This is a genomic window from Vibrio sp. SCSIO 43097 (assembly GCF_023650755.1).
GTDB lineage: Bacteria > Pseudomonadota > Gammaproteobacteria > Enterobacterales > Vibrionaceae > Vibrio > Vibrio alginolyticus.
This window is the reverse complement of sequence record NZ_CP071840.1, coordinates 749,728-865,070: the sequence shown is the minus strand read 5'-3', so window position 1 is coordinate 865,070 and position 115,343 is coordinate 749,728. Positions and strand designations below refer to the sequence as shown.

Genomic DNA, 115,343 nt, shown 5'->3' with positions numbered 1-115,343 from the left:
GCTGCGTTTCAAGTTGGTGAAGTAAGTCGACCAATTGAGTATTTGTTACCATTAATTCTATCTCGAACCTTGAATTAGCCGAGAATGATACCATTTCTTGTGAAAAGAACGTTAGGACGTCGTATTTAATGGAAAACATTCAAACCCTCACTCAACTGTTGAACAACAGCCACTGTGATTATCAAATCTTCGATCTTGGTCGCCGTATCAAAACCATCGCTAAAAAAGAGTTTACCGATGTAGAAAAAGGTCAAGCACCTTACCCATTTCCAATGCAGCGTAAAGCACACCTTGCCATCGCTTATTGGAATGAACAAAAGCAACCTTGGATTTGGTTTCTAAAGTTTGAATTGGACGAGCGTGGTTTGTTAAAGCAAGCGGATATCGGCAATTTCATTAAATACGTTGTAGAGGCTATGGGAACACGCCTCAATGATGATATCACTGAAGAGCAACAACAAAAGCTGTCTAACAACCCATACACTTTCAAACCTTCCGAAGATAAAATGGCCGTGTTTCATAGCCAGGTCCGCGCAAACCTCAATCTTCCTACCAGCCAATATTACGAGCATACCCAGCATTACTTCTCTGGAGGTTTAGGCTGGGATAATTGGCAAACTGTAGGTCTGCAAGGTATCACAGACATAGCCGCTCGCCTGGAAAAAGAGCAAAACGGGGTAATGATACGCAAAGCGTTGAACCACCTACCAAATGAGCCACTTTATGCACTATTAGGTGCGCTTGAGCATGTAGAGCTTCAAGAGCGTTTAGCAGAACGTATCGCGGAAAAGGCACAGCAAGAAATCGCAAGTAGCGAACCTGATCTCTTCCTACTTTCAGCACTTATCCGAGCCCTTGCTGGTGCACCAACAGAAGTCGCCTCTCCAGTATTAGATGCGATATTGCATAGCCCTCGTTTAAGCCATCAGGAGGTATTGATTGGTGTGGCGGGTCGCGCTTGGCACTTACTCGCCAATGAAGAGGTAGCAGAACGGTTTTTGCTGCGTTTAGCTCAAACCGGTAATCAAGCCCTATTTAATCAGTTATTTGCCGATTTAGTGATGCTGCCAGAGTTAAGAATGGTGTTATTGCCTTTGCTGCATTCAAACCCATCAGAGGAACTAGCAAATGCGCTAGTAAGCTTACAACAAACAACAAAAAGCTAAGAAAGGTTCAGGAATGATTGGTGATCTTTTAGCAATTTTAGGGCTCTGCTTTTTCTGTTACCTGTTTTGGCAACAGCGTCGCCAAGCCGAACTCGCAAAAGCGGCCATCACGCGTAAATGTGAGCAATTGGATCTCCAATTAATCAGCATCGCCTTTGGTGCCCATAAACTAAAAACGCCAGACGGAGTCTGGCGTTGGCATACGGTGTATCAATTTGAGTTTTCATCTCTTGGTGACGATTGCTACCAAGGAGAGTTAACCATGGTCGGTTTCAGGCCGCAGAACTTTCACCTACCACCGCATCGCTTGTAAATTCCATTTCAAAGTAAGGACCATATATATCCTTACTTTCTTTTGTTTCAACAAATCCCAGCTTTTTCAGTACTGCCATAGAAGCTTGATGATTGCTATTCACGTTAGCTTTCACCTTATTCAAGCCCAATTCACGGCACGCTTTGGGGAAAAATGCTTTTAGTGCTTCTGTTGCTAACCCTTTACCCCAATATGATTTATCAAAAATAAACCCTAATTCAGGTTCGGAATCGAGATTAGCAATGAACACGTGCCCCATATAGTCACGACTGGTGCTCTCTAGCACTGCCATACTATAAATGTTCTCATCATCCAGTATTTTCTCAAACATCTGTTTGGCAGACGCAACTGTATACGGACCATTCAATTCAGCACGGTTTTTCGCACAGCAATTCAGCATGACGAATTCTAGTTGCAACGACTCATTGTAGGGTAGAAGAAGCATTCTTCTGGTTACTATGGCCACATCTGTTCCTTGATTACAACAAACTTAATCTATCCGCAGATCACAAACTCGATGAGCTGAACATGCTCAATGATTGCGGGCATAACACCTTGTAGAGAAGCCGAAAGTTAAACCAACTGGTTGGAAAGGATATTGATCTGAGTTGTTTTTTATTAAGTGTTATTAGGAGTTTATATATTTTGTGATATTGATATCCCCAAGTAACATCGAGATGCTTAATTCAATGAGAACACTGGATATCGTTTTTATATAAGAAAGACCCCGACACATAAGTATCGGGGTCATGGTCTTACTCGCAGCAGTCCGGCTACTAAAAGTGCTCCATGCATCATCCATAATAGTGGCTGATTCCGTCAGCTTATTCCTTACGTCGCCGTCCTAGCGGTGTCCTTATCATCCTGACTGCTAACATTCCTCGTTAGCACACGTCACTTGTTCCTTGAGCGGTGTCCCTTGCATCTTCCTGATGCTGTCCATAACCTCAATCCTAGAGGGGTCCATTGTCTATCCTTAGTCATCAACATCCTATTGATGATCGTATCCTTACAATGTCCTACGCTCCATGCTTGATTAATCATCCTGACCAACCAAATCGTCTTCCTGACGATAACCAAATCCTTGGTGCTTTCCTGTTCCATGTCTGCTTCCTGCTGACAACTCTCAATTTACGCCTTTTCCAAAAATAGACAATCTATCCAAGATAAATATTTGGCTCTCACATTGGTTAACAAGTTGTTAAATCATTATTTATCATAAACTTAAGCTCTTTATTTTCTCTTTTTCCGCTTACGAAATCGTTTTCTCTCACAACCTATGTAAGAGATCTCTCACACTACACTCTCCAAAATGCCATTCGCCAAATCAGCGCACTCAACGTATGATGATAGATATATCGTTGTTAAGGATTAAAAATGTTAACTCAAGACGTTACTAAAGAATTAGAAACGGCAATGGAACAGTTGCAACAACAAGGAAAAGAGCCAACCGTAGCGTTAGTGAAAGCACGATTGAAAACGCCAGTTCCAATGCCAGCGTTAATCACCGCAATAAAAAGTTGGAAGAGTGCTCAACGCGTACCCAAGGTTGAAATCGCAGCACAGCACCACACCGATAATGATCGTCTTGAAGCCCTAGAACGCACCGTAAAAATGCTAGTCATTCGTATTGAAGAGTTAGAAGCGAAACTCAGTGAGAAATCATCATGAAGTTATGGGTAGATGCAGACGCGTGTCCGAAAGTTATTCGCGAAACCATTGTGCGTGCCGCCGAGCGTACGGGGATTGAATGTACGTTTGTCGCTAACCACGTTGTCCCTGTGCCGAAAAGAGACAACATCCACTCGCTACAAGTCCCTGCGGGATTTGACATCGCAGACAACGAAATCGTCAAGCGTGTAGAAGCCAACGATTTGGTGATCACGTCAGATATTCCGCTTGCAGATGAGGTTATCTCTAAAGGCGCTCAAGCCCTCAGTTCTCGTGGCGAGCTCTATACAAAAGACACCATCAAAGCTCGCCTAAATATCCGCGACTTTATGGAAACCATGCGTTCAAGCGGAATTCAGACAGGTGGGCCCGCCGCGCTTTCTCAAACCGATCGACGCGAATTTGCAAACCATTTGGATCGTATTTTGGCGAAATTTAAGAAGTAACCCTCACTCTATTCATATTGAGCCAGCAAATCAAAGCCTGGCTCATTCCTGAAAATTCATTCTCAGCATTGCACCCAAAGCGTGCTCTTACTCCCATTTGTTTTGTTCTGTTTATTTTTCATCTCGCTCGCCATAGCTTCAATATGCAACGTGGTTTATTTTGAACGACGTTTTTAATAAGTGTATAGAGAATAATGGGCTTTAACATCGTTTCCAGTGGAAGCTACCTGCCAACGAATCAATGGTCTGATCGAGAGATGGATCGCTTCCTAAAATTAGCGCCAGGGACCAGCCGAAATAAATTCGACGTTGAATATCGTCATGTAGCCAATACAAAAGAGACCGCTATTTACATGGCAGTGCAGGCAATAGAGCAGTGTTTAGGAAACACACATACCTTAAGCTCCGTTGATCTTCTTATCTACGCTAGCGGCACACACCACCAGTCTCTACCCTACGACGCCTCAGCGGTTCTCGCCGCGTTAGACGCTCCAACATGGCTAGAAAGCTTTGATTTGAACAGCACCTGTTTATCCTTTCTCTCTGCGCTTGATCTTGCCCAGAGTCTATTCTTAGCAAAACGATACCGTCGGATTCTTATTGTCACCAGCGAACTCGCCACTGGCATCACACTGAATCGAAATTTTACGCTCAAACCAGAAGTTGCAACGCTATTCGCAGACGGTGCCGCCGCATTTTTGCTCGAAGAACACAACGATGATGGATTGCTCACCAGTCACTTTGAAACGCATCATACCGGGTATTCATTTTGTCAAATTAAGGGCGGAGGTAGTCATATCAATCCGCATACCTCCGAGCATCAAGCCTATTTAAAAAGTTGCCAGTTTGAGATGGAGGGCAAAGCACTCTTTAAACATGTGCGTAAAGCCTTACCAGCGTTTCTAAAAAAAGGGTTTGACGCCTCTCCGGTAACACTCGGCGATATTGATTATTTTCTTCCTCATCAAGCCAGCGCGCATGGATTAAAAAAACTGCCTTCACTCACCGGGCTACCAACAGAGAAAACCGTTAATCACTTTTCGACTTTGGGAAACCAAGTCGCCGCCTCACTCCCAATTAACTTACACTGGCTGCGCAATCAGCCAGAAACCGCAGGAAAACATGTGTTATTAGCTGGCACCGCCGCAGGGTTGTCGCTAGGGATGGGAGTGCTAAAACTATGAAGATATTGGTCACTGGTGGCAGCGGGATGTTGGGTAGCGCAATTCTGAGAATGTTTCACCAGCAGCATGAACTGCATTTTATAGCACGAAATACAGTCATCGCTAAACAACTCGCCGAGCAATTCGATGTTATCCCACATATAGTCGATTTAAGAGACCACTCAGCAGTTCATGCGGTATGCCAAGGTATGGATGCAATCATCCATTGTGCCGCTCTCTCAAGCCCATGGGGAAAGTGGCAGGCGTTTTATCAAGCCAATGTAGATGCCACCAAAAACCTCGTCAATGCGGCTAATACGCATCAAATCTCGCGTTTTATCCATATTTCGTCCACCAGCGTCTACTTTGACCATCAAGACCGTTGGAATATTAGAGAAACCGACGCCATAGCTTCATACTGGTGTAATGATTACGCACACACAAAATATCTATCAGAAATTGAAGCCGTAAAAGGTCGAAGTAAAGCGATCATTTTAAGACCGCGTGGCATTTTTGGACCCAATGATCGCGCGATTATCCCAAGAGTGCTTAAGGCGATAAAAAACAACACTCTGCTTCTGCCATCGGGTAGAAATCCTGTGGTTGATCTGACCTATGTCGACAACGTTGCCCATGCAGCGATGCTCGCTTGCACTCAGGCAGACCGACTTCAGCATGGTGATGTGTTCAACATTTCCAACAACGAACCAATGCCAATTGAGACTGTTCTGCAAGCTTTATGTGAGGGGTTAAACCTAAAAGTAACGTTACAATCATTACCATACGGTGTGGTATCACCATTATTAAAGCTCAGTGAGCAAATACGAAGGCACTTACCACATCAGCCAGAACCAAGGCTCACCTCATACAGCGCAGGATTGTTTAACTATCATCAAACTCTGGATATCAGCAAGGCTAAACAAACACTGAATTACCAACCGCTTTTTTCAATTCAAGAAGGAATACAGCAGTATGCAAACTGGTCTAAAAATAAAAATCTTTGAGGCTGGACACTGCGTACACCCAGGCTTTGTTGTCAAACCAGGTTCTGGTATCAAGCCTAGAGCATTTCCGGCAGCCGTTGCGTTAATTCAGCACCCAACACAAGGCAACATCCTGTTTGACACGGGATATCACGAGCATTTTTTTAGCGCGACTCGCCCCTTCCCTGAACGTTTTTATGCTTGGACAACACCTTGTCGCTATAAAAAAGAACACGGAATTGTTGCGCAGTTAGCAAAAGAAAGTCTCAAACCTCATGATATTGAACACTTAGTACTTTCCCACTTCCATGCTGATCACATTGCTGCCGTGTCTGAGTTTTCCCACTCTCAATTGCATTGCCAACAAAAAGGGGTGGATGCAATTACTAAAAGTGGTCGAATTGGAGGCGTAAGAAAAGGATACCTAAAAGCTCTACTTCCTCCACAACTTGAATCTAACTTATTCATTCATAGTGACTTTTCTGTATCAATCAGCCAAATTCTTCCTCAGTGCCAAGGTGTTAATTTGCTCTGTAAAGACATGTTCGACGATGGATTTATTTATATGGTTAGCTTGCCAGGCCATGCAGCTGGCCAAGTGGGCTTGCTGGTTAAAAGAGACCAAGGTTGGCTGTTCTTACTCGCCGATGCATGCTGGTTAATCGAGAGCTTGAGTGAAAATATCGATCAACATTGGCTGGCGAACATGCTTTGCGATGATACAAAAGCCTATAAAAACACCCTCTCCGAGTTGAGAAGTTGCTACCAACAAACCCACCACTTTGTTCGCTTCGTGCCTTCACATTGTCAGGAAACTATCCAGCAGCTAATCAAAGAAGGATGGATGAAGTGAGAACGCTTATCTCAGAATTCTGGCGAACCCGCTACCGCCCCTTCGGCTCAAGGGAACAAGTCGAAACATGGCAGCAACAACACTTAACGCAACACTTGGATTGGGTATGCCGTCATTCACCGTATTACCGCTCACTTCAAGGTGCACCACTCAGTGATTTCCCTATCATGAATAAGCAAACCATGATGGAGAACCTCTCGGAGTTGAATACGAAAGGCTTAGATGCTGAACAGCTAATGCAACAAGCACTCGACGCAGAACAGTCACGCAACTTCGCCGCTTCGAAAGTTGGCGATGTTACTGTTGGGCTTTCTTCGGGCACATCAGGCATGCGCGGGTTGTTTCTTGCTGACAAACAGGAAACACAACTATGGGCTGGCAATATATTGGCTCGCCTGTTGCCCAACCTATGGCAAAAACACCGAATTGCTCTAGCCTTGCGCGCCAACAGCCCACTGTATAAATCCGTCGCGAAAGGGCCTGTAACATTTTTTTATGCCGATTTAACCAAACCTTACCAAGAATGGATAAAAGAGCTGGATGAGTTCCAACCCACGCTTTTGGTTGGTAGTGCGCAAGCTCTTCAGCTCTGCGCCCAGTTCAGCGGTCAATTTGGTCAACCCGCAATTCAACCACAGCGGATCATTTCTGGTGCAGAAGTCCTAACCGAGAGTGACCGTCACTTTATTTCTCAACGGTTCGACAGCGAACTCCATGAAGTCTATCAATGTACTGAAGGTTTTCTTGCATGTACGGATCAGCATGGACAAATGCGCTGGAATCAAGATGTTGTTTACATCGAAAAACATTGGCTGAATACCGAACGTACTCATTACAGCCCAATCATTACCGATTTTCGTCGTAAAACTCAGCCAATTATTCGTTATCAGCTCGACGATATTATTGAGAATAAACAGGATAATGGCGTATTTGAACCTCTTGGCGCAATTGCCGGACGATGTGGTGATCGCCTCACGCTAAACGCAAACCACGTCCCAGTGACGGTGTTACCAGATCTCATCTACCGCGCTATAACACTATCCGCCCAAAGTCGCGTGGATTACCGAATCACCCAAACAGGGTCACAAACCATTCAAATTGAAGCGGATGTTCACCTCCATCGGGTTATACATCAAGCCTTGATAAAGTTGTTTGACCAATTGCGGCTTGATCCTGTCAGATTTAGTTACCGCCCTGCGCCTATTTGGACGCCAATGAATAAACAACGACGTGTGGTGAACATATGCGGGTCTTAATCACCGGAGCCCGATCACCAGTTGCACTAGAGTGGGCAACCATGTGTATGCATCATGGACATGACGTAACTCTCACCGATTCGCTAAAAAAACCTCTAGGATCGTTTTTGCGAGGCATCGAGTCTTATATCCCCACCGCTTCGCCTCGATTTGCGTTTCCCACCTATCAACAACAGATCCTAAAAATCATTACTCAGATGCGTATTGATATAGTGATACCCACTTGTGAAGAAGTGTATTACTTGGCTCATGTTGCCAAACAATGCCCAGAAGTAGATTTTTTTCTGCCCAATGTGGGACTACTCAATGCCCTGCACAACAAGTTGACCGTCTTTGAACAGCTTCAAAGTTTGCCAGAAATCACACTTCCAAAAACTCGTTTGGTCGCTGATAAAAGTGAGATTGAAATTAATAAGAGAACCGTTCTAAAGCCCGTTTACTCTCGGTTTGGCGGGCAAGTCATAAGAGATGTGACGACTCAGTCTATTTCTGCCGCCACGATATCGCCCCTTTACCCTTGGGTTCAGCAACAAAAAATCCATGGGACTCCGGTGTGTAACTATGCCATTTTTGAACATGGTGACCTTAAAGCACACCAAGCTTATGTGCCGAAATACTGTGTAAACGGCTCGGCCGCCAGTGCTTTTCAGCCGATCTCGTGCGAACGACTAGATACATTTATCGCAGCTTTTGGTAAACGTCATACTTATCATGGGCAAGTGTCGTTTGACTTCATCAAATCACAAGATGAACTCTACGTGATTGAATGTAACCCAAGAGCCACCAGTGGTTTGCACCTACTCTCGTCTCGATGCAACCAACTGCTTCCTAATATGGAGTTTACCAGTCCTTCCAAGCAGCGATTGCATCATTTAGGTCCAATAACACTCATCGCTGAAGGCGGGTTATCCCTGTTCAAGGCTCGAACTTGGCAAGATTGGTGGTCTGGAGTGAATGTGATGCAACAGCATAACTTACCGGTCGGGAGCCAAATCCGGAGTATGTTTGAATTACTCCGGTTAGCTAGGCAGAACAAGACGAAGTGGAGCGACGCTTCTACCGTTGATATTGAGTGGAATGGAGAGGCATTGAACTCATGACACTTTCCTCTCAAGAATGGCATCAAACCTTTATCACTCTTATGCAGTCAAATCCTATTGATGAATGCACAGCAAGCTTTGGTTGCTACTATATCGATGATGTTGCCATTCCTTACTCCGTAACACCACAAATACCAAACAACTGTTATGCAGTCTCCCCTATGACACTGCTTAGTGGCTACGCCGAAGAAGAGCTTCACAAAGTCAAAAATGTGGCTGTTCGATGGGTATGTAAGTTACTTATTAATATGACTAAACCAATCTTATCATTGGCTGGATTGGATCAAGTCCAAACGCTCAACAATCAGTGCTTGTCCACCAATATGTATAGCGAACAATGGGCAGCCTTAAATCTCGATGAACTGCGTCGCGTCGCACTCGATCAATACCCCACCTTTCCCTTGGTGCTTCGCTCCCTCAACCAGCGTCAGCATTCACACTTAATTCAGCGATTGAAGCAGCCAAAATGGCAAAGCTTGGTAACACGACAAGTGTATTTACTTGATGATTGGCAAGCGTTCAGCTTCAACCGAGATTTAACGAAAGACTTCAAACTGCTTAATGATAAAGATTGGCAGTTTAGGCCACTGACCACTGATGAAGAGTTTCAGCGTGCCAAAGAGTTATATGACATGCTTTACCTTGATAAATACAGCCTCAATAACATCCAGTTTTCAACCCAATATTTAAAACAGGCGAGCCAGAACAAATTAGTAAAGTTAGTGGGACTGTTTTATCAAGAAGAGATGCTGGCTACGTTAGGCATTGTAGAAATTGATAATGATATGACTTGCCCAATTTTTGGCTACGATACCAATAAGCCACAACGCCTCGCATTGTATCGTCGAATATCGGCCTATACCATCCGCCACGCAATGATATTCCAGCGTCGTTTTAATATGAGCTCAGGTGCTCCGGCTTTTAAACGCAACAGAAAAGCCCGGCCAGAAATTGAATTTAGCTATGTTTATATTGCGCACTTACCTTGGTACAAACGCATAATTTGGAAAAGCTTATGCTGGCTCACTCAGCACTTTTATCGCCCTTTGTTGATGCGTTTTCAGCTATAAACCGACATCTATAATCAGGTAAGCCTGCGTACACAGTCTCAATCGATAAAAAAGCCTGCGACGTTCGCAGGCTTTTTATAATGGAGCTGTGTGAGGTAACCGTTTTCTACGGTGTGTAGTATGTTGCTGCGCCAGGGCCTACTGGTAAACCAAATACGAATACCCATAGGTAGAAGAGCACACTCCAACCTACAATGAAGCAGATTGAGTAAGGTAGCATGGTCGCGATCAGCGTACCGATACCTAAGTTCTTCATGTAACGAGTCGCTACGGCAAGAATCAAACCAAAGTAGCTCATCATTGGAGTAATGATGTTTGTCGTCGAGTCACCAATTCGGTAAGCAGCCTGAATCGTTTCCGGTGCATAACCAACAAGCATCAACATAGGAACAAAAATCGGAGCCGTTACTGCCCACTGTGCCGATGCCGAACCAATCATTAGGTTAATAAAGCCACACATCAGGATGAAGGCAAAGAACAACATTGGACCAGTTAAGCCAATTTCTTGCAGGAAGCTAGCGCCAGCAACCGCGAATACCTGACCGAAGTTAGTCCATTTAAAGAAAGCAACGAACTGAGCCGCAAAAAAAACTAATACAATGTACATGCCCATAGAAGACATAGATTTCGCCATTGCATCAATTACATCGCGATCCGTCTTCATCGTGCCAACAACTTTACCAAACACAAAGCCTGGAATAGCAAAGAACACAAAGATGAATGCCACGATACTTTTCAGGAATGGTGAACCTGCAATTGTACCTGCATCAGAACGTAGAATGCCGTCTTCTGGAACAACCGTCCAAGCAAGCAGCGCTGAAACAACCAGTACAGCAACACCTGCTAGTTTTAGGCCTTTCTTCTCAATGTCTGTTAAGCCACCCATTTTGTCGTTCGACAAATCTTCTGAGGCTTCTTCTTCACTGTATTTGCCAAGCTTTGGCTCAACAATTTTTTCAGTAACAAACGCACCTGTGATTGCAATGAAGAATGTCGACACAAACATGAAGTACCAGTTAACTTCTGGACCAACAGTGTAAGTTGGGTCAATCATTTGCGCCGCCGTTTCAGTAATGCCTGACAACAGCGGGTCAACCGTACCAATAAGTAGGTTTGCTGAGTAACCACCAGATACACCAGCGAACGCCGCAGCAAGACCGGCAAGTGGATGACGACCTAAAGAATGGAACAGCATTGCAGCCAGTGGAATAAGTACCACATAGCCAAGCTCTGATGCCGTATTTGAAATGATACCCGCGAAAACGACCGTCACTGTTACCATGCGTTGAGATGCACCCATTACTAAGCCACGCATTGCTGCAGATAGCAAGCCTGAGTATTCAGCAATAGCAACACCCAACATCGCAACCAATACCGTACCCAAAGGTGCAAAGCCGACAAAGTTTTTCACTAGATTGGTAACGATTAGTTCAAGGCCATCAGCGTTAAGCAAGCTAACGACATGAATCATGCCATCCGCGGCACGACCTTTTGCACCCTCAGGACGAGGATCAACTACGGAAACTTCGAAGTATCCTGCAATACCCGACATCACCAGAATGGCTAAACAGAAAATGGCAAATAGTGTGATCGGGTGGGGTAATAAGTTCCCCAAATATTCGACAGTATCCAAAAAGCGCGTAAACAGCGGCTTCTTAGGCGAGTTTTGTTTAATTGAATCAGATGAACTCATCTGTTCCCTCCTTGTTTTTATTCCTATGCAAATGTGACAAAAATGTCAAAAAGCGTGCGAAGGGTACTTGAGTAGAAGGTCAAATAAAAGCCCTAAATGTTACAAACTGTGACAAACAGAGGCATTTATAACCAACATTGAATAAAAATGTAGATATTTCATCCATGTAAGATAATTAAATCAACATTATCAATTAAACAAAACCATAAGTTAGATATATGCAGGTTGATTACTTTTGCACAGCTTTGAATCTCGGGTTCGTTTTACAAATGACATAAAGACGCCCTCTCCGTTTTACAATCTGGCAATCCGGATGACGACTTTTTGCACTTTTTAATGATTTTACTACCTTCATGATTTATTCCTTTTCGCTCTTAAATTGACCAAAACGACGGTTGAAGTTCGCAATGCGACCTTCGGTTTGTACAACGCGCTGTTTACCGGTGTAGTACGGGTGAGAAGCTGACGACACATCTAACGTAAAGTAAGGGTAAGTTTTGCCATCTTTCCATTCTATGGTTCTCTCCGTTTTCAACGTAGAACCAACGACAAAGTACTTATCTACACTGGTGTCGTGGAACACCACAGGACGATATTCAGGGTGGATTCCTGGTTTCATAATACTTTTCCTTTTAATTGAATTGTTATGTTATAACATTTTAATTAATAATCATTATCAACAAGAAAAGCAAGAGAAATTTGTGATACTTTTCATCTCAATGAATTCTTAAAGATGTCCACCATGTATTCCATCGAACCCATCGGCGTCATTGAGACACCGTACAAAGAAAAGTTTGCAGTTCCGCGCCAACCACGCTTAGTACCAGAGGCTAAAGCACGCGTAAAACTGTTAGGTGCAGCAAATAGCCCTGAAGCAGTGCGTGGGCTAGAACAGTTCTCTCACGTTTGGTTGTTGTTTCTATTTGATCAGAATCTGGAAGCTGGTTGGAAACCAACTGTACGTCCGCCACGATTAGGCGGCAATGAACGAATTGGTGTCTTTGCCTCGCGCTCGACTTTCCGTCCAAACGGAATCGGAATGTCAGCCGTTGAAGTGAAAGGAGTCACTAAGCAAGGCGATCAAATCTATCTTGATTTAGGCAGTGTAGATCTCGTGGATGGGACACCGATTGTGGATATTAAGCCTTATATTCCCTATTCGGATTCTATTTCGGAAGCACAAGGCGGATACGCAGACCAAGAACCAGAAAAGTCACAAGTCACCTTTTCTGCTCAAGCATTAGCAACGATAGAAAATCGACCCGATACTGACTATGTAAGATCAGTCATTGAACAAGTTCTGGCACAAGATCCTCGCCCTGCATATAAGAAAAACAAGCCGGACGACAAAGAATATGCGGTAAATTTGTTCGACTTGAACGTAAAGTTCACAGCAACAAGCAACTTAATAACGGTTACCGCTATTGAAAGCTTTTGACAAACGCAATTGGCTGATATTATAGACGGCTAACAAATTTCCCTTTAGGGAACTCCCATACTCCTGCTTATTCAAGCTTGAGTATCTAACTTAAATAAACGGATAAATTTAATGCGTACCAGTAATTATCTTCTTTCTACTCTGAAGGAGACTCCAAACGACGCAGAAGTAGTGAGCCACCAGCTCATGCTACGTGCAGGTATGATCCGTAAGCTGGCTTCAGGTTTATACACCTGGCTACCTACTGGTCTACGTGTACTGCGTAAAGTCGAAAACATCGTTCGTCAAGAAATCGACAATGCAGGCGCAGTCGAAACTTTGATGCCCGTTGTTCAGCCGTTTGAACTATGGGAAGAGACAGGCCGCAGCGAAAAGATGGGTCCTGAGCTACTTCGCTTTACTGACCGTCATGTTCGTCCGTTTGTACTTAGCCCAACCGCTGAAGAAGTGATCACTAGCCTTGTTCGCAATGAAGTGAGCTCTTACAAACAGCTTCCGCTAAACCTGTACCAAATCCAAACCAAATTCCGTGACGAACGTCGTCCACGCTTCGGTGTAATGCGTTCACGTGAATTCTCAATGATGGATGCGTACAGCTTTGACATTGATAAAGACGGCCTACAAAAGTCATACGACGCAATGCACGATGCTTACTGTAAAGCATTCGATCGCATGGGTCTGGATTACCGTCCTGTACTTGCAGATAGCGGTGCTATCGGTGGTAGCGGCTCTCAAGAGTTCCACGTACTGGCTGAAAGCGGCGAGGATATCATCGCATTTTCTAGCGAGTCAGATTACGCGGCAAACATTGAAAAAGCAGAAGCACTAGCTCCAGCCTCTGAGGCTGCGGCACCAACACAAGAAATGACGTTGGTTGATACGCCAAACGCGAAAACAATCGCTGAATTGGTTGAGCAGTTCGAACTACCAATTGAAAAAACAGTGAAAACACTGTTTGTGAAAGCATCTGACGAAGTTGATGCGCCAATCATCGCGCTTATTATTCGTGGTGATCATGAACTGAACGAAGTGAAAGCAGAAAACCTTCCTCAGGTTGCAGCTCCACTGGAAATGGCATCTGAAGAAGAAATTCGTGCGCTTATCGGTGCAGGCCCAGGTTCACTTGGCCCTGTTGGCCTTAAACTGCCGTTCATTGTTGACCGCAGCGTTGCGGTAATGAGCGACTTCGGTGCGGGCGCGAACATCGATGGCAAACACTACTTCGGTATTAACTGGGGTCGTGATGTAGAGCTTGGCCAAGTTGAAGACCTACGTAACGTTGTGGAAGGTGACCCAAGCCCATGTGGCAAGGGCATTATCCAGCTTAAGCGTGGTATCGAAGTTGGCCATATCTTCCAACTAGGTAACGCTTACTCCGCAGCGATGAACTGTGGTGTACTGGGTCCTGATGGTAAGAACGTCATCCTAGAAATGGGTTGTTACGGTATCGGTATCACTCGCGTAGTAGCGGCTGCTATTGAACAAAACCACGACAAATACGGCATCATCTGGCCAGATGCAATCGCACCATTCCAGGTAGCGATCGTTCCAATGAACATGCACAAGTCAGAAGAAGTGAAAGAAGCCGCTGAGAAATTGTACGCTGAGCTAACAGCAATGGGCATCGAAGTGCTATTTGACGACCGTAAAGAACGCCCAGGCGTAATGTTCTCTGACATGGAGCTTATTGGTGTACCGCATACCATTATTATCGGTGACCGCTCAATGAAAGAAGGCAACTTCGAATACAAGAACCGTGCTACTGGTGAGAAAACAGCAGTCGCAATGACTGACATTGTTGAGCACGTAAAAGCTCAACTAAAGTAAGCACTAGACGAGTTCGCATTTGAAGTAGTTTCAAATAGTTAAAAAGGGTTGGCTTCGGTCAGCCCTTTTTATTACAGCTCAACGCCCCCCTCCACCTTTTTCGAACTATTCACTTTGTTAATCTTTGGTTCAGCTTCTTGCTATTAAACTGATTTCATCATCTAAAGGAGGTCAGTTATGGATTTAAAAAGTCTTCTAAACCAAGCACTCAAATCAGATTTACTTAAGCAAGGTGCAGATGCATTGGGCAAACAAACCAACAACATCAAATCCTCATCAAATTCAAGTAGCCTAAAAACGCTAGGAGCAGGTGCTGTAGGCGGAGGCCTCATCGGTATGTTGATGGGCTCAAAGAAAAGTAAAAAAATGACTAAAAAAATAGGGTCAAGCGCATTAAAAGTCGGTGGCGCAGCTGCGCTTGGAGCCTTGGCCTACAAAGTGTATAACGACTGGCAAGCCAAGCAATCCGGTCAAGGTGTTCAAGAAACCTTTGACCCCGATGACAGTAAACACAGTGTCTTAATTTTAAAAGCAATGATTGGAGCTGCAAAAGCTGATGGTCACGTTGATGAAGAGGAAATGGCTCGCATTGAACAAGCTCTCGCGGATATGGGCGCAGATGAGCACGTTCGTCACCTCGTTCAGCAAGAGTTAAACAAACCGCTTGATCCTGCTGAAATTGCTAATCAGGCGACCTCTCCTCAACAAGCGTCAGAAATTTACCTAGCGTCTTTGATCGTCGCTGATGAACAAAACTTTATGGAAAAAGCGTATCTGCAAGAACTAGCAAAACAACTTCAACTTTCACCAGAAGTCACTCAGCAGTTAGAAGCACAAATGCAGTGATTAAATCTCGCTCAAGCAAACCTTCAACTTGAGCCAAAACAACTCTGTACTTTGAGTTTCAAATCCGCTGTGTGTATATTGAGATAAGTTATCATTTAGTGGAAAGAAAACATGCAAGTATACGGCTGTTGTGAACTGGTTCGTGAGCTTTATGCTCAGATTGGTAGTGGCGATCAAGCTTATATTCCCCAAGCAATTTCATGTGCAGTTAAAGCACTGAACGATGTTGCAGCGGATGAGTCCCTGCCTAAAGAAGTGCGTGAAAAAGCGGCATTTGCTGCGGCAAACCTACTGATTTCAGATTTTGAGGATAAGTAATGAATCTAGCGAACTTTGAATCCATGGATCCTGTCATGCTGATGAGCATTGTGAATATGAAGCTACGCGACGACTTCGGTGGTGACTTAGATAAACTGGTGGCTTTCTTCGATATCGAACGCACAGCACTGGAGACAAAACTGGCTTCTGCTGGTTTTGACTTTCTTCCAGAAGCAGGACAATTCCGTTAATCCACACCATGCTTGGCGGATAACCGAAACGAGAATAACCAATATGAAAAAGGGCTTGATGAGTTACCATCAAGCCCTTTTCTTTTATTCGATAGGCGTCTCGGTTAGCCAAATGAAGCCCAGATGACTGTCGCCACAAGAATTGGACATACAAACTTCACATACGCAGGCCATAACTTACCAAACCAACCTTGCGTAAACTCCGGGCAACCTTGCTCAAGCTCTTTGATTTTTGAGTTGCGATTCCATACCCAACCACCAAATAAGCAGAATAAGAGCGCAGCGGTTGGTTGTAGATACTGAGTAGCAACCGTCGCGACCATACCAAACAGAGCGCCAAAGTTATAAACAATCACCACACTGAACAAGGCAATGAGACCACCTAAAACCCAGCTCGTTGCGCTGCGCTTAGTATTGAAGCGCTCACTCACTAAAGCCACTGGACACTCTAACATTGAAATGGAGGACGTTAGCGCCGCAATCGTCAGCAATAAGAAGAACACAATAGAGAACAATTGACCAAGCAAACCTAAACTATCAAACATTAGTGGCAATACCGTAAACACTAACGTATCTGAGCTTAATAGAGAGCCATCTTCTGCATAGATTTGAACGCCCTTTTGCATTGCCACAAACATCGCTGGCATCACCACTAATCCTGCAATGAAAGCAACGGCAGTATCTACCATGGTCACGTTCATCGCCATCTTTGGTAGGTTTTCTTTCTTACTCAAGTAAGATCCGTAAATCAACATTGAGCAGCCACCGATCGTAAGCGAGAAGAAGCCCTGTCCCATTGCAGCAAGAATCAACTTGCGGTCCCATACCTTTTCAAAATCCGGCACTAGGTAATGTTTCAGACCTTCCATCGCACCGTTTTGCGTCATGATGTAAGCAAATAGCAGAGCAAACAGAACAAACAATGCTGGCATCAAACGTGTGGACCACTTCTCAATACCTTGTTTTACGCCACCTTGTACGATGAGAATCGTCAGTACATAAAAAGTAATGGTTCCGAACAAGTTACGTTCAACACTAAAGCCCTTTAGCCATTGAGTTGCAGCTTCTAACCCCATTAGATCTGTGATTGCACCCAGTAAAAAGCAGATCAACCAACCACCAACAATTGAATAAAACGCTAAGACAGCGCTTGGTACGCTTAAACCAATCCAACCCACAATGCCGCCGAGCTTTTTACCGGCAGGGTTATCTGTGATTGCACGCATACTGTCTACAGGGTTGGCTTGACCATGGCGACCAATCGCCATTTCAACCACCAGCATCGGAAATGCGACGATAAGAATCATCACCAAATAAACTAATAGGAAAGCACCGCCACCATTACTGGCTGCTTGAGTTGGGAAGCCCCAAATATTGCCAAGGCCAACTGCGGCACCTGCGGCAGCTAAGATGAACCCGAGACGAGAGCCAAAATGCTCGCGAGGCTGAGAAGAGGTTTGCTGTGTCATACTACTCACACAAAAATATCATTGAACTAGCTAACTAGTACACTATAGCAATATTCACTATTCAACAAGAGCACCTCGGTTAAATCCTCGACAGTTGAAACAATTTGTAGTCATTCAGCTTGTAAATTTTAACGTACATCTCATATTCATCGCTCAAAAGCCTCGCGACTGTTGTTCGTTTTACGTGGCTGAATTTTACCAATCCTTCTGCCGTGAAGTGAGCCGAAAAATAATGAGCTCTGGTGTAAGGGACGAACTGTTCCTCGTGATACTGTGTCGAAAAGCAGAATATTGTGCTTCGCTTTTTCCCCCTAATGTCTATTTATCAGCTAGTTATTACTCTGTTCTCATTTATACCCATGATTCAAGGAGAGGAAAATGAAGGTCACCCTACTTCACGGAGCGATGGTTGTAGCACTCAGCGCCAGCTACCAAGCTCAAGCCTATAACTGTCAAAGTCTACCCGACTGGGACAGCACTGCGACTTATACATCGGGCGCTTTAGTAAAAACGCAAGGAGCCGCTTATGAGGCTGCATATTGGACGCAAGGCAATGATCCCGTGACCAACTCAGGATCTTGGGAAGCATGGAAAGCGTTAGGGCAATGTGATGGTGGAAGCAACAATTTATCACCAACGGTGTCGTTCTCCTCTCCAATAAACAACGCACAAATTCCCGAAGGCAGTGCGATCACTTTGTTAGCCAACGCAGCTGACGAAGATGGCCAAATCACACAAATTGAGTTTGTTGCAGGCAACCAAACCGTTGCTGTGGTAGCTCAAGCACCATTCGAAGCTTCTTGGACAGCTATTGAAGGGATCTCGCAATTGACCGCAATTGCGACAGATAATGAGGGAGCTGTTAGCACCACGACGATTTCTATCCAAGTTCAACCACAAGTCGAATTACCGCCACCAAGCATTTCATTGACAAGCCCAGTAGGCACAGAAGTGCTTAATGTAGGCGATAACCTAACCGTAGCCGCTCAAGCTGACGATATTGATGGTGTGGTCACACAAGTTGAGTTCTTCGTAAACAATCAATCTGTCGCCATTGATACTAGCGCACCTTACGAATATCAATGGACCGCTAGTCCAGGTACATACTCGTTCAAAGCACAAGCGACTGATGATACAAACCTCGCAACGATGAGCCAAGAAGTAGCGCTGGTTATTAGTAATTCAGAAACCGGAACGGGCGGATGTCCAGATGCAGTACCTTATGTGGCAGGCACAAGTTATCAAGCTGGCGACCTGGTTTCTCACTTCAACCAAAAATATCGTTGTGATGTTGCTGGTTGGTGCTCCTCGGATGCGACATGGGCTTACGAGCCTGGTGAAGGGCTATACTGGCAAGATGCTTGGAGTGGCCTAGGTGCTTGTTCGACACCACCGCAAGTTACCATTACGGCACCAACGGATGGACAAGTCGTGCTCGCTGGCAGCAATAACGAAATCACGGCAAACGCAAGCGATGCTGATGGCACAGTCACGCAAGTTGAGTTTTTTGCGAACAACACCAGCTTAGGGGTCACCACTCAAGCGCCATATTCCGTTACTTGGAACGCCACACTTATTGGCGCTAACCAGCTTAAAGCCGTCGCAACCGATAATGATAACAACACGTCAGAGTCCCTGGTTGGTGTGGAAGTCAGCGATAAAGATTTGGTCGTCTCTCTGACTTCACCAAGCAGCGGTCAGACCACCGGATTAGGCAAAAGCCTCGCATTAAGCGCCGATGCAACGTCTTTAACTTCAGGCATTAAACACGTTGATTTCATGATCAACGGCTCTATTGTTGCAACCGATACCACGGCACCTTACACAGCCAACTGGACACCAACTGCACTTGGTAACTTTACAGTTAGCGCCCAAGCTGTGGATTTGTCAGGAAGCAATGCATTGTCTGACGCCGCAGCAATAACGGTGGTTGAGCAAGTAGATAAACGCCATAAACTCATCGGTTACTGGCACAATTTTGTAAATGGAGCGGGCTGTCCAATTCGTCTAGCAGATATGGCAGATGCTTGGGATGTGATTGATATTGCCTTTGCTGAAAATGATCGCAACAGTGATGGCACCGTGCACTTTAATCTATATTCAGGCGATATTTACAGCGATTGTCCAGCACTCGATCCAACACAATTCAAGCAGGACATGGCAGCGCTTCAAGCTAAAGGTAAGAAGTTTGTTCTCTCTCTTGGCGGCGCAGAAGGCACGATTACGCTGAATACCGACCAAGATGAAGCCAACTTTGTCTCTAGCCTAACAGGTCTTATCGCTGAGTGGGGCTTTGATGGTCTAGATGTGGATTTAGAGAGTGGTTCTAACTTAGTTCATGGCTCGCAAATTCAAGCTCGCCTTGGTCGTGCTTTGCTTCAAATAGAGCAAAACATGGGTGGCGATATGTACCTAACCATGGCGCCTGAGCACCCTTATGTTCAAGGCGGCTATGTGGCTTACAGCGGTATTTGGGGAGCTTACATTCCTGTGATAAACGAGACACGCAGCACGCTCGACTTGCTTCACGTCCAGTTATATAACAACGGCGGTTTGCCAAACCCATACCTGCCAGGCAGTGCACCAGAAGGCTCTGTGGATATGATGGTAGCGCAATCTAAAATGCTTATCGAAGGTTTTGAGTTGGCCGACGGCACTCAATTTGCACCATTGCGCGATGATCAAGTCGCAATCGGTTTACCTTCAGGTCCTAGCTCGGCAAATTCAGGGCAGGCTCCAACACAGAATATTATCAACGCACTAGATTGTTTAACCAAAGGCACTTCATGTGGCACCGTTAAACCAGCGTACCATTACCCGAATTATGCAGGGGTAATGACATGGTCTATCAACTGGGATCAGCATGATGGCTTTAACTTCTCAAAACCTGTCGGCGATAAACTCACCGAGATGAATACGCAATAAGCTATCAAAGAACAAGCGAGTAAAACGCAAATATCGTCTTGTTTCCATTACTTATTCAAGTATGTAAAAACGAAAAGAGAGCACAATCGTGCTCTCTTTCTTTATCTCATTGAGTTTTTTACTTTTTAATGAGTAATTAAATCGTAAATACTCGGTAATCTTTTAGCTCAGGGATTTTCTTCAACAGATCGTCTTCTTGTCCTGCCATGTCATCCAGCGAATCGCACAAGTCTTCTGCTTGTTGTTCTACCTCTTTCGAATGCTCAGCTAAACGCTCTTCTAATTTCGCGCTGAGTTCAGCCATACTCTCCGATAATGCAGTGAGGTTTATTCCCCCCTCTTCCTTCATTTTTTTCGATAAAGCATCCAACGAACTCGCTAAAAACTCTTTATTGAAGATCTCTTGTGCTTTTGCAAAGTCTTCAGTCCACCCTTGTGTCATGGACTCAAAACTTTCCGCTGGTAGAATGAAATCGCCATCTTTGTAGTAACGTGATTCAACATCAGCGAAAAAGTCCTGTACTGCGACTTTGACGTTATCAAACGCGCCAGGTGCGTCTAGGCTTTCCGCGACATCATCGATGATGTCATTTGCAAGCGCTAAACCATCACTCGCCAACTGCTTTGCTTGTGGAATATACGCGTTCATTTTTTCGCGATAGTCTTCAATTGCCGCTTTTTGGTCGGCATTGAGTTCAATTAACTCACCTTTGATGAATAGATTGTTATCTTCATCCACGACAGCTTTATCACCTGTCGTTTGGCGAATTTCCAAGCTTTGCCCATCCATACGGACTTCATTATTGATGTCCACACGACACTGCGCTGCATAACCAGTAGCACTGACCATCAGCAATGAGAGTGTAAAAAGCTTTTTCATGTCATTCTCTTTTATTTAACATTACTCGTGTTAAACATAACACTGAGTGATACATGAGATGTCAGCAAATCGTCACGACTTCGTAACAAGTTGTTTTATCTCCTATTTTTACGTCAACCTCATCACCTTCTTCTTTTCCGAACAACGCTCGACCCAGAGGAGATTTAGCTGTTAAGACAAAGACTTCCTGAGCCTGATATTGAACAGTCAAACCACCAGAGCAAGGGCCTACAAAGAAGTGCTTTTCGATCAAGTTCTCATCTGCGAGAACAACGTAAGCGCCAACACCAACAGGCGCATTCTTAAAGTCGCGAGTCACTAAAGAACGATATTGACGCAATTCCTCTTCACTATCTTGGATTCGCATGGCTTGTCCATGAGCAAGATACGCGGCTTCAAGTGCTAACGTATCGTACTTATGCTCGGGAACAGTTTCTTCATCTGTCGCGGCATCAATGGCTCGCTGAGCCGATGCATGGGCCACTTGAAGTTTTTCTTCCAGATGTTGGATGATAATTTGGACTAAGTCAGCTTTGTTCATACTTTTAGGACGCGCGTTTGGCACTCAGGGTGTGTTAATGTACCTAAGTTTACCATCAAAGAAAGGTTTCCCTATTATGCAAAGTGACTCGCTGCATCAAACACTTCAATCCGTATTTGGTTTTGGCTCATTACGCCAAGGTCAGCAACCCGTTATTGAAGCCGTTATGAATGGTTACTCTGCTGCGGCAATCTTTCCTACAGGCTCGGGGAAGTCACTCTGTTATCAACTACCTGCAACCATATTACCCAACCTTACGTTGGTGATCTCTCCGTTGTTGGCGTTAATGAAAGATCAACTGAGCTTTTTACAAAGTAAAGGAATCGCGGCCGCTTCTATCGATAGCAGTCAAAGTAGAGAAGAAGCACAAAAGGTCATGGCTGGCGTGAAAAATGGACAAATCAAAATCTTGATGATTTCTGTTGAGCGACTAAAAAATGAGCGTTTTCGTGAATTCATTCGCCAAGTACCGATTTCTTTGATGGTCATTGATGAAGCGCACTGTATTTCCGAATGGGGGCATAACTTTCGTCCAGACTATCTCAAACTACCGCAATATCAACGTGAACTGAACATCCCACAGTCTTTACTTCTCACCGCAACGGCAACGCCTGCAGTTATTGAAGACATGCAAAAAAAGTTCGATATTGCCAGTGAACATATTACCGTTACAGGCTTCTACCGCTCTAATCTGGATATCTCGGTCATCCCGTGTGAGGAAACAAAGAAACAAGAACAGCTCAGTGAGATCATCGCCTCTTCACCTAAGCTTCCGACCATCGTATACGTGACGCAGCAGCAAACAGCAGAACGAGTAGCAAAGTCATTAATCCATATTGGCATTAACGCTCACGCATACCACGCTGGCATGAAAAGCGACGTTCGTGAACAAATCCAACAGCAGTTCATGGATGGCCAAATTGACTGTATTGTTGCAACGATTGCATTTGGTATGGGGGTCGATAAATCTGATATTCGCCGCGTCATTCACTTCGACTTACCCAAATCAATCGAGAACTACGCACAAGAGATTGGACGTGCAGGCAGGGACGGGCAACGCTCTGAGTGCATTCTGCTAGGCAATACGTCCGGCTTAACGGTGTTGGAGAACTTTGTCTATGGTGACACACCAGAATTTACGTCAATTAACTATGTAGTCGAGCAAGCGAAAGAACATGCTCCACAATGGGAGGTAGTGCCACTGCGTTTGTCGCGTGAAAGTAATATCCGCCAATTGCCACTCAAAACCTTGTTGGTTTATTTGGAGCTACATAACGTCATTGAAGCAAAGTACAGTTACTTTGCGGAATATCGGTTTAAGTTTTTGCACGATCAGCAATTTATTGTGAATCAATTTCAAGGCGAGCGACGTCAATTTGTGGAGGTTATTTTCTCCTGCTCGCAAAAAGCCAAAGTATGGTGCCAAGTTGACCTAGAAGCGCTATGGATGAACTATCAATCGGAACGCAACCGAGTTGTCGCAGCGCTCGACTATTTTCACCAGAACGGCTGGATAGAACTAGAGAGCAAACAACTGACGGACGTGTACTCAGTTATGCCAACCAAACAGAGCTCGGATGTTTTAATCCAACAACTGTCTGAACTGTTCCAATCCAAAGAAAGCAAAGATATCGAAAGAATCCACACCATGCTGCACTTGTTCCAGTCCGAGCACTGTTTGAGCTCACAATTGGCGAACTACTTTGCGGATCACGATGCACCAAAGCAATGTGGTCACTGCTCCGTGTGTCGTGGTCACGTCGCCACATTCACAGCACCAGAACCTGAAGATATTGAACAATCTCAAGTATCGATATGGGCGCAGGAGTTTATTCAGCTTTCCCCATCGGCCATCAGTAATGATGCCGTTGCTCGCTTCTTGTGCGGAATCAGCACTCCTTTGATTAGCCAGCTAAAAGCCTCAAAGCTAGCAGGTTATGGTGCAATGGCAAACGTAAGTTTTGAGCAGGTATTAACGCAGGTAGAAACGGTAAGGGCCTAAAAAAAGCTCAATTGACGCGCTTGGTCTTCGGGCTTGAGCATCACGTTCAAGCCTAAAAGGCGAATTTCCCGTCCATTTTGGCGTTTAAGAATATCTCTTAGCAAGATCTTGAAGTCCTCAAGCTCTAATTGCGGATGGATGTGCTCAATTGTTGTCAGTTGAAAATCGGCAAATTTGACTTTAATACCTTGTTTAATAATCGACTTATCTGGGCTTGCACGCTCTAAACGTTTCTCGAGTTCAGGATAAAGTTTCTCCTCAATCACTTGCCAACATTCACCATAGGTTGCGATGTTCTGGCTGAATGTCCTTTCCACACCGACGGACTTTCTCTCGCGCTCAACAACGACTTCTCGATTATCAATTCCATGGCTTCGCTGCCATAAGGAGGCACCCTGACGACCAAACTGCCTCAACAACTCTCGATAGTCACTGTTTTTAATGTCCTCACATCGATAAAAACCGGCTTGGTGGAGCTTCTCAAGACTCACCTTCCCCACGCCAGGAATATTCTCTAACGGAAGACTATCGATAACCTCTTGGACTTTCTCTGGCGGAATCACAAACTGACCGTTGGGCTTGTTCATGTCTGACGCGACCTTGGCAAGAAACTTAATCGGAGCAATGCCCGCCGATGCCGTCAACCCAAGTTCACTCCAGATATCACGGCGAATTGACTCTGCGATCAACGTTGCGGAGCCACGGCAAGCTGTCGAGTCCGTGACATCGAGGTATGCTTCATCCAATGAGAGAGGTTCAATGATAGGCGTATAACGCTCAAAAATAGCACGAATCTGCTGAGAGACTTGCTTGTATACATGCATTCTACCGGGCACAACCAACAAATGAGGACAGAGTTGCAGCGCGCGCGCCGTTGACATTGCACTGCGAACACCATATTTACGCGCATCATAATTACAGGTGCTAATCACTCCACGCTGCTTTTCATGTCCGCCAACAGCGAGTGCAATGCCACGGTAACTGGGGTTATCTCTCATCTCTACGGCAGCATAAAAACAATCCATATCGACATGAATAATTTTTCTAATTCGATCTGACATAGCCATCAAAGCACTGTTCAAAAAAACAGTATAAATCAAATCTACCTGAAGAGAAATGGGCGTGTTTAAGCGAACGTCAATCTCGAAGCATTACGTCCAATTGATCGACCAATTCGGCCCAATCTGCATCTTCTTCGATGGCTTGTTTTAGAAAGTTCGCCTGTGACATCGTCCAAAAGCTAGCTTCATGTAAAGGCGCAGAATCTCTTTTGTGTCGATGTTGATTAATAAAATCTTTCATTTCTTGAGGAGAGCTACCGAGGCCCAGTTGTTGAAATAGCTCAGCCATACCATGTTGATGCATTTCCATACTACTTTCTCCCTACGTTAGCTAAACATAATTATATAACTAAGACAGGAATAATGATGTGATGTTAACGGATGCGTGTCAAACATTTGAGTAGTTGTTCTACTTTTGGTTGACATGTGTTTTTTGATGGCGATAAGTTTAATTTTAGTTATCATTGATTTTAAACAATTAATTTTGGGGACTGCGCTTGAGTAATAAGATTCTGGTTGTTGAAGATAGTCGTGCATTTAAAAACTTTCTTTGCCAAACAATAAGCCAAGTTGGTTATGAGGTCATCGCAGCGGAAAGCTACGCGGAGGCAAAGAACTTGTTATCTTCAGCACAGGACCTCTTCTGTGCGGTTTTAGACTATTGTTTACCGGATGCTCAAGATGGCGAGATTATTGACCTCGTTTTGGAACATGGTCATCGTGTCATTGTTTTAACGGCTCGATTTCAAGAAGACACTCGCGAAAAGATGCTTGCAAAAGGTGTCCTCGACTATATTTTGAAAGACAGCATGGCGTCCGTTTCCTATCTATTACCACTCCTCAAGCGACTAACCAACAATCAACAACACAAATGTTTAGTCGTTGATGATTCACACACCGTAAGAAGACACATTGCCCAACTTTTGGAGCATCAATATATTCAGACGTTGGAAGCTGACAATGGGCAAAAAGCCCTAGAGCTTGTCGAGCAAAATCCAGATATCACTCTCGTTTTAACCGACCATGATATGCCCGTTAAAGATGGCATTACTATGGTGCGTGAATTACGTCGGAAGTGGGATAAAAATCAATTAGCCATTCTCGGCTTGTCGGGTAGTAACTCTAAGACCATGACGGCTAGGTTTCTAAAAGCAGGGGCCAATGACTTTTTATACAAGCCATTTAATCAAGAAGAATTTTTTTGCCGTATTCACCAACTGTTAGATATCAAAGACGCAACATCTGAACTGTTTAAAATGGCCAATCAAGATGCGCTAACGGGCTTATGGAACCGCCGCTTTCTGTTTGAGCAACCCCATGTAGAAAACGCTCAAAGAAACATCGCGATGCTTGATATCGATTTCTTTAAGCAAGTAAATGATACACACGGACATGAGGGCGGCGATGCAGTGTTAGTCATGATAGCGAATATTCTAAAAATCTATTTTCCAAATGATATTGTCGCTAGGCTTGGTGGCGAGGAGTTTTGTATTCAAGCCAGTGGCGACTATGACGGCTTTCTAACACGCTTAGAACAAATGAGACAGCGCATAGAAAAAACGCCAATAACTTATTTGGACAAAAACATTCTTGTGACCGCGAGTATTGGTGTAAGCAACATCGAGGGGGAGCTGGAACAACAAATAAAAGTGGCGGATGAGCGACTTTACATGGCCAAAGAGAACGGACGTAACCAAATCATTTCTTCGTCCTAATGACTATCAGTGTGGTCTTGCTCTGTAACATGAGAGAAAGAAACAACAAAACACGGTATTGGGCTCTTTCTCGGACATCTGAGCTTTGGTTAGCTGCCTAAAAATAAAGCTCAGCAGAACGCTGAGCTTTATCACTTTCTTAGTACGATTAACCAATACTAAGCAATTCTATCTTTTTCCCACGCCGCCAATTTCTCAGCACGCGCAGCCTCGCGCGCTTCACGTTTTTTACGCGCATCGCAGGGTTCTGGACAATTACACACTTTTTCGATGCCAACTGCCCCTAAGCCACCACAGCTACCTTTCACGACTTTCTTTTGGAAAATGTATCCGACAGCCATTGCAGTGATTACCGCGACAAACACAGCAAAGGTAATTAGAAATGTATTCATAAAAACATGCTCACTTCTGTTGTTATTTCTTCATGAATGGCTTGTATGCTTCCGAAGCCAACTCTTTAAAACCATCTTCCGTTTTCACAATCATGAAAACAGGAATATTATTTTCGTTCGCAATTGCCATGCCTTTGTCTTCACCTAGCACCATAAGACCAGTTGCAAGACCATCAGCAGTCATCGACGATTTATCTAATACCGTTACAGACACCACTTTATGATGAATTGGTTTGCCTGTTCGTGGATTAATAATATGAGAGTATCTCACACCATTACTCTCAAAGTAATTACGATAGTCACCACTTGTTGCAATTGCCATGTCGCCTGGTTCAATAATTTCTTGAATTGAACGTTCATCAACGGTCGGTTTTTCAATTGCGATACGCCAAGGCACACCTTCACGATTGACACCTTTGAGACGCATTTCACCGCCAACTTCGACCATAAAGTTCTGTACCCCTTCAGATTGAAGGTAGTCAGCAACCACGTCAACCCCCCAACCTTTCGCAATCGTCGATAGGTCGACGTACAAGTTAGGAAGGTCTTTGGACAGTGTATTACCATCAACAGATAGGTGGTGAATACCGGTATTTGCTTTGCGAGCAGCGAGTTCTTCATCGGTTGGAACTACATCTGGACGAGCTTCTGGACCAAACCCCCACAGGTTAACTAGAGGGCCGACCGTCACATCCAATGCACCTAAAGTAAGACCGTTAAGGCGAATTGCTTCTTTCACTACCGTTGCAGTTTGTGTCGAAACTGTAAATGGCTCGCTCGTTTGATGCTGATTAAAACGACTTAACTCTGAGTCGTCACGATAGGTCGACATTTGGTCATTAACCTCTTCCAATAAGCGATCAATTTCTGTCTGCATCGCTTTTGGCGTTGGAATACCATCTTGCTCGATATACTTGATGTTGTAAGAAGTCCCCATGGTAGGGCCACTTAAATGAATTTGATCGGCAGGCTGCTCACAGCCAGCCAAAATCAATAGAGAAGCAAATGCAACAAGCCACTTTTTCACTTGTTAACTCCCAATGTTGTTGAATTGATATGGGAAATAGGATCAATCCTTTCAATCCGATTACCTATATCAACTGTTGAGTATCAGTTTTATGTCTATAAAAAATAATGGCTAGCTCTCTTGGAGAGCTAGCCATAGATTCAATCACTTGGAGGAATTAACCACCGAAGTCATCTAGTAGGATGTTTTCATCCTCTACACCTAGATCTTTTAGCATGCCGATTACAGCAGCGTTCATCATAGGTGGACCACACATGTAGTATTCACAGTCTTCTGGCGCTTCGTGATCACGTAGGTAGTTCTCGTAAAGAACGTTGTGAATAAAGCCAGTGTAACCATCCCAGTTATCTTCTGGAAGTGGATCAGACAGTGCACAGTGCCATACGAAGTTGTCATTCTCAGCTTGTAGCATATCGAAGTCTTCTACGTAGAACATTTCACGCTTAGAACGTGCGCCGTACCAGAAAGACATCTTACGCTTAGAGTGCAGACGCTTAAGTTGGTCGAAGATGTGTGAGCGCATTGGAGCCATACCAGCACCACCACCAACGAATACCATTTCTGCATCTGTATCTTTCGCAAAGAACTCACCAAATGGACCAGAAATAGTACACTTGTCGCCTTCTTTTAGAGACCAGATGTACGAAGACATGATGCCTGGTGGTACGTCTGGGTTGTTCGGCGGCGGAGTTGCGATACGAACGTTAAGCATGATGATACCGTGCTCTTCTGGGTAGTTAGCCATAGAGTATGCACGAATGGTCTCTTCATTAACTTTAGACTCGTAACGGAAAAGGTTGAACTTCTCCCAGTCTTCACGGTATTCCTCAGGAATATCGTAGTCTGCGTATTTCACGTGGTGAGCAGGAGCTTCAATCTGGATGTAACCACCAGCACGGAAAGGTACTGATTCGCCATCTGGAATTTGTAGCTTAAGCTCTTTGATGAATGTCGCTTTGTTATCGTTAGAGATAACAGTACATTCCCACTTCTTAACGCCGAAGATTTCTTCAGGAAGCTCGATATCCATGTCAGTTTTCATTGCAACCTGACACGCTAGACGCTCACCTTCACGCGCTTCACCTTTAGTAATATGGTCAAGCTCGGTTGGTAGGATGTCGCCACCACCTGATTTAACTTTTACGCGACACTGACCACATGAGCCACCGCCACCACAAGCAGAAGATACGAATACGCCAGCACCTGCTAGAGCACTCAGTAGCTTACCACCTGGTTGTGTAACGATCGCCAGAGAAGGGTCATCGTTCACAGAAATTGTAATGTCACCTGTTGGTACAAGCTTAGACTTAGCGAAAAGAATCACTAGTACTAGTGCTAGTACGATCAGAGTAAACATCACTACACCAAGAATAATGTCCATTGACTATTCCTTAATTGTTGCGGTTTACCCGACTTACAGTTGAACACCAGAGAAAGACATAAAGCCTAACGCCATAAGACCTACAGTGATAAATGTGATACCAAGACCACGTAGACCTGGAGGTACGTCAGAGTACTTCATCTTCTCACGGATACCTGCAAGAGCAACGATTGCTAGCATCCAGCCCACACCAGAGCCGAAACCGTAAACGATCGATTCAGCAAAGTTGTAGTCACGTTGTACCATGAAAGATACACCACCGAAGATTGCACAGTTTACTGTGATCAGCGGTAGGAAGATGCCTAGCGCGTTGTACAAAGGTGGGAAGAAACGGTCTAGGACCATCTCTAGAATCTGTACAAGTGCTGCAATTACACCGATAAAGGTGATGAAGTTTAGGAAGCTAAGGTCCACGCCCTCAACTAACGCGTTCTCTCTCAGAACTAGGTTGTATACCAGGTTGTTCACAGGAACAGCGATAGTCAGAACTACCACAACTGCAACACCTAGGCCGAAAGAGGTCTTAACCTTCTTAGATACGGCAAGGAAAGTACACATACCTAGGAAGAAAGACAGAGCCATGTTTTCGATGAAAATCGATTTAACTAACAGACTAATGTAATGTTCCATGACGTCCTTACTCCTTCGCTTCTACTTGTTCTGGTTTCAGAATACGGATTACCCAGATAAGGAAGCCGATTAGGAAGAATGCTGATGGTGCTAGTAGCATTAGGCCGTTAGGCTGGTACCAACCACCGTTGCTCACTAGAGGTAGAACTTCTAGACCAAATAGTTTGCCTGAGCCAAATAGCTCACGGAAGAAACCTACAGTGATAAGAACGAAGCCGTAACCTAGACCGTTACCAATACCGTCAATAAGAGATGGTACTGGCGCAGACTTCATTGCGAATGCTTCAGCACGACCCATTACGATACAGTTAGTGATAATCAGACCAACGAATACAGATAACTGTTTAGAGATATCGTATAGGTAAGCTTTTAGCACTTGGTCTACCACGATTACTAACGATGCGATGATTGCCATCTGAACGATGATACGCACACTGTTAGGAATGTGGTTACGGATCAATGAAACAGAGAAGTTAGACAACGCAGTTACAAATGTTACCGCTAGTGTCATTACAAAAGCTGTTTCTAGTTTAGTTGTTACTGCAAGAGCAGAACATACACCAAGAACTTGTAGCGCGATTGGGTTGTTATCCAACACTGGCGCTAGGATGCTCTTTTTAACGTTTTGTGCACTAGACATTAGTTAAGTTCTCCGTCACGAACTTTTGCTAGGAAAGGACCAAAGCCCATATCACCTAACCAGAAGTCAAATGTGTGTTGAACACCATTACTAGTGAGCGTCGCTCCTGATAGGCCATCAACACCGTGCTCAGAACCTTGCGGTGCGCCGCCTTTCACGACCTTAATCGCTGGCTGGTGATCTTCATTGTACAATTTCTTGCCAATGAATTGATCGCGCCATGAAGGGTTCTCTACTTCACCACCAAGTCCAGGAGTTTCACCTTGCTCGTAGTAAGTAATAGCAGACACAGTGTTACCATCAGTTTCAACGGCTACAAAGGCATACATCATCGACCATAGTCCTTTACCGTGCATAGGCAGGATAACTTTTTGGACTTCATCTTGATCTTTTACAAGGTACACCACTGCTGTATTCGCGCGACGACGGATATCAGCTACGTCTTCTTCTGGTGTCAATGCGATTGAACGTTCTGCATCTTTTGATGCTTCACGTTGATCGTACGTAGATGCATTACCCTCAGTAAAGTTACCTGTTTCAAGGTCTACTAGACGAGGTTCGATGTACTCAGCAAATAGCTCTGGTACTTTCTTACCGTTTGCGTCAATGCCTGCAACTTCAACGATCTTTGATTGCTTATCTAGGACAGCGTTAGCTTTTTGCTTATCACGCAGACCTACTGCTGCTGTTGATACGATGATTGAACAAACAAGGCTCAACCCGATAACAACACCCAGCGTCTTTTTAATGCTGTCGTTATTACTTGCCATAGCGTGCTAGTCTCCGCTTGATGTTCTTCTCAATCACTACATGGTCGAACAGAGGTGCGAATAGGTTCGCGAATAGAATCGCCAGCATCATACCTTCTGGGTACGCTGGGTTAACTACACGGATCATCACACACATTGCACCAATCAGGATGCCGTACCACCATTTACCTTTGCTAGTAAATGACGCTGATACTGGGTCCGTTGCCATGAAGAACATACCGAATGCAAAACCACCTAGAACTAGGTGCCAGTGCCATGGCATATTAAACATTGGATTAGTGTCAGAACCGATCACGTTAAACAGAGTCGATACTGCGATCATACCGATCATCACACCCGCAATGATGCGCCATGAAGCGATTCGCATGTAAACGATCATCGCTGCACCGATCATTAGAGCTAGAGTCGATACTTCACCAATAGAGCCAGGGATGTTACCGATGAACGCGTCCATCCAAGTGATAGGAGCGCCAGTTACTGTGTTAACTAGAGCACCGTTACCACCTTGAGCCCATTGGCTAAGAGCAGTTGCACCAGAGAAGCCGTCAGCTGCAGTCCATACTACGTCACCCGAAATTTGTGCTGGGTAAGCGAAGAATAGAAATGCACGACCTGCAAGTGCAGGGTTAAGGAAGTTACGACCTGTACCACCGAAGATCTCTTTTGCTACAACAACACCAAATGTGATACCTAGTGCCGCTTGCCATAGAGGTAGCGTTGGTGGAACGATAAGTGCGAATAAGATAGAAGTTACAAAGAAACCTTCGTTAACTTCGTGTTTACGCACCATACAGAACAACACTTCCCAGAAGCCACCAACAATAAATACTGTTGCGTAGATTGGCAGGAAGTAAGTCGCACCTAGTAGCATCTTACTGCCAACACCCGCTTCCGCACCGATAGTGCCGCCAAGCATTTCTGTTAGCCAGTAGTGCCAGTTACCTGCGATAACTGTCGCTAGTTGGTCACCAGCGTACATGTGGTTAAGTGCTGCAATAGCTTGGCCACCTGCGTTGTACATACCCCAGAACATTGCTGGGAATACCGCAAACCAAACCATGATCATGATACGTTTTAGGTCAACGCTATCACGAACGTGCGAGCTTTTATTTGTTACGATACCTGGGGTGTAAAAAACTGTTGCTACAGCTTCGTACAGGGCAAACCATTTTTCGTGTTTGCCACCAGGCTCAAAATGATGCTCGATGTCTTCAAGAAACTTTTTAAGAGCCATGAAAATTACCCTTCCTTCTCGATAGTATCTAGGCATTCACGAAGTAACGTACCGTACTCGTACTTACCTGGACATACAAAGGTACACAATGCTAGATCTTCTTCATCCAGTTCAAGCGCACCCAGTGCTTGAGCACTGTCTGTGTCGCCGGCACATAGATCACGAAGCAGCAAAGTAGGCTCCATATCTAGAGGCATTACGCGTTCGTAGTTGCCAATTGGAACCATTGAACGATCACTACCATTGGTCGTCGTTGTCATATTGAACAACTGACCTTTGAATACGTGACCAAGGAAAGAGCGAGTTACCGAGAACTTATTCTTACCAGGCATTGCCCAGCCAAATAGTTCTTTTTCACGGCCTTCACGTAATACAGAAACCTGTTGATGGTAACGGCCAAGGTATGCGTGTGGACCAGTTGCATGTGTACCTGTTAGTACTGAACCAGAGATCACACGAACTTCGCCAGGCATCAGCTCGTTATCTGTTAGGTCATCTAAGCTTGCACCCATTACGGTACGAACTAGACGAGGGTTATTCACAACTGGGCCAGCTAGAGACACAACACGATCTGTGCATAGCTCACCAGTTAGGAACAGCTTACCGAACGCGATAACGTCTTGGTAGTTGATGCTCCATGCCACATTCTCTGCATTTACTGGGTATAGGAAATGCATGTGGGTGCCAGCAAGACCTGCTGGGTGAGGGCCATCGAAGACGTGTTCTTCTACGTTAGACTGTGAAGAGCGTGGCAAGCTAGTGCCAGATTTACATACGTAAACCTTGCCTTCTGTCAGGGCTGAAAGAATGTCTAGACCAGCAATGAATGCTTCTTGTTGCTCATTAATGATCAACTCAGGCTTAGCTGCTAGTGGATTAGTATCCATTGCAGTTACGAAAATAGCCTTAGTAGAAGACTCGATTGCAGGAACCTTGCTAAACGGACGAGTACGTAAAGCGGTCCATAAGCCAGAGTCAACCAACTGAGTCTTGATCACTTCACGATCTAGACCTGAAAGTTGAGCGGCTTCGAACTTATCAAATGTCACCTGCTCTTCACCTGCCACTTCAATCACTACAGATTGAAGGACACGTTTAGCGCCACGGTTAACTTCGATCACTTTACCGGCTGCTGGTGCAGTAAATTTCACGCCTGGGTTCTTTTTATCTTCAAAAAGAACTTGCGCTTTTTTCACTTCATCACCAACGCGGACATGCATGGTAGGTCGCATGCCAACGTACTCTTCGCCAAGCAAGGCGACTTTTTTGATGGTCTTACCATCATTAATCACCTGGGATGGAGTTCCTGCGATAGGAAGATCCAAGCCCTTCTTTATTGTAATCATACGCACTTGCACTACTTTTATCGGGAAAAAGATTCTTTTGATTGCGTAACTTTTAGACACGACATCAGTGTCCGGTTTTGATGTTGTTTTAAACATCAAAATCGCAACATCCTATTAAAAATCTCGTCACAAGGAATACGCGAGATTTATCAGGTGCCGTAGTCTAGCATTTTTTAGGAACTTGATGCCATGATCAATCATTAGAATAGAGGGGTTATTTCGGTAGAATCAGGTCTAAAAGGTCAAAGAATAGTCATAACTTTGACCCATCGCACAAATGCCATATTCCATACATATCTTATGGAAAAGTGATATTCATCGCCTGAAATATTCTGCAATTTCCATTCATTTGTTGAAACACTGTTAACACATTTTTTAACCAGAATTTGTGCCACGTTAACGTCCCTAAAGAATGTAAAACGAAAAAAGATGGCCTTAAGCCACCTTTCTCTGCACCTTTATATCTTGCGTTTTTAGTGACCGCCACCCATACACATCGGGCTATCAGGGGCGCCATCTTGTTCACGCTTCCACTCTTCATCAGTGTATGTATGAATAGCTAATGCATGAATGTGGTTATCCAGTTCATCTGCCAAAATTTGATGAACTTGACGATGGCGCCCAATCAAACGCTGTCCCGCGAACGAATCACTCACAACAATCACTTTGAAATGACTCTCTGAGCCTGGTGGCACATTATGCATGTAGCTCTCATTAATGACTTTGAGATAGCTGGGTTGCAGCTCACTGTGTAGTTTCTTCTCTATGATTTCTTGGATCATATTCGTTCCTCATTGATGCGAATTCCATAAGTATATACCTAAGTAAAGCAGACATGCATCACTCAAACGTCACTCTCATTATTGACGCACTTTGTAGACATATTGTCTCAAGGCGCTTGACTCCACGAACATGTCTAAAGAGCAGCCATCACTGAACTCGTAAAATTTGACAGCTTTTTGTATCTCGACACGTCATCATTTGCGACAATAACACTTAATTTCTAAATCAACTTACATTTAGCTATGAAAACCGAACTGAACCTTCACGAGCGAAGCTTAACACTTCATCGTTTCCCAAAACGTAGTAACGAAACGCTACAAGCGTGGGATGCCGGTGATGAGTATCTTATTAATCATGTTGAAGAGCTTGCTTTGCCAGACAATCAAAACATCCTCGTGATTAATGACAGCTTTGGTGCCCTCTCCTGCTGGTTTTCGGAAAAGCACCATGTAACGCTAATGAGTGATTCATTCATCTCACATAAAGGTGCACAGCAAAATCTCGAGCAAAACCAGTGCAATAAAGTAGCGTTTGCCACCACGATGGACCTCGTTCCTGCCAATATTGATCTCGTCTTGCTGCAACTGCCCAAAAGTAACCGCCATCTAGTGTGGATACTAAGCCAATTAAGAAAGGCGCTACCGGCTTCCTGCCCCGTCATTGCAGTCAATAAAGCGAAAGACATTCATACTTCGACGCTAAAACTGTTTGAAAAATACTTAGGCGAAACAAAAACATCTTTGGCCTGGAAAAAGCACAGATTGGTGTTTTCTCAAGCAACAGTTGAGCCTCCGATTGAAGTAATGCCTTTCACGACTTGGCGCGTTGATGGCGAAGATATCGAACTCAAGAACATGCCAAATGTCTATTCAGGAGAAAGTTTAGATTTAGGTGCACGCTTTATGCTGCAGCACCTGCCTCAAGACCCTTCGATAGACAATGTCATCGACCTCGGCTGCGGCAATGGTGTTTTGTCTGTTAAATTTGGTCAGTTGAATCCAAATACTCGGCTAACATGTGTTGATGAAAGCTTTATGGCGCTTGAGTCGGCAAAACAGAACCTACTCGACAACCTTGGTGAAAATAGAGACATACAGTGCATAGCGAACAATTGCTTGGACGGTTTTAAACACAGCAGCAGCTCTATGGTTATGTGTAATCCACCGTTTCATCAACAACAGGCAATCACCGATCATATTGCTTGGCAAATGTTCTGCGATGCTAAACAAGTATTAAGTGAAAATGGCCGTTTACTGGTTATCGGAAATCGTCACCTCGGGTACGACGCAAAACTCAAACGTCTGTTTGGCGATAAAAATGTGAAACTTATCGCTTCCAACAATAAGTTTGTGATTTTACAGGCTACAAAAAATCCTGCTAAATTAAGCGCAAAATAAGCTTTAGCAAAATAGTTAAAAGGAATAATAAAATGAGAAAATTGGTACTTGCGGCTTCGGTTGCGTTGCTTGCTGCGTGTTCAGCCCCTCAACAACCTCAGCTGAACCTGATGCCAGAAAGCACATTGAGCACCAATCCAATTGTTCAAGGCAAGACTTACAGTTTGACCAGCAAAGATGTACGTGCAGCGCAGTACGTGGCGTTGGTGGATAACGGCCGTTCGAACATTCTTCCTCTTCATGCTAAACAGAATTTACGTATTGCGTTAGAAGAAGCATTAGAGAAGCAATTCTCATCTCAAGGTTTCCATGCGGATCTAAACAGCAATAACGCGATTGAATTGAGCGTTCAAGAAGCGTTGGTCAACGTGAAGCATTCGGTGATGGAAAATGAGATGGATGCTAAAGTTGTGCTGGAAATCACAGCAGAGACACCTGAGGGCAAGCTAGTCAAAACTTATACAGGTACAGCAAAGCGATCTGGCACATTGAGTGCTTCTGATGCCGATATTGAAGAGACATTGAATGATGTGGTGACATTGACGCTTAAAGAGATTGCCAATGACCCTGAGCTTCGTCAATACATGCAGGAGCGTTTCTAATGTTACGCAAAGCGATTCTGTCCTTAGCACTACTCAGCTGCAGCGTTTGGGCTGGACCAAAAGTAGCGTTTGAAACAACACTTGGTTCATTTACGGTTGAGTTAAACGAAGAGAAAGCACCTATCACTGTCGCTAATTTTCTAAAATATGTAGAAGATGGGAGCTACGAGGGTACTATTTTTCATCGTATTATCCCAGGCTTCATGGCACAAGGTGGCGGCTTTAACCAAGATATGCAGATGGTGAAAACATACGCGCCAATCAAAAACGAAGGAAATAATGGTCTAAACAATGACCGTGCTACCATCGCCATGGCACGAACCAATGCACCAAACTCTGCAACTCGTCAGTTTTTCGTCAACTTAGTCGACAATGACTTTCTCAACTATGGCGCTCGACCACCAGGTTATGCTGTATTTGGTGAGGTTACTGAGGGGTTCGACGTTATCCAGAAAATGGCTCAGCAGCCGACCACGACGGTAGGCCGAATGCGTGATGTACCAGAGACGCAAATCGTCATCACCAAAGCTACACTACTTAAATAGCCAAAACGATAAGCCCTTTGAATAATCGAAGGGCTTTCTCTTTCAACGGCTTCATTTTATTGGATTGATTTATGTCTTCATTACCTTCCATCACTTGGTTGGAAACGGTAAAAAGTTACCTCGATAAACGACTCATGTGGGTTTTCATGCTGGGCTGCTCTAGCGGCTTTCCGTGGGTTCTTATCGGTTCAAACATGTCAGGTTGGCTAAAAGATGCCGGCTTGACCCTCTCCGCAATTGGCTATTTTGGTAGCGTTTTTGCGGTCTATGCGATCAACTTTCTGTGGGCACCTCTGGTTGACCGCGTGAAGCTGCCAGTCCTCTTTAGACTGCTGGGGCAAAGACGTAGCTGGATTTTCTTTTGTCAAAGTATCGTACTCGTCGCTACCCTATTTATTGCCGGTGTTAATCCAGCGGAAAACTTGGTGTTTGCGTCACTACTCGCCTTGTGTATTGCAACGGCTTCAGCGACACAAGACATCGCAATTGATGCTTTTCGTATTGATACTTTCCCAAAGTCAGAAGAGTCTAAACTGCCTCAAGCTTCTGCAATGGCGGTCATTGGCTGGTGGACAGGTTATTCACTACCGGGTTATTTAGCGTTTGTTAATGCTGACAGTGTCGGTTGGAATGGTGTGTATTACGGGATGGCGGTGATAGTCGGCATTCTAATGGTCTTTACGATTTTAGTCGGTGAACCTAAGACTCAACGCGAACAACTTCAGTCTGCCGCTGAACAACGCCACAAAGAAGTGGTTGGTTCGAAAGTCGTAGCTTGGTTTACCGTGACTGTTGTGGAACCTTTCCTTGATTTCTTTAATCGCAATGGTGTCCGTGTCGCGATTACTCTGTTGCTGTTCGTTTTCCTATTTAAAATTGGCGAAGCGTTTTTGGGCAGGATGTCGATCGCGTTCTACAAAGATATTGGTTTTAGCAATGAACAAATTGGCTATTACTCCAAACTGATTGGTTGGGGAGCCACCATCTTCTTTACTTTTGTCGGAAGCATGTTCAACGTTAGGTTTGGTATTGTACGTGGATTAATGATCGGTGGTATTGCTATGTCTGCCAGTAACTTGATGTTTGCTTGGATTGCTTCGGTAGGCCCAAACGAGCACTTGTACTTAGCCACGATTATTGTCGATAACTTTACGACTGCTTTCTCAACTGTCGCTTTTGTTTCATTTTTGACGATTCTAACCGGACAAGCATTTTCGGCAACTCAGTATGCGTTGCTTGCTTCTCTAGGAAACTTCGGACGGACGACTCTTGCTTCTTTCAGTGGCGAGCTAGTGGATTATCTTAATGATTGGAGCACATTCTTCGTGCTTACCGCTGTCATGGTCGTGCCAAGCTTGATTATGTTGTACTCGCTACGACATTACTTTGATGCTCTATTGGAAAAAGCACGTCACAAGCATTAACGAAACATATAAAAAACCACCGAATTCGGTGGTTTTTGTTTTGCGAGATATAAGATAAGAGGTCTATGGGTATAACCCTTTACCAAACATATTAAATATACGTGCCACGCCTTGAGTAAAGATCATCGGCTCAGTCAATACGGTTAAACACAAGCAGTCTTCTCCGGCCTTAGTGTAAGGGCTGTGCTTCACTGATGCGTCTCTAATCATCAAATCGCCCTCTTCATATTGGCCATCCTCGTCACTAAATCCGCCATGCAGGATCAATGTAGACTCCTGGCCTTTGTGCGTATGTTGAGGAATTTGCACATCTTCCCCGATGTACATTAAGCTGACACGAGCGTCTTCCCCTAGGTCAATCTGAGCACTAAAAACCTTGCCTCCGTAACTTCTCCATGACCCTACGAGGTCAGAGAAACGCGCTAAGGTTTTAGGAAGAGCGAAACTTTTTCCTGCGACATTAACAGCAGCAGAGTCGCGGATCACGATATTATCAGTCGCTGGCTCCGCATTGATGATGTCATTAAACATGTCGTCAAATTCAGAAACATACTCAGAAGGTATGTCACTTACGATGTTCGCTTGACTTGCTTCGACTTGGTTCACATAAGCTCGGCACTTGGTGCATGTTTCTAAATGGGTTGCGACCACAAGACCAGAAACCGCATCAATGCTTCCCGAAGCGTATGCTTCTAACAAGCTGTTATCTGGGTGTTTGTTCATAGTTGCTCCGTATGCATTGAATGCCTTAGCTTTTCTACTGCAAGCCTCAGCCTGGATTTTACAGTACCGAGGGGTATATCAAATAATTCCGCGACCTGTTGATGAGGTAGCTCTTCAAGATATACCGCTTGTAAAACATCTCTCTGGTTTTTCGGTAAAATATCTAAAAACTTAACCACCTGTTCTTTCAACATATCTTGTTCTGGTGAATAGTGATCAACAAGATCAGGTGGATAATACTCTGACGGCCAAATGTCATCAGAATGAATGTGTAATTCCTTACCTTTCTGTTTTCTCAGCAAATCAAAACAAAGGTTTCGAATTATGGTATATATCCAAGTCGATAACGCGCTCTTTTCACCATCATAGAGGTGCGCTTTCTGCCAAACTGTCGCCATGGTCTCTTGCACCATCTCCATAGCAACTTGCTCATTACCAACATGTTTGTAAGCGAATTGCTTCAGCTTGGGTGCGTAAAAACGGAATACAAAAGCGAACGCATCTTTGTCTCGAGCCTTCACTTTATCCATGTAATCGTTCCAATCACTGCGCCCCAGTTTTTTCGGGCTATCACTCATCATAATCGGCCTTAATTTGTGGGAGGAGTCTCCTCCTCCCATTCGTCCTAATCGGTCACGTCATCGACCAACAAGTTGAAACCACCGTTGTTCCCATCATCAATGGCAACGACTTGGTACACAACACCGTTCATTACATTGACTGGTGCTGAGTCAACCGCAACAATACTTGGGTTACCAGCCACTGTTACCGTTACATAATATGTACCTTCAGCGACATATAATCCTTGTACGCTATTTTTATACGCAAAATTAGCAATAGTTGGATCACTTCCATCTATTCCTGCACTCGTAGTGAGGTAAATATCCACCATTTCCGCTATAGGATTAGCCGCAGCGTGTGTCACATTCAATGTCGCGCTAGTCGCCACAGCGCGTCTCATATCTTCAACAACCAGAGCTTCGATATCAATCGCTGGGCTAACAACACCGACTGCATAAACACTGTAATCCATTCCACCTGCAACCATTAACCCGTCAACATCTATGATCGGATTGGTTGTTGTGCCATCCACGTAAACGTCAATATCGTAAGCGCCAGCAGCAAGATCCAAATAACCACGAATCTCTTTGAACGCTAAGTCGGCAAGAGGAGCGAAGGCCGCCCCGTTAACGTTAACATCGACGACTGGCGCTCCATCGACAAGGTGTCCGACTCTTACTTCAGCTTGGCTGCCCATATCTTCAATTATAGAAGAGCCCGAACCGTCCAACACCAAGAGTTTGACAGGTGACGTGCTATTCGAATCTCCTGTGCCGATAGCGGCAATCGTCAAGTTGGAATTAGCCGCAAGAGGTACTGTGCCGGAGTCAAAAGCAACGCTGTCTCCTACGGCAAGTCGAACTTGATACTCACCAGCTGGGATGTTCAATACGTCGGTAGAAGCTTTGTAAGCAAGGTTAGTTATTGGAGTCGCGCTAGCAAGAGCAACACCTGGCTCAGTGACATAAAGATCAACAGCAGGAACGCCTGAAGCTGCATGAACAACTTGAACATCTAAACTATTGGCATCAGCCATTGAATCGGAGCTGCGAGTCACAACTAAAGGCTCAACTGGGTTTGGCGAACCATCGGCATCGCCAACAACGAACACGTTATAATTGAGGTCGGAATCAAGATCTAGTTCTGTTTTAGGTATTACGGTCGCGGTTTCATTACCTGGGAGCTGAACATCGACCTGAATCGAATTCATCCCCTCTCGCAATTTAACGTAGCCAGATCCCACACCATAATCAACATTCGTTAATGATGGTTTATCGTTGATCCACACATTTGCGAGCGGCGCATCAGAAGACGCGTGCACTGCTTGTAAATTAGAATACTCGATAGTGTCACTGTCGGAGCCACACGCCGCCAGTCCTAATGTCGCAACAATAGTTAGCGCAGCTTTATTAAATCCTTTCATATCCTTGCCTCTTTGTTAGTCGGGGCTTCTATGGCTTCTGTCAGAAATTGCAACGCAGGAATACAGTCCTCTGCGCCGACTAGCTGTTCGAACAGATTGCAGTCTAGGGGTAGTAACTCAAGCCAACGCTGAGTAACCCAAGCAGAGTCATCGTAAAAACGATGCTGGTAGAGGCTTCCAAGTTGAGGAAACTCTTCATAAACATGGGATAACTGCTGGCTTAAAAAGAAGAAATCTGGTGAGTTGTCTAGATGTTGCCAATTGTCTAACCATTCAACCTCTGCATGACGTAAGCCATCCGCATCTGCACGGACGCGTTTGACAACAAAGCGTTGCTCACCAGCAACTGTAATACCAAGAAGGCCATCACTGAGTGTTTCAAAATCAACGATCCTGACCAAAGTTCCGATAGATGAAACGTTACCCACGTCTTTAGGGTCACCTTCACTTCCTACTAGGCAAACTCCAAAGCCCACATTTTGTAGGCTGCATTCCTTTACCATTCGCTTATATCGTGGCTCAAAAATGCGCAGATTCATTTTACCTTCAGGGAGTACAACTGAAGTGAGTGGGAATAACATGACTTCTTTCATTCAAACGTCCTCTTTGATTCACGGATACATACGAATCCCTTATCACTCCGATCACTAACGATTTATGTTGGTTAATCGACTGGCTTAAAAAGTCATAAAATCGCTTACGCAAACGATCCAAATCACATATTTATTGCAATCAAATGCAACAAACAAAAAGTTCCGTAAATAAAGATAATTTCGTGACGCAACTCACCAAAAACGTTCAATTTTGCACCCTTTATCACTTTCATTTGGGATTTTTATCGCTATTATTCCCGCCAATTGGAAAGCGCAGCATAGATTGCGTGTTCTGAATCATTACAAACATAGAGAGTCCCCTTATGCGTAAATCACTTTTAGCTCTTAGCCTTCTAGCGGCTACTTCAGCTCCAGTTATGGCGGCAGATTACTCTGACGGCGATATCCACAAAAACGATTACAAGTGGATGCAGTTCAACTACATGTACTCAATTGATGAAATGCCACGAGTTAAAGGCGCTGACGACAACGCTCACGATTACCTAGAAATGGAATTTGGCGGTCGCTCTGGTATTTTCGACCTATACGGTTACGTAGACGTATTTAACCTAGCGACTAAAGATAACCAAGATAAGTCAATTGAGAACGGCGCTCCTGACAAGATGTTCATGAAATTTGCACCACGTATGTCTCTAGATGCCGTAACTGGTAAAGACCTATCTTTCGGTCCAGTTCAAGAGCTATACATTGCATCTCTAATGGAATGGGGCGGTAACAACGGTGGTGTAAACAACCAGAAAATCGGTTTAGGTTCTGATGTAATGGTTCCTTGGTTAGGTAAAATCGGCCTAAACCTGTACAGCACTTACGATGGCAACAACAAAGGTTGGAACGGTTTCCAAATCTCGACTAACTGGTTCAAACCATTCTACTTCTTCGACAATGGTTCATTCATTTCTTACCAAGGTTACATTGATTACCAATTCGGTATGGATGATGATGCTGGTAACAAATTTGGTACTACCGCGTCAAACGGTGGTGCAATGTTCAACGGCATTTACTGGCACTCAGATCGCTTCGCGGTTGGTTACGGCCTGAAAGCATACAAAGAAGTATATGGCGTAAAAGACGGTCTACAAGTCGCTCCAGGTGTTGAGCTAGAATCGACTGGTGTAAGCCACTACCTAGCTGTAACTTACAAGTTCTAATTGAACCACTAAGTTTGCTCAAAAATGGCGCCTTTCGGCGCCATTTTTATTTGCTTTCCTTTTTTCCCTCATTATCCTTGCAGCAAACCTTTTTAATGAGAGCGTTTGGTGAATATCCTTATCCTCGGTCCAGGTGCGGTGGGCTCACTCTGGGCAACAAAATTTAAGCTTGCCGGGCACAATGTTTCATTGTGGGGAAGAAGTTCTGAAAGCCAACAATCACTTCAGTTGGATGACACTCCCGCAATCGTATTCAGTAATCAAGATATTTCCTCCGTAAATCAAGCGGATCTCATTTTGATCACGGTAAAAGCTTGGCAAGTGGAAGACGCCATTCAGCCTTTGCTCCCTCATATCAATACAGACACGATTATCATGCTGATGCACAATGGTATGGGTACTGCCTCTGCCGTGGAGAAGGTTGTGCCAAACAATCCGATAGTGCTCGCAACAACGACGCACGGCGCATACAAACCAGATAACCAACACGTATTGCATACCGGTCACGGAACAACGCAAGCGGGTGGTTATAATGACAAAGGAATGCAGTGCACTTTTCTGCAAGATGTTATGCATAATGCCCTTCCAGAGGTCATTTGGAATCCACACATCCAATCTGCGTTATGGACTAAGTTAGCAATTAACTGCGCGATTAACCCACTGACTGCGATTCAGCAGTGTAAGAATGGTGAGCTTGCGCAGCCCGAGTTTAAGATACAACTCGAAAGCATCACTCAAGAACTGGTTGAAGTAATGAGTAAAGAAGGTATTGCTATCGAGTTTCGCTCTCTTTTCGATACGGTAATGCAAGTGGTGAACGCCACAGCTGAGAACTATTCTTCAATGAGACAAGACGTATTCCATCAGCGTCGAACGGAAATTGATTTTATAACCGGATACCTGTTAAAGGCTGCCGAGAAACATCGCATCAATACGCCTGAGAATTTAAAACTTTACCAACGCATCAAACAAATAGAACAAAGCTGGACAGAACAATGAGTAAGAAAATCTTAGTGCCAATCGCTCCGGGCACCGAAGAAATGGAAGCCGTCACCGTTATCGACATGATGGTTCGCGCGGGTTATGACGTTACGGTAGCGAGTGCTGCTTTTGATGGCTCATTGACGATGAAAGCTTCTCGCGGAGTCACACTAACAGCCGATTGTAAACTGGTCGATATCGCTGATGATGAGTTTGACGCCATAGCGCTTTCTGGTGGTGTTGGTGGTGCAGAAATTTTTCGTGATAGTACGGTGATGATAGAAATCCTTAAGCAGCACATCTACGAGGGAAAATTGGTCGCAGCTATCTGCGCAGCACCGGCGTTGGTATTGCAACACCATGATCTTTTCCCACAATCACTGATGACCTGTCACCCGAGCTTTCAGTCACATATCCCGGAAGAGAAGTGGCGCAGCAAACGCGTGACCTTTGATATCAACCACAACCTGATCACCAGTCAAGGTCCGGGCACTGCTTTAGAGTTCGCAATGGAAGTAATCATTCAACTCTCAGGTAAAAAACACGCATGGTCAGTTGCTGAACCAATGATCCCTCTGCCTACTCTGCATTACCATAAGCTTGGTGAAGAATAATGTTTGACGTAAATGCTGTACGTGAGCAATTTCCCGCTCTAAATCAATCCGTCAACGATACGCCCTTAGTGTATCTAGATAGCGCAGCGACAACGCAAAAACCGCAATGTGTGATTGATGTCATCAGTCATTACTACAGTGCGCAAAATGCCAATGTTCACCGTGGTAGTCATAGTTTAACGGCTAATGCCACCAGCCAATTTGAAGCGGCACGAGAACGAGTGGCAAACTTTATTGGTGCAAACAGCTCTAAAGAGATCATTTGGACACGGGGCGCAACCGAAGCACTGAACTTAATTGCTCAAACCTACGCCCGTAGCACGTTACAACCAGGTGATGAGATCTTGATTAGCGAGATGGAGCACCACGCCAACATCGTGCCCTGGCAAATCGTGGCAGAGCAAACGGGTGCTAAAGTCATTAAAGTTCCGATGACATCAGATTGCCAGTTCGACATCAGTGCATTTGAGGCGCTTCTGTCTGACCGCTGTAAAATTGTTGCTTGCGCGCAAATAACCAACGTAACAGGCACACGCCAACCTATAGAAAAAATCACTGAACTGGCGCACAACGTTGGCGCGGTTATTGTAGTTGATGGCGCGCAAGGCATCGTACATGAGCAACTTGATTTATCGGCATCAGATATCGATTTCTACGTTTTCTCAGGTCACAAACTTTATGCACCAGCAGGCATTGGGGTTTTATACGGCAAGCTTGAACTTTTGGAAGCCATGCCACCATGGCACGGCGGCGGTAAAATGGTTGAACGCGTTTCTTTCGAAAAAACGACGTTTTCTGCACTTCCTGGAAAATTTGAAGCGGGCACACCAAACGTTGCGGGCGCGATTGCTCTAGCGAAAGCCATTGAGTGGTACCAAGGTTTTGACCATCACGAAGTAGAGACTCATCTCCATGCGCTTCAGGATAAGGCCTACCAAGCACTAAGCGCTTTGGATGACATCCATATTCTAGGCTATCAACCGAATGCCTCTGTACTGACCTTCGTAATGGACGGCGTTCATCACCAAGATATTGCGACGCTGCTCGATCAACAAGGCATTGCGGTACGAGCAGGACACCACTGCGCTCACCCATTGATGGATGCGCTAAATGTGAAAGGCACGGTACGCGTCTCTTTTGGTATTTATAACACGACGAGCGATGTGGAAAGACTCATCGCCGCCGTAGAAAAAGCCGTCGACATGCTATAACGCCAACGGTTTGATTTGGAGTAACCAACAAGGTTACTCCATCTGCCTATCCAGAGTCGCCACGCAATTTCTGCCATTTCTTTTCGCAGCATAAAGCGCTTTATCTGCATGCGCATACAAACGTTTGGTGGTTTCATTTCTGCCTATTTCCACCACGCCTACACTCACCGTGACCGGAATTTCAATCTTTTCAAATTCGAACTGACAATTTTGAATGTGGGAACGTACTTCCTCTCCTACCTCTTTCGCCGCCGACAGAGAAGTTTCTGGCAAAATAATCGCAAACTCCTCCCCTCCGACTCTTGCAAAAATTTCGTCTTTGACGAGTAAGTGAGAAACCAAATCAGCTAAGGTCTCTAAGACATAATCCCCCGCATCATGACCACGTTTATCATTGATGACTTTAAAAAAGTCCAAATCAAACAATAACAACGCGGAGTGATAATCTGGAGCTTGGGATTTAATAACTTCTTCTGTGAGCTTTTCGAAAAAAACACGTCGATTGTAGATGTTGGTAAGAGCATCAATTTGGCTTTGATGGCGAAGAAGGGTTTCAACTCGGTGGCGATTGGAGATGTTGCGTGTAAGAATAAGGACAACGCGACGACCCCGGTATTTTATAGCGAGTGGGCAGATCTTGCCTTCGTAGTATAGGTCGCCTCTTGGTCCACTGTTGGCATCTATTCCCTGAATGCTGTCGGCGCACATCTTGTACTCGATCGTCACAATACTGTCTTGTTTCAGTGATCGACTGATCTGCTCGATAAACCAGTCGGCTTTATCTTTTTCAAGTACACCGTGAAGTGTCTTACCTATCAAATTACTTCCATCGTGATAGGCTTTTTTATCTGTTCCTCCAAAAACATCAATATAGATACCATCTTCACTCAGAATAAAAGTGGGGTCTGGCATTCCGGATAACACGTCTTGCGCATGTTCCAAGGTGAATTGCATATAGGGAGGTTCCTAGCATTTGTATCTAAGTAACCCAATCGCTTCCAAGTGTGTTTCCACATTGGGGAATAGGAGCGGATGGGGCATATGTCTATTATCTAATATAGACAAATTTTAAATACAATTGAGTTTATAAAAACCAAGTGGGCAATATAATGAACCAGGATCAATAGAATGGTTAATTAACGCTAAAATAGTCGACCATTTGCATACTTTTTATCCATATGCAAAAAATATCTCAACTCAGATACAAAAAACGCCAAACAGTTAGGCTATTCGGCGTTTTTTAAGAGTTGGGAAAATGACTCGTTACACGGCGATTTGCTTAATCTGCTCTACAATAGCTTTCAAGCCATTACCACGTGACGGGCTTAAATGGGAGACAAGCCCCAGCTGATCAAAATAAGCATCAATATCAAATGCTTGAATTTGATCGGCCGTTTTACCGTCATAAGCAGCCATTACCAAGGCAATCAATCCACGGACGATACGCGCATCGGAGTCCGCACAAAAATGCCAAACGCCATCTTGCTCTTTGCTCACTAACCACACCAAGCTTTCACAACCCGAAACGGTAACTTGTTCTGATTTCAGCTCTTCTGGCATTTGTGGCAGCTTTTTACCCCACTGAATAACCTGACGGTAACGATCTTCCCAGCCTTGAAATTGCTGCATAGTCGCTACAATGTCTTCGCTGGTGATATCTGTACCAAATGGAGAAACGGGAAAATCTGTCATGATGCGCTCTTCTTCTAGTTTACTTCTTATATTTTGAAATCAACTTCTCAACGATTCGCGATACCGCGACAAAGCCAAACGTTGCAGTTACAACAGTCGCCGCACCAAAACCGCTAGCACAATCCATACGTTTTGGGCCTTCCGCTGTCGACTTCACACCACACACTGAACCGTCTGCTTGAGGATACTTCAGCTGCTCGGTTGAAAACACGCAATCAATACCAAACTTACGAGCCGGATTCTTAGGGAAGTTATGATGACGACGCAAGGTGTCTTTGATTTTCTTCGCTAGAGGATCTTGGATCGTTTTCGTTAAATCAGCGACCATGATCTGCGTGGGGTCAACCTGACCACCAGCGCCCCCCGTGGTGATCACTTTGATCTTGTTGCTGCGGCAATACGCCAACAAAGACGCCTTCGCTTTTACGCTGTCAATCGCATCTAGCACGTAATCAAACTCTTTGCTTAAGTACTCATGTTGATTGTCTGGCGTGATGAAATCATCAATCAGATTGACTTTACACTCTGGGTTGATCAATTTGACACGCTCGGCCATAACTTCAATTTTGCTTTGGCCAACGGTGCCCGTCATCGCATGAATTTGGCGGTTAATATTCGTGACACAAACATCGTCCATATCAATCAGAGTCAACTCACCGATCCCCGTACGAGCCAGCGCTTCCACCGCCCATGAACCTACGCCACCAATACCAATCACACAAACGTGTGCAGCGCGAAGAATGTCTACTTCACTGTTGCCATAAAGACGACGAGTGCCGCCAAAGCGTTGATTGTAGCTGTCAGATGCTGGGGTATCGAGTTCACGCATATTGAAGTCCAGATGATCGATAGAAAAACAAAGAGTGCGATTTATACGCACTCTTTGATGAAATGTCTAGATAAGAGAGAGTTCCTCTTTCTTGGGTCGCTATTGTAGCTTTTCTGGCGGTAAAGCCCAAGGCGCTTGAGTTGGTGAGTTTTCCAGCCCAAGTTTCCAAACTCGACCAAAATGCTTGTAGTGCCCTGCTTCCGTTCCTGCTCTCGCACCAATGCCATGATACAGATCCAAATGGTTCTGTTTTACAGCACCACCAGTGTCTAAAACGATCAGCATTCGCAGTTGATGCGCACCACTCCACGTACCATCGGCATTCAGCAGTGGCACTTCCGCCAAGATTGGAGTCCCCATTGGTAAGATAGAACGGTCACCCGCGACCGCGGCCATTGGCAACAAAGGAATACCAGCCGATCCCGTTACTGGCGCTTCCGCTTTTGGCGCAAAGAAGACGTAAGAAGGGTTTTGCTCCAACAACTCGCGTACTGTTGCGTCGTCGTTGTCCATTACCCATTCTTTAATCGCTTTGAGAGACATTTTTTCACGCGGCACTTCACCACGTTCAATCAAAATGCGGCCAATACTAACGTAAGCTTTATTATTTTTCCCTGCGTACGCGAAATACTCCAACGTATCATCATCTTCAAAATGCACATAGCCACTGCCCTGCACTTCCATCATAAACGGGTCAATACGGTTAGGTGCATAACCTAGCACTAAACCTTGGCCATCTAATGCCCCGTTGTAGATCTCCGCGCGAGTCGGACAATCTGATGAGCAGTTTGGCTTGCCATAAACTGGGTACTTAAAAATGTCGTTTGGTGTATGACGCAGTTCCATCACGGGAGAAAAGTATCCGGTAAACAGCACATTACCTTTTTTATCACCACCACCCAATTGCGCGGCTTGAATGCCAAACGCACTCAACGCACTGGTATCTCCGCTCTGTTGCGCCCACTCACTTAATCGTTGATATAGCGGTTGGTATATCTTCGCCATGGATGGTGACTTTATCACCACTTGCTCAGCTTGCTTGTTAAATTCAGTAAAATCGCGTGGTTTGTTAGACTCAACCACATCCACTTGATTGAGGATCTGAGGAAACTCACCATCAAGATATTGCTGAGCACGATCATTTTGTTGAGCACAGCCAAAGAGTAGGCTCAAAGAGATAATAGGAAGGAGTTTTTTTAACACGTGTCTTTTCCGTAAAAGAGAATAGCAAAAGAATGGCAAACAAATGCATACGGTGCAATTGAAAAGCAACGACAAAATGTTTCAACGCTAAGCCAATCCGTTTACTCGTTGTGAATTCATTCAGTTAATGCAACATGATAGCAGCGGAAGAATTACGGAATTGTCCGGATTATGTTTGAAAGTAAGATTTACTGATTGAGAGATGAAATTGTGATCATCCATGTGACTCACAGACGCAAGAGATCTCTGCTTAACAGACAAAGATAAAAACGACTATCTTACCGCAATCCTTGCACGCCCCTCTAAACGGAATACAGGTAGATAATGTGCATTGGCATTCAGCTTCATTTCTGCATGCTGCTTACCAACAAAATTGAAGTGCCGCTCATTTGAACCCACTCGATACGAAAACGAATCCCCATCGAATTCAAAACTGGTCGCCACTGTAGAACCATTTACGGTAACACCGCGCTCACTCAACACAAATTCTTCACGAGCATAAGGCGCAACATCTTGCTCAACCCAGCGACCATAAATTGTCGATTTGGGAATGGGCGGATTAATGGTTCGAGTAATCAAATCACTATACAGCATGCACACGACAACGGTTCCAACTATCGCTATAAGCATGAGAGAACGCTCTAGCCACTTACGAAGCATTGATTTAGATGACGTTTTTGACAGATTTGAAGCAGTGATCGCAGCATTCTTATTAACAGCAGAAGACATGAGGTTCACGTATTGAGGAAAGACGCACCCATTGTAACCTTCCCTTTTAACGGGACCAAGAACCTACCTCAATATGTTTGTGCTTTATTCCAAAATTTCACCTTGCCACCAAGTGAATAAAAAGGCATTATTTTAACATAATTAAACAAGGGAATGGCTGTAGTGAAAATTCGTAGTACTGCTCTCGTAAAAGGATTCCGTCAATCAACACCTTATGTCAATGCTCACCGCGGAAAAACCATGGTGATCATGCTGGGCGGAGAAGCCGTCGCACACAAAAATTTTGGCAATATTATTAATGATATCGCACTCATGCACAGCCTCGGAATCAAAGTCGTGGTGGTGTATGGTGCACGTCCTCAAATTAATCAGCTGCTAGAAAAACAAGACCTCACTACGCCTTACCACAAAAATATCCGCATTACGGATGAATCGGCTTTATCTGTTGTTATGCAAGCTGCCGGACAACTTCAACTTGCGATTACTGCGCGCCTATCAATGAGCCTCAACAACACCCCGATGGCAGGCACCCAGCTCAATGTCGTTAGCGGAAACTACATCATTGCTCAGCCACTCGGCGTTGATGATGGTGTGGACTATTGCCATAGTGGACGCATTCGCCGCATTGACACCGACGCGATTAATCGCACGCTCGACCAAGGCTCTATTGTGCTACTTGGCCCCATTGCTAGCTCTGTGACTGGCGAGTGTTTTAACTTACTTTCTGAGGAAGTCGCGACACAACTGGCGATAAAGCTGGGTGCGGATAAGCTGATTGGTTTTTGCTCCGAACAAGGTGTCATTGATGACAACGGCAATGCTGTCGCCGAATTACTGCCAATTGAGGCGGAGCATGTCATCAAAACGCTCTCTGAAAATACGTCTCCTGATCTAGATTACAACACAGGAACACTGCGCTTTCTTAAAGGCTCTATTGCCGCTTGCCGTGCCGGAGTACCTCGTAGCCACTTGATCAGTTATAAAGTAGATGGCGCCTTAATTCAGGAGTTGTTCTCTTTCGACGGCATCGGAACCCAAGTTGTTATGGCGAGTGCTGAACAAGTGAGGCAAGCTAATATTGACGATATTGGCGGTATCTTAGACCTCATTCGCCCGTTAGAAGAACAAGGTGTACTGGTTAGGCGCTCTCGAGAGCAGCTAGAGCAAGAGATTGGAAAATTTACCATCATCGAAAAAGACGGCTTGATTATTGGCTGTGCTGCCCTTTACCCATACCCAGAAGAGCGTAAAGCTGAGATGGCTTGCGTAGCGATTCACCCTGACTATCGTGATGGAAACCGAGGTTTGTTACTGCTCAACTACATGAAACATCGTTCTAAATCCGAAACCATTGATCAGATTTTTGTCCTCACGACACACAGTTTGCATTGGTTTAGAGAGCAAGGTTTTTACGAAGTCAGTGTCGACTATTTGCCTGGAGCCAAACAAGGGTTATATAACTTCCAGCGTAAGTCCAAAATCTTAGCGTTAGATTTATAGCTTAACCTTAAATCAGGGAGCGAAACTTAACGTTCCACTATACCAACTAACCTCAAAGGGCAGGATTTAGTTCATTAACGCTCAACCCTGCACATCGAGCTTGTTTAGGAACGAGTTTGTTTAGGAGTAAGGCCACACATAACCCCTACTCCGGACTAGCGGGTCATCATGTAAACCCAACTTAGATATGCGCAAACCATTGCTTGATTTTTGTTCCAATTTTATCTTTTAAATATACATTTGGTTGGCTATACTCTGCTCGCTAGTGATTGGTTTTTAACCAATACGAATGGATCTAGGTGATGTAATGTAGCCTTCACCCTAAAATACTGGGCAATTGAAAAACTAGTTAGCTCCGTATTGCACACCAAGGACAGTTGTTAATCTGACTTTAAATAAGCCGAGACGAGCACTGTTATGAGAACAATCATTTGTAATTCGCTTCAAAGCTTCTGGGATATGGCTGACAATCAGTTTTTAGAAGGCCTAGACGTCCACTGTGTTTTCCCCGTAAATGACGCTATCCGAGATTTTATTCTTGCTTATCAACAGCAATACAAAATACGCAGCGTGTCTTTTACCAATGCGTTTGCAAAACATGCATAAAAGAAGACCGAGCCATAAGCTCGGTCTTCTTTTACGTACGTAATCAATTCAAAACAAAATCATAGCTAACAAAGATGCAAAAATAGTGACTACGATAAAGATTAAAATAGTCCAGTACACTAGCCCAATACTTATGAACCACTTTGGGCAAACTCTACGAATATCTGTTAGCTTTCTTTTTTTGGCCAACTTAGGAAATGCAACTGCGGCAACAAGAGCTAATCCATGTATTAAGGCCCCAAAGTGAAATCCAGAAACTAAAGCAAGCTCAATATCTGTATAGTGCTCACTAGTATACGCATAGTGCTTTACTTTTTGCGGCGTGATAACAATAAGCAAAATACCTACTATCAGGTACCAAAAAACTAACAAAGCACCTGCAACAAAAAATGTAATAAAAGAAACTTCTAATAACTGCAAACTTCACCGACCTTCTATTCCAGCTCTCAAGTAATAGACATCCAAACCACCATTGAGGCTAAAGTGATCATAGCTAGCAGCAATAAAACGCTTATATAAATACGGCAAAGTCCGATGAATAGACCGGAGCAAACTTGATGAATATCAGCAAAGCCCCTTCTCCTCGCTAAAGTTGGTAAAGCGACCGCCGCTACTAAGCCTACACCATGTACTAAAGCACCAAAGTGAAAACCCGAGACTAAAGCTAACTCTACTTCTGAATAATGTTTCGGATTAAAAGCAAACCGCTTCACCTTTGGCGGTATAAAAAATATAAAAATTGCTCCGATAATAACGAACCATAAAAACGCTACTCCTCCGGCGATAAAGAAGGTTAGAAAGGACGAGTCGAGCAAAGTCATATTCAGTTGCCTTTTATATGCGAATGAGAAAGGAGAAATATACCTTTAAGGAAGAACCTTACTCAATAGCAATCCATTTTTCATGAAAACGAAATGGCGGATATAAGACCCGCCACAAAGAATCATCTTCGAAAATGTCACAATCACAAGTAAAAACTAATTCGTAAGCCGCTGTACTAATCCACTCGCACGAGTCGTTTTCACCTTAATGCCTCGCTTCAGAACATTGAGCTCGGCATAAAGAGCTAAACGCTTTTTCGCGCGGGTAATGCCTGTGTAAATCAACTCACGGGTTAATATCGGACTAAAGTCTGGTGGTAAAATCATCATGGTGTAATCAAATTCACTGCCTTGCGATTTATGGATAGTCATGGCGTAAGCCGTTTCATGTTCAGGTACTCGGCTTGGCAAGACCGATTTCACACTGCCGTCAGGTAACTCGAAAAAGACTTTCAAACGCGGTTCTTCTTCACTGTCATCTCGCATGCAAATACCAATATCACCGTTATACAAACCTAAACCGTGATCATTACGCGTAACCATGACGGGTCTGCCGTGATACCAAATTTCATCCTGAACCTGAATGAACTTGCGCGCCGCGAGCGCTTTCTCGATGCGTTGGTTTAACCCAGCCACACCGAAGTCACCTTCACGGATCGCGCACAGCAGTCGGCATTGGTTGAAGGTATCTAACACCGCTTTGGCTTTGTGCGTTAGCGACTCTGGCTCTCCGGTTTTAGGATCAGTTTCCTGTTGTCCAATGCGTTTGAGGTAACGACCGTATTCCTGCACCAACGTCTGCATCATTTGATTGTAATGTTGACTACTTAGTGCGAAATGTTCGATATCGGAAAAGTCACGCGCCAAGACGTTATCTACGCTCGCAGCAGAACCTGAGTTAACCGCTTTTGCCAACTGACCAATGCCTGAGCGAGCGTCAAATCGGTAGCTCTTTTGCAGCATACATAAGCTATCGGCAATGCTGGAGGCACTGTTCCCCGTATGGGCTAAAATATCGAAACCCGTCAGTTTTGCGATGGCTGACGCCTGCTCTTTGCCATAACCCAATGCATGGAACGAACAGATATCACCCAACACTGCCCCTGCTTCAACTGAGGCAAGTTGGTCTTTATCACCTAACAAAATCAGCCGCGCATGTTTCGGTAAGGCATCGACCACTTTGTACATCATTGGTAAATCGACCATCGACGCTTCGTCGATAACCAAAATATCCAAATGCAGTGGATTTTGCTTGTTGTGACGAAATTCTGCGCTATTAGGAATCGCGCCCAGCAACCTATGTAAGGTACTCGATTCAGTCGGAATTTTAGCTTTTAGCTCCGGAGAAACTGGCAGTTCTTGCACTGCTTTACCAATGGACTCGGTTAATCGCGCCGCCGCTTTCCCCGTCGGGGCCACCAGCTTGATGGTTAGATTTTTCTCGTGCGTCGCCTGTTCAATCAAAGCGGCAAGCAATTTGGTTACCGTCGTCGTTTTACCCGTACCTGGGCCACCAGAAATCACAGCAAATCGACGAGTTAACGCAACCGCCGCCGCGACTTTTTGCCAGTTCACGCAAGCCGAGAGTGGCACGATTTCATCCAGTGCTTGCAACTCCTGAACCTTGCGCGCATTGCTAAGCACGGCATCAATCGCGGGCCAATCCAGCGATTCGCTTGCGACCACGTCAAGGTGGTCACACACCAATTGCTGGCGCAACACTTGGTTGCTGCTTCCCACTTCTACTGCTTTGCCTAACGCGTTAAACAGAAAATGGTATTGGCGCGCAAATAGATGGTTGAGCAACTCGGATAATCGCGCAAACTCTTGTGGTTGCAAGTTAACTGCGGCGCCCAACTGATTAAGCTTTTCCGCCAGTGTCACTTCATAATGCCAATAGCGGTGCAGATACAGACGCTCGCCATCGAACATCAGCGGCAAGGCTTCTCCTTGCGCGCCGACCACGGTGGAATTTTGTAATACTTGAATCCAGTCTATACCTTGAAGCTGAGTATTAAGCGCCAATGCCGACTCACCAAACAGCCCTAACTTACTAGCCAAATCCGTAGATTGCCCTTGTGCATCGAACAGAGGCAGACAGATATGTCCTTTGCCGAGCTCACTACTGACAACACCCGCGATAAACGCCAATGCTTGACTGTCCGACTGTTCATCATGCGTTTGAGAATCAATAAAACAGGCGAATTGGTAGTCGAGCTGACGAATAGCACCTTTGTGCGCCAAGCGTTCCAACACTGCCAATAGGCTATCTTGGTCAGAATGAAGATTGTGATTTGTCGTCATTAAAGTAGCTCCATCTGCCCGGCTTGAGTTGAGCGCGTTTCAAGTACTTGACCATCAATCAAACGATCCATCTCTTGTAAGAAGTCTAAGGTTGGTTTCGCAGCAAAAATGCCGTGGTCACTCTGCCCATCCATGCCGCGTAAGAACAAGTAATACACACCACCGAAGTGCTGCTCGTATTGATAATTCGCCAATCGGCTGCGTAGGAAACGATGCAGTGCTAACGCATAAATCTGGTACTGCAAATCGTAGCGGTGATCAGCCATCGCCGATTTCAGAGCCTCACCATGGTAGTGCGTCACATCGTCGCCAAGATGATTCGATTTCCAGTCAAGCACGTAGTATTTACCTTGATGTTCAAACACCAAGTCGATAAAACCTTTGAGCATGCCTTGCACGGTTTGGAAACCTAAATCCCCCGCTTTCGCCGACAACGGATCGTGACGTTGAATGACTCGGTTTAACGCTGGTGCAGACAACACTTCAATCGGCAACAAAAATTCCATCTCCACCAAACGTTGCGACGGTGCTTTTTGATTCAGCAGCAAAGACTTACCATCCAACGGCGTAGCGAGTACGGTATCAATCAGTTGCTGTAAAATGGGCAACCACTCTTCATCGAGCTGTTCGCTTTCCATCAAGCCAAGGATGATTTGTGTATTCTCTTCCGTCGTGGCTAGCTGAGTAAATTCAATTTCCTCAAACAGGCTGTGCAGGAACGTACCCGGACGCGCACCACGAGGGAAGGTAAAAATAGAACGCTCTGGCTCCAGTAAATCCGCTTCGTCTTGTTCTTCAGATGAGTCGATATCAAAACCCGTAATCTCAATCGTGGCATCATGCTCGGCGTGATGAGAGCCTTGCTTGACCAAGCCAGAATAACTGGTGATGCGCCAGTTTCTGTCGATAGGGTTTTGCAGCTCTTTCGCGCTAAGATCTTGTATTTCTTCTTGTGGCGCTACGTACTTGTCTTCGAGTTGCTGCGGCGGATCGGCCACAACGACACAATCAAGCTCGTCTTGTTGCTTTGTTAAACCTTGGTGCAAATCGTTGATGCCACCTTCTTGACCATTCTGAATCAAATAGCCAATCGCACTGCGGTGTACGCCAGTTGGCTCTTTGGTCGAACGGCCATTGCGCAAAGGTGAGGCTCCAATAAAACACGCATACACAGCTCGCGTTAGTGCCACGTATATCAAGCGTAAGTCTTCCGCCAAACGCTCTTTATCCGCTTGCTTCATGGACGCATCGTTGCCTGTGATATCCAGTACCGTGCGGTCATTGGCTGCATCGTAATATTTGGCTTCGCTGGCTTCTCGATAGCTGAACACAAACGGCAGAAATACGAGCTCATACTCCAAGCCTTTTGATTTGTGAATAGTTACGATCTGCACTAAGTTACGTTCCGATTCTAAACGTTGGATTTGGTCATCACTGCCACCCAAACCGTTTTCCGCATCACTGATAGACTGAGCGAGCCAACGCAGCAGACCGTGGTCGCTATCCAGTTCATTACTGGCTTGTTGAAGCAGTTCACCGATGTGCATTAAATCGGTAAGTACTCGCTCACCATTCTCACCCTGTGAACTCGCACCTTCTTCTAGTAATCGCTCGGCAATATGGCGTTTGCTGATCACCGCGCGCAACATCGGCAGCACACCACGTTGAACCCAAAGTTTGCGATATTCTTTGAATTCGTTTACGGCGTTTTCCCACACAATTTCATCGTTATTAAGTGCATCCAAACTTGCTGCGTCGAGGGCAAACAGCTCAGAAGCAAGACTTGCACGCAGCGCACGGTCATTTTCTGGCGTCAGCACCGCTTGCAGCAGACGCTGTAGATCCTGCGCCACCGAACTGGTAAACACACTGTCTCGGTTAGACAGGTACACGCTGGCAATGCCTTGATCAGCCAACGCTTGTTTGATCATTCGACCTTCACTACCTGTTCGAACCAACACTGCGATATCGCCCGCTTGAACCGCTTTCTGTTTTTCGCCATTCACCAGACACGCTTGCCCCTGTTGAGCCTGCGTCAAAATGGTTTGGATTTGGCTTGCGGTCGCCTCTGCCATTCGAGTCAAATACTCGCCTTTTGGTAGCGGTTTATCGTCCGCTTCTTGCAACCAATAAGTCAGCGCCGGTTGCTTTTGGCCACCCATAGTCCAAATGCGTTTTTCGGCATTAGGACTGTACTTAACGGGTAAGAACGGGATGTCCGAATCATAGATAAATGGACTGTCTGGTAAAGCAAATACTTGGTTTACCGCCTGCACCATATCTGCGCTAGAACGCCAGTTGGTTCCTAACGTGTAGTGGGCACTTACTTGGTTACGCGCTTTGATATAAGTGAAAATGTCTGCGCCACGAAAGCCATAAATCGCCTGCTTGGGGTCCCCGATCATAAACAAACCACATTCCGGGTTGTTCAGATAAATACGGCTGAAAATACTGTATTGAAGCGGGTCGGTATCTTGGAACTCGTCAATCATTGCGACAGGATACAAAGTACGAATACGCGCCGCTAAAAGCTCGCTTTCGTCCGTATCGATAGAAGCAGAAAGTTGCGTCAGCAAATCATCGAAAGAGAGCCACTGTTTTTGATTTTTCGCGTTGGCCAGCATCACACGACAATGCTCAACCGCATGAGCAAGCAGTGGCGCTTTTAAGCTGATTGGATTGGCAAGAAATGTTTCAATGGCTTCAAATACCGCATGCTGCGGCGCACTGCCTTTCGGTGTTTTTTCCAACAAGACGTTTTGCGCGAATTTCTCCAGCTTGTCTGGATAATCGTAACCTGTGGTTTCCGTTGCCGCCCAAGCATTCACCGCCTCCAACCACGTCGGCAGAGACTTTTTGGTGTAGCTGCGTTTGTTAATATCTGAATCTGAAATCAGCGTGAAGAAGTCATCTTGGCTTTCTCGCCACTGTGCTTTTAATTCATCAATTTTTTTCAGATTTTCAGTATGAAGATCAGCCAAACTGCCTTTCATTGCAGGAACAGAAAGGATTAACGGCGCACCGGTTAAGTAATTGCTGATGTCAGACAACAACGCAGATGGAGAGCTCCATAGCTGGCGAATTTCCCCAGCCAAGGTAAATGGCAACGGGTAGAAATTGCGGCGCCAGTAATCGGCTACAACTTGCGCTTTTAGGTGACTTTCATCGGTCACAAACTCGTTATTAAATCGGCTGCCAGATTCAAACGCATTTTGCGTTAGCATACGTTGGCAAAAACCGTGAATGGTGTAGACCGCCGCCTCGTCCATCTGACGCTCTGCCTGCAATAAAATTTCTGCGGCTTGCTTGTGATCGTCAAACTCATTAAGCAAAGGTTGGATCACCGGGTCGGAACTCTGTCCACGCGCAAACGCGATTCGCGCATCATGGATTCTTGCCCTGATACGATCGCGCAATTCCACAGTTGCCGCTTCGGTAAAGGTTACAACCAGAATTTGGTCGACCGTAAGCGGTACGCGATGTCGAGTTTCCGCGCTGCCGTGACGAAGCAAAAGGCGCAGATATAAACCTGCAATAGTGAAGGTTTTACCTGTACCTGCTGATGCCTCGATTAACCTCGCACCATGCAGAGGAAACGTCATCGGTTCTAGTGGCGTTGGTTGAGGTTGCTCTGTGCGGTCTAATGTATGTAGAGGACACTCTGCACCTGACATTTGATCCATAACGCTGAATCTCTCCGGATTATTTACTAGGACGTATCACCTAATAAATGTGATCTATAGTTAAAAATTCTATTAATATGTTTAACAAGTTGGATAATTTAGAGCTTTGTGAGATCTTTCTCACGGTTATCCATAAGACGTACCGTTAGTATGCGCCCCACGAGATAAGCCAAACCTTTTGGCGGCACAACTCAAATGAATTAAACAAAAGTATCATGGTCCCTCTGACCTTGTGGCCGTACAGCGAACGCCCTACAAAAAATAATGATTTTCTGGCGGCCACCCTACTCTTCCTTCTCTTTATCCAACTGTCTTTATTACGCTTTTACGTCATCAGCGTCTTGAACCGCTAAGCGCGCACCTTGCAAAACTAATGCTGTCAGCAAACGAACTTCTGAGGCCAACTCATCATTCCAAGCAGGCCAAATTCGAGAGATGTACGCATTATTGCCTTCGCCCGGGCTCATGAAGCCATCATTGAATGCGTCAGCCATTTTCTTCAAAGATTTCTCTTCGTCATCTACCCACTGACCGCGACTAAAGCCCGCTTCAACACAAGCCAACGCCGTTTTCGGGAAATAAGGCAAAGGCTTAGTCATGCCTTCGAAGAATAAGCGAACTAATTCAGTCAGTAGCTGTTTGGCATACTGAGCATCGGCAATTTCTGGGTAGATCAAATGCAGCGCGCCTTCTTTACGATCGTAACCAATGATGTGGGTTTTCTTAGCATGACCCGACGCCGACATGGCAAGGTGATCGATCCACGCAGCAACGTAATCCTGCGAGCGAATCTTACCGCTTCGATAGCGAATCAAACCGGATTGGTAGCATTGAGTTAGCCAACCTGTTAGGCGAACGTTTTTCTCTTCGCCTTCATTTCGCTCAAACAAGGAATCAAACGTCAGGTCGATTTCCAAATCGTCTTGAGGCGCACCAGATAAAAACGCCAGTTTATCCACCAGCTCTTCCGCCTGAACTCGGTTGGTTTCAAATTCGATATCACCAAACGCCCCCACCGGCAGTTTGCCTTGCGCGCGCTGTTGACTCATAAAGTGTTTAAGCACCTCTGTTTTTTTCTCTGGCTGCATCAATGTCGTTTCAAGCAAGATTTCTAACAGCTCATCACGCATTTGATAGCTTTCCAAACCACCTAAAACAAAGGGTTCGTCGTCTTCCATCACCGGTAGCGGCGGTTCAAAGATTACTTTTAAACGACGATTGAAAAAATACTGCACTGGTAAACGCCAGAAACGTTGCAACTCGACTAAGTCGAGCTCAAGCGGGAACGTCGCTCCCAACAGATAGTCGTCTAATGCCCGATTAAAATCACGACGGACATAGCCTTGCGATTGACTGCTTTGAGTCAATGCCGCTGGAATCCACTCTTTCGCGTAGCTGGCGTGCATGCCTTGGAACGCACTTGGGCTAAACGGCACCATGGCGTGGGTATTCACCAACGCATTTAATAAGTTGTCGCCAGACTCATCAACAGGCAACGCTTCATCACCACTTAAACAATAGTTTTGGTGGCAGTATTCCATCAGCTCAGAAACCAGAACCGAAGGCACTCGCTCGGTATTGTCTTGGATTGAACGGCCAACATAACTGATGTAGAGCGTTTGCTGTGCAGACAACATCGCTTCGAGGAATAGATAACGGTCATCATCTCGGCGCGAACGGTCGCCCGGTTTGGTTCTTCCTGTCATCAAGTCAAAGCCTTCTGGCGGCATGGAGCGTGGGTACACGCCGTCATTCATCCCCAGTAGACAAACGGTTCTAAACGGAATAGAGCGCATCGGCATCAGGGTACAAAAGTTCACTTGACCAGCAAGGAAGCGCTGGCTGACTCGTGTGCCAGATAATTTGTTTTGAAGGTATTGGCTGATGATCGACGGAGATAACGCATCATCAAATGCGGCATCAGCTAATTGCTCTTTGAGTTGGCTGAGCGTATCGCGAATGGATTTGAGCGCCATTTCGCCTTCTAACTCAACTGAGAAGAAGTCATCCAGCAGTGAAACCAAAGTCTCTCGCCAACCATCAATAGTCTGAACATGAGAAAGTTTGCTTCGATAAGTGCTAATTTGTTGGATAAAGTGTGCCAACTTGCCCGCCAGCTCTGCGCCCATGCCTTGCACTTCGTTGTACGGAGACAAACTGCCTTGCTCGGTTTCAAACAAACCTGCGGATTCTGGCATCGCGTAGCCAAGCAACATGCGTTGAATACCAAATTGCCATGTGTTTTGACGGGTTTCCGGCAGTTCAAATTCGCGTCCGGTATTGGCATCCAATCCCCAGCGAATCCCCGATTCCTCAACCCATTGTTTGGCTTGTAAAAAATCATCTTCGCTGAGTTCAAAACGCTTTAATATCGCCGGAGTTTCCAGAAGTTCGAGTAGTTCTGATGCCAAACAGCGCGTATTGGGTAAGTTCACCAACTGCATAAATGCGGCCAGAATTGGGCTCTCTTGATCGGCGGTTCGGTCAGAAATCGAATAGGGAATAAAACGCTCACCCGGCGCGTTACCAAAGACCGCCTGAATCGCAGGGCTGTAAGCGTTGATGTCCGCGACCATCACGATAATATCGCGCGGTTTTAACGTTGGGTCAGCATCGAACATCGCCAACAGTTGATCATGCAGCACTTCCACTTCGCGCATCGGGCTGTGACAAGCGTGTAGGCTCAGTGATTTATCACCCAAGCTAACCACTTGTTTGTGATGACTGTTTTCAATCTGTTGATCATCTTGATGTTCTTCAAGATTGAGAATATCCGCTTGCAATTGATGGAGCAGACTGTCGCGCTCAACATCAACAAAGGCTTCGATTTCATGAGATTCCAGCTGAGACAACAGATACATATTGTCGCGCCCGAGTTTACCCATGGATGCCAACAGACTGTTTCCGACCACATCGGTGTGCAGCTCATCGATCACATTATCTTCCAGTGATCCTTTCAGTTGCTCAGTTTCACCTTGCACTTCCGAGTGATCGTCCTGCCACACAACGTGCTGACGATGTTTCGCCGCCAAACGAGCCAGATATTTGCGATCTCGAACTTCACCCCAGTAATAACGACACGGGTTGGTGAACATCAGATGCACGTCGATGTGTTCACCAATTGCTTTTAGCGCATCCATATAGCGAGGCGGCAACGAAGAAATGCCAAAAACAAACAAACGCTTGGGTAAATGGTCAAAATTGCCGTTAAAACTCTCTAACGTGTCGATAAAGTGCTCATAAAGGTTGGCACGGTGATATGGAGACTGTCCTAATGACACAGTGTGATCATACAACGCTTGCCATAAGATCGGCTGCCACGGATGCTCATCTTCCAGCTCTGGCACACTCTGCCCTGCTTCCCAACTTGCGATCCACTCCGGACGATACACCAAGTAACCATCGAAAATATCGGCAATTTTCTCAGCCAGTTGATACAGCTTAGAGTGATCACTGTCATCTTTGAGGTACTGCGCTAACGGCGAAAACACGTCTTGGTTGAGAAGCCCCGGCAGCAGATGCATCAACTTCCAAGTCATCGCTTCTTTGTTAAACGCACTGCGTTTTGGCACGTCTGGCAACACCTGCGTAAACATTTCCCAAATGAAGGTAGCTGGAAGCGGAAAATCAATGTTCGCGGCAACACCAAACTCTTTGGCCAATTCCATTTTTAGCCACTGGGACATGCCCGGACTTTGAACCAGAATTTGTTCTTTTTCGAACGGGTTTTCCAGCGGACTGATTCGAATCAGTTCGACAAGGAGTGATTTAAGAACGTCAACTTGGTTGGAGTGATAAACAGTAAACAAATTGGGAATACCGAGCGCCGATTGAAACTGTTAGCTAGCTTAGCACAGCCCCATTTAAACCCGCAGTGATCTCGCGTTCGGAAAAAACAAAAGGTTATATATCACTCAAATAGAGTATGAATCTTCTGAATTTTCACATGTCAATCAAGTCTGACACTTCCATACAAAATGTGACATTCGTCGCAACTATTCCATAATAAAAAACACTGTTTTATACTCTTGCTACCTATAATTTATAAATATATAAAAAGTATGTTTCGCAAACTGTCTTCCAACAGCGCTTGGCTGATTGCTTTTTTTGCTTGCTTTACAGTGTACCTGTCGATCGCTTGTTATCCTTTTGTGTTGTCTAACAATCAGAATGAACCACTAACCTTGTTGCAAGGTTACTATTTGGTTTCGACTCAATATGGCTGGCTGGGCTTGATCGCTCTTCCATTTATGTTGTTGAGTTTATTGCTCTCTTTTCTACCGACTCGAGCATTCAAAGGCATCGTGATCGCTATCGCGATCTGTCTATTGATTATGTTTAAAGTCGATATCCTCGTTTTTCAGCAATACAAACTTCACATCAACGCTCTATTAATCCGTATGTTTTTCGAAGGTGGTGATGATGTCTTCGATATTTCGTGGATGAGTTGGCTAATCTTCATCAGTGAAATTGCCGTTCTGGTGATCGGGCTCGCTTGTACCGTTTGGGTAAGTAATCAACTGGCACAAAGCCGAGCTAAGTTCGTTTTGATCAGCGTCTGGTTTGCTGTATTGCTTAGCACGCAGATGATTCATGCGTACAAAAACGCACTTTACGACGATGAAGTCAGTCAGTTTTCGAATAACTGGCCACTTTACTACCCGCTGACGGCTCGTAAATTTATTTACAAACACGACCTAGTGGATGAGAACATTGCATCGAAGAACCGCGTAGAGTTAACCAACATTGAACGTAGCTCACTCAACTACCCGCTTGCGCCGATTCAAGTGCAAAGCAAAGAGAAACAGCCCAATGTTTTGTTTATCTTGGTTGACGCGTGGCGCTACAGTGATGCGACGCCGGAAGTCATGCCAAATGTCAGCAAGTTCGCCGAAAAAACGGTGAATTTCACACAACATATGAGCGGCGGCAACTCAACTCAAGCGGGTATTTTCAGCCTGTTTTACAGCTTGCCAGCGACCTACTGGGAAAGCTTTTACGCAAGTCAACGCTCTCCTGTGTTTATGGATACGCTGCAAGCAGAAGGCTACCGCATGGGCATTTTTGGCTCAGCACCGCTCACCAGCCCGCCACTTTCTCGCACGGTATTCAAAAAAGTGTCGGACTTGACCCTGAAACAAACTGGGGAAACAGCTGTCGAGCGCGATCAGCAGATAACAGACAAGTTCATCGAGTTCCAAAAGCAGGACAGCGACAAGCCGTACTTTGGTTTTCTGTTCTACGATGCCGCCCACGGCACGGTGTTTCCTGAACCTGAATTTGCGAAATTCAAACCATACTGGGAACGCGTTGACCACATTTTGCTCAACAACGATTTTGACGCTTCGCTTTACCACAATCGATACAAGAACTCGTTGTACTACATCGACAGCTTGATTGGTGATGTGCTGAAAAACGTCGACTTAGACAACACCATTGTGGTGATTTCATCAGATCATGGTGAAGAGTTTAATGACCATAAGATGAACTATTGGGGCCACACGGGTAATTACAGTGACGTTCAAGTGCATGTGCCTCTTTACGTGTACATGCCAAATCGTCAGCCAGAGCAAGTTGATTACCGCACGACCCATTTTGACGTCGTGCCAACCATGATGAATACGCTGTTTGACGTTCAAGGCACAACGAGTTCATACAGCGTTGGTCATAACTTGTTTGATAGCTCTGCCTCTCGCGATTGGTATATTGCAGGCAGCTACTACAACTATGCATTGGTCGGCAAAGAACTGATGCTTGTGGTCAACCCTGGCGGGCACTCTCAGCAACTGAATCGCCAGTTAAAAGTCGAGAAAGAACAGAAAGTTCCTGTCGATATTATTCGTCATTCTCTGGATGAGATGTCGCGATTTTACAAAAAAGGCTAGCGTCCAACATCGACGCCGATTGAAATAAAAAAGCCTCTTGGTTGTAAGACCAAGAGGCTTTTTCCTATCTGCTATTTAAGCGTGATGAGCGTGCATCAAGCGTGGCTGAATCAACAAGTTGTTGATGTATTGTAAGGCCACATAAGAGACAACAAATGTTGCCACAATCAACTCAAGGCCAGCTAAGCCTCGCACTTGTTGAACATAGTGCGCAGCCAATCCTTGCAACTCCATCCAATTCGCCATTTTAAACAGCGCCGTCGCACCGATCACCATCGGGAAGGTAAACGCTGCATAGCCAGGGCTGAATGGCAGTCTAAGCAATTTAAAGAACGCGAGATATATGATGGCTGTCATCAATACCGCGATACCAAATAGCATAGCGATGATCACTGGTGATGGTGTCGCAGTGACCGTTAAGTACCCTGCCAATGATAGACTTGCTGGCGCTGCCATGATTGCCATTGTTGGTTTCGCTGCATCCGGAATTTCATGGGTGAACATGAAACGGTAAATCATCATCGGCAACATGATCGCGTACGCCACCATACCAAACATCAATGCACCTTGTGCCACTGGTGCTAGCATCGGGTTGCCAGAGAAAGACACATCCGCAACGATGATACCCACAGGCGGTACAAACCAACTAGGAACCATGTGGTGCAATTCAAAATCTTTGGCGCGATGGTAAACAAAGCTCACCAAGAATACGATGTGCAAAACCACCGCAATCAGCCAAAGCGCATCGCCAGCTAATGGGTAAAAATGGCCGAGAGAGTTCGATACCACCATAGTGCCCATCGCAAATGTCGGAACCACGCTGCCCACAACCGGATGAGCAAGATCTTGTCTCAATAGATGATTATGTAGCAAAAACTTGGTTGCCAATATAGCCAACAATATGCTCGCGATACCCGCACTAATCCACTGTCCGTAGCCATGTAATTCGGCGAAGTTTTCCCAACTCCAGCCCAAGCTTGCAATACCAAGAGCCAAACCCGCCATTGGAGTTGGCGCTCCCATTACTTTTGCTTTTGTTCTTTGAATCATGAAGACCTCAACCAGACTCACTCTTGATGGGACGTATAATACGCTTGCACTTCGTTCCGATATATCTAATTATTTAAAACAAACGTTCAGAATTACTTAACGGTGGAGTATGGCAAGTCACATTTCTCTTAAACAACTGAAAGTGTTTACGACGATCACGCAGCACAAAACGCTCACAGCAGCTTCTGATAGTCTCTTTTTATCGAAAGCCGCAGTGAGCATGGCACTCTCAGAATTAGAAAAACAGATCGGCCATCACTTGTTTGATCGTGTTAATAACCGACTGATTTTGAACCAAGAAGGTCAAAAACTGCTACCACTGGCGGATGAGTTACTCAACCGAGCCAAAGACATCGAGAGCATTTTCGATGGTGACCAAGCGCTATCGGGCCAACTTCGCATTGGTGCCAGCGACACCATTGGCAACCAAGTCGCGCCCTATTTGCTTAGCGAATTTCGTCAGCAAACGAACCATCGTTCTCAAAGCCTGTTCATTTCTAACTCCGCACAAATCTGCGACATGCTGACCGATTACGAGTTAGACATAGCCCTCATTGAGGGCAAAACACTTCACCCTGAATTGCAGTCTACCCAGTTTAGCGAAGATGAAATGTGCGTGATTTGCGCGCCCGATTACCCAGCCGCGCACGAAGGGCCAGTAAACTTAACCGAGCTAGAAAACAGTGAATGGATATTGCGAGAGGCAGGGTCCGGTTCACGCGAATTTTTTATGCGCGTTGTCGCGCCGCGCTTGGAACATTGGCATGAAGCTTTTCAGCTCAATACCACCGAAGCGTTGATCAACTCAGTATCGGCAGGGTTAGGCTTGGGCTGCTTGTCACGTTTGTCTGCAGAACCTGCTATTCGTGACGGCCGCGTAAAACTGCTCGACATGCCTTTAGATATGAAGCGCCGCTTCTGGTTACTGGTTCATAAAGAGAAATATCAAAGCCCATTGCTCAGAACGTTTATCGAATTTTGCCAAGATTGGGAGCGACCAACAAACCTTCCTTTGGGGAATAAATCCGCAAAGTGAAACCAAGATAGTTTAAATGCTAGTCAGTTAGTTGTACGTGTCTCTCATTCTGAGGCTTGTCGCTAGACTTGATTGGTCAAAAACTGTATAAAAAGCCAGTATCAATACACCAAATTAGGGGACCAACCATGGCTGTAATCGTCAAGTACGTGGTAGAACGCAATGGAGAAGAGAAAATGACTTTTACCTCTAAAGCGGAAGCTGACGCATACGACAAAATGCTGGATATGGCAGACGAGTTATTCTCACTGCTGGGTAAAAGTGAACTTCTAGAAGACGAAGGTAAGCAAGAAGATCTTGCAATGTTCCTTGCGCAAAACAAAGAAGAAGTGCTTTACGCTCTGGGTGCAAAACGTAAACCTGCACCAAAAAAAGCAAAGAAGCTTGAAGCTGTTGAAGAAGATAGCGAACAAGAAGACGCTGCATAAGCCTCTCATTTGTTTAGAAAAAACGTCGCATTATGCGGCGTTTTTTTATTCCTGAAGTTAAACACTCTCTACTTCATAAAAACTAACCCCGGTAAACTCGTTTTTAGTCACTAGATTTAAAAAGCTATTGTCGGTATTTGAAGTATAGATGCTTATTGGAGAACCACTTAATTTGAAGAGCCTCGGGGTTGAAACTTTAGCACGATCAATAACAAAACGCTTATATGGTCTAGTTCTATGAACTCTGCCATTTGGCTTGTAGTTTATCTCGCACAGTTCAGTATGTAATGCATCCAATTTAGAAGTCACATTAAGTGCATACCAAATGGAGTTATCCACATTTACAGGTAGGAATTCACAACAATCTCCGAGCGTATCTTTGAACAAGCTAGCAATATCATGGCGAACTACGTACGTACAGCTACCCCAGGCAGCAATCATTGGTTTTATTAAGTCATCGGAATCATCATGCCGGAGCCAATCAAGTGTCAATGGTTGCCAAGTTGATATTTTTGAAGCTCCATCGAATATTGGTAAAACTTCATTATTCACGTCGTCTAAACCCAATAGGCTCGTGTGCTCTAGATATAAATATTTATCCACATCTGGCTGAATACCAAATACCTTAGTAAAAGTTTGTTTTTTAAACTGCAATTTCATTCGCCCTTATTTTTCTGGTTATTGGAAACATGCCCATTTTCAAGTCGTCTCCAATATCCTCTAAAACCTCAACGATATCTTCTCTATCTGCATCCTGAGCAATCGTATTTTCAAGTAAATGTTCAACGTTCAAATAGTAAAATGAAGTATGGATACAGGAGTGAGAATAAGCTTCAACCATTTGCGAATGGGGCACATGTTTATTCCATCTTGGTAAAAATACACCATTTTCCGCACTATCTATATCGATTCGAAATGCTGATAGCCTCATTCTGGACTTTGCAGCTCTAATGTCTTTCCATGATACAATATGATGAGCAGCTACATTCTTAGGACGACATTGCCCTGTTTTTTTAAGGATGTTTTTGGCCAAGCGATAACTATGGGCCTTATTATGCTCCCACCTTATATGTTGATTAAGTAAAAGATCATCTTTGGATATCACCCCTCTCTTATACTTAATAGAATCTATCACTGAACCTGCATAAAATATTTGAAATTGCGAAGCTTGCTTGGAAGCGAATAACTTATCACCAGTCACATTAAACAAATCTCTTTCCAGCTCAGACGTTGTAACCGTAACGACTTTTTTACCCATACTGATCTCATTGAAAATGCTTAAAAACGTAGATCAACCTTAATATGAATCAATATGAATATAAAGAATTATTTATCTCAAAACCGAGCCGCCTCAAGCTTGCGCCAAATTTATTTGAACTTATACGACACCTTGTTCTAAACAATTAAAAACATACCTCTGTATCTCGAAAGAACTCGCCAGAATAGGAAAACGCCCTTTCTTTCTAGAGCCGAGACAAGAAACTGCCTTCTATCGTTTCAGCAAAACTCCCCCAATAGACCACCTCGTAGCCACATTTCTCATCAGACAAACATATCTCTAAAAAGACAAAAGGTATCCATCTACGGACTTTCTCCATTTCCCCTCTTTAAACTCCCCAACACTCTCTTTATGATGACTGACAACTTAATTATTTCTTGTCAGTGAACAGACGAGACACAAGACTCAACACATGGAGATCAACTATGGCTTTCTTCTCTCTAGCCTTTGGTACGGCAACTAAAAACCGCGACGGCAAAATCATCGAAGCGTTTTTCCCAAACCCAGTTCTTAACCCAAGCGAAGCGCTTGTTAACGCACTAGCAGCAGTAGCAGGTTACGAGCAAGGCAACCAAGCTATCGAGATCTCTGCAGCACAAAGCGCAGAACTGGCAGCAGCATTTGAAGCAAACGGCGATGCGGCAAACGCATCTTTCGCAGCAAAAGCAGCAGAATCAGCACAACCACTTGTACTGGTTATCCTTGCAACTGACGAACAACCACAAAGCGTTGCTGAAGGCTTCCTAAAGCTTCAACTTATCTCTAACCGCCTAGTTCAACCACACGGCACGGTACTAGACGGCATCTTCGGTCTACTGCACAACATCGCATGGACTAACGAAGGTCCAATCGATCTACCTGAACTAGCAGAGCGTCAAATCGAAGCTCGCCTAGCGGGTCGTGCACTAAGCGTAGATTGCGTAGACAAGTTCCCTAAAATGGTGGACTACGTGGTACCAACTGGCGTTCGTATCGCTGATACTTCTCGCGTACGTCTTGGCGCACACGTTGGCGAAGGCACAACAGTAATGCACGAAGGCTTCATCAACTTCAACGCGGGTACAACAGGCGTAAGCATGGTTGAAGGTCGTATCTCTGCTGGCGTAGTGGTTGGTAACGGCTCTGACATCGGCGGCGGCGCATCTATCATGGGTACGCTATCTGGCGGCGGTAAAGTTGTGGTTTCTATCGGTGAAAACTCGCTACTAGGCGCGAACGCAGGTCTTGGTTTCCCAATGGGTGACCGTTGTACTATCGAATCAGGTCTGTACGTAACTGCTGGTTCTAAAGTACGCATGCTAGATTCTGACGGTCAAGAAGTCGAAGTGGTGAAAGCACGCGATCTTGCTGGAGTTTCTGACCTACTGTTCCGTCGTAACTCTGTAACAGGTCAAATCGAATGTCTTGCTAACAAGAGCGCGGTTGAACTGAACAGCGAACTGCATAAAAACAACTAATAAATAGTTAAGAAAAATCCCCCAGCAGGAAACTGTTGGGGGATTTTTTAGCTTAAAGAAAAATGCGTGATTACTGATTTAAAAAGCTGACCGCTTTATCTGGGAAATCAGTAAACAAACCATCCACTTTTACTTGGTTGTAGTACACATCCATCATGCCTTCAAAGCTGTCAGTGTACGCTGGAATGCGTCCTGGATCGGCGCGGAACGTGTATGGATGCACTTGCAAGCCAGCGTCTTTTGCAGCCTTCATCAACGGCTTGATGATGATATTGTCTTTGGTTGACTTATCATCCACCAGCATCGGCTTCCAAGGTCCAATTCCTTCCGCGTAACTCGCTACTTTCTTCATTCCGTCGGCTTCGAACATCCAGTCATAACTGTATGGTGTTGCCTTGTCGCCTTTGTACACCATAGTTTCGTTCCAGTCCGTGTAAGCCATAAGCTGAACGAGCTTTAAGTCCATGTCCATTGCAGGCATGAGTTCACTGTTGATGCGTTGAAGTTCATTCGCATCAAAACACTGAAGGTAGACTTTGTCGTCTTGAGAGCCGTAACCGTACTGCTTCAAGACTTTAAGTACTGCTTTAGAAATGTCCTTATCTTCATGACGATGGAACCAAGGCGCTTTAATTTCTGGGTAAATACCGATGTCATAACCCAGCGTTTTGTTTAAGCCTTGGATCAGCTCAATCTCTTCAGCAAACGTCGGCACGGTGAAATCAGATTTCCACATAGGGAATCGGGTTGGATAGCCCGCTACTTTGTTGCCTTTGTCATCGATATTAAAGCCTTCAGTTACTCGCAAGGATTTGATTTCCGCCAGAGTGAAATCAATCGCATAATAACGACCATCTTTACGTGCACGATCAGGAAAACGCTCCGCAACATCCGTTACGCGATCGAGATAATGGTCATGCAACACGACCAACTGGTCATCTTTCGTCATTACCACATCTTGCTCTATGTAGTCAGGTTTCATTGCGTAAGCAAGTGCTTTGGCTTCTAGCGTGTGCTCAGGCAAGTAGCCCGATGCACCACGATGCGCAATGACAAGCGGCTTCGCAATCGCACCAGCAGAGAGGCTAAGTGCTAAAAAAGTAAGACATACTGACTTTGTTTTCATTGTTATTTCCTTGATAAAGCGAAGAGGCAGTATTCCACTGCCTCTTTAAATAAATATTACGCTAGCGCTTCCTTCTCGCGCTCTTTTTGCTCGTGGTGCGCACGTTCACCTAAGAAGGCGTACATCAAACACACGATAGAAGTAATACAAGAACCCACTAAGATGATAAAGCCACCATCCCAGCCAAAGTGGTCTACGGTGTAGCCCAAAATCGCGTTTGCGGCAACTGCCCCACCCAGGTATCCAAACAAACCAGTAAGACCAGCGGCAGTACCTGCGGCTTTCTTCGGAGCGAGTTCAAGTGCGTACAAACCGATCAGCATAACCGGACCATAGATTAGGAAGCCAATTGCAATAAGCGCCATCATATCTACTGTTGGGTTGCCTGCAGGGTTAAACCAATAAACCATCACTGCAACTGTCACTAACACCATAAATAAGATACCAGCAGGTGCACGACGACCTTTGAACAATTTGTCAGAGATCCAACCACACAATAGTGTTCCTGGAATGCCAGCCCATTCGTATAAGAAATAAGCCCATGACGATTTATCTACCGAGAAATCCTTCGCTTCTTTTAGGTAAACAGGTGCCCAGTCCAGTACGCCGTAACGAATTAGGTAAACAAATGCGTTTGCAATTGCAATCGACCAAAGAAGTTTGTTGTTGAAGACGTATTTGAAGAAGATTTCCTTCGCTGTCATTTCTTGTTCATGGGACTTGTCATAGTCATCTGGGTAATCGTCTTTGTATTCTTCAATAGGAGGCAGACCACAAGACTGAGGGGTATCGCGAACCGTCATCCAAACAAACACAGCAACCAACGTGGCGAAAAATGCAGGAACATAAAATGCAGTGCGCCAATCATCATTAAATGCCCACAGGCCAAGAATAAATAGTGGACCAATCAAACCGCCACCCACGTTGTGCGCCACGTTCCAAACCGAAACGATCTCACCACGCTCTTTACGTGACCACCAGTGCACCATGGTTCGGCCACAAGCAGGCCACCCCATCCCTTGGAACCAACCGTTTAAGAAAAGCAAAATGAACATCGCAGTGACGCTACCAGTCGCCCATGGCATAAAGCCAAAGCAAAACATCACTAATGCAGACATCAATAGGCCGCCACTAAGGAAATAGCGAGGGTTGGAGCGGTCTGAAACGCTGCCCATTAGAAACTTAGAGAGACCATATGCAATGGAAACAGCTGCCAAGGCGACACCTAAGTCTCCGCGGCTAAAGCCTTGCTCGATAAGATAAGGCATCGCCAAACTGAAGTTTTTACGAACTAGATAGTAACCGGCGTAGCCAACAAAGATACCGATAAAGAGTTGCCAACGGAGGCGAGAGTAGGTGCTATCGATGCTGCCAGGGGACAGACGATCAATGTGCGCCTTAGGTTTGAATATTCCAAACATAGGAACCTCATTATTTTGTATGCGATGGTAAAAACACAAAAGGAGCGAACGAAACAAAATAAATATTCGTTCGAAAGTTCATGAATTGTATGGAGTTAGGATTTTATTTCTGTGACAAATGTTGCACATGGATTAAATATAAGTAAATACAGTAAATTATATGAGCATTAATTAGATCATCGTTCAACTTTACTCAAGATTCGTTAATATGAAACTGATGTTCAAACCTCTCACTTGAGCATTCCAATTCGAAACCTTTGAAACAAAGGCTCGAATTAGAACATAAACTAACCGTAAAAAGGGCGATTTACGCCTGCCCTACTCGCTCCGAACCAACTAATAACTAAAAAGCTGAAAAACGATCACGTTTAGCATCAAACGAAATAAAAAAAACAATTTTTATTTGAATACAAGCCGAAGCAATGATTCACAAACACAAGACATTAACAGCGTTTATTCTCTTCTCAACTCATCCTATTGGTACCAATGGGATGACGATTTTTTCTAAAAGTCCAAACATGACAGCGTATTTTTTATATCACTGCTATCCCTTGATACATTTGACATTCCGCTACTCCTTTAGGGTGAATTGCTACACAAGTTCTGTGCAATAAGTCTCCAAGCACGTAGCAGCTTCACAAAACTCCTCTTACCAGTTGTGCATTCTTTTTCACATCGGTAATTTGAGCGCTCTCAACACTGGCCTCGTGACAAATAAATTATTTTCGTTGTGTTCTTTTCCGGTTAAAAGATGCGCCATTTAACAAAAACGAAGACTTTGATTAACAAATTTATGCTCAAACGCTCATTTTTAACGCTCGTTTGTTTTCGCAAACGTTTATATATGCACAATAGTATCGTGCTAGACAGGCAAAAATGATCAAAGGACTTTTAACATGACAACGAACAAACACCCCTCTCTGCTTGGAGAATGTTTGGCCGAGTTTATCGGTACAGGACTACTTATTTTCTTCGGCGTAGGCTGTGTTGCAGCCTTAGTTCTAACAGGCGCATCATTTGGACAATGGGAAATCAGTATTGTATGGGGCTTCGGTGTCGCCATCGCTATTTACTGTACGGCTGGCGTCTCTGGTGCACACATCAACCCTGCCGTTACCATCGCACTTGCTATGTTCCATGGTTTTGATAAGGCGAAAGTGGTGCCATACATTATCGCTCAAATGCTTGGGGCATTCTGTTCTGCTGCATTGGTATACAGCTTATACAGCAACCTTTTCACCGACTACGAAATCGCTCATAACTTCGTTCGCAGCAGCCAAGATGCACTAGCAACTGCTGGTATCTTCTCAACCTATCCGCATGCCTCCCTCTCTTTCTTTGGTGCTTTTGCTGTGGAATTCGTTATCACTGCTGTGCTGATGTTTGCGATTCTGGCTCTGGGCGATGAAAATAACGGCGCGGTACGTGGCGCAATGAACCCTCTATTGATCGGTATTTTGATTGCCGTCATCGGTGGTTCACTTGGCCCACTAACAGGCTTTGCGATGAACCCTGCTCGTGACTTTGGACCGAAGCTGTTCGCTTACTTCGCAGGTTGGGATTACGCTCTGACAGGTGCTCAAGACATTCCTTACTTTATCGTGCCTTTACTTGCTCCGATTGCAGGTGCGTGTTTTGGTGGTTGGTTGTATCCAAAAGCGATTGCAGCTTACCTTCCACAACAAGGCCACGGTTGTACGATTCCAAACCAATGTGAGACGGAAGAAGAAACAGAAGAAGCTAGAGCTTAAAACTGACGTAACTCGAACATTTACTAAAATATAAATAACGAAACAAAAGGATTCTTACCATGACTGAGCAAAAATACATTGTTGCCCTAGACCAAGGTACAACAAGCTCTCGCGCAGTGATTCTTGATCATGATGCGAACATCGTAAGCGTCGCGCAACGCGAATTTACTCAGATTTATCCAGAAGCTGGTTGGGTTGAACATGATCCAATGGAGATCTGGGCAACACAAAGCTCTACCTTAGTAGAAGCTCTAGCTAAGTCTGGTATCCGTAGCGACCAATTAGCGGCTATCGGTATTACTAACCAGCGTGAAACGACCATCGTCTGGAATAAAGAAACAGGTAAACCCGTTTACAATGCGATCGTATGGCAATGTCGCCGTACTGCTGATATCTGTGAAGATTTAAAAGCACGCGGTCTCGAAAACTATGTACGTGACAACACTGGTTTGGTGCTTGACCCTTACTTCTCAGGTACCAAAGTTAAATGGATTCTGGACAATGTTGAAGGCGCACGAGAAGACGCAGAAGCAGGTAAGCTGTTGTTTGGTACTGTCGATACTTGGTTAGTTTGGAAGATGACTCAAGGTCGCGTTCACGTAACCGACTACACTAACGCATCGCGTACCATGCTGTTTAACATCAACGATCTATGTTGGGATCAAAAAATGTTAGATGAGCTTGGCATCCCAGCATCTATGATGCCAGAAGTGAAGCGCTCATCGGAAATTTACGGTAAAACCAACATCGGTGGTAAAGGCGGTACTCGTATTCCTATTTCTGGAATCGCAGGTGACCAACAAGCGGCGCTTTACGGCCAAATGTGTGTTGAAGCGGGTCAAGCGAAAAACACTTACGGTACGGGTTGTTTCTTGCTAATGAATACGGGCCAAGAAAAAGTCACTTCGACACATGGTCTTCTAACAACTTTGGCTTGTGGTCCTGCAGGCGAACCAGCTTATGCACTTGAAGGTGCCGTATTCATGGGTGGAGCTTCTATCCAATGGCTACGCGATGAATTGAAAATCCTAAACGGTGCAGAAGACTCTGAATACTTCGCGACAAAAGTGGATACATCAAACGGCGTTTATGTCGTGCCTGCATTTACTGGTTTAGGCGCTCCATACTGGGATGCCTACGCACGTGGCACGATTGTCGGCCTTACTCGCGGTGTGAATTCAAACCATATCATCCGTGCAACATTGGAAGGCATCGCTTATCAAACTCGTGACGTACTGGATGCGATGCAAGCTGACTCAGGCATTAAGCTTGCGAACCTTCGCGTCGATGGTGGTGCAGTAGCGAACAACTTCCTCATGCAATTCCAATCCGATGTATTGAACACAGAAGTACACCGCCCTCAAGTAACTGAGGTTACCGCTCTTGGTGCAGCCTACCTTGCCGGCCTTGCAGTTGGTTACTGGGATAACATTGATGAGTTGCAGAATAAAGCGGTACTTGATCGCACCTTTGAGCCACACGATGATGAAGAAAAACGCAATCGTCGTTACAAGGGCTGGAAACGTGCAGTGAAATGTGCACAAACCTGGTCTGAACTTCACGACGAAGAAGATTAATCTCATCTCCATAAGAAAAAAAGAGCGCCATTTGTGCGCTCTTTTTGCGCTTTATCCCCGATTCCTGAACTCGCTTACTTCTCACAACGAGCAAATTCGAGCACAATAGAGCTTCGAATTTGAAGCATTGGCCGTTACCAATGCACAAGGGAGTGGTAAGTGAAGCAAATACCTCGACACCAGCAGATTGTTGAGCTGGTGAAAAAACAAGGCTATGTCAGCACGGATGAGTTGGTAGAAAGATTCAATGTCAGCCCACAAACCATCCGACGCGATCTCAATGAACTCGCCGATGACAACAAAATTCGTCGTTATCACGGTGGAGCCACTATTCCTCTCAGTTCTGAAAACACATCTTACAACACGCGTAAAGCGCTCAACTTCAATGAAAAAGATGTCATTGCAGACGAGGTAGTCAAACACATTCCAGATGGTGCCACACTATTCATCGATATCGGCACCACACCAGAAGCAGTTGCGCGAGCGCTCAATAAAAATCATAAACAGTTGCGTGTTGTCACCAACAACATCAATGTTGCGACCATTCTTTTCCCTAACCCTGAAATCAAAGTCATCTTAGCGGGTGGAGAAGTCCGCAGCAGAGACGGCGGTATTGTTGGCGAGGCTACCCTCGATTTCGTTAAACAGTTCCGTCTCGACTTTGGTATTCTCGGCATTAGCGGTATCGACTTCGATGGCTCGCTATTAGACTTTGATTACCACGAAGTCCGGGTCAAACAAGCGATCATTGACAATAGCCGTAGTGTATTTCTTGCCGTAGACCACACCAAGTTCGGGCGCAATGCTATGGTGAAACTAGGCAATATTGCACAGCTCAACATGATCTTTACCAATAAGCAGCCACCAGAAGAAATCTTGTCAATTTTGAAGGAAGCTTCTATCCCACTTGAAGTGGTTGAAGCTAACGAATCAAACTCCGAAAACGAGTAACGTCAATCGTATAATTCCCCCTCAAATGACCTCTGTCTTAATTAGACAGAGGTTTTTTTGTGTCTAAATCACACAAAACGCTCACAAACGAAAATAATAGATGATCACAAACGAAACCTGAGCTAGGATTGCATTATGTTCTAAAATGCTCGTTCGCTCACCAAGAGGTCAAATTTATGAGTATACAAAATAATGCTTCCACTACTAGCTCATCCACTACCTTAGACTTGATCGTAATCGGTGGCGGCATTAACGGAGCTGGTATTGCAGCAGACGCAGCTGGCCGAGGTTTGAGTGTTGGCTTATACGAAGCAAATGACTTCGCATCTGCGACTTCTTCAGCAAGTTCTAAACTGATACACGGCGGTTTACGCTACCTTGAACACTACGAGTTTCGTTTAGTTTCGGAAGCGCTCGCAGAGCGTGAGGTTATTCTTCGTAAGGCACCACACGTCGCACTACCAATGCGTTTCCGTTTACCGCATCGCCCATTCCTACGCCCAGCTTGGATGATTCGTTGTGGCCTTTTCCTTTACGATAACTTGGGTAAACGTACGACGCTGCAAGGCAGTAAAACCGTCAACCTTGCGAAATCTGGCTTGCTAAAACCAGAAATGAAAACGGGTTTCGAATACTCTGACTGTTGGGTTGATGATGCACGTTTAGTATTACTGAACGTTCTTGCGGCTCGCGAAAACCATGCTGAAGTGCGTAACTACTGCCGCGTGGAAAAAGCACACCGTGAAGGTGGTATCTGGCATGTTACTATTCACGATGTGATGACAGACCAACGTTTCGAACGTAAAGCGAAAGCGTTAGTCAATGCTGCGGGGCCTTGGGTAAAACAGTTCTTTGATGATGGATTAGAGCAAGCCTCTCCTCGTAACATTCGCTTAATCAAAGGCTCGCACATCGTTGTTCCTCGTATCCACAACGAACCGCAAGCCTACATTCTTCAAAACAAAGACAATCGCATCGTATTTATGATTCCTTACTTAGATAAGTTCTCAATCATTGGTACAACAGATGTGGAATACAAAGGTGACCCACGTGAAGTGTCGATCTCAGATGACGAAGTCGATTACCTCATTGATATCGTAAACCAACACTTTGTCCACCAGTTGACTCGCGAAGATGTAGTTTGGACATACAGCGGTGTTCGTCCTTTATGTGACGATGAATCTGACTCTCCGCAAGCAATCACACGAGACTACACGCTAGAGCTCGATGCGGAATACGACCATGCACCTCTGCTTTCTGTTTTTGGTGGTAAGTTAACGACCTACCGTAAGTTAGGTGAAGCAGCAATGAAGAAACTTGCTCCGTTCCTACCTGAAATGGGTAAAGACTGGACGGCCAACCAAACCCTTCCTGGTGGTAACTTCAGCTGTAGTCGTGAACAATTAGCTAAGCAAATTCACGCTAAATACACTTGGGCGCCAGAAGCATTGATTCTTCGTTATGTCACACAGTTTGGTACCCAAACCTGGAACTTAATGGAAGGCACAACAAGTGAAGCTGACTTAGGACAAACGTTCTCGGCACAAGCAGGTGGTGTTTACCAACGTGAGATCGATTACTTAATGAACCATGAAATGGCAATGACCGATGAAGACATTTTATGGCGCCGTACTAAGCTTGGTCTTTACATGAACGAGGAAGAAAAACAGGCCTTAACGGACTATTTAAAGAAAAAGCTACAACAGAAAGTGGTTAATCTTTCTCAAGTTGGCTAACAGCTCCCCTCCCTCCTTCCCCCACAATAAAGCCTGCTTAGTTGCAGGCTTTTTGTTTTGTTGTTTAAGCACAACACCTTGGTGCGCTCCACTCGATTGCAAATAAGAACAACTATTCATAGACATTTGGCGTTAAATACAATCATACTCATTTGAAAAATAATGCATCAATGACTTCAGAGTACCGTACTCAGAGTATTGCCTCTGTATGGCAATGCAATTCTCGCGAAAGAAGTATCTTGAGGTTATTTTGGTATCGGCTCAAACAAGGAAAAGAAAATGGGTTTTATGATTGAACATTGGGACTTCTCAACCCCAGAAGCAACTCAACAATCCACCACGGCAGAGCAAATTCAAGCTAAGCATTGGTACCATTGCGAACGGCTGCATCCTGATATTCGTGGTTGGCTGGAGCAGAACCAAGTGCCTCGTGCAACGGTTGATCATCTATTAGCCGACGAAAGCCGACCATCTTTCCATCCTTTAGATGACGAGAACTTCATGTTGATTTTACGAGGCGTCAATATGAACGGCAATGCATCACCAGAAGATATGCTTAGTATTCGAATTCTCTACTTTCAAGGCGCACTCATTTCAACTCGTAAAATTCCATCACGCGCGATCATGGAGATTCGCCAAGCATTAGCGGAACACAAAGGCCCAAAAAGTCTTGCCAGTTTACTTCATCAGATCATTGAAGGATTAAACAGTAAAATAGACATTTACCTTGATACAATTGAAGAAACACTAAACCAGTTCGACGTGAATGATGAGTCGACGTACAAACATATGGCGACTCAAAAAGCACTGATTTCTATCAAGCGTTTTATTCGCCCTCAGCAGTACGCTATCCGTGATCTTGTGGAGTCAGAATCAGAATTGATTGCTTTGAGACCTCATCAATATCGCTTCGCACACAATAATATTACGCGCATAAATGAAACACTTGAGTTTTATCTTGGAGAAGTGGCGCTTTTCCAAGAAGAGATCAAACATCATCGTGATGAGAAAACCAATAAAAACAGTTACCTGTTTACTTTGGTAGCAACGATTTTTCTACCAACCAGCTTCTTAACAGGTTTACTCGGTATCAATGTTGGTGGAATGCCAGGCGTGGATTCCACCATGGCATTCACCTGGTTCTGCATCGCCTTAATTGTCATTTTTGGTCTAGAGTGGTGGCTATTTAAACGCTTGGGACTCACGAATAAAGCGGACGACGAAGACGAATAAACACTAAACCTATAAAGAACAAAAACCAAAAGAGGAGCACGCGGCTCCTCTTTTCTCTACTCACATTAGAATCTTATCCGGGGTGACCATCCACACGAGGGGTCACAAGCATCACACCAAAGCGCCACACAAATAGCCCAAACGCAACAATCCATAATCCGCCGCTGATATCAATCCACAGTATCATGTTCGCTGGATCAAAGATCACGGCGAAACTGCGAACCAAAGCTGCCGCGGTAATCGCTGCAAACGCAAGGCTCATGTTTGGCCCTTTGTAGATCATGCGACCAGTATGTCCCATCGTCACCCGTGTAATCATCGCTAAAATCAAACCGCCTAACGCACCTATCGCAAACAGGTGAATGAGGTTATGGCTGGCAAATGCATCTCCCCAGACGCCTCGCAAAATTAAGCTTAGTGGTAAACACAAATACGCAGCATGCAGCGACCACACTAAAGGCTCGCTCAGGGTTAACCAAGGTTTCCAGCGAACGAAACGCACCAACTGAGCAACACCTGCAAATAGCATCAAAGGACTACCTAGTTCTGCAAACGTCACAGGGAAAAAGCTCAGCACAAATAGCATTACCAATGGCAAGTTCGCGAACCACTCTAACCAAGCCAATGGTTGCGCTTTTTCGAAATTAAATCGACGCGCAGTAAAAAATGGAATCACACGTCCGCCCATCACTGACAACAGCAAGGTAAACCACCACAGCATTGCTTGCCACACCGCTGAAGAGCTAAACGGCGGCATACCTTTTATCGTTGCGTAGCTTGCAAAGTTCGCAAAGATGGCTAAAAGAAACAGTGGAACGAAAAACAAATTACGCCAACCTTTGGCTCGATACACACGAATGCCCACCTCATAGGCGACAAACAGTAAAAATACCGCTTCGATACTGCTGGTTAACCATAACGGTGCTTGTGTCCAAAGCAATATGCGGGGCACTAACCACAAGCCAAATAAAGCCAGAAGCATGTAATGCTTGGTACCATTAATGCCAGTCCAGTTTTGTACCGCGGTCAGTACAAAGCCAACTACAATGGCCATCGAAAAACCGAACAACATTTCATGTACGTGCCACCACAATGCAGGCACGGCTAATGCGTTTGGCTGTCCGCCTTGGAACATCCACACCCACAACGCAATCGCAACAATGGCGTAAATCGACCCAAACAGAAAAAACGGCCGAAAGCCTAATCGCAGCCATGCGGGGATTTTTTCTTCTACTTTTTTATCGGTGATATTCAGCATTATCTTGCCCTCAAGCGTCTCTCGATGCTGGTTAACTCAACTACATATTGATGCTACCATAAACATGTATAAAAAATACATGTTTATAATTAAGATTATACTTAAGAGGTAAAGTTGTGCTTCAGATGCGGGTTAGGTATAAACATGAGAGGCACAACTATCAGTTAAGGGATGCAACGACAATGTACATATTTGGCTATGGCAGTTTGATTAATTCTGCGTCACGTAAATTAACCGGACAAACGGGAGAAGCCATTCCCGTCATAGCACATGGGTTGGTTCGCTACTGGGGGAAGATTGACGACAGCTACAGCCTCTCTCCATTAGTGGTGAACCAAGGCGATGGACAGGTTAATGGCGTTTTACTCGAAGTGAATAAAGAAGCGCTCGCAGAATTCGACCGCCGTGAGCGAGGTTATCATCGTATTCAACTTCAGCCAGATCAAATCGAAACAGATGCGAGTTTTAACCAAGAACATGACATTTGGGTTTACGTAAAAGACGAGCCACTACCACCATGCGCAAAGAGCCCAATCATGCAAAGTTATGTTGATACCGTGCTGGCAGGTTGCTTGGAAGTTTCCCACGCGTTTGCAGAGCATTTTGTGCGTCACACCATTGGCTGGCAACACGCGAAAGAAAATGACCGCCATCAACCCAAATATGGCAACCTTGCAGGCGTACAAGATCACCATTATGAGTTGATTGATAATCTGATCAAAAAAGGAGCTTAACGGCTCCTTTTTAGTATCTATATTTTTGCTTACACGATCTTAAAACTTGTAATCAACACCAACGTACAGGCTGTCAAAATCAAAATCTTCGCTGCCACCGTTTTCGGCATCAATACTTACCGAAGAAGCACGGTAGCCACCAGATACAACCAAACCTGAAGCGAACTCATAACCAGCCTCAACACCGTAGTTAAAGCCTACATCACGACCATCATCGGTAACAGTGCTAGATGATTTCACTTCATAAGAAACACTCATTACACCAAGGCCAGCAATCGCACCAACATAGAAGCCTGTACCTGCAAATTGGTATTTAGGCTTCGCATTGAAATTGAACGCAGAAGCATCAACACTAAATTTAACCGGCCACCCCATGTAAGAAAATGTTTCTTCAAAGTCGCCAAAGTATATGTACTCACCTTCAAAAGCTAGTTTGAAGTTTTCTGAATATTGCAGCTCTTTACCTACAGCAAGGCTAAGACCTGTCGCAGAAAAATCTTTTGACAAGCTTTTAACTTTAAGATCTGAATTTACCAAATCAGCACCAACATACCAGTTACCTTTTGCTTGAACTGATGCTGAAGCAACCACTGCACCTAAAGCCAATAATGGCAATACTTTTTTCATTATAATTTCCTAATTTTTCATACTGTTAGACAGCTTTTAAAAGCGCGGTGATTATAAATAGAGTTGAATACTTTCCTATTGATTTATTTATAAAATGAGACACAAAACATAAACATGAACAATAAAACGTTTGCTTGTTTAAACTCTAAACAGCTCGACTTCTATTAAGTACTAGAGTTACCACAAGTAGCAAGTCTCCAAACCAGTCGCGTTTTTCAGTATTTTTACAGCAATATAATCCTTACGTTTACGGCTTTATTTATTACTCAATAGAGTCTATTTCATGAAAACAAGTTGGCTTGATATGATGATTTAAAGTGTTTAGGACTGTCTTACTAAAGGTTTGTGCATCTCTAAGTAGCTGTTTAAAATAGTCAGATTATTGAGCTCACACTTGGGCAGTGAGCAGTGCCGACGGGAAATTTACATGGCAAAGCTAAAAGATATCGCCATTGAAGCGGGCGTCTCACTTGCAACCGTATCGCGGGTTTTGAACAACGACCCAACGTTGAGCGTTAAAGAAGAAACCAAATACCGCATTTTGGAAATTGCAGAAAAACTGGAGTACCGCACCAGTAGCTCGAAGAAAGGCATCAAAGAAGCTAAGCAAAAACATCACTTTTTAGCCTTATATAACTACAAACAAGAAACAGAGGTGAATGACCCTTACTACTTATCAATTCGTCATGGGATTGAAACGCAATGCGACAATTTAGGTATTACGCTAACCAATTGCTATAACAGTGAAATTGATGTTGAAACGAAAAAGATAACAGGTGTCCTTTTAGTCGGAAATGTCGACCAAAAGGTAGTAGATAAATTACCTAAACGTCTAGCCGATAGCATCTGCTACATAAACTTTTCAGATCCAACCTGCCCTTATGATTGCGTTGATGTCGACCTTATTCGAATCAGTAGGCAAGTGGTTGATTTCTTTGTACAACGAGGCTACCGCCGCATCGGTTATATTGGCGGTCAAAACAAGCCCGACGCAGCTGACACTCGTGAAAATGTGTTTTTGGACTATGGCTATCTAAAAGGCGTGGTCGCAGAACAAGATATACACTATTGTGCCTGCTCTAGTTTGTCCGGTTATAACTTAGCGAAAGAGATGCTAGCCAAAGGTGACTTCCCGAAAGCAGTATTCATTGATTCAGACTCCATCGCGATTGGCATAGTACGTGCAATCCATGAATTTGGCTTAAAGATACCAGAGGATATTACGCTGATTAGTATGAATGATATTCCTACTGCTCGCTTTACCTTTCCGCCGTTGTCTACAATTCGTATTCACTCTGAGTTGATGGGAACTCAGGGAGTGAACTTACTAGTGGAAAAATACCGAGATGGACGCTTACTCCCTCTTCATGTATACGTTCAAACAGAGCTTAAACTACGTGGTACAACTCAATGATACCTTTTCCATTAATCCCTTTTATGAATTAAATCTGGAACATCCCCCCTAACCCAAGATATTCATTTTGCACAATCAGTACTGTTTCGGCGTAACGCCGATAACTCAGCGGGTAGTAAGAAGTTCAACAACAAATCACTCTAAGCACCATGAGTGCCCCAAATGTTTATCATTTAGAGGTGATGGTCGAAGAAACCAACTCGCGTAGCCAAATGCCTTTGTCTTCATTGTTTCGGCTGGAATGCCACAGCATGGCAATATCAAAATCCGCAACGGCGATCGGCGGCTTAACAGTAATGAGATCGTCCGAAAAGCCCTCCGCCAACGCCATTTTTTCTGGCACGATGGCAATGAGATCGCGCTTTTTCAATAGATGCCGAATAGTGAGAAAGTTGCGCGACGCCACGGTGACTTTGCGGCTCAAGCCATGTTCTGCGAGCTTTTGGTCTACTTGTGTCTTTAAGCTCCCATCGGGACTTACCAGAGCTTGCTCGATGTTCGCGAACGCTTCCAGAGACAGCTGTGTTTCCCCTTTCAACACCTGTTTATCACACATGCATACGTGTTTTTCGGTGTACAAGTACAAGCTCTCAAAGTTGTCATCCAACACCGGCATGCTGCCAATAATGACATCGAGCTTTTCGTGCTCAGTTAATGCCACGTAGTTGCTACGATTGACGTTAATAAAACTGATCTGCGCCTCTGGGGCGCGCTGGCGTATTTCGTCATAAAGCCGAGGAGCAAAGATAAACTCGGCATAATCCGTTAACCCGATGCGACATACACCCGCGTAATTTTCAGGTTGGAAGGCAGACTTAGTGAGCAAGTCTTTGGCGATAGAATCCAACAAGTGATGCACAGTTGGCGCGATGTGGTGAGCGTGCTCGGTGGGCTCCATATTGTGCCCTTTTCGCTCAAAAAGCGGGTCGTCAAACAACAACCTTAAACGAGACAAACTATGACTCATCGCCGACTGGCTAACGTAACTTTTCTCTGCCGCGACGCTAACGCTTCGATAGCGATACAAGTAGGAAAACGTCACCAATAAGTTCAAGTCAATGTTGCGCCACTGAATGTCCTCTTTCACTCCAACATCCTCATCCCATTTCATTCATAGATGAAATTAAAATCATCAATTTGAGTCATTTTAGAGCATTCGATAAATTAGCAACAATGCTTTTTAGATAAACAGGCTCGACATGTTCACCATATTCAAAACTTTTTTCTGGCTGGGTTGGTTCAGCTTCGGCGGCCCGGCGGCTCATATTGGTTATTTTCGCCAAACCTTTGTTGAGAAACTGAAATGGCTTGATGACAGCGAGTACGCGCAAATTGTCGCACTCAGTCAGTTTTTGCCGGGACCGGGCTCAAGCCAAGTTGGCTTTGCTTTAGGTTATAAACGCGGCGGTTTAGGTGGCGCATGCGCAGCATTTGTCGGATTCACTCTTCCTTCGGTGATCATCATGTTGGCGCTGGCGATGGTGAGCAGCCAAATCACCGACACCGCAGTGTTCCAAAACATCGTTCACGGCCTAAAACTGCTCGCAGTCGTCGTCGTGGCGGATGCGACTTGGGGCATGTACAAAAACTTCTGCCAAAGTAAACTGACCGCGGGTTTGTGCGTCGCGACTGCGATTGCGTTGCTGGTGGCACCAAGCATCATGACGCAAATGTTCGTGTTGATCGCAGCAGGTTTTGTCGGTACGCGATATCTGAAGAAAGACTCCGCGTCATCAGCCGAGCCGTTTAAACCGTCTATCGCGCCATTGGCTCTATTTGCGGTGCTTTTACTCGGCTTACCATTAGTGGCTCATACGTTACCTTTGCTTGGGCTGTTTAGTGATTTTTTCCAAGCTGGTAGTTTAGTGTTTGGTGGCGGTCATGTGGTGCTGCCGCTTCTGCAAAACATTGTTGGCGACCAGCTCAGCCAAGATGCATTTTTAACAGGCTACGCCGCTGCACAAGCTGTACCGGGGCCAATGTTCACCTTTGCGACTTTTATCGGTTATGAGCTTTCGGATACGCCAATTTTAGGCGCTCTGATCGCAACGCTTGGCGTATTCCTCCCAGGGTTTCTTTTACTGCTTGGCGTTCTTAAAAACTGGCAAGCACTGGCAGGCAAACCGCTGGTCTCCGGCGCCATCAACGGTGTAAATGCCTCGGTAGTAGGGTTGCTACTCGCGGCACTTTACCAGCCAGTATTTAGCAGCGCAGTTGTTGCTCCCATCGACATGGCGTTAGTGATTGCGGGTTTCTATCTACACAAAAAGCTCAACCTTTCGGTACTATGGATGATCGTGTTTTTTGTGGCAGCAGGCCTTGTCACGGGCATGATGTAGCCTGCTGATACGCCAACTATTGAATCTAGATAAACCACGGGCACTCAAATACGAGTGCCCTTGCTTAGATTAGATAGTGAAAACGGAACAGACCCCGATAAAAAGAGCATCACAAATTATGACTTAACTTCTCTCGGTTAAGCCATTGTTCATTCTTACCAACTTAACTGCATCATGACGAGAATGGACATCGAGTTTTTTGTACAACTTGTATATATGGCTTTTCACTGTACTTTCAGATAAAAAAAGTCTTGAAGCAATTTGTTGATTTGAAATGCCGTACACAAGTAGCTCTAGAATCTGTTTTTCTCTGCATGTTAACTCATCATGCTGCTGTTCTTCGGACAAATTTGCATGCCGATAATTGAGGACTAACTTCTCTAGGTACATTCTTGGTAGCCACAACCCACCTTTCAGTACGTATTCCGCGCCATCACATATATGTGTCACTGATGCACTTCGGAGCAAAATTCCTTTTAACAACTTCCAATGCAGTAAGTCCGTTTGTACTTTTTCACAAGGGACGTTGTGAAGCATAAAGGACCACCCAAATAGATCAAAATCTGGTAACTTTCCTTGTACTTCAAGCTGACGCATAAAATCGTAATCAATAAACATCAAATCGATACTGAGTGAGTGACTTCTGAACACCACTTCATCTGGTTGCATTATCTTTACATCGACATCATGAATGGAAGACAGCTGTTTTTTTATTAAGTTACTTTGTAAATTACTCTCAGCTAGCAGTATCAAGTGCTTCTTTTCCATAGTCCCACCACATTAACTTACCTGTTTCACCAACCCCCGTTAGAAAATTAATTGGGGATAGCAAAGAGAATTTATCTTCATTTTAAGTAGAAAATATAGCACTTCAGAATGATATCGCATTGCTTTTCAGCACCGAAAAAGACTTAAAAAGTATGAACCTGTTGTGTTTTTATCCATACTTTTCAACCTGTGTTAGCATAAGGATATGATTTATAATATTAAATAATAAAGATAATAATTGGATAAAATACCATTTATAAAAAATGGATGACTGCTCCGCTCAGTGCAATAGAACGAATTACTTCTTTATATTGGCTTCATTTCATACTTGATGAGTACTTAAAGTAAATACAAAAAATAACATTATGATTATGTTATTTTTTTCTTTAACACCTTAAAGAGACGCACCTAAATACTCCCTTCCAGCCTGAATCATTCTCAATAATGAGAACAGCTTTCACTGATCCTTTCTTATAATTTCATCGCTTCCCACAACATTTGAAGGAAGCAGCAAGAAGTTAAGTGCAGTCATTTTTAATCAGGAATAACAGGAAATGGAGTAATCGTTATGACTCTAAACAAAACAGGGCTTGCTTTAGCAATGTCAGCAATTTTATTTAGTGGCTCTCTAATCGCGAATGAGATCGATGATGGAGACGACAACATGCAATGGACTGACAGCGCTAATACCGATATCGGTTTATCTGGCAGCTTCAATGATAACAGTGACAATAGCGCATCTCTCGGTGTTGGTGATAGCTTCAACGACAACAGCGATAATAGTGCGTCACTAGGTATTGGTCATAGCTTCAACGACAACAGCGACACTGACAACAGTGCAACTCTTGGTGTTGATGACAGCTTTAATAACAACAGCGACAACTCAAACTCGAGCACTAACACAGCTCAAAGCCACAACGACAATAGTACGTCTAACGCTAACGACAACAGTACCAGTGCTGATCTTGATGTGAGCCTAAATAGTGATAGTAGTGATTCAAGTACTAACACAAATAGAAGCCACAACGACAACAGCGACTCTAGTACTACTGTAAGACGTAGCAACAACGACAACAGTGACTCTAGTATCAACAGTAGCTTTAACGATAACAGCGATAATCGTAATCAAAGCGACAACCGTAACCAGAGTGATAACCGTAGCTACGCTGATTCAAGCACAACAAACTCGAACAGCTTTAACGACAATAGTAACTATCAAAGTGACTCGAGCTCAACAAATGTTGATAGCTTCAATCAAGTCCATATGGATACAGATATGGTTGTTGCGAGCTCAAGCCTAATGGGTGGTGTTACAGGTGCATCAGTTATTTATGCAACTAACGCGGATGATACTCGAGTTCGAGTTGAAAACATGAACACCCTTGGTGGTCTTGGTGGTGCAGCTGGTATTACTACCGTTGGTCAGAATGCTGGTTCAAATTCACTTGTACAACAATCTGTTACAACTAATGCAAGTGTGTTTACTGGGGGTGAGTAACCGACTAGTAGGAGAAAGCGATGCGTTTGGCAATCTGTACTTTGAGTATGATAGTTGCCTGCACTGCACTCGCTGATGACATTGCATTATCTGGCGGAGAAGTTAGCTTGGATATCATGAATGAATCAAGAGGTGGACAAAATGTTGAACTCGACTTGGTTTATGCAGAATCAGATATCAATGGTATTTCGTCAGATAATGTCGCGTCAAACACCGTGAGTGGTAACAATATACTATCAAGTGGAGCGTTCGCAGACAGTTCTGGTATATCCAACGTAATTCAGAACAGCGGAAACAACGTTTTAATCCAGAACTCTACCGTCGTTAACCTGACACTCAAGTAAACAATATGAAAGTATTAAATAACTTAATTTGGCTGATGCTCGTTTATTCAGCATCAGCCATTTCATTAGAACTGCTACCTTACCGAGCACATTACTCTGTTCCTGTTAAAAGCTACAAAGAAATAGTGTTCGGTGATGTTTTTCGCCAACAGTATGACTTCAGCTGTGGCTCTGCCGCCCTGGCTTCTCTTCTCACTTTTCATTATGCAACAGAGTCATCTGAACAAGATATCTTCAAAAGCATGTTTGAAAAAGGTGATAAAGAAAAAATCAAAGAGAAAGGTTTTTCTTTGTTGGATATGAAGTTTTACTTGGATTCCATAGGGTTACGTTCTGACGGCTTTCAAGTAGGACTGGAGAAAATTAAAGAAGTCGGCGTCCCTGGGATTACTCTCGTTAATTTCGACGGGTATATGCATTTTGTTGTCATCAGAGGTATAAACAATCACTCAGTTATTCTAGGAGACCCTTCTAGAGGAACCATGATAATGAAACTGGATGAGTTTGAAAAATATTACCAAGGAATTGTGTTACTGGTCCGTAACGAAGCGGAAATGGGACGGTCTAGCTTTATAACCAATGATAATTTCACCGTATATCAAAGATCACCATTAAAAACAGGAGTGTCTAGAGATTCCTTAGGGGTATTTAGCATTACTCTCCCAGTTTCCGGTGAAAATTAATATAACATTGTTTTAAATAACTTTAAGAACTTAACAACCTGAAAGGCCTACATTATGAACTACAATAAATTTTTGTTAGTGCTTTGTATGCTAATACCTCATTTTAATGTGAATGCTAAAGATGTTGGCCTGAAAGAACTTACTCCTCTTTCAAATTTATCTTTAGAAGAATATCGAGGTGGTTTCCAAATTACGGACGAGTATATTATTAATATTGGATTAAGCATTACTACGACTATAAATGGCGATGATATTTTGAACACAAATATTGCCAACTTAGTAATTGAAAATGGTAATTTAAAAAACATTAGCGCAAATAGTGAAAATCAAAGTGGAGATGTTTTCAACCAGGGTATTGTTAACATCATACAATTTGGTGAAGGCAATATTATTGGAGATGATTCTATAGATTCACCCAAAATGCCTTCGTCTCAAAATCCTAATATAATAAGTTCAGACTTTATAAATTCAAGTATTATCAATATTATTCAAAACACGAAAGATAACAGTATTATTGGACTTAGCACGCTCGTAGACATTGATGCTCAAGTAAATGGGGTAATACGGGAAATCAAAGCAAACCAACAATTAGAAGACGCCTTATTGAACCACCTTCAATGAGCATTTCCATTTTTATCTGAAAAATTGTCACGTTAAGCTTCTTTGATATTAGAAACGACTGATATCTATGATTACATACCAAAAGAAAGTTCGATATATCAATCGGCCACCATCATTTTAAGAATATATACCTACTTTATCCAATATAATCCAATCAATTTATAATGCGAACACTAGGCGCTAACGATAAATTAGGCCCAAGACTCAAGGGCCTAATATCCATTTTACAAATTAAAAGGTACTCGTACTGTTAATTGAAAGTCGGGAGTATCTTCTGTAAGACCAGCTTGAGCACTAACATTGATAGATGAGCGTTCACTAAAGGCATAGTTTATACCAAAAGTTAATGCATCTAATTGAAGCAACTTAGCATCATCTGCCGATCTGCCATTTACTTTGCTTTTTAAAATAGTTTTATGGCTAAGTCCTAAAGAGAATGAAAGATCAGGATTCACCGCAAACCCCATTCCCCCTGAAAGAGAAATAGTGTCTCCAAGTTCAACATCAGCTTTTGTGTCGCCAACTGTAACAGTATCCTCTAAGTTATAAATATAACTTAGACTAGCGAACAAGACCGCAGGATCAACAGGGTGAATAAGAGATAAATTAGGCTCAAAACTCCAAAAACCCGAACCTGTAGGGACATCACTAAATGAGTTGCTTCCATCTTCAATAGAAACATCATAAGGCGATCGTCCTGTATCCGACTTTACTCTAAGGCCACCTACCCAGTATGGCGCAGACTCAAAGTTAAACTGGTGCCTCAATGCGAACTCTACATCACCAAGCCCTCCGCCATCCACCGTTGTGTTTACTACTTCACTGTTTGAACCATCTTGAATGGGGCGCGTAGAAACTTGGTCATTACGATACACATACGGCACTCTAACTTCTAACTCTGTGGCGTTTGTTAAACCGTACCGAGCAGTTAATCCAACGGTTACTGTAGTCCTATCCGAATCACTCACTTCAATTCGCCCAACAATCAGAGTTGGTAAGACTGTATACCCAACAACAGATACTTTGTTTGAAGAGTTTTGTGTATAGCTTAAAGACGAATCAAATGACCATTTACCTTTAGGTGTGAGAACGCCTGGGCGCTCAATAACATCACCAACCGTTTGGGCACGCTGAGGAATATCATCTCCTTCAGCACCATATGCATTCCCCGCAATGAATAAACTACAAAGATAGGTACCCAGTAAAGTCTTCCGTAACATCACATCTTTCCTTTTGCTGATGATCGTACCCAAGTAATCTCAGGCAATAGCTTGAGGTGAAGCTCCTAACTTTCCAAAGTAAGATTAGTATAGCTACTTCAAAACCACGACATACCTTTAAGTTTGGCGCTTTGAAGAAATTAGGAGACATTTATACTTATCTTCAACACTAAGCCACTAGTTAATAAATAATTAGGATAGATTCTATGTTTTCGCAATATTATTAATAAAATAAATTGCTTACCTGTGCTCTTAGTATGAAGTCGGTATGACATAACAGCTGAAAAGCCTGTTCTCTTTTGCGTAGCATCAATCACATTGCTTTTTAGATCGAGTCGCTCCGACTTCAACCATAACTAACGCTATCTTCCCCACATATTTCATCAAAATGCATTCCCGTGTCGCGATTTAACATGCTAAAGTTAACAATGCGTTAACAATTATAAATACAATGAGAAGACATGGAGTCACTTAAAATGAATCAGCCGAATCTAAATAGCGCTGCTGGTTGCGCTCTCCCACCACCAAATGAAATGATCCTCAAATGGGCTCAAGAGCGTCCAAATGAGGTCTACCTAAAACAAATTATTAACCGACAGTTTGTTGAGTACACATTCTCTGATGTTGCAGATCAAGCCTTAAAACTTGTCAGCGCACTACGCTCGCTTGGTGTAAAGCCTGGCGACAAAGTCGCGTTAGTATCTAAAAACTGTGCAGAATGGTTTATTTGCGATCTTGCTATGATGCTTGGTGACTATGTCAGTGTGCCAATCTTTCCTACCGCCGGTGCAGACACCATCGAATACTGTGTGACTCATAGTGAAAGTAAAGCGATCATTGGCGGAAAACTCGATGATCCCAAAGCAACTCAGCAAGTCATTGATGCTATGCCTGAACTCATTAGCATCGCTCTACCTTATGACACGGCACCAAAGTGTAAGCACGAATACCAAGCGCTCATTGCAGATGCAATGCCAAGTGAAGAGCGTCCGCAGCATTACGATGACAAGCTAATGTCGTTGGTGTATACCTCAGGTACATCAGGGTTACCGAAAGGCGCGATGCTAACTTACGGCGCATTCAGTTGGTCTGTTCAGCAACTGATCAATCATATTGGTATCCAAGAAAACGACCGATTGTTCTCTTATTTACCGCTCGCTCATATTACAGAGCGTGTTTATATCTTCGGTTCATCGATTATGGGTGGCGTGCCAACAGCATTTCCAGAGTCACTGGACACTTTTATCGAAGATGTGAAGATGCACCGACCAACTCTGTTTATCTCCGTCCCACGATTATGGACGCTATTCCAGCAACGTATTCAAGACAAACTTCCACAGAAGAAGCTCAATATTCTGTTGAAAATCCCATTCGTCAATTCTTTGATCAAGAAAAAGCTAGCAGATGGTCTAGGTTTAGATCAGGCTCGAGTATTAGGCTGTGGCTCTGCACCTGTCTCGCCAGCGCTGTTGGAATGGTACCACTCAGTGGGCCTTGATATCACAGAGGCTTGGGGGATGACGGAATCATTTGCCTACAGCACGCTCAACTACCCATTTAGAGCTGACAAAATTGGTAGTGTCGGTAATGCAGGGCCAGGCATTGAGTTAAAAATCGCAGCCGATGATGAAATCATGGTGCGTGGCAAAGGGCTATTTTCTGGCTACTACAAAAATGATATTGCCACCCAAGAGTCTTTTGATTCAGAGGGCTGGCTACACACAGGCGATATCGGCGCTATCGACTCAGATGGTTATCTAACGATTCAAGGCCGTAAAAAAGATAACTTCAAAACCGCCAAAGGTAAATTTGTCTCTCCGGTTCCTATCGAGAAAAAGCTTTTCGAGTACAGTCGCGTAGAGATGATGTGTCTCATCGGTTTAGGGCTACCCGCTCCGATTCTTTTGGTTGTGCCACATGACTTCCCTAACTTTGATCGAGAGCGATACGCACGTACCACACGTAAAGTTATTGCCAGGATGAATCAAGAACTCGCCTCTCATGAGCAAATCAAAGGTGTGTTAATGATTAAAGAACCTTGGAGTATAGAAAATGGCGTACTGACGCCAACGCTTAAAATTAAACGTCATGTGCTCGAACAAAAGTATCATGAGATAGGCCACAATTGGCCAAAAGATGAATTGGTCGTGTGGGAAGAAGACTTGTAATTTTGCTTGCACTCCTCAACACCATTGGGGAGTGCAACTTAACTTTGAGCTTGAATCAAACTCATAGACTACTCTCTCCAGAATGGCTTACTCACTTCACAACTAATCTCCCTTTCACCTAATCCAATATCGTCCCAAAGGTGCTTTGGTAACTCTCTCAAGTGACGACGTGTCTTATAGTTCCTTCTCCAAGCCGCCAGTTTAGAATAAATTAACTGTAACCCGCTCTGATGGGCAGTAGGTATAGTACGCTCACAAGTGTGTGTCATGTTTTCCATTTCAAAGATCCCTATACAATGTTGACCACTTAATAATCAGCGACTACGCTGATAACCTCAAACGATAGAATCTGCCATAGAGTTAAGGAAAACTAATGTGAAAGATCGAATGCCTCCCTTACAAAGCTTGTATTACTTTTTCGTTGCAGCAAAGGAAGGAAGCTTTAAAACGGCAGCAAAAGAACTGTTTGTTACGCCAGCGGCCATTAGTCAGCAAATTCGTCATTTAGAAGAGTTCTTAGGCACGGACCTATTTGTTCGTCAGCACAGAAAAATCGTGCTCACACCAGAGGGAGAGCTACTGTTTAGTCAGGCAGAAAGAGGGTTTGCTCATTTGCAGCAAGGGGGAAGATTAGTCAATCAAGATCCAAACCCGAACCACCTTTCGATATCAACACTCCCCTCTTTCGCTCATCATTGGTTAGTCCCGAAAATTACGGCTTTTCGTCAGCGTCACCCTGATATCGCCTTGCTATTAGAACCAACCAATGATTTGGTGTCTTTTCAAGATAGCCAGATAGATTTATGTGTTCGTTACGGTTTAGGAAAGTACCCCAATTTAGAATCACAATGGCTAATGGACGAAGCTTTTTATCCAGCTTGTCATCCGGTGTACCAGAAAGAGCACGGGATCTATAACATCGAGGATTTAAGCAAAGCTGAGCTGATTGAAGATGTTTGGCCTGATCTTGATTGGAATATGTGGTTAGCAACCTTGGGTCACTGCGCAGCAAAGCCTACCTTAAAATACAGTGGATCACATCTCGTGCTTGAGGCTGCACTATCACTTCAAGGCGTGGCATTAGTAAAACACAGTTTAGCTCATCAATATTTTCGTTCTGGCAAATTGGTCCGAATTGGAGATATCGCTATCAAGCCCAACTTTGCGTATTACTTGTGTGCGCCAAAAGGCTACTTAAAAAGACCTAAAGCTCAATTGTTTGCGCAATGGTTGAAGGAAGAAATAGAAATATTTGAAAAGTCAGTGGTACCAGACTTTAAGACCATTGACCTAAAAGGCAACAGTACTAGAACGGCATCATAACAATCGTCAAAACAAACGCTAAATAGGAATAAAACAAACACGCTCTGCGTATAAGACTGCTAAATACAAAAAGCCCCGCACTAAGCGGGGCTTTCAAGTTATAGAGTTAACTTAAGAATTACTTCTTAGCGTTACGCTCTTTAACGTCAGCAATTACTTGCTCTGCAACGTTTGTTGGACATGGTGCGTAGTGTGAGAACTCCATAGAGAACTGACCACGACCAGAAGTCATAGTACGTAGAGTACCGATGTAACCAAACATTTCTGATAGAGGTACATCACCCTTGATACGTACGCCAGTAGACGCTGCTTGTTGGTCTTTGATCATACCACGACGACGGTTAAGGTCACCGATTACGTCACCAACGTGATCTTCTGGAGTGAACACGTCAACTTTCATGATTGGCTCAAGAAGTTGCGCGCCAGCTTTAGGCATAGACTGACGGAATGCACCTTTCGCTGCGATTTCGTAAGCGATAGCTGAAGAGTCAACTGCGTGGAAACCACCGTCGAATAGTTCAACTTCAACGTCTAGAGTAGGGAAGCCAGCTAGAACACCGTGCTCCATCATTGACGCAAAGCCTTTCTCAACTGCAGGCCAGAATTCTTTAGGTACGTTACCACCAACAACTGTTGATTTGAACGTGAAGCCAGAGTTTGGCTCACCTGGTTTGATGCGGTAATCGATCTTACCGAACTGACCAGAACCACCAGACTGTTTCTTGTGCGTGTAGCTATCTTCGATTGCTTGAGTGATAGTTTCACGGTAAGCAACCTGTGGAGCACCAACTTCTAGCTCAACGCCGTAAGTACGCTTAAGGATATCTACCTTAATGTCTAGGTGAAGTTCACCCATACCTTTCAGGATAGTTTCGCCTGAATCTTCATCAGTCTCAACTTGGAATGATGGATCTTCTGCAACCATTTTACCGATCGCGATACCCATCTTCTCAGAACCGCCTTTATCTTTAGGCTTAACTGCGATAGAGATTACTGGATCTGGGAAGATCATTGGCTCAAGAGTACATTCGTGCTTAGGATCACATAGAGTGTGACCAGTTTGAACGTTCTTCATACCAACTACAGCGATGATGTCACCAGCTTGTGCTGAATCGATCTCGTTACGCTCGTCCGCGTGCATCTCAACCATACGGCCGATACGCTCTGTTTTACCAGTTGCAGAGTTAAGGATTGTATCACCTTTCTTCATCTTACCAGAGTAGATGCGGATAAAGGTTAGAGCACCGAAGCGGTCATCCATAATCTTAAATGCAAGAGCACGTAGTGGCTCGTCTGCAGATACAGTCGCAACTTCACCAGTTGGCTCACCAGTCTCTGAATCAGTTAGAGGCTGTGGATCAACTTCTGTTGGAGATGGTAGGTAATCAATTACCGCGTCAAGAATAAGTTGGATACCTTTGTTCTTGTACGCTGAACCACAGTAAGTTGGGAAGAATGCTAGATCACGAGTACCTTTACGGATACAACGTTTGATGTCTTCTAGAGATGGCTCTTCGCCTTCTTCTAGGTAAGCCATCATTAGATCTTCGTCTTGCTCTAGAGCAGTTTCGATTAGCATTTCACGGTATTCAGCAGCTTTCTCTACCATGTCTGCTGGAATATCTTGAACTTCGTAGTTCTCTGGTTGGCCAGACTCATCCCATACGTAAGCTTGTTGGCTTAGTACGTCTACAACACCTACGAAATCTTCTTCGATACCGATAGGTAGAGTCATAACTAGAGGTGTAGCACCTAGTACGTTCTGTACTTGATCTACAACTTTGTAGAAATCTGCGCCCATACGGTCTAGTTTGTTAACGAAGATCAGACGTGATACGTGTGATTCGTCAGCGTAACGCCAGTTAGTTTCTGACTGAGGCTCAACACCACCAGAACCACAGAATACACCGATACCACCGTCAAGTACTTTTAGAGAACGGTAAACTTCGATAGTGAAGTCAACGTGTCCAGGAGTATCGATGATGTTTAGACGGTGATCGTTCCAGAAACAAGTTGTTGCTGCAGACTGGATTGTGATACCACGCTCAGCTTCCTGCTCCATGAAGTCAGTAGTAGTTGAACCGTCGTGAGTGTCACCGATCTTATGGATCTTACCAGTTAGCTTTAGGATACGCTCTGTAGAGGTAGTTTTACCCGCGTCTACGTGAGCAAAAATACCAATGTTTCTGTATTTTGATAAATCAGTCATTGTCTTACTCTGTTAATAAGGTATAAAGTGCGCGCAGAGTATATCACATTCTGTCAATACTGATACCCTTGCGTGCGGATGGAAGAAAAAAAATTTTAACGTGAAATTTCCGTCCCCAAAGCATAGTCAAACACAGCAATTTATGTACTTTATTCGCATTTTATTGAGGACGAATAGAACAGTTTGTGATTGCACAAATACCATTCTTATGAGCATTACAGCTCGTCAAAAGCCTCTATAGCTTCCGACAATTTCTTAACGCCGTGAATTTGCATGCCAGGGGTGCCACCTTTCGGCATGTTGGCTGCTGGCACGATGGCTTTCTTGAAACCATGTTTGAACGCTTCATTCAAACGCTCTTGCCCACTTGGCACTGGACGGATTTCGCCCGCAAGCCCTACCTCACCAAAAATCACCACATCTTTAGGGAGTGGACGGTCACGAAAACTCGATAAAAGCGCCATAACTAAAGCAAGATCAGCGCTCGTCTCCGTCACCTTAACACCGCCAACCACATTAACAAAGACATCTTGGTCTGCCATTTGTAAGCCACCATGCTTATGCAACACAGCGAGCAAAAGTGATAGGCGGTTCTGCTCCAAGCCGACCGCAACACGACGAGGGTTGGCTAACTGCGAGTAATCCACCAGCGCTTGAATCTCTACTAGCAGAGGGCGCGTGCCTTCCCAAACCACCATGACGGAAGAGCCTGATGTTTCTTCTTCACCACGAGAAAGGAAGATCGCTGATGGGTTACTCACTTCTTTCAATCCTTGGCCTGTCATTGCAAAGACACCAAGCTCATTCACAGCGCCAAAACGGTTTTTATGACTACGCAAAGTGCGGAATCGGCTATCCGTTCCACCATCGAGTAGTACCGAACAGTCGATAATGTGTTCAAGAACTTTGGGGCCCGCAAGGGTACCATCTTTTGTTACGTGACCAACAATAAATACCGCAACATTATTCTGTTTTGCGTATCGTGTCAGAGCCGTCGCAGATTCACGTACCTGAGCAACACTGCCAGGCGACGATTGAACATCAGAAACGTGCATCACCTGAATCGAGTCTATTACCATTATACGAGGCTGCTCTTTTTCGGCGATTTGGCAAATTTTGTCGACGTTCGTTTCCGATAGCATTTTTAAATGATCTTTCGGCAAGCCCAATCGGGAAGCACGCATTGCCACCTGCTGTAATGACTCTTCACCGGTTACGTAAAGCGTTGGCATTTGCGCAGATAAACTACACATGGTTTGCAACAGAAGGGTTGATTTACCTGCACCAGGGTTACCACCAATCAAAATTGCGGCACCTGGCACAACACCACCACCCAACACGCGGTCAAGCTCTTTAAACCCACTGGTGAAGCGAGGTACTTCTTGCAGATCAATTTCGGATAGCGTTTGAACCGTAGCTTCTGTTGCGGAACCAGCGTAGCCGCTTAAGCGTTCATTGCGAGCAACGGTTGGCGATGCTGCGATACGTACTTCTGTTATCGTATTCCATGCACCACATGCGTTACACTGCCCCTGCCAACGGGGAAAGTCCGCGCCACAATCATTACAAACATACGCTCGTTTTGCTTTCGCCATGATGCCTCAATTTTTTCTACAAATGTGACTAAGCACAGCCAAGTCAGACCTGAACTGAAATGAACTATTGATATACTTAAGTATTACTTCGCTTAGCCGATACAATTTAAAGTAACGACATACTCTAACAGAAATAATGCAGCAATCTGAAATTCTCTCGCTCGCAGAACGACTCATTCCCGTTTACGGTACGAATGACTTTGACTTTGTCCTTGGCCAACTGACCGAGGAAGAGCCGCCTTCGGCCAAAATTTTGGTTAAAATGGAACTTAACCGCTTAATGGCTCCATGCAAAAAAAGCATTGATTTGCGAGGTCGCGTTCAAGGCGAATGTCGCGAGTATATTTTGGATGGCATTCCACATTGGTTGGATGATGTTGCTTTCAACGCTTACCATAAAAACATCAAAAAGTTTGGCTGCTACACGGAAGGAATGTGGGAAGCATTGGTCAACACGCGAAATAACTTTCGCGTAATGAGCAAGCGCCTTACTCAGCAAAAAACGCAATCGTTAACGGATCCTAAAAGCCCGTTCTTAGCAGAACCCGTTCACCTAGGCTACGATTTAAAGCGCCAAGAAAAACGCTTGAAAGTCCAATCTCAAGTTGAAATTTGCCGTTCTAAAGGACAGCTTCTTCATGGATTAAGCATTGATTTATCTAGCTCTGGCGCAAAGTTTAAAGTCCCTAGCGCATTTAAATATAACCTTGGGGAAATTATTCAGGTCACGTTTACTGAATTTGCCAGCAAATCTAACGTTGCAGGTATAGAGAAACCGCTTGCATACCGCATACTCGCGGTTGATGACTGTTACGAAAATGACTCAGTTCGATACCTCAGAACCATACGCTTAACTGATACCAATGTCGTCACCAGAGTGATAGATGAAGCGCTCAACAGTGCTGTTAAAAGGGCTCGTCACGACAATCAAGACAAGATTATTCGAGCTCGAACTCGCGGTTATGAGCACATCGCACTAAAGCACACCAGCAGCTTGCCTCTATTCTTTGATGGTAGTGACCTAAAATTAGCAATGTTAACGCCAAACAATCAAAAGCTTTGGCAATACTGGCACGATGAGAGAAACCAGCAAATGTTTGGTTCCTTATTCAACGAGCAACGCATCGCGTCACTCATTAAGCCTGGTGTTAAAGGAACAACCAATGTCCTTTATTCATTTACTCACGAGCACGAGAATCGAACCTATTTCTATTCGATGTTTCGCCCTGAAGCAACTCGCGAACAGCGCCAGCTATTTTGGCATTTAGGTGGCAAACGAGAGAGTTGGCGCGCCTTTAGAATTTCAATCTTTGAACTATCAGAGCAAGAACAGGAAGACCTAGCAGCATTCTCTCCAGAGTTGGCAGAAACGTCTCAATCACTGACTCATATTGGTATTTTGCAAGAAATTGCTGACGAAAAGTCAGGGCAGGATTACCTGCTAACTGAAAAGCCGCGCTTACCCGCTAATACATTAAACGCGTTTCGCCATCCGAGAAGAGTTATCGGCAATCCAAAGGGCATTTATTTTGATGCAAAGTCTCGTCGTAAAGAGCCTCGTTATCGTTTTAAAACACCTTTAGAGTTGTACTCAGGACAAACTAGAACCGGCGGTTGTACTGTTGACCTTTCCAAACGAGGACTCGGAATTAGGCTAAGTGAGCCCACGATGTTACGTTCTGGGCAAGAGGTAAGAATCAACTTTCGAGAATTACAACTCTACGACAAAAAATTGCCGTTAATGTCGGTGCCATATCGAGTAATTCGTGTAAGCCCAGATGGTTGTAGCGTGCAGCTAGTTATTGATGAAAGCAGCCAAACCATGAAGGTAATCGCTTTTTTCAACAGCATTATCGAGCACAATCAAGACAAGCTAATCCCGCAAAAAGAGACGCTACCAAGTAATGCTCTACTTGAAAGGCTGCACTGCATGTTGCTCTCGCGTACGCTGAGCACGCCCATTTTTATCAGTAAGAGTACGTCATCTTCAATAAAAACCCCCGTTATCGGGGTGAACTTGCCGCTACCTAAACACATTGAGCTTTTTGCCCGTCTTGGGCATGATCAACTGTTGTCACTTGAACCTATCTTTAAAGGCCGGACAAGCACATTAATCGCAGAGCCAATAAAACGTGTAGAAGGTGCTCAAGCCAGACATCAGGATATCTACATAAGCGCCGCAAAAGTAGGCAATAAAATTACAGGCATTGAGTCAAAGCTTCATCAAGAGTTCAACAGCGTAAAAGAGCGGATTCAATTTATAAAGAAAGCGCGAATGATGGGTGACTTTTACGTGATTCGCCTTTCTACTGCGCCAATTTTCGATCCGATGACATCATTACTGCAACAAGATTTAAGTGACTTAACCCAATTTGGTGTACATCAAGCAAGCAAGTTAGAAAAAGAGTTGACGGCGCTCGTTGGTTACAGTGAATTTGAAGACATTACTGAAGAGGTAGTAATTAGATTGGAGTTAACCGAGTAAATTCAAAGTCATACCAAATTGAAAAAAAACACCGCCTTTCTGGCGGTGTTTTTGAATGGATGGTTAAGGTTTAGCTTTCCAGCTGACCTTTTGCTGCTTCACCAATGCGCCAGATAAAATACAGAGCACACCGCCCAACCCTGCAAAGCGAATCGCTGATTGCGCTTGAGCTTCCACTTTTGGTTTTGCGTGATACGCAATCCCTAATCCTGCCACCGACATCATCACAAGATCATTAGCGCCATCACCGACAGCAACCGTGTTGTGCTGCTCAATTTCATATTCATCCGCCAGTTCCACTAGAATGTCAGACTTCATCTGCGCCGTTACCACATCACCAAGTACGTTACCCGTGAGTTTGCCGTCAATAATTTCTAATTGATTGGAGCGAGCAAAATCTAAGTCGACTTTATCTTTGATGTAATCAGAGAAGTAAGTAAAACCACCGGAAGCAATCGCTGTTTTCCAGCCCAAGGCTTTCAACGTCGCAATTAGCGCTTCAAAGTCCGGCATGAATGGTAACTGGGAACGAACTTGTTCAAGAATTGATTCATCGGCACCTTTGAGCTTACCAACTCGCTGACGTAAACTTTGCTCAAAATCCAGCTCACCTTGCATGGCACGTTCAGTGACTTCAGCGACTTCATCCCCTACTCCTGCCAGTTTCGCGATTTCATCAATACACTCTATCTGGATCGCCGTTGAATCCATATCAAATACAATCAACCCTTGGGTTGATAGATCGGGCACTTCATTAAGCGAGGCGTAATCTAGGTTGAGACTTTGTAAGATCGTTTCATGTTGAGGAGTCAACTCTCCGGCCATCAGGGCTACTTCATATTGGCCAACTTTCCACGTTTCTAGTATCGGGTTGTAAAAGCCGGTGAAGAAATCAATGTCTTCGAAGTGACTTGGCGAAAGGTACTCAGCAAATACGATCCAGTTTGCTTTTGCTTTATCTAATTGGGAGGCAAATCGAGTCTCGGGTAATCGTTTTAAAAGTGTCGTATGTTTTCTGATAGGCAAGCTTTTTGACGCGTCCATGTATATAATCCCTTATGACTTTGCTAAAACGTTACCTCAACAAACTAAAAAGGCAAGTCTTTGTTTTATTTTAAATGGATGAGTAAAGAGCATGAGTGAATCTTTGTTCTCAGTAAGGAATGCCCTAAGAATTCTGGCACTAATCCTACTGTGTGTGATGTTGTTTATCACAATAAAAAACAGTGTTGTGATCAGTAAGGGTAATGAGAAAATTCAAGCACAACAGCTTGAAACACTCACCAAAGTTTTGATTTCACAGGCGTCTCTTTCTGCCAGTGAGATGATTTTAACTAAAGATCAAGAACGATTACTTCAGCTAACAAACCAGCTAGCACAAGACCGTTTAGTGTTTGATGCAACAATCTACGATGCACAGGGTGTACGTTTAGCGTCTAGTGAAGAGGCATTATCGGTACGCGAAGTTCTTGGCCTAGATACGCCTTTGGCAACAGCTTCCATTGGTCGCCAGCAGTTGGTTGAACCAGTTTTTGCAGATGGTGCGCTTATCGGTTTTGTTCGCGTGACCTTTGAGACGGGCCGGGTGACGGCTATTTCTGACCACCACTATCGCAAGAGCGATCGTTATATGTACATGATGGTCTTAATGAGCTTTGTCTGTGGTATGTTGTTCATCTTGATTTTACGTCGACAACCGATACGTCGTAAAAAAGCGCCAAACCTGCTGCTAACCAAGTAACTAGGTAGCGCTAACAACTCATATAAAAACAGCCCGCAATGTGCGGGCTGTTTTTTTAGCTCTTGAGAGCGAAAAATAGAATGACTCTTCGTCGCTTACTCTTCGTCACCAAGCAATACTGAATCTAGTGCGATTAGCATCATGTCGTTGAATGTCGTTTGACGCTCGTCAGATGTAGTCTGTTCGCCAGTCTTGATATGATCAGAAACCGTACAGATTGTCAGAGCTTTTGCACCGTATTCTGCCGCAACACCGTAAATACCAGCAGCTTCCATTTCAACACCAACAATGCCGTACTTGTCCATTACATCGAACATTTCTGGATCTGGCGTGTAGAAAAGCTCTGCTGAGAATAGGTTACCAACTTTAACGTCAATACCGCGAGCTTTTGCAGCGTCTTCTGCCGCACGAACCATGTTGTAGTCTGCGATTGCCGCGAAGTCATGACCTTTAAAGCGGATACGGTTCACTTTAGAGTCAGTACATGCACCCATGCCGATCACAACATCACGCACTTTGATGTCTTCATTCACTGCGCCACAGCTGCCAACACGGATGATTTTCTTCACGCCGAAGTCTTTGATTAGTTCAGTCGCGTAAATCGAGCATGATGGGATACCCATACCATGGCCCATGACCGAGATCTTACGGCCTTTGTATGTGCCTGTGTAACCAAACATATTACGAACGTCACACACTTGAACGACATCTTCAAGGAAAGTCTCTGCGATGTATTTTGCACGTAGTGGATCGCCAGGCATCAGTACGACGTCTGCAAATGCACCCATTTCAGCATTGATATGTGGAGTTGCCATTTTCTTTTCCTTAACCTTTCTCTAGCGCTCCGCGCTTAAGGCGATATAAGCCAGAGTATTCTCATTTCCGACAAGCAGCATTTACATACTGCAAACATAAAACTAGGAGCAATCAAGCTCCTAGTTTTCAAAAACCTAACTAATTATAGGAAGTTCTTACCGTAATCCATTGGAGAAGTACCGAAGTAACTTGCCAATGTTTGACCGATATCTGCGAATGTTTCGCGGCGGCCAAGAGAACCAGCTGGTACTTTTTGACCATAAACCAATACTGGGATGTGCTCACGAGTATGGTCAGTACCTGGCCATGTTGGGTCACAGCCGTGGTCTGCCGTTAGGATAAGAACATCGTCTTCTTCCATAATCTCTAGCACTTCATTGATACGACCATCGAAGTACTCAAGTGCCGCTGCGTAACCCGCTACGTCACGACGGTGACCGTAAGCTGAGTCGAAGTCTACAAAGTTAGTGAATACGATCGTGTTGTCGCCCGCTTCTTTGATTTGCTCTAGCGTTGCTTCGAACAATGCAGGGATACCTGTCGCTTTCACTTTCTTAGTGATGCCGCAGTTTGCGTAGATATCAGCAATCTTACCAATAGAAACCACGTTGCCTTGCTTCTCTTCAACAAGTTTCTGTAGAACCGTTGCTGATGGTGGCTCAACAGAAAGGTCACGACGGTTACCTGTACGCTCAAATTGACCTTTACCAGCACCAACGAATGGGCGCGCGATAACACGACCAATGTTGTAATCTTCTAGCTCTTCACGTGCGATTTGGCAAAGCTCTAGTAGACGGTCTAGACCGAAAGTCTCTTCGTGACATGCGATTTGGAATACAGAGTCAGCAGACGTGTAGAAGATTGGTTTGCCAGTCTTCATGTGCTCTTCACCAAGATCGTCAAGAACTTGAGTACCAGACGCGTGACAGTTACCTAGGAAACCGTCAAGACCTGCACGCTCAAGAATGCGGTCAGTCAATTCTTTCGGGAAGCTGTTTGCTTTGTCAGTGAAGTAACCCCAGTCAAACAGAACAGGCACACCTGCGATTTCCCAGTGACCAGACGGCGTGTCTTTACCTGAAGAAAGCTCTGCTGCATGACCGTATGCACCAATGATTTCAGCGTCTGCGTCTAGTCCAGGTGCGAAGCGACCTGTCGATTCTTTATGCGCCATTGCCAAACCAAGTTTCGATAGATTTGGAAGGCGAAGTGCACCTTGGCGATTGTCGTTATCTGCTAAGCCTTTGTCACATTGGTCAGCGATGTGACCTAGTGTGTCTGAACCTACATCACCAAATTCTTTAGCATCGGCAGTTGCACCGATACCGAATGAGTCTAGTACTAAAATAAATGCTCTTTTCATTGCTCGTTCCTTAGGCCCACTCGGCTTTTTATTATGGTTGAGTAGGCCTTGTGTAATTACTTGTTCTATTAGATATCTTCTGCACGAATTTGGCGGTAAACCTCTGGAGTTGGTGTGTATTCACCACCTACTTTGATTGCACTGCGCAGTGCTTTTGCCGCTTCTTCCCATTGCTCTTCAGTGCGAGCGTGGATGACCGCAAGAGGTTTATCACTGTCTGCGACCTCACCTAGGCGGATGAACTCGTCGAAACCAACTGCGTAGTCGATTTCATCAGTAGCAACACGACGACCACCACCCATAGCAACCACAGCCATGCCGATAGCACGTGTATCCATTGCAGAGACAATGCCCGTTTCTGTTGCGTAAACTGGCTTAATGATTGCTGCTTTTTCTAAGTAGTTGTCGTAGTTTTCTACGAAGTCCGCAGGGCCGCCTAAACCGGCAACCATCTTGCCGAAGCACTCAGCCGCTTTGCCGTTATCCAGCACTTCCATCAGTTTTGCGCGTGCGTCTTCTGTGTTCTCAGCAAGCTTGCCAAGTACTAACATTTCAGCACATGAAGCCATGGTCACTTCAAGTAGACGAGGATTACGGTATTCACCCGTTAAGAAACGAACCGCTTCACGAACTTCCACTGCGTTACCCGCTGAAGACGCCAATACTTGGTTCATGTCCGTAAGAATTGCCGTAGTTTTAGTGCCAGCACCGTTTGCTACCGCAACGATTGATTTTGCTAGCTCTTCAGACGCTTCGTAAGTTGGCATAAATGCACCTGAACCCACTTTTACGTCCATCACTAGCGATTCCAGACCCGCCGCCAGTTTCTTAGAAAGGATCGACGCCGTAATCAGGGAGATATTGTCTACCGTTGCGGTAATATCACGAGTCGCGTAAACACGCTTATCCGCAGGAGCAAGGTCACCAGTTTGACCGATGATCGCCACACCAGCGTCTTTGGTTACTTGACCAAAAACATCGTTGCTCGGCGTAATGTTGTAACCAGGGATAGATTCAAGTTTATCCAGCGTACCGCCTGTATGACCAAGACCGCGGCCAGAGATCATAGGTACGAAACCGCCACACGCTGCCACCATTGGGCCAAGCATTAAAGAAGTTACGTCACCCACACCACCGGTTGAGTGTTTGTCGACAATTGGACCACCGAAGTTCATGTGGCTCCAGTCGATAACCATGCCCGAATCACGCATTGCACACGTTAAGGCGATGCGCTCATCCATGGTCATTTCATTAAAGAAAATCGTCATAGCAAACGCCGCAATCTGACCTTCAGATACCGTGTTGTTCGCTACGCCTTGAATAAAGAAGTTGATTTCGTCTGCGGTAAGTACTTCACCGTCACGTTTTTTACGAATGATTTCTTGTGGTAAATACATTAGTGCCTCCCAAGCTCTTTTGAGCCATGGTTGTAGTAGGATAGAAGAGGTTTGGTAGCACCCGTTTAGGTGCTACCGTTCAGACGTATTATTGGAATTAGTACGCTGTTGGATCAGCGACGTCGTCCGATACTTCTAATGTATTTAGTAGGTTGGTTAGCAGGCTAGACGCACCAAAACGGTAGTGACGAGCATCAACCCAGTTGTCACCTAGGATTTCGTCAGCCATTGCTAGGTATGCTGCTGCGTCTTCAGCAGTGCGCACACCACCTGCTGGTTTGAAACCAACAGTTTCTGCAACACCCATGTCGCGAATAACTTCAAGCATCATGCGAGCGTATTCTGGTGTTGCGTTTACTGGCACTTTACCAGTTGAAGTTTTAATGAAGTCAGCACCTGCTTCAATACAGATTTGAGATGCTTTCTTGATTAGTGCTTCTTCTTTTAGTTCACCTGTTTCGATGATCACTTTAAGAAGAATGTCACCACAAGCTTCTTTACATTGCTTAACTAGTTCGAAGCCTACTTTCTCATCACCCGCCATTAGCGCGCGGTAAGGAAAAACTACGTCAACTTCGTCTGCACCGTAAGCAACCGCCGCTTTTGTTTCAGCAACTGCGATTTCAATGTCGTCGTTACCATGTGGGAAGTTCGTTACTGTTGCAATACGAACCTCTGGCGTACCTTGCTCACGAAGTGTCTTCTTAGCAATAGGAATAAAGCGAGGGTAAATACAAATTGCAGCTGTGTTGCCTACTGCTGTTTTCGCGTCATGACATAGTGAGATCACTTTTGCATCAGTGTCATCGTCATTCAACGTAGTTAGGTCCATAAGTTTAAGTGCACGTAGCGCTGCTGCTTTTAAATCGCTCATTTCTATCTCCGATCAATATTCAAAAAATTCACTACTCAGCCTTACATCACGTCTTTAACTATAATCAACAAGTCGAGACAATGTGAGTAAATGGCTAAACAGTCTATTAATGAACGGACTTGGTTCCCTGAAGACTCGGCATATACAGCGAAAATTTATCATATGCCAATTGCTATCCTTGTCACCGCACAGTACCAGTTTGGCCTATGGCACAACAATCTATGATTGCGGTGTCTTTAATATCACATCACAAAGCAAAACGCCTATTAGATCTGATATTGCAGGGCAATTCATTTGCCCATCGATTATGTAATATTCATTACGTGATTAAGAATCAAGCTTAACCACTATCCTGTGATTAATACATTATAGAGTTTCACCGCAAAACTGTAGCACCAAATAGAGCGCAAACGGTTTGTATCTCAAAATTTCCTAGCCCCTATTCCATTGACTGCGTAATACCTCGACTAAGGCAAACACCCGATGAAATTTTGGAGCCCGAAAAACGAAAAATGCCCCGCAGCAATCTCTTGCTACAGGGCATGATGTAAAACGGCGTCTATATATTAAGAACCGATTCTAATTATAGTGCTGCAAGGCTTAAGCAGAAGCCTGCAATTGTCGCTGCCATAAGGTTAGACAACGTACCTGCAAGAACTGCTTTAACACCCATGCGAGCGATGTCACTACGACGGTTTGGTGCAAGGCTACCTAGACCACCAAGTAGAATCGCGATAGAAGAAAGGTTCGCGAAACCACATAGTGCGAATGAGATGATAGCTGTTGTCTTCTCAGACATTACTTCACCAGTTGCCGCGATTACTTGAGCGTTTTCACCTAGATATGGTGTGAAGTTCAAGTAAGCAACGAATTCGTTCACTACGATTTTCTGACCGATGAATGAACCAGCTGTTACAGCTTCTGCCCATGGAACACCGATTAGGAATGCTAGTGGAGAAAACGCGTAACCTAGGATTAGCTCTAGTGTTAGTTCTGGCATGCCGAACCAACCACCGATGCCACCTAGCATACCGTTGATTAGCGCGATTAGACCAACGAATGCGATTAGCATTGCACCTACGTTAAGCGCAAGTTGTAGACCAGAAGCCGCACCGCCCGCAGCTGCGTCGATTACGTTAACTGGTTTGTCGTCACCGCCGTCCATCGCTTCTTCGATACTTTCGTGAGGCTGGTCAGTCTCTGGGTGAAGGATTTTAGCGAACAGTAGACCACCTGGTGCTGCCATGAATGATGCCGCAACTAGGTACTCTAGTGGAACACCCATAGATGCGTAACCAGCTAGTACACCACCAGCAACAGAAGCTAGACCACCACACATTACCGCGAATAGCTCTGATTGAGTCATTTTTGGAACGAATGGGCGAACAACTAGAGGTGCCTCAGTTTGACCTACGAAAATGTTAGCTGCCGCTGACATTGATTCCGCACGAGAAGTGCCTAGCGCTTTTTGTAGTGCGCCACCAAGAATCTTGATAACCCATTGCATAACGCCAATGTAGTAAAGAACTGAAATCAGTGCAGAGAAGAAGATCAGTGTAGGAAGAACACGGAATGCGAAGATGAAACCGCCGCCGCCGAATACTTCGAACATCTTGTCAGAAACAAGACCACCGAACAGGAATGATGAACCATCGTTACCGTAGTTGATAACGTTAGAAACACCTGAAGAGAAACCGTTTAGTAGATCACGGCCCCAAGGTACATACAGAACAAATGCACCTAATGCGAATTGGATAGCGAATGCGCCACCCACAGTTCTAAAGTTGATAGCTTTTCGGTTGTTAGAAAATGCCACTGCAATCGCAAGAAGCACTACCATACCGATTAGGCTCATAAACAGGCTCATAGTTTATGACTTCCTTATAAGTTATTTATTGGCGTGTTACAAAATGGAGCTATAAAGCGGGGGCAATTATACTCATGCAGAATCAATTAAAGTAATGCCAGCCTCACACTTTCCTATAAGATTCATGATTGATTCAACCAGCTTTGTGAGTTAATTCACAATAAGCAGGAAAACGTTTTCGATTTCAAACCACATCTTTAGATTTTATTCACATATCGAGAAAGCAAAATTGCTATTTTTCCACAGTTGAGAGGCAATCGATTGCTTTCGGCCGTTATGCAACTCTACGAGCTCATTAAAGACGTGAATGAGTTTGGCTGGGTGATTTGACTCCCCTTGATATCCAAGTATAGGCATATCTGGTGCGTCTGTTTCGATTACTAGGTTTTCGAGTGGTAATTTTTGAATTGCGTCGCGTGTTTTCTTGGCTCTTGGGTAGGTAATCGTTCCTCCTACACCGATAAAAAAACCTAATTTGACCCACTCCATGGCTTGCTGATAACTCCCAGAAAAAGCGTGTAGCACACCACCTCTAGGGAGATTCGCCGCTTTCACCATTTGAATGAGGCGATTGTGCGCTTTTCGGCTATGTAAAATAACTGGGAGTTCGAAGCGTCTAGCCAGCTCAAATTGAACTTCAAGTATCTTTTCTTGCAACTGTGGATCAACATCAATGGTAAAATCTAAACCACACTCTCCTATTGCCACGCACTGCTGCCCTTTTTGATTTAGATAGCCTTCTAGCTCTGTAAGGTGCTGCTCAACGTTATCTTCAAGAAAATACGGATGAAAGCCGAGCGCATAATACAAATTGGCATGTTGCTCTGCCAAAGTTTGAATACGAGCCCAGTTTTGCGGACCGACGGAAGGAATCAAAATTCTTGCGACGCCTTGCGTTTGAGCAAGCTCAAGTTGATGTGCAAAGTCATCTTGAAACACATCAAAATCAAAGTGGCAGTGCGTATCAAAGAGCTTCATCTTGACGCTTTTTATCTGTATCTGCGGGCAGAAAATCAGAGGATGGTTGGGCTTCACTCTTCTCTTCAGTTTGATGGGCTGGGTCTTTTCGATATGGGACACAACTGCGTTTCTGATCGGGAGTTAACCCCATCTCTTTACACCAGTTGTCGTAACGCTTTAGCCCACGTTTAAACCAATTCATATCTTATCCTTATATAAAAACGCCCTTGGCTAAGTTTATAGCCAAGGGCGTTTTAAAATCTAGTTTGCGTTAAGGCTTACCCTAACCGCGCAAATTAGTGCTCACGCGTCGCACGGAAATCAACGTCAGGGAAACGCTCTTTCGCCAAGTTTAAGTTAACCATTGTTGGGGCGATATACGTTAGGTTATCACCACCATCCAATGCTAAGTTCGCTTGATTCTTGCGTTGGAACTCATCCAGTTTCTTCGCATCACCACACTCAACCCAACGAGCAGTTGCAACGTTAATGCCTTCATAAATCGCTTCAACGTTATACTCAGATTTCAAACGAGCCACAACAACATCGAACTGAAGTACACCAACGGCACCAACGATCAGATCGTTGTTCTGTAGAGGACGGAATACCTGTACCGCACCTTCTTCTGATAGCTGAACCAAACCTTTGAGAAGCTGCTTCTGCTTTAATGGATCTTTCAGGCGAATACGACGGAATAGTTCCGGAGCGAAGTTCGGAATACCAGAGAACTTCAGTGATTCACCTTGCGTAAAGGTATCACCAATCTGAATAGTGCCGTGGTTGTGTAGACCAATGATGTCACCGGCGTAAGCGTGTTCTGCACGTGCACGGTCACCAGCCATAAAGGTTACTGCATCAGAGATACTCACTTGCTTGCCAAGACGAACGTGGTTCATCTTCATACCTTGCGTGTAAGTGCCCGATACAATACGCATGAATGCGATACGGTCGCGGTGTTTTGGGTCCATATTCGCTTGGATCTTAAATACGAAACCAGAGAACTTCTCTTCAGTCGCTTCAACTTCACGTTCAACCGCTTGACGAGTTTTCGGCGCTGGAGCCCATTCAGTTAGACCGTCTAGCATATGATCCACACCAAAGTTACCTAATGCAGTACCGAAGTAAACTGGCGTCAGGTCACCTGTTAAGAACATTTCCAAATCAAACTCAGGGCAAGCACCCATGACAAGCTCAAGCTCTTCTCGAACACTTTCCGCAAGGCCTGCACCAACTTTTTCATCAAGCTCTGGGTTATCGAGACCTTTGATGATTCGAACTTCTTGAATCTCATGACCGTGACCTGATTCGTATAAAATCGTTTCATCACGGTGAATGTGGTAAACACCTTTAAACTCTTTACCACAGCCGATTGGCCATGTGATTGGCGCACACATCATGCCCAATTCGTTTTCTACTTCATCCAATACTTCCATTGGATCACGAACGTCACGGTCAAGTTTGTTCATGAAGGTTACGATTGGCGTGTCACGTAGACGTGTAACTTCCATTAGTTTACGAGTACGGTCCTCAACACCTTTCGCCGCATCGATAACCATCAAACACGAGTCTACTGCCGTTAACGTACGGTATGTATCTTCCGAGAAGTCTTCGTGTCCAGGCGTATCAAGTAGGTTTACCAGACAGTCATTGTAAGGGAACTGCATTACAGAAGTGGTTACCGAGATACCACGTTCTTTTTCCATTTCCATCCAGTCTGATTTTGCGTGCTGTGCGTTACCACGACCTTTAACCGTACCTGCTTTTTGGATCGCGTTTCCGAATAAAAGGACTTTTTCAGTAATGGTGGTTTTACCCGCATCCGGGTGAGAAATAATAGCGAACGTTCTGCGCTTAGACACTTCGCCTAAAAAAAGGGGATTTGACATTAGTTAATCTTCTAAATTACTTTCATGCTCACAAAATAGGCAAGCATATCTACTATTCGATATTGTGCGGTATTCTCGCTTATTATCGCTGTGCTAGCAAACTGGAAAGACATGAACTGAATTTACTCGGCTCACCAGCCTTTACCTGCAACTAACAAGGGAAAGCCAGCTCCACACAAAGAGATGTAAAAATTCAAAAAATTATTATTACATATTCAAAAGCCTCGAATCCGGATACGCATTTAAAGCATAAGTGTTGATGAGGTAATTAGTAACGGCCTAAAACTAACTCAAAAATAAGTAACTCATGATAATGGCGTCTTCCTTACCATTTCCCGATTTAGCTGGGTAATAGTTGTAACGACGGTCCACTTCATTAAAACCTGCTTGCTCATAAATATGGATAGCTGGGTGATTACTTTCACGCACTTCTAACCAAGCACTCTCTGCTTTGGCTTGTTCACAGTGTTCAATAAACGCGTCCAGCAATTTTTGCCCTAGCCCTCTGCCCTGTTGAGAAGGCGCTACTGCAATATTTAATAGTGTCACTTCTCCAACAATATTCTGTCCATAGAAGTAACCAACCACTTGAGAGCCTTCCAGCATCACATGATGGCAAGCACCGCGACTGGATAAGTCACGAACCAAAGATTCGGCCCAAGGGTGAGAATGTGCTTGCTGCTCGATTTGCCAAACTTGGTCGAGGTGCTCTGCACGCATCGGCGTAATTTCAATTGTCACGCATTAGCTCCGTTAAGAGTACGAACAGATTTGTTGCCACAATGCGCGGCGCTGTTCGTTATTACCATCAATATCTTGTAATAGTGGCGAGGTCAGGTGCTTTGCCTTGATGCTTTGATCAGCCTCACAGCCTGCAAACCACACCCACTCTAGCTGATGTTCACCCAGCATGGATAAGCGCTCAGGCTCTAGGTGTAGCGCATCATCAAGCGTGAGCTTAATGCTTTTTAATACGCGCTCAAACATCAATGCCGTCTCGTTTTCTGGACATATTGGCGATACCAATAGGAGTTTACATGAACTTTGCAAATCCAATAATGGCGATTGATAGCCTTCCAGTCTTTCAGGGTGCACCAGCTCCCATGTGCTGATCCCCATTTCACGTAAATACTGTTTCTCGTTAATTGACATTTTCCGTCACCTATTTGAACGAGGGCAATCCTATCAAATTATCGCGATTATACCTAAAGGACTTCAAGGAACACCTGAACACAATGAGATGATTTGGATATTCCTGAACATAGCGTTTTGCCAACAGCCACACATTGGGTATGACATATGAGGTACATTATGAAATTCTTAAATACGCTACTACTTTGCACACTGGTAGCCGCCACCAGCATGAGTGTTTTTGCTAATAACAGCGATGAGTGGGAGCTGATTGCAACGAAAACCGTTAACTTTCATACAGAAACAGATACCGTGACACCAAATAGCCTATTCCGAAACCGAAGCTTCAGTAAAATAAAACTAAAATGTGTGCAAGGAACGGTAGACATTAATGGTTTAAAAGTCGTCATGACAGATGGTAGTGAGAAAAAGCTTTCCTCTATGGGCGTACTAACAAGCGGATTGTCGACTCGTGCCTGGAGCCTTCCAGGTACAAAAGAAGCCAAGCTAAAACAGATTGAAATGACTTACAGTAGCTGGGGAAGCACAAAACTCAGCCTGCTAGGGGTAAGTAAAAAAGCGAAAATAGAGGTCTGGGGCAAAAAGAAAAGTAACCAGTCATCCTAACCTCCCTATCTCAGTTTTCAGTGAATAAGAAAGAAGCCCACTTAGTCGTGGGCTTCTTTCATTTACAGTTCAGAGAACTCTGGCGCATAGTCTATGCATCCGGAGCGTCCAGCACATTGACCTTCGACCAACTCTGCGACTCGAAATGCACCTTTAGGGACATCCCAAGCACATTCAAAGCCCATCTCGTCGCATGATTGAAAACCCTGGCGCGCGTAATAATCAGGATCGCCCAACACCACACACACTGGGTAGCCAAAATCACGCAGTGAATCAAAACCTTCTTTGATCAACTCTGCAGCGATGCCTTGGCGACGGTAATCTTCATGAACAGCTAATGGCGCTAGCCCTTGCCATGACAAATCTTCACCATTTAAGGTCACAGGGCTAAATAAAGCATGGCCTATCACCTCTCCCTCATCTGTACACGCGACTAAGGAAAGCGTGAATTTGCTGTTTTCGCGCAAACGCATCACAAGCTCAGCTTCAGCTTCCGTCGGGAAGGCGTGTTTCAATAAGCGGTCAATGGTAAGAATGTCCGCTGGGGCTTCAGTTCGAATAAGCATTCGCTACTCCGGTTGGTTGTGCAGGCGCTTGAACTCCTTTCTGAACAAAATCAGCCAATTGATTCAAAGCGACTTGCATTGCTTTCGGTAACTGCTCTAAGTCGACACTGTCCATTAAGTTTTTCACTTCTAAGCCAAGCTCAGTATCACCTTCAATTG

At 44.5% G+C, this 115,343-nt stretch carries 109 protein-coding genes (2 of these 109 only partly in view); 50 read left to right on the top strand and 59 right to left on the bottom strand.

Features of this window, described 5'->3' with window-relative positions; all coding sequences use genetic code 11:
• Positions 1-52, bottom strand: the 5' portion of a protein-coding gene (locus J4N40_RS04110) for a YqcC family protein (protein ID WP_042521408.1). The gene continues 263 nt to the left of window position 1, outside the view; the window shows 52 of its 315 coding nt (coding positions 1-52); its start codon is at positions 50-52; the stop codon falls past the left edge of the window.
• 76 nt (positions 53-128) lie between these two features.
• On the opposite strand from J4N40_RS04110, the gene J4N40_RS04105 reads away from it, so the two are divergent.
• Together J4N40_RS04105 and J4N40_RS04100 are read left to right on the top strand one after the other, a co-directional pair.
• Entirely contained in the window at positions 129-1,166 is a 1,038-nt protein-coding gene (locus J4N40_RS04105; protein WP_115386246.1) for a DUF3549 family protein, read from the top strand.
• A 13-nt stretch (positions 1,167-1,179) separates the two neighbouring features.
• Positions 1,180-1,479 (top strand): DUF3301 domain-containing protein, encoded by a 300-nt coding sequence (locus J4N40_RS04100; RefSeq protein ID WP_005380315.1) that lies wholly within the window; start codon positions 1,180-1,182, stop codon positions 1,477-1,479.
• Here J4N40_RS04100 and J4N40_RS04095 read toward each other — a convergent pair.
• Positions 1,439-1,924 (bottom strand): GNAT family N-acetyltransferase, encoded by a 486-nt coding sequence (locus J4N40_RS04095; protein WP_005380314.1) that lies wholly within the window; start codon positions 1,922-1,924, stop codon positions 1,439-1,441. The two genes, J4N40_RS04100 and J4N40_RS04095, sit on opposite strands and share 41 nt — an antisense overlap.
• 932 nt (positions 1,925-2,856) lie before the next feature.
• Here J4N40_RS04095 and J4N40_RS04090 point away from each other — a divergent pair.
• The 8 genes from J4N40_RS04090 (at position 2,857) to J4N40_RS04055 (ending at position 10,021) form a co-directional block, all read left to right on the top strand.
• Positions 2,857-3,150, top strand: coding sequence for a hypothetical protein (locus J4N40_RS04090; RefSeq protein WP_115386247.1), 294 nt, complete (start codon positions 2,857-2,859; stop codon positions 3,148-3,150).
• Complete coding sequence (locus J4N40_RS04085; RefSeq protein WP_005380310.1) at positions 3,147-3,596, top strand: YaiI/YqxD family protein; 450 nt, start codon at positions 3,147-3,149, stop codon at positions 3,594-3,596. Before J4N40_RS04090 ends, J4N40_RS04085 begins: the two co-directional genes overlap by 4 nt.
• A 194-nt stretch (positions 3,597-3,790) precedes the next feature.
• Complete coding sequence (locus tag J4N40_RS04080; protein ID WP_186436818.1) at positions 3,791-4,780, top strand: ketoacyl-ACP synthase III; 990 nt, start codon at positions 3,791-3,793, stop codon at positions 4,778-4,780.
• Positions 4,777-5,763, top strand: a complete 987-nt coding sequence (locus tag J4N40_RS04075) for an NAD-dependent epimerase/dehydratase family protein (RefSeq protein ID WP_250654380.1) — start codon at positions 4,777-4,779, stop codon at positions 5,761-5,763. Before J4N40_RS04080 ends, J4N40_RS04075 begins: the two co-directional genes overlap by 4 nt.
• On the top strand, positions 5,732-6,595 hold the full coding sequence (locus J4N40_RS04070; protein ID WP_017820759.1) for an MBL fold metallo-hydrolase: 864 nt from the start codon (positions 5,732-5,734) through the stop codon (positions 6,593-6,595). The genes J4N40_RS04075 and J4N40_RS04070 overlap by 32 nt, the downstream gene beginning before the upstream one ends.
• Positions 6,583-7,851, top strand: coding sequence for a F390 synthetase-related protein (locus J4N40_RS04065; protein WP_250654379.1), 1,269 nt, complete (start codon positions 6,583-6,585; stop codon positions 7,849-7,851). The genes J4N40_RS04070 and J4N40_RS04065 overlap by 13 nt, the downstream gene beginning before the upstream one ends.
• On the top strand, positions 7,839-8,951 hold the full coding sequence (locus J4N40_RS04060; protein ID WP_033905524.1) for an ATP-grasp domain-containing protein: 1,113 nt from the start codon (positions 7,839-7,841) through the stop codon (positions 8,949-8,951). Before J4N40_RS04065 ends, J4N40_RS04060 begins: the two co-directional genes overlap by 13 nt.
• A complete protein-coding gene (locus tag J4N40_RS04055) occupies positions 8,948-10,021 on the top strand; it encodes a hypothetical protein (RefSeq protein WP_033905525.1) in 1,074 nt (357 codons plus the stop codon). The genes J4N40_RS04060 and J4N40_RS04055 overlap by 4 nt, the downstream gene beginning before the upstream one ends.
• Before the next feature lie 106 nt (positions 10,022-10,127).
• On the opposite strand, the gene J4N40_RS04050 is transcribed toward J4N40_RS04055, so the two are convergent.
• The 3 genes from J4N40_RS04050 to J4N40_RS04040 all read right to left on the bottom strand — a co-directional run bounded on the left by J4N40_RS04050 (position 10,128) and on the right by J4N40_RS04040 (position 12,333).
• Positions 10,128-11,714 carry an AbgT family transporter gene (locus tag J4N40_RS04050; protein WP_005380301.1) on the bottom strand — a complete coding sequence of 529 codons (1,587 nt, stop codon included), beginning with the start codon at positions 11,712-11,714 and terminating at the stop codon, positions 10,128-10,130.
• Between the two features lie 229 nt (positions 11,715-11,943).
• Positions 11,944-12,069 carry a type B 50S ribosomal protein L36 gene (gene ykgO / locus J4N40_RS04045; RefSeq protein ID WP_005380299.1) on the bottom strand — a complete coding sequence of 42 codons (126 nt, stop codon included), beginning with the start codon at positions 12,067-12,069 and terminating at the stop codon, positions 11,944-11,946.
• 3 nt (positions 12,070-12,072) lie between these two features.
• Entirely contained in the window at positions 12,073-12,333 is a 261-nt protein-coding gene (locus J4N40_RS04040) for a type B 50S ribosomal protein L31 (RefSeq protein WP_005380295.1), read from the bottom strand.
• A gap of 123 nt (positions 12,334-12,456) precedes the next feature.
• Here J4N40_RS04040 and tsaA point away from each other — a divergent pair, with 123 nt between their 5' ends.
• From tsaA to J4N40_RS04015, 5 genes are all read left to right on the top strand, one after another.
• Positions 12,457-13,152 (top strand): tRNA (N6-threonylcarbamoyladenosine(37)-N6)-methyltransferase TrmO, encoded by a 696-nt coding sequence (tsaA, locus tag J4N40_RS04035; protein ID WP_025768239.1) that lies wholly within the window; start codon positions 12,457-12,459, stop codon positions 13,150-13,152.
• Positions 13,153-13,263: 111 nt separating this feature from the next.
• Positions 13,264-14,979 carry a proline--tRNA ligase gene (locus J4N40_RS04030; protein ID WP_005380292.1) on the top strand — a complete coding sequence of 572 codons (1,716 nt, stop codon included), beginning with the start codon at positions 13,264-13,266 and terminating at the stop codon, positions 14,977-14,979.
• Positions 14,980-15,156: 177 nt separating this feature from the next.
• Complete coding sequence (locus J4N40_RS04025; protein WP_005380291.1) at positions 15,157-15,825, top strand: tellurite resistance TerB family protein; 669 nt, start codon at positions 15,157-15,159, stop codon at positions 15,823-15,825.
• Between the two features lie 111 nt (positions 15,826-15,936).
• The gene (locus tag J4N40_RS04020) at positions 15,937-16,143 is read left to right on the top strand and encodes a YaeP family protein (protein WP_005391765.1); all 207 of its coding nucleotides are present in this window, start codon (positions 15,937-15,939) and stop codon (positions 16,141-16,143) included.
• Complete coding sequence (locus tag J4N40_RS04015; protein WP_005380289.1) at positions 16,143-16,334, top strand: DUF4250 domain-containing protein; 192 nt, start codon at positions 16,143-16,145, stop codon at positions 16,332-16,334. The genes J4N40_RS04020 and J4N40_RS04015 overlap by 1 nt, the downstream gene beginning before the upstream one ends.
• A 104-nt stretch (positions 16,335-16,438) precedes the next feature.
• Here the strand turns inward: J4N40_RS04015 and J4N40_RS04010 are convergent, their stop codons facing one another.
• Positions 16,439-17,803, bottom strand: coding sequence for a sodium-dependent transporter (locus tag J4N40_RS04010; RefSeq protein WP_005391763.1), 1,365 nt, complete (start codon positions 17,801-17,803; stop codon positions 16,439-16,441).
• 378 nt (positions 17,804-18,181) lie between these two features.
• On the opposite strand from J4N40_RS04010, the gene J4N40_RS04005 reads away from it, so the two are divergent.
• Entirely contained in the window at positions 18,182-20,728 is a 2,547-nt protein-coding gene (locus tag J4N40_RS04005; protein ID WP_250654378.1) for an Ig-like domain-containing protein, read from the top strand.
• A gap of 136 nt (positions 20,729-20,864) precedes the next feature.
• Here the strand turns inward: J4N40_RS04005 and J4N40_RS04000 are convergent, their stop codons facing one another.
• On the bottom strand, positions 20,865-21,608 hold the full coding sequence (locus J4N40_RS04000) for a YggN family protein (RefSeq protein ID WP_171346135.1): 744 nt from the start codon (positions 21,606-21,608) through the stop codon (positions 20,865-20,867).
• A 61-nt stretch (positions 21,609-21,669) separates the two neighbouring features.
• Complete coding sequence (locus J4N40_RS03995; RefSeq protein WP_053306727.1) at positions 21,670-22,149, bottom strand: GreA/GreB family elongation factor; 480 nt, start codon at positions 22,147-22,149, stop codon at positions 21,670-21,672.
• 76 nt (positions 22,150-22,225) lie between these two features.
• Here J4N40_RS03995 and J4N40_RS03990 point away from each other — a divergent pair, with 76 nt between their 5' ends.
• Positions 22,226-24,151 carry a RecQ family ATP-dependent DNA helicase gene (locus J4N40_RS03990; RefSeq protein ID WP_171346137.1) on the top strand — a complete coding sequence of 642 codons (1,926 nt, stop codon included), beginning with the start codon at positions 22,226-22,228 and terminating at the stop codon, positions 24,149-24,151.
• Here the strand turns inward: J4N40_RS03990 and dinB are convergent.
• On the bottom strand, positions 24,148-25,212 hold the full coding sequence (dinB, locus tag J4N40_RS03985) for a DNA polymerase IV (protein ID WP_025998728.1): 1,065 nt from the start codon (positions 25,210-25,212) through the stop codon (positions 24,148-24,150). The genes J4N40_RS03990 and dinB overlap by 4 nt on opposite strands.
• Before the next feature lie 76 nt (positions 25,213-25,288).
• Positions 25,289-25,522, bottom strand: a complete 234-nt coding sequence (locus J4N40_RS03980) for a DUF2789 domain-containing protein (protein ID WP_005380277.1) — start codon at positions 25,520-25,522, stop codon at positions 25,289-25,291.
• Positions 25,523-25,709: 187 nt separating this feature from the next.
• On the opposite strand from J4N40_RS03980, the gene J4N40_RS03975 reads away from it, so the two are divergent.
• On the top strand, positions 25,710-26,927 hold the full coding sequence (locus J4N40_RS03975; protein WP_171345836.1) for a response regulator: 1,218 nt from the start codon (positions 25,710-25,712) through the stop codon (positions 26,925-26,927).
• 158 nt (positions 26,928-27,085) lie between these two features.
• Here J4N40_RS03975 and nqrM read toward each other — a convergent pair whose 3' ends face one another.
• From nqrM to bolA, 9 genes are all read right to left on the bottom strand, one after another.
• On the bottom strand, positions 27,086-27,319 hold the full coding sequence (nqrM, locus tag J4N40_RS03970) for a (Na+)-NQR maturation NqrM (RefSeq protein ID WP_005380273.1): 234 nt from the start codon (positions 27,317-27,319) through the stop codon (positions 27,086-27,088).
• A 22-nt stretch (positions 27,320-27,341) separates the two neighbouring features.
• Positions 27,342-28,346 carry an FAD:protein FMN transferase gene (locus J4N40_RS03965; RefSeq protein ID WP_005380272.1) on the bottom strand — a complete coding sequence of 335 codons (1,005 nt, stop codon included), beginning with the start codon at positions 28,344-28,346 and terminating at the stop codon, positions 27,342-27,344.
• Between the two features lie 157 nt (positions 28,347-28,503).
• Entirely contained in the window at positions 28,504-29,727 is a 1,224-nt protein-coding gene (gene nqrF, locus J4N40_RS03960; RefSeq protein ID WP_005380271.1) for an NADH:ubiquinone reductase (Na(+)-transporting) subunit F, read from the bottom strand.
• Between the two features lie 33 nt (positions 29,728-29,760).
• Positions 29,761-30,357, bottom strand: a complete 597-nt coding sequence (nqrE, locus tag J4N40_RS03955; protein WP_005380270.1) for an NADH:ubiquinone reductase (Na(+)-transporting) subunit E — start codon at positions 30,355-30,357, stop codon at positions 29,761-29,763.
• 7 nt (positions 30,358-30,364) lie between these two features.
• Entirely contained in the window at positions 30,365-30,997 is a 633-nt protein-coding gene (locus J4N40_RS03950; protein ID WP_005380269.1) for an NADH:ubiquinone reductase (Na(+)-transporting) subunit D, read from the bottom strand.
• The gene (locus J4N40_RS03945; RefSeq protein WP_005380267.1) at positions 30,997-31,767 is read right to left on the bottom strand and encodes a Na(+)-translocating NADH-quinone reductase subunit C; all 771 of its coding nucleotides are present in this window, start codon (positions 31,765-31,767) and stop codon (positions 30,997-30,999) included. The genes J4N40_RS03950 and J4N40_RS03945 overlap by 1 nt, the downstream gene beginning before the upstream one ends.
• A complete protein-coding gene (locus J4N40_RS03940; protein ID WP_005380265.1) occupies positions 31,757-33,001 on the bottom strand; it encodes an NADH:ubiquinone reductase (Na(+)-transporting) subunit B in 1,245 nt (414 codons plus the stop codon). Before J4N40_RS03940 ends, J4N40_RS03945 begins: the two co-directional genes overlap by 11 nt.
• A 5-nt stretch (positions 33,002-33,006) precedes the next feature.
• A complete protein-coding gene (locus J4N40_RS03935) occupies positions 33,007-34,347 on the bottom strand; it encodes a Na(+)-translocating NADH-quinone reductase subunit A (RefSeq protein WP_005380264.1) in 1,341 nt (446 codons plus the stop codon).
• A gap of 473 nt (positions 34,348-34,820) precedes the next feature.
• A complete protein-coding gene (gene bolA, locus J4N40_RS03930; RefSeq protein WP_005380262.1) occupies positions 34,821-35,129 on the bottom strand; it encodes a transcriptional regulator BolA in 309 nt (102 codons plus the stop codon).
• A gap of 243 nt (positions 35,130-35,372) precedes the next feature.
• Between bolA and J4N40_RS03925 the strand changes: the two genes are divergently transcribed.
• From J4N40_RS03925 to J4N40_RS03910, 4 genes are all read left to right on the top strand, one after another.
• Positions 35,373-36,527, top strand: a complete 1,155-nt coding sequence (locus J4N40_RS03925) for a methyltransferase (RefSeq protein WP_171343213.1) — start codon at positions 35,373-35,375, stop codon at positions 36,525-36,527.
• A gap of 32 nt (positions 36,528-36,559) precedes the next feature.
• Entirely contained in the window at positions 36,560-37,129 is a 570-nt protein-coding gene (locus J4N40_RS03920) for a YajG family lipoprotein (protein WP_005380259.1), read from the top strand.
• Positions 37,129-37,674, top strand: coding sequence for a peptidylprolyl isomerase (locus J4N40_RS03915; protein ID WP_005380258.1), 546 nt, complete (start codon positions 37,129-37,131; stop codon positions 37,672-37,674). Before J4N40_RS03920 ends, J4N40_RS03915 begins: the two co-directional genes overlap by 1 nt.
• 71 nt (positions 37,675-37,745) lie before the next feature.
• Positions 37,746-39,098, top strand: coding sequence for an AmpG family muropeptide MFS transporter (locus J4N40_RS03910; protein ID WP_005380257.1), 1,353 nt, complete (start codon positions 37,746-37,748; stop codon positions 39,096-39,098).
• A gap of 63 nt (positions 39,099-39,161) precedes the next feature.
• Here the strand turns inward: J4N40_RS03910 and J4N40_RS03905 are convergent, their stop codons facing one another.
• The 4 genes from J4N40_RS03905 to J4N40_RS03890 are packed head-to-tail and all read right to left on the bottom strand — an operon-like array spanning position 39,162 to position 42,398.
• On the bottom strand, positions 39,162-39,821 hold the full coding sequence (locus J4N40_RS03905) for a ChrR family anti-sigma-E factor (RefSeq protein ID WP_171343212.1): 660 nt from the start codon (positions 39,819-39,821) through the stop codon (positions 39,162-39,164).
• A complete protein-coding gene (locus tag J4N40_RS03900) occupies positions 39,818-40,402 on the bottom strand; it encodes an RNA polymerase sigma factor (RefSeq protein ID WP_005380255.1) in 585 nt (194 codons plus the stop codon). The genes J4N40_RS03905 and J4N40_RS03900 overlap by 4 nt, the downstream gene beginning before the upstream one ends.
• A gap of 44 nt (positions 40,403-40,446) precedes the next feature.
• Positions 40,447-41,805 (bottom strand): DUF4397 domain-containing protein, encoded by a 1,359-nt coding sequence (locus tag J4N40_RS03895; protein ID WP_171343211.1) that lies wholly within the window; start codon positions 41,803-41,805, stop codon positions 40,447-40,449.
• Positions 41,802-42,398, bottom strand: coding sequence for an LON peptidase substrate-binding domain-containing protein (locus J4N40_RS03890; RefSeq protein ID WP_017636020.1), 597 nt, complete (start codon positions 42,396-42,398; stop codon positions 41,802-41,804). Before J4N40_RS03890 ends, J4N40_RS03895 begins: the two co-directional genes overlap by 4 nt.
• 323 nt (positions 42,399-42,721) lie before the next feature.
• On the opposite strand from J4N40_RS03890, the gene J4N40_RS03885 reads away from it, so the two are divergent.
• The 4 genes from J4N40_RS03885 (at position 42,722) to csdA (ending at position 46,373) form a co-directional block, all read left to right on the top strand.
• Positions 42,722-43,567: a nucleoside-specific channel-forming Tsx family protein gene (locus J4N40_RS03885; protein WP_005391741.1), complete on the top strand. Its 846-nt coding sequence runs from the start codon at positions 42,722-42,724 to the stop codon at positions 43,565-43,567.
• A 108-nt stretch (positions 43,568-43,675) separates the two neighbouring features.
• On the top strand, positions 43,676-44,566 hold the full coding sequence (gene panE, locus J4N40_RS03880; protein ID WP_171343210.1) for a 2-dehydropantoate 2-reductase: 891 nt from the start codon (positions 43,676-43,678) through the stop codon (positions 44,564-44,566).
• Complete coding sequence (locus J4N40_RS03875; RefSeq protein ID WP_006742560.1) at positions 44,563-45,162, top strand: DJ-1 family glyoxalase III; 600 nt, start codon at positions 44,563-44,565, stop codon at positions 45,160-45,162. The genes panE and J4N40_RS03875 overlap by 4 nt, the downstream gene beginning before the upstream one ends.
• Positions 45,162-46,373, top strand: a complete 1,212-nt coding sequence (gene csdA / locus J4N40_RS03870) for a cysteine desulfurase CsdA (protein ID WP_017636018.1) — start codon at positions 45,162-45,164, stop codon at positions 46,371-46,373. Before J4N40_RS03875 ends, csdA begins: the two co-directional genes overlap by 1 nt.
• A gap of 33 nt (positions 46,374-46,406) precedes the next feature.
• Here csdA and J4N40_RS03865 read toward each other — a convergent pair whose 3' ends face one another.
• The 5 genes from J4N40_RS03865 to J4N40_RS03845 form a co-directional block, all read right to left on the bottom strand.
• Entirely contained in the window at positions 46,407-47,327 is a 921-nt protein-coding gene (locus J4N40_RS03865) for a GGDEF domain-containing protein (protein WP_025768228.1), read from the bottom strand.
• 309 nt (positions 47,328-47,636) lie between these two features.
• The gene (gene csdE, locus J4N40_RS03860) at positions 47,637-48,065 is read right to left on the bottom strand and encodes a cysteine desulfurase sulfur acceptor subunit CsdE (protein ID WP_005380244.1); all 429 of its coding nucleotides are present in this window, start codon (positions 48,063-48,065) and stop codon (positions 47,637-47,639) included.
• A gap of 19 nt (positions 48,066-48,084) precedes the next feature.
• The gene (gene tcdA / locus J4N40_RS03855; protein ID WP_005380241.1) at positions 48,085-48,894 is read right to left on the bottom strand and encodes a tRNA cyclic N6-threonylcarbamoyladenosine(37) synthase TcdA; all 810 of its coding nucleotides are present in this window, start codon (positions 48,892-48,894) and stop codon (positions 48,085-48,087) included.
• Positions 48,895-48,993: 99 nt separating this feature from the next.
• Positions 48,994-50,097 carry a murein transglycosylase A gene (gene mltA, locus J4N40_RS03850; RefSeq protein WP_005391723.1) on the bottom strand — a complete coding sequence of 368 codons (1,104 nt, stop codon included), beginning with the start codon at positions 50,095-50,097 and terminating at the stop codon, positions 48,994-48,996.
• Between the two features lie 273 nt (positions 50,098-50,370).
• Positions 50,371-50,826, bottom strand: a complete 456-nt coding sequence (locus J4N40_RS03845; protein WP_250654377.1) for a DUF2850 domain-containing protein — start codon at positions 50,824-50,826, stop codon at positions 50,371-50,373.
• A gap of 162 nt (positions 50,827-50,988) precedes the next feature.
• Here J4N40_RS03845 and argA point away from each other — a divergent pair, with 162 nt between their 5' ends.
• Both argA and J4N40_RS03835 read left to right on the top strand, forming a co-directional pair.
• Positions 50,989-52,326: an amino-acid N-acetyltransferase gene (argA, locus tag J4N40_RS03840; RefSeq protein WP_012841478.1), complete on the top strand. Its 1,338-nt coding sequence runs from the start codon at positions 50,989-50,991 to the stop codon at positions 52,324-52,326.
• Positions 52,327-52,743: 417 nt separating this feature from the next.
• On the top strand, positions 52,744-52,932 hold the full coding sequence (locus tag J4N40_RS03835) for a hypothetical protein (protein ID WP_005380230.1): 189 nt from the start codon (positions 52,744-52,746) through the stop codon (positions 52,930-52,932).
• A gap of 48 nt (positions 52,933-52,980) precedes the next feature.
• Here J4N40_RS03835 and J4N40_RS03830 read toward each other — a convergent pair whose 3' ends face one another.
• The 5 genes from J4N40_RS03830 to recC all read right to left on the bottom strand — a co-directional run bounded on the left by J4N40_RS03830 (position 52,981) and on the right by recC (position 63,549).
• A complete protein-coding gene (locus J4N40_RS03830) occupies positions 52,981-53,352 on the bottom strand; it encodes a hypothetical protein (RefSeq protein ID WP_031780957.1) in 372 nt (123 codons plus the stop codon).
• A gap of 26 nt (positions 53,353-53,378) precedes the next feature.
• On the bottom strand, positions 53,379-53,753 hold the full coding sequence (locus tag J4N40_RS03825) for a hypothetical protein (RefSeq protein WP_020841197.1): 375 nt from the start codon (positions 53,751-53,753) through the stop codon (positions 53,379-53,381).
• 156 nt (positions 53,754-53,909) lie between these two features.
• A complete protein-coding gene (gene recD / locus J4N40_RS03820; protein ID WP_115386262.1) occupies positions 53,910-56,057 on the bottom strand; it encodes an exodeoxyribonuclease V subunit alpha in 2,148 nt (715 codons plus the stop codon).
• Positions 56,057-59,731, bottom strand: coding sequence for an exodeoxyribonuclease V subunit beta (recB, locus tag J4N40_RS03815; protein ID WP_171345855.1), 3,675 nt, complete (start codon positions 59,729-59,731; stop codon positions 56,057-56,059). Before recB ends, recD begins: the two co-directional genes overlap by 1 nt.
• 326 nt (positions 59,732-60,057) lie before the next feature.
• Positions 60,058-63,549, bottom strand: coding sequence for an exodeoxyribonuclease V subunit gamma (recC, locus tag J4N40_RS03810; RefSeq protein ID WP_115386264.1), 3,492 nt, complete (start codon positions 63,547-63,549; stop codon positions 60,058-60,060).
• A gap of 252 nt (positions 63,550-63,801) precedes the next feature.
• Between recC and J4N40_RS03805 the strand changes: the two genes are divergently transcribed.
• Positions 63,802-65,625: a DUF3413 domain-containing protein gene (locus tag J4N40_RS03805; RefSeq protein ID WP_250654376.1), complete on the top strand. Its 1,824-nt coding sequence runs from the start codon at positions 63,802-63,804 to the stop codon at positions 65,623-65,625.
• A gap of 75 nt (positions 65,626-65,700) precedes the next feature.
• Here J4N40_RS03805 and J4N40_RS03800 read toward each other — a convergent pair whose 3' ends face one another.
• Positions 65,701-66,675 (bottom strand): TDT family transporter, encoded by a 975-nt coding sequence (locus tag J4N40_RS03800; protein ID WP_017636010.1) that lies wholly within the window; start codon positions 66,673-66,675, stop codon positions 65,701-65,703.
• Positions 66,676-66,784: 109 nt separating this feature from the next.
• Here J4N40_RS03800 and J4N40_RS03795 point away from each other — a divergent pair, with 109 nt between their 5' ends.
• Positions 66,785-67,711, top strand: a complete 927-nt coding sequence (locus tag J4N40_RS03795; RefSeq protein ID WP_203493869.1) for a LysR substrate-binding domain-containing protein — start codon at positions 66,785-66,787, stop codon at positions 67,709-67,711.
• Between the two features lie 128 nt (positions 67,712-67,839).
• The gene (locus J4N40_RS03790; protein ID WP_005380208.1) at positions 67,840-68,139 is read left to right on the top strand and encodes a YebG family protein; all 300 of its coding nucleotides are present in this window, start codon (positions 67,840-67,842) and stop codon (positions 68,137-68,139) included.
• Positions 68,140-68,196: 57 nt separating this feature from the next.
• Here the strand turns inward: J4N40_RS03790 and J4N40_RS03785 are convergent, their stop codons facing one another.
• A complete protein-coding gene (locus J4N40_RS03785) occupies positions 68,197-68,799 on the bottom strand; it encodes a hypothetical protein (RefSeq protein WP_064354255.1) in 603 nt (200 codons plus the stop codon).
• Positions 68,783-69,397, bottom strand: a complete 615-nt coding sequence (locus J4N40_RS03780) for an AHH domain-containing protein (RefSeq protein ID WP_033905557.1) — start codon at positions 69,395-69,397, stop codon at positions 68,783-68,785. Before J4N40_RS03780 ends, J4N40_RS03785 begins: the two co-directional genes overlap by 17 nt.
• Before the next feature lie 446 nt (positions 69,398-69,843).
• On the opposite strand from J4N40_RS03780, the gene dapD reads away from it, so the two are divergent.
• Positions 69,844-70,875 carry a 2,3,4,5-tetrahydropyridine-2,6-dicarboxylate N-succinyltransferase gene (dapD, locus tag J4N40_RS03775; protein ID WP_025768219.1) on the top strand — a complete coding sequence of 344 codons (1,032 nt, stop codon included), beginning with the start codon at positions 69,844-69,846 and terminating at the stop codon, positions 70,873-70,875.
• A 70-nt stretch (positions 70,876-70,945) separates the two neighbouring features.
• On the opposite strand, the gene glpQ is transcribed toward dapD, so the two are convergent.
• Both glpQ and glpT read right to left on the bottom strand, forming a co-directional pair.
• Positions 70,946-72,001 carry a glycerophosphodiester phosphodiesterase gene (glpQ, locus tag J4N40_RS03770; RefSeq protein WP_250654375.1) on the bottom strand — a complete coding sequence of 352 codons (1,056 nt, stop codon included), beginning with the start codon at positions 71,999-72,001 and terminating at the stop codon, positions 70,946-70,948.
• 56 nt (positions 72,002-72,057) lie between these two features.
• Entirely contained in the window at positions 72,058-73,422 is a 1,365-nt protein-coding gene (glpT, locus tag J4N40_RS03765) for a glycerol-3-phosphate transporter (protein ID WP_005380199.1), read from the bottom strand.
• A gap of 896 nt (positions 73,423-74,318) precedes the next feature.
• Between glpT and J4N40_RS03760 the strand changes: the two genes are divergently transcribed.
• The 5 genes from J4N40_RS03760 (at position 74,319) to J4N40_RS03740 (ending at position 80,670) form a co-directional block, all read left to right on the top strand.
• A complete protein-coding gene (locus tag J4N40_RS03760; RefSeq protein WP_250654374.1) occupies positions 74,319-75,173 on the top strand; it encodes an MIP/aquaporin family protein in 855 nt (284 codons plus the stop codon).
• 59 nt (positions 75,174-75,232) lie between these two features.
• The gene (glpK, locus tag J4N40_RS03755) at positions 75,233-76,750 is read left to right on the top strand and encodes a glycerol kinase GlpK (protein WP_115386267.1); all 1,518 of its coding nucleotides are present in this window, start codon (positions 75,233-75,235) and stop codon (positions 76,748-76,750) included.
• 159 nt (positions 76,751-76,909) lie between these two features.
• Positions 76,910-77,701: a DeoR/GlpR family transcriptional regulator gene (locus J4N40_RS03750; RefSeq protein ID WP_005380192.1), complete on the top strand. Its 792-nt coding sequence runs from the start codon at positions 76,910-76,912 to the stop codon at positions 77,699-77,701.
• A gap of 176 nt (positions 77,702-77,877) precedes the next feature.
• Positions 77,878-79,437 (top strand): glycerol-3-phosphate dehydrogenase, encoded by a 1,560-nt coding sequence (gene glpD / locus J4N40_RS03745; RefSeq protein ID WP_017636005.1) that lies wholly within the window; start codon positions 77,878-77,880, stop codon positions 79,435-79,437.
• A gap of 279 nt (positions 79,438-79,716) precedes the next feature.
• On the top strand, positions 79,717-80,670 hold the full coding sequence (locus J4N40_RS03740; RefSeq protein WP_005380188.1) for a CorA family divalent cation transporter: 954 nt from the start codon (positions 79,717-79,719) through the stop codon (positions 80,668-80,670).
• 73 nt (positions 80,671-80,743) lie between these two features.
• Here the strand turns inward: J4N40_RS03740 and J4N40_RS03735 are convergent, their stop codons facing one another.
• Complete coding sequence (locus J4N40_RS03735; protein ID WP_115386268.1) at positions 80,744-81,928, bottom strand: NnrS family protein; 1,185 nt, start codon at positions 81,926-81,928, stop codon at positions 80,744-80,746.
• A 182-nt stretch (positions 81,929-82,110) separates the two neighbouring features.
• Between J4N40_RS03735 and J4N40_RS03730 the strand changes: the two genes are divergently transcribed.
• Positions 82,111-82,662 carry a gamma-glutamylcyclotransferase family protein gene (locus J4N40_RS03730; RefSeq protein ID WP_042521366.1) on the top strand — a complete coding sequence of 184 codons (552 nt, stop codon included), beginning with the start codon at positions 82,111-82,113 and terminating at the stop codon, positions 82,660-82,662.
• A gap of 39 nt (positions 82,663-82,701) precedes the next feature.
• On the opposite strand, the gene J4N40_RS03725 is transcribed toward J4N40_RS03730, so the two are convergent.
• On the bottom strand, positions 82,702-83,289 hold the full coding sequence (locus tag J4N40_RS03725) for an outer membrane beta-barrel protein (RefSeq protein WP_017636001.1): 588 nt from the start codon (positions 83,287-83,289) through the stop codon (positions 82,702-82,704).
• A 427-nt stretch (positions 83,290-83,716) separates the two neighbouring features.
• On the opposite strand from J4N40_RS03725, the gene ebgR reads away from it, so the two are divergent.
• Positions 83,717-84,703 carry a transcriptional regulator EbgR gene (gene ebgR / locus J4N40_RS03720; RefSeq protein ID WP_115386269.1) on the top strand — a complete coding sequence of 329 codons (987 nt, stop codon included), beginning with the start codon at positions 83,717-83,719 and terminating at the stop codon, positions 84,701-84,703.
• 169 nt (positions 84,704-84,872) lie between these two features.
• On the opposite strand, the gene J4N40_RS03715 is transcribed toward ebgR, so the two are convergent.
• A complete protein-coding gene (locus tag J4N40_RS03715) occupies positions 84,873-85,790 on the bottom strand; it encodes a LysR family transcriptional regulator (protein WP_021034022.1) in 918 nt (305 codons plus the stop codon).
• A 112-nt stretch (positions 85,791-85,902) separates the two neighbouring features.
• On the opposite strand from J4N40_RS03715, the gene chrA reads away from it, so the two are divergent.
• On the top strand, positions 85,903-87,042 hold the full coding sequence (gene chrA, locus J4N40_RS03710; RefSeq protein ID WP_017820434.1) for a chromate efflux transporter: 1,140 nt from the start codon (positions 85,903-85,905) through the stop codon (positions 87,040-87,042).
• A gap of 123 nt (positions 87,043-87,165) precedes the next feature.
• On the opposite strand, the gene J4N40_RS03705 is transcribed toward chrA, so the two are convergent.
• A complete protein-coding gene (locus J4N40_RS03705; RefSeq protein WP_005380169.1) occupies positions 87,166-87,810 on the bottom strand; it encodes a helix-turn-helix transcriptional regulator in 645 nt (214 codons plus the stop codon).
• A 568-nt stretch (positions 87,811-88,378) separates the two neighbouring features.
• Here J4N40_RS03705 and J4N40_RS03700 point away from each other — a divergent pair.
• From J4N40_RS03700 to J4N40_RS03685, 4 genes are read left to right on the top strand one after another with little or no spacing between them, the layout of a single operon-like run.
• On the top strand, positions 88,379-89,308 hold the full coding sequence (locus tag J4N40_RS03700) for a hypothetical protein (RefSeq protein WP_005391691.1): 930 nt from the start codon (positions 88,379-88,381) through the stop codon (positions 89,306-89,308).
• 20 nt (positions 89,309-89,328) lie between these two features.
• Positions 89,329-89,652 carry a hypothetical protein gene (locus tag J4N40_RS03695; RefSeq protein WP_005380167.1) on the top strand — a complete coding sequence of 108 codons (324 nt, stop codon included), beginning with the start codon at positions 89,329-89,331 and terminating at the stop codon, positions 89,650-89,652.
• A 5-nt stretch (positions 89,653-89,657) separates the two neighbouring features.
• Entirely contained in the window at positions 89,658-90,335 is a 678-nt protein-coding gene (locus J4N40_RS03690; protein ID WP_005380165.1) for a C39 family peptidase, read from the top strand.
• Between the two features lie 54 nt (positions 90,336-90,389).
• The gene (locus J4N40_RS03685) at positions 90,390-90,956 is read left to right on the top strand and encodes a hypothetical protein (RefSeq protein WP_005391689.1); all 567 of its coding nucleotides are present in this window, start codon (positions 90,390-90,392) and stop codon (positions 90,954-90,956) included.
• A 224-nt stretch (positions 90,957-91,180) separates the two neighbouring features.
• Here J4N40_RS03685 and J4N40_RS03680 read toward each other — a convergent pair whose 3' ends face one another.
• Entirely contained in the window at positions 91,181-92,176 is a 996-nt protein-coding gene (locus tag J4N40_RS03680; RefSeq protein WP_005380160.1) for a transporter, read from the bottom strand.
• 476 nt (positions 92,177-92,652) lie between these two features.
• Between J4N40_RS03680 and J4N40_RS03675 the strand changes: the two genes are divergently transcribed.
• Positions 92,653-94,344 (top strand): AMP-binding protein, encoded by a 1,692-nt coding sequence (locus J4N40_RS03675; protein WP_005391687.1) that lies wholly within the window; start codon positions 92,653-92,655, stop codon positions 94,342-94,344.
• A 68-nt stretch (positions 94,345-94,412) separates the two neighbouring features.
• On the opposite strand, the gene J4N40_RS03670 is transcribed toward J4N40_RS03675, so the two are convergent.
• On the bottom strand, positions 94,413-94,613 hold the full coding sequence (locus tag J4N40_RS03670; RefSeq protein WP_224721253.1) for a DUF1127 domain-containing protein: 201 nt from the start codon (positions 94,611-94,613) through the stop codon (positions 94,413-94,415).
• Between the two features lie 106 nt (positions 94,614-94,719).
• Between J4N40_RS03670 and J4N40_RS03665 the strand changes: the two genes are divergently transcribed.
• Complete coding sequence (locus J4N40_RS03665) at positions 94,720-95,667, top strand: LysR substrate-binding domain-containing protein (protein ID WP_250654373.1); 948 nt, start codon at positions 94,720-94,722, stop codon at positions 95,665-95,667.
• A 118-nt stretch (positions 95,668-95,785) separates the two neighbouring features.
• On the opposite strand, the gene fusA is transcribed toward J4N40_RS03665, so the two are convergent.
• Entirely contained in the window at positions 95,786-97,876 is a 2,091-nt protein-coding gene (gene fusA / locus J4N40_RS03660) for an elongation factor G (RefSeq protein ID WP_005386444.1), read from the bottom strand.
• Positions 97,877-98,091: 215 nt separating this feature from the next.
• Entirely contained in the window at positions 98,092-99,471 is a 1,380-nt protein-coding gene (gene radA / locus J4N40_RS03655) for a DNA repair protein RadA (RefSeq protein ID WP_250654372.1), read from the bottom strand.
• Between the two features lie 136 nt (positions 99,472-99,607).
• Between radA and J4N40_RS03650 the strand changes: the two genes are divergently transcribed.
• On the top strand, positions 99,608-101,956 hold the full coding sequence (locus tag J4N40_RS03650) for a PilZ domain-containing protein (RefSeq protein ID WP_042521363.1): 2,349 nt from the start codon (positions 99,608-99,610) through the stop codon (positions 101,954-101,956).
• A gap of 63 nt (positions 101,957-102,019) precedes the next feature.
• On the opposite strand, the gene serB is transcribed toward J4N40_RS03650, so the two are convergent.
• The gene (serB, locus tag J4N40_RS03645; protein WP_005386439.1) at positions 102,020-103,000 is read right to left on the bottom strand and encodes a phosphoserine phosphatase; all 981 of its coding nucleotides are present in this window, start codon (positions 102,998-103,000) and stop codon (positions 102,020-102,022) included.
• A 91-nt stretch (positions 103,001-103,091) separates the two neighbouring features.
• Between serB and J4N40_RS03640 the strand changes: the two genes are divergently transcribed.
• The gene (locus J4N40_RS03640; RefSeq protein ID WP_005391677.1) at positions 103,092-103,697 is read left to right on the top strand and encodes a YtjB family periplasmic protein; all 606 of its coding nucleotides are present in this window, start codon (positions 103,092-103,094) and stop codon (positions 103,695-103,697) included.
• A gap of 95 nt (positions 103,698-103,792) precedes the next feature.
• Here the strand turns inward: J4N40_RS03640 and deoD are convergent, their stop codons facing one another.
• The 4 genes from deoD to deoC all read right to left on the bottom strand — a co-directional run bounded on the left by deoD (position 103,793) and on the right by deoC (position 108,147).
• On the bottom strand, positions 103,793-104,512 hold the full coding sequence (deoD, locus tag J4N40_RS03635) for a purine-nucleoside phosphorylase (RefSeq protein WP_005380140.1): 720 nt from the start codon (positions 104,510-104,512) through the stop codon (positions 103,793-103,795).
• 143 nt (positions 104,513-104,655) lie between these two features.
• Positions 104,656-105,876: a phosphopentomutase gene (locus J4N40_RS03630; protein WP_054576312.1), complete on the bottom strand. Its 1,221-nt coding sequence runs from the start codon at positions 105,874-105,876 to the stop codon at positions 104,656-104,658.
• Between the two features lie 68 nt (positions 105,877-105,944).
• The gene (gene deoA, locus J4N40_RS03625; RefSeq protein ID WP_025768209.1) at positions 105,945-107,273 is read right to left on the bottom strand and encodes a thymidine phosphorylase; all 1,329 of its coding nucleotides are present in this window, start codon (positions 107,271-107,273) and stop codon (positions 105,945-105,947) included.
• Positions 107,274-107,370: 97 nt separating this feature from the next.
• Positions 107,371-108,147 carry a deoxyribose-phosphate aldolase gene (gene deoC / locus J4N40_RS03620; protein WP_005380133.1) on the bottom strand — a complete coding sequence of 259 codons (777 nt, stop codon included), beginning with the start codon at positions 108,145-108,147 and terminating at the stop codon, positions 107,371-107,373.
• Between the two features lie 90 nt (positions 108,148-108,237).
• Between deoC and J4N40_RS24545 the strand changes: the two genes are divergently transcribed.
• Positions 108,238-108,372 (top strand): hypothetical protein, encoded by a 135-nt coding sequence (locus J4N40_RS24545; RefSeq protein WP_005391675.1) that lies wholly within the window; start codon positions 108,238-108,240, stop codon positions 108,370-108,372.
• A gap of 358 nt (positions 108,373-108,730) precedes the next feature.
• On the opposite strand, the gene J4N40_RS03615 is transcribed toward J4N40_RS24545, so the two are convergent.
• The 6 genes from J4N40_RS03615 to J4N40_RS03590 form a co-directional block, all read right to left on the bottom strand.
• Positions 108,731-110,014, bottom strand: a complete 1,284-nt coding sequence (locus J4N40_RS03615) for a NupC/NupG family nucleoside CNT transporter (RefSeq protein WP_005380131.1) — start codon at positions 110,012-110,014, stop codon at positions 108,731-108,733.
• Between the two features lie 204 nt (positions 110,015-110,218).
• Positions 110,219-110,992, bottom strand: coding sequence for a TatD family hydrolase (locus tag J4N40_RS03610; protein ID WP_250654371.1), 774 nt, complete (start codon positions 110,990-110,992; stop codon positions 110,219-110,221).
• Positions 110,979-111,176 carry a DUF5363 family protein gene (locus J4N40_RS03605; RefSeq protein WP_005380125.1) on the bottom strand — a complete coding sequence of 66 codons (198 nt, stop codon included), beginning with the start codon at positions 111,174-111,176 and terminating at the stop codon, positions 110,979-110,981. The genes J4N40_RS03610 and J4N40_RS03605 overlap by 14 nt, the downstream gene beginning before the upstream one ends.
• Positions 111,177-111,270: 94 nt before the next feature.
• Positions 111,271-112,860, bottom strand: a complete 1,590-nt coding sequence (prfC, locus tag J4N40_RS03600) for a peptide chain release factor 3 (RefSeq protein ID WP_005380123.1) — start codon at positions 112,858-112,860, stop codon at positions 111,271-111,273.
• Between the two features lie 285 nt (positions 112,861-113,145).
• Positions 113,146-113,601 (bottom strand): ribosomal protein S18-alanine N-acetyltransferase, encoded by a 456-nt coding sequence (rimI, locus tag J4N40_RS03595; protein ID WP_005386430.1) that lies wholly within the window; start codon positions 113,599-113,601, stop codon positions 113,146-113,148.
• A gap of 12 nt (positions 113,602-113,613) precedes the next feature.
• Positions 113,614-114,012 (bottom strand): DNA polymerase III subunit psi, encoded by a 399-nt coding sequence (locus J4N40_RS03590; RefSeq protein WP_005386429.1) that lies wholly within the window; start codon positions 114,010-114,012, stop codon positions 113,614-113,616.
• 159 nt (positions 114,013-114,171) lie between these two features.
• Between J4N40_RS03590 and J4N40_RS03585 the strand changes: the two genes are divergently transcribed.
• Positions 114,172-114,618 (top strand): DUF2541 family protein, encoded by a 447-nt coding sequence (locus J4N40_RS03585; protein WP_031781040.1) that lies wholly within the window; start codon positions 114,172-114,174, stop codon positions 114,616-114,618.
• Positions 114,619-114,680: 62 nt separating this feature from the next.
• Here the strand turns inward: J4N40_RS03585 and J4N40_RS03580 are convergent, their stop codons facing one another.
• Both J4N40_RS03580 and ubiT read right to left on the bottom strand, forming a co-directional pair.
• Positions 114,681-115,184, bottom strand: a complete 504-nt coding sequence (locus J4N40_RS03580; protein WP_115386271.1) for a GNAT family N-acetyltransferase — start codon at positions 115,182-115,184, stop codon at positions 114,681-114,683.
• A protein-coding gene (ubiT, locus tag J4N40_RS03575; protein WP_005394645.1) for a ubiquinone anaerobic biosynthesis accessory factor UbiT crosses the window boundary here: on the bottom strand, positions 115,168-115,343 show its 3' portion. The gene runs 352 nt beyond the window's last position; 176 of the gene's 528 nt are visible here — the last part of the coding sequence; its start codon lies off the right edge, out of view — the gene reads right to left on this strand; it ends in the stop codon at positions 115,168-115,170. The genes J4N40_RS03580 and ubiT overlap by 17 nt, the downstream gene beginning before the upstream one ends.

Bases quoted from the DNA above. Each gene is read 5' to 3' on its own strand.
- J4N40_RS04105 (WP_115386246.1), top strand. From the start codon at position 129: ATGGAAAACATTCAAACCCTCACTCAACTGTTGAACAACAGCCACTGT.
- J4N40_RS04100 (WP_005380315.1), top strand. From the start codon at position 1,180: ATGATTGGTGATCTTTTAGCAATTTTAGGGCTCTGCTTTTTCTGTTAC.
- J4N40_RS04095 (WP_005380314.1), bottom strand. From the start codon at position 1,924: ATGCTTCTTCTACCCTACAATGAGTCGTTGCAACTAGAATTCGTCATG.
- J4N40_RS04090 (WP_115386247.1), top strand. From the start codon at position 2,857: ATGTTAACTCAAGACGTTACTAAAGAATTAGAAACGGCAATGGAACAG.
- J4N40_RS04085 (WP_005380310.1), top strand. From the start codon at position 3,147: ATGAAGTTATGGGTAGATGCAGACGCGTGTCCGAAAGTTATTCGCGAA.
- J4N40_RS04080 (WP_186436818.1), top strand. From the start codon at position 3,791: ATGGGCTTTAACATCGTTTCCAGTGGAAGCTACCTGCCAACGAATCAA.
- J4N40_RS04075 (WP_250654380.1), top strand. From the start codon at position 4,777: ATGAAGATATTGGTCACTGGTGGCAGCGGGATGTTGGGTAGCGCAATT.
- J4N40_RS04070 (WP_017820759.1), top strand. From the start codon at position 5,732: ATGCAAACTGGTCTAAAAATAAAAATCTTTGAGGCTGGACACTGCGTA.
- J4N40_RS04065 (WP_250654379.1), top strand. From the start codon at position 6,583: ATGGATGAAGTGAGAACGCTTATCTCAGAATTCTGGCGAACCCGCTAC.
- J4N40_RS04060 (WP_033905524.1), top strand. From the start codon at position 7,839: ATGCGGGTCTTAATCACCGGAGCCCGATCACCAGTTGCACTAGAGTGG.
- J4N40_RS04055 (WP_033905525.1), top strand. From the start codon at position 8,948: ATGACACTTTCCTCTCAAGAATGGCATCAAACCTTTATCACTCTTATG.
- J4N40_RS04050 (WP_005380301.1), bottom strand. From the start codon at position 11,714: ATGAGTTCATCTGATTCAATTAAACAAAACTCGCCTAAGAAGCCGCTG.
- ykgO (WP_005380299.1), bottom strand. From the start codon at position 12,069: ATGAAGGTAGTAAAATCATTAAAAAGTGCAAAAAGTCGTCATCCGGAT.
- J4N40_RS04040 (WP_005380295.1), bottom strand. From the start codon at position 12,333: ATGAAACCAGGAATCCACCCTGAATATCGTCCTGTGGTGTTCCACGAC.
- tsaA (WP_025768239.1), top strand. From the start codon at position 12,457: ATGTATTCCATCGAACCCATCGGCGTCATTGAGACACCGTACAAAGAA.
- J4N40_RS04030 (WP_005380292.1), top strand. From the start codon at position 13,264: ATGCGTACCAGTAATTATCTTCTTTCTACTCTGAAGGAGACTCCAAAC.
- J4N40_RS04025 (WP_005380291.1), top strand. From the start codon at position 15,157: ATGGATTTAAAAAGTCTTCTAAACCAAGCACTCAAATCAGATTTACTT.
- J4N40_RS04020 (WP_005391765.1), top strand. From the start codon at position 15,937: ATGCAAGTATACGGCTGTTGTGAACTGGTTCGTGAGCTTTATGCTCAG.
- J4N40_RS04015 (WP_005380289.1), top strand. From the start codon at position 16,143: ATGAATCTAGCGAACTTTGAATCCATGGATCCTGTCATGCTGATGAGC.
- J4N40_RS04010 (WP_005391763.1), bottom strand. From the start codon at position 17,803: ATGACACAGCAAACCTCTTCTCAGCCTCGCGAGCATTTTGGCTCTCGT.
- J4N40_RS04005 (WP_250654378.1), top strand. From the start codon at position 18,182: ATGAAGGTCACCCTACTTCACGGAGCGATGGTTGTAGCACTCAGCGCC.
- J4N40_RS04000 (WP_171346135.1), bottom strand. From the start codon at position 21,608: ATGAAAAAGCTTTTTACACTCTCATTGCTGATGGTCAGTGCTACTGGT.
- J4N40_RS03995 (WP_053306727.1), bottom strand. From the start codon at position 22,149: ATGAACAAAGCTGACTTAGTCCAAATTATCATCCAACATCTGGAAGAA.
- J4N40_RS03990 (WP_171346137.1), top strand. From the start codon at position 22,226: ATGCAAAGTGACTCGCTGCATCAAACACTTCAATCCGTATTTGGTTTT.
- dinB (WP_025998728.1), bottom strand. From the start codon at position 25,212: ATGTCAGATCGAATTAGAAAAATTATTCATGTCGATATGGATTGTTTT.
- J4N40_RS03980 (WP_005380277.1), bottom strand. From the start codon at position 25,522: ATGGAAATGCATCAACATGGTATGGCTGAGCTATTTCAACAACTGGGC.
- nqrM (WP_005380273.1), bottom strand. From the start codon at position 27,319: ATGAATACATTTCTAATTACCTTTGCTGTGTTTGTCGCGGTAATCACT.
- nqrF (WP_005380271.1), bottom strand. From the start codon at position 29,727: ATGGACATTATTCTTGGTGTAGTGATGTTTACTCTGATCGTACTAGCA.
- nqrE (WP_005380270.1), bottom strand. From the start codon at position 30,357: ATGGAACATTACATTAGTCTGTTAGTTAAATCGATTTTCATCGAAAAC.
- J4N40_RS03950 (WP_005380269.1), bottom strand. From the start codon at position 30,997: ATGTCTAGTGCACAAAACGTTAAAAAGAGCATCCTAGCGCCAGTGTTG.
- J4N40_RS03945 (WP_005380267.1), bottom strand. From the start codon at position 31,767: ATGGCAAGTAATAACGACAGCATTAAAAAGACGCTGGGTGTTGTTATC.
- J4N40_RS03940 (WP_005380265.1), bottom strand. From the start codon at position 33,001: ATGGCTCTTAAAAAGTTTCTTGAAGACATCGAGCATCATTTTGAGCCT.
- J4N40_RS03935 (WP_005380264.1), bottom strand. From the start codon at position 34,347: ATGATTACAATAAAGAAGGGCTTGGATCTTCCTATCGCAGGAACTCCA.
- bolA (WP_005380262.1), bottom strand. From the start codon at position 35,129: ATGATCCAAGAAATCATAGAGAAGAAACTACACAGTGAGCTGCAACCC.
- J4N40_RS03925 (WP_171343213.1), top strand. From the start codon at position 35,373: ATGAAAACCGAACTGAACCTTCACGAGCGAAGCTTAACACTTCATCGT.
- J4N40_RS03920 (WP_005380259.1), top strand. From the start codon at position 36,560: ATGAGAAAATTGGTACTTGCGGCTTCGGTTGCGTTGCTTGCTGCGTGT.
- J4N40_RS03915 (WP_005380258.1), top strand. From the start codon at position 37,129: ATGTTACGCAAAGCGATTCTGTCCTTAGCACTACTCAGCTGCAGCGTT.
- J4N40_RS03910 (WP_005380257.1), top strand. From the start codon at position 37,746: ATGTCTTCATTACCTTCCATCACTTGGTTGGAAACGGTAAAAAGTTAC.
- J4N40_RS03905 (WP_171343212.1), bottom strand. From the start codon at position 39,821: ATGAACAAACACCCAGATAACAGCTTGTTAGAAGCATACGCTTCGGGA.
- J4N40_RS03900 (WP_005380255.1), bottom strand. From the start codon at position 40,402: ATGATGAGTGATAGCCCGAAAAAACTGGGGCGCAGTGATTGGAACGAT.
- J4N40_RS03895 (WP_171343211.1), bottom strand. From the start codon at position 41,805: ATGAAAGGATTTAATAAAGCTGCGCTAACTATTGTTGCGACATTAGGA.
- J4N40_RS03890 (WP_017636020.1), bottom strand. From the start codon at position 42,398: ATGAAAGAAGTCATGTTATTCCCACTCACTTCAGTTGTACTCCCTGAA.
- J4N40_RS03885 (WP_005391741.1), top strand. From the start codon at position 42,722: ATGCGTAAATCACTTTTAGCTCTTAGCCTTCTAGCGGCTACTTCAGCT.
- J4N40_RS03875 (WP_006742560.1), top strand. From the start codon at position 44,563: ATGAGTAAGAAAATCTTAGTGCCAATCGCTCCGGGCACCGAAGAAATG.
- csdA (WP_017636018.1), top strand. From the start codon at position 45,162: ATGTTTGACGTAAATGCTGTACGTGAGCAATTTCCCGCTCTAAATCAA.
- J4N40_RS03865 (WP_025768228.1), bottom strand. From the start codon at position 47,327: ATGCAATTCACCTTGGAACATGCGCAAGACGTGTTATCCGGAATGCCA.
- csdE (WP_005380244.1), bottom strand. From the start codon at position 48,065: ATGACAGATTTTCCCGTTTCTCCATTTGGTACAGATATCACCAGCGAA.
- tcdA (WP_005380241.1), bottom strand. From the start codon at position 48,894: ATGCGTGAACTCGATACCCCAGCATCTGACAGCTACAATCAACGCTTT.
- J4N40_RS03845 (WP_250654377.1), bottom strand. From the start codon at position 50,826: ATGTCTTCTGCTGTTAATAAGAATGCTGCGATCACTGCTTCAAATCTG.
- J4N40_RS03835 (WP_005380230.1), top strand. From the start codon at position 52,744: ATGAGAACAATCATTTGTAATTCGCTTCAAAGCTTCTGGGATATGGCT.
- J4N40_RS03825 (WP_020841197.1), bottom strand. From the start codon at position 53,753: ATGACTTTGCTCGACTCGTCCTTTCTAACCTTCTTTATCGCCGGAGGA.
- recD (WP_115386262.1), bottom strand. From the start codon at position 56,057: ATGACGACAAATCACAATCTTCATTCTGACCAAGATAGCCTATTGGCA.
- recB (WP_171345855.1), bottom strand. From the start codon at position 59,731: ATGTCAGGTGCAGAGTGTCCTCTACATACATTAGACCGCACAGAGCAA.
- J4N40_RS03805 (WP_250654376.1), top strand. From the start codon at position 63,802: ATGTTTCGCAAACTGTCTTCCAACAGCGCTTGGCTGATTGCTTTTTTT.
- J4N40_RS03800 (WP_017636010.1), bottom strand. From the start codon at position 66,675: ATGATTCAAAGAACAAAAGCAAAAGTAATGGGAGCGCCAACTCCAATG.
- J4N40_RS03795 (WP_203493869.1), top strand. From the start codon at position 66,785: ATGGCAAGTCACATTTCTCTTAAACAACTGAAAGTGTTTACGACGATC.
- J4N40_RS03790 (WP_005380208.1), top strand. From the start codon at position 67,840: ATGGCTGTAATCGTCAAGTACGTGGTAGAACGCAATGGAGAAGAGAAA.
- J4N40_RS03785 (WP_064354255.1), bottom strand. From the start codon at position 68,799: ATGAAATTGCAGTTTAAAAAACAAACTTTTACTAAGGTATTTGGTATT.
- J4N40_RS03780 (WP_033905557.1), bottom strand. From the start codon at position 69,397: ATGGGTAAAAAAGTCGTTACGGTTACAACGTCTGAGCTGGAAAGAGAT.
- dapD (WP_025768219.1), top strand. From the start codon at position 69,844: ATGGCTTTCTTCTCTCTAGCCTTTGGTACGGCAACTAAAAACCGCGAC.
- glpQ (WP_250654375.1), bottom strand. From the start codon at position 72,001: ATGAAAACAAAGTCAGTATGTCTTACTTTTTTAGCACTTAGCCTCTCT.
- glpT (WP_005380199.1), bottom strand. From the start codon at position 73,422: ATGTTTGGAATATTCAAACCTAAGGCGCACATTGATCGTCTGTCCCCT.
- J4N40_RS03760 (WP_250654374.1), top strand. From the start codon at position 74,319: ATGACAACGAACAAACACCCCTCTCTGCTTGGAGAATGTTTGGCCGAG.
- glpK (WP_115386267.1), top strand. From the start codon at position 75,233: ATGACTGAGCAAAAATACATTGTTGCCCTAGACCAAGGTACAACAAGC.
- glpD (WP_017636005.1), top strand. From the start codon at position 77,878: ATGAGTATACAAAATAATGCTTCCACTACTAGCTCATCCACTACCTTA.
- J4N40_RS03740 (WP_005380188.1), top strand. From the start codon at position 79,717: ATGGGTTTTATGATTGAACATTGGGACTTCTCAACCCCAGAAGCAACT.
- J4N40_RS03735 (WP_115386268.1), bottom strand. From the start codon at position 81,928: ATGCTGAATATCACCGATAAAAAAGTAGAAGAAAAAATCCCCGCATGG.
- J4N40_RS03730 (WP_042521366.1), top strand. From the start codon at position 82,111: ATGTACATATTTGGCTATGGCAGTTTGATTAATTCTGCGTCACGTAAA.
- J4N40_RS03725 (WP_017636001.1), bottom strand. From the start codon at position 83,289: ATGAAAAAAGTATTGCCATTATTGGCTTTAGGTGCAGTGGTTGCTTCA.
- ebgR (WP_115386269.1), top strand. From the start codon at position 83,717: ATGGCAAAGCTAAAAGATATCGCCATTGAAGCGGGCGTCTCACTTGCA.
- chrA (WP_017820434.1), top strand. From the start codon at position 85,903: ATGTTCACCATATTCAAAACTTTTTTCTGGCTGGGTTGGTTCAGCTTC.
- J4N40_RS03705 (WP_005380169.1), bottom strand. From the start codon at position 87,810: ATGGAAAAGAAGCACTTGATACTGCTAGCTGAGAGTAATTTACAAAGT.
- J4N40_RS03700 (WP_005391691.1), top strand. From the start codon at position 88,379: ATGACTCTAAACAAAACAGGGCTTGCTTTAGCAATGTCAGCAATTTTA.
- J4N40_RS03695 (WP_005380167.1), top strand. From the start codon at position 89,329: ATGCGTTTGGCAATCTGTACTTTGAGTATGATAGTTGCCTGCACTGCA.
- J4N40_RS03690 (WP_005380165.1), top strand. From the start codon at position 89,658: ATGAAAGTATTAAATAACTTAATTTGGCTGATGCTCGTTTATTCAGCA.
- J4N40_RS03685 (WP_005391689.1), top strand. From the start codon at position 90,390: ATGAACTACAATAAATTTTTGTTAGTGCTTTGTATGCTAATACCTCAT.
- J4N40_RS03680 (WP_005380160.1), bottom strand. From the start codon at position 92,176: ATGTTACGGAAGACTTTACTGGGTACCTATCTTTGTAGTTTATTCATT.
- J4N40_RS03675 (WP_005391687.1), top strand. From the start codon at position 92,653: ATGAATCAGCCGAATCTAAATAGCGCTGCTGGTTGCGCTCTCCCACCA.
- J4N40_RS03670 (WP_224721253.1), bottom strand. From the start codon at position 94,613: ATGACACACACTTGTGAGCGTACTATACCTACTGCCCATCAGAGCGGG.
- fusA (WP_005386444.1), bottom strand. From the start codon at position 97,876: ATGACTGATTTATCAAAATACAGAAACATTGGTATTTTTGCTCACGTA.
- radA (WP_250654372.1), bottom strand. From the start codon at position 99,471: ATGGCGAAAGCAAAACGAGCGTATGTTTGTAATGATTGTGGCGCGGAC.
- J4N40_RS03650 (WP_042521363.1), top strand. From the start codon at position 99,608: ATGCAGCAATCTGAAATTCTCTCGCTCGCAGAACGACTCATTCCCGTT.
- serB (WP_005386439.1), bottom strand. From the start codon at position 103,000: ATGGACGCGTCAAAAAGCTTGCCTATCAGAAAACATACGACACTTTTA.
- J4N40_RS03640 (WP_005391677.1), top strand. From the start codon at position 103,092: ATGAGTGAATCTTTGTTCTCAGTAAGGAATGCCCTAAGAATTCTGGCA.
- deoD (WP_005380140.1), bottom strand. From the start codon at position 104,512: ATGGCAACTCCACATATCAATGCTGAAATGGGTGCATTTGCAGACGTC.
- J4N40_RS03630 (WP_054576312.1), bottom strand. From the start codon at position 105,876: ATGAAAAGAGCATTTATTTTAGTACTAGACTCATTCGGTATCGGTGCA.
- deoA (WP_025768209.1), bottom strand. From the start codon at position 107,273: ATGTATTTACCACAAGAAATCATTCGTAAAAAACGTGACGGTGAAGTA.
- deoC (WP_005380133.1), bottom strand. From the start codon at position 108,147: ATGAGCGATTTAAAAGCAGCAGCGCTACGTGCACTTAAACTTATGGAC.
- J4N40_RS24545 (WP_005391675.1), top strand. From the start codon at position 108,238: ATGGCTAAACAGTCTATTAATGAACGGACTTGGTTCCCTGAAGACTCG.
- J4N40_RS03615 (WP_005380131.1), bottom strand. From the start codon at position 110,014: ATGAGCCTGTTTATGAGCCTAATCGGTATGGTAGTGCTTCTTGCGATT.
- J4N40_RS03610 (WP_250654371.1), bottom strand. From the start codon at position 110,992: ATGAAGCTCTTTGATACGCACTGCCACTTTGATTTTGATGTGTTTCAA.
- J4N40_RS03605 (WP_005380125.1), bottom strand. From the start codon at position 111,176: ATGAATTGGTTTAAACGTGGGCTAAAGCGTTACGACAACTGGTGTAAA.
- prfC (WP_005380123.1), bottom strand. From the start codon at position 112,860: ATGTCAAATCCCCTTTTTTTAGGCGAAGTGTCTAAGCGCAGAACGTTC.
- J4N40_RS03590 (WP_005386429.1), bottom strand. From the start codon at position 114,012: ATGTCAATTAACGAGAAACAGTATTTACGTGAAATGGGGATCAGCACA.
- J4N40_RS03585 (WP_031781040.1), top strand. From the start codon at position 114,172: ATGAAATTCTTAAATACGCTACTACTTTGCACACTGGTAGCCGCCACC.
- J4N40_RS03580 (WP_115386271.1), bottom strand. From the start codon at position 115,184: ATGCTTATTCGAACTGAAGCCCCAGCGGACATTCTTACCATTGACCGC.